General features: G+C 73.6%; 99 protein-coding genes and 1 riboswitch (1 of these 100 only partly in view). Of the genes, 42 read left to right on the plus strand and 57 right to left on the minus strand.

Annotation, left to right across the window (positions count from 1 at the left end):
- From ACWCXC_RS06080 to ACWCXC_RS06130, 11 genes are all read right to left on the minus strand, one after another.
- Positions 1-277, minus strand: the 5' portion of a protein-coding gene (locus tag ACWCXC_RS06080; protein WP_450685341.1) for a MaoC family dehydratase. Its footprint begins 158 nt before the window's first position; only the first 277 of its 435 coding nucleotides appear in the window; its start codon is at positions 275-277; the stop codon falls past the left edge of the window.
- The gene (locus ACWCXC_RS06085; RefSeq protein WP_450685342.1) at positions 274-1,392 is read right to left on the minus strand and encodes an acyl-CoA dehydrogenase family protein; all 1,119 of its coding nucleotides are present in this window, start codon (positions 1,390-1,392) and stop codon (positions 274-276) included. Before ACWCXC_RS06085 ends, ACWCXC_RS06080 begins: the two co-directional genes overlap by 4 nt.
- Positions 1,392-2,369, minus strand: coding sequence for a bifunctional MaoC family dehydratase N-terminal/OB-fold nucleic acid binding domain-containing protein (locus ACWCXC_RS06090; RefSeq protein WP_450886908.1), 978 nt, complete (start codon positions 2,367-2,369; stop codon positions 1,392-1,394). Before ACWCXC_RS06090 ends, ACWCXC_RS06085 begins: the two co-directional genes overlap by 1 nt.
- The gene (locus ACWCXC_RS06095) at positions 2,366-3,532 is read right to left on the minus strand and encodes an acyl-CoA dehydrogenase family protein (RefSeq protein WP_450886910.1); all 1,167 of its coding nucleotides are present in this window, start codon (positions 3,530-3,532) and stop codon (positions 2,366-2,368) included. Before ACWCXC_RS06095 ends, ACWCXC_RS06090 begins: the two co-directional genes overlap by 4 nt.
- Positions 3,533-3,573: 41 nt before the next feature.
- Positions 3,574-5,229 carry an AMP-binding protein gene (locus ACWCXC_RS06100; protein WP_450685345.1) on the minus strand — a complete coding sequence of 552 codons (1,656 nt, stop codon included), beginning with the start codon at positions 5,227-5,229 and terminating at the stop codon, positions 3,574-3,576.
- A 278-nt stretch (positions 5,230-5,507) separates the two neighbouring features.
- Complete coding sequence (locus ACWCXC_RS06105) at positions 5,508-6,269, minus strand: SDR family NAD(P)-dependent oxidoreductase (RefSeq protein WP_450685346.1); 762 nt, start codon at positions 6,267-6,269, stop codon at positions 5,508-5,510.
- Between the two features lie 9 nt (positions 6,270-6,278).
- The gene (locus ACWCXC_RS06110) at positions 6,279-6,920 is read right to left on the minus strand and encodes a PaaI family thioesterase (RefSeq protein WP_450685347.1); all 642 of its coding nucleotides are present in this window, start codon (positions 6,918-6,920) and stop codon (positions 6,279-6,281) included.
- Positions 6,917-7,786 (minus strand): MaoC/PaaZ C-terminal domain-containing protein, encoded by an 870-nt coding sequence (locus tag ACWCXC_RS06115; RefSeq protein WP_450886913.1) that lies wholly within the window; start codon positions 7,784-7,786, stop codon positions 6,917-6,919. Before ACWCXC_RS06115 ends, ACWCXC_RS06110 begins: the two co-directional genes overlap by 4 nt.
- A gap of 2 nt (positions 7,787-7,788) precedes the next feature.
- A complete protein-coding gene (locus ACWCXC_RS06120; RefSeq protein WP_450886915.1) occupies positions 7,789-9,984 on the minus strand; it encodes an acyl-CoA dehydrogenase in 2,196 nt (731 codons plus the stop codon).
- 10 nt (positions 9,985-9,994) lie between these two features.
- Complete coding sequence (locus tag ACWCXC_RS06125; RefSeq protein ID WP_450886917.1) at positions 9,995-11,155, minus strand: steroid 3-ketoacyl-CoA thiolase; 1,161 nt, start codon at positions 11,153-11,155, stop codon at positions 9,995-9,997.
- Between the two features lie 141 nt (positions 11,156-11,296).
- Complete coding sequence (locus ACWCXC_RS06130) at positions 11,297-12,043, minus strand: SDR family NAD(P)-dependent oxidoreductase (protein ID WP_450685351.1); 747 nt, start codon at positions 12,041-12,043, stop codon at positions 11,297-11,299.
- A gap of 266 nt (positions 12,044-12,309) precedes the next feature.
- On the opposite strand from ACWCXC_RS06130, the gene ACWCXC_RS06135 reads away from it, so the two are divergent.
- Positions 12,310-13,464, plus strand: coding sequence for a Rieske 2Fe-2S domain-containing protein (locus tag ACWCXC_RS06135; protein WP_450886920.1), 1,155 nt, complete (start codon positions 12,310-12,312; stop codon positions 13,462-13,464).
- Entirely contained in the window at positions 13,464-13,736 is a 273-nt protein-coding gene (locus tag ACWCXC_RS06140; protein WP_450685353.1) for a ferredoxin, read from the plus strand. The genes ACWCXC_RS06135 and ACWCXC_RS06140 overlap by 1 nt, the downstream gene beginning before the upstream one ends.
- Before the next feature lie 82 nt (positions 13,737-13,818).
- Here the strand turns inward: ACWCXC_RS06140 and ACWCXC_RS06145 are convergent, their stop codons facing one another.
- Positions 13,819-15,045 (minus strand): serine hydrolase domain-containing protein, encoded by a 1,227-nt coding sequence (locus ACWCXC_RS06145; RefSeq protein ID WP_450886922.1) that lies wholly within the window; start codon positions 15,043-15,045, stop codon positions 13,819-13,821.
- 111 nt (positions 15,046-15,156) lie between these two features.
- Between ACWCXC_RS06145 and ACWCXC_RS06150 the strand changes: the two genes are divergently transcribed.
- Both ACWCXC_RS06150 and ACWCXC_RS06155 read left to right on the plus strand, forming a co-directional pair.
- Entirely contained in the window at positions 15,157-16,311 is a 1,155-nt protein-coding gene (locus ACWCXC_RS06150; RefSeq protein ID WP_450886924.1) for a sensor histidine kinase, read from the plus strand.
- Positions 16,299-16,943 carry a response regulator transcription factor gene (locus ACWCXC_RS06155; protein ID WP_450886926.1) on the plus strand — a complete coding sequence of 215 codons (645 nt, stop codon included), beginning with the start codon at positions 16,299-16,301 and terminating at the stop codon, positions 16,941-16,943. The genes ACWCXC_RS06150 and ACWCXC_RS06155 overlap by 13 nt, the downstream gene beginning before the upstream one ends.
- A 50-nt stretch (positions 16,944-16,993) precedes the next feature.
- Here ACWCXC_RS06155 and ACWCXC_RS06160 read toward each other — a convergent pair whose 3' ends face one another.
- Positions 16,994-17,977: an RNA polymerase sigma-70 factor gene (locus ACWCXC_RS06160; protein ID WP_450684720.1), complete on the minus strand. Its 984-nt coding sequence runs from the start codon at positions 17,975-17,977 to the stop codon at positions 16,994-16,996.
- A 201-nt stretch (positions 17,978-18,178) separates the two neighbouring features.
- Here ACWCXC_RS06160 and ACWCXC_RS06165 point away from each other — a divergent pair, with 201 nt between their 5' ends.
- The gene (locus ACWCXC_RS06165; protein ID WP_450684721.1) at positions 18,179-18,676 is read left to right on the plus strand and encodes a carboxymuconolactone decarboxylase family protein; all 498 of its coding nucleotides are present in this window, start codon (positions 18,179-18,181) and stop codon (positions 18,674-18,676) included.
- Positions 18,677-18,748: 72 nt separating this feature from the next.
- Here ACWCXC_RS06165 and ACWCXC_RS06170 read toward each other — a convergent pair whose 3' ends face one another.
- The 8 genes from ACWCXC_RS06170 to ACWCXC_RS06205 all read right to left on the minus strand — a co-directional run bounded on the left by ACWCXC_RS06170 (position 18,749) and on the right by ACWCXC_RS06205 (position 28,019).
- On the minus strand, positions 18,749-20,245 hold the full coding sequence (locus tag ACWCXC_RS06170) for an FAD-dependent oxidoreductase (protein WP_450886929.1): 1,497 nt from the start codon (positions 20,243-20,245) through the stop codon (positions 18,749-18,751).
- Positions 20,242-21,171: a VOC family protein gene (locus ACWCXC_RS06175; RefSeq protein ID WP_450886931.1), complete on the minus strand. Its 930-nt coding sequence runs from the start codon at positions 21,169-21,171 to the stop codon at positions 20,242-20,244. Before ACWCXC_RS06175 ends, ACWCXC_RS06170 begins: the two co-directional genes overlap by 4 nt.
- A 32-nt stretch (positions 21,172-21,203) precedes the next feature.
- Positions 21,204-22,388 (minus strand): acyl-CoA dehydrogenase family protein, encoded by a 1,185-nt coding sequence (locus ACWCXC_RS06180; protein WP_450684724.1) that lies wholly within the window; start codon positions 22,386-22,388, stop codon positions 21,204-21,206.
- Positions 22,389-22,396: 8 nt separating this feature from the next.
- Positions 22,397-23,434: a 4-hydroxy-2-oxovalerate aldolase gene (gene dmpG / locus ACWCXC_RS06185; RefSeq protein WP_450684725.1), complete on the minus strand. Its 1,038-nt coding sequence runs from the start codon at positions 23,432-23,434 to the stop codon at positions 22,397-22,399.
- A gap of 28 nt (positions 23,435-23,462) precedes the next feature.
- Positions 23,463-24,365 (minus strand): acetaldehyde dehydrogenase (acetylating), encoded by a 903-nt coding sequence (locus ACWCXC_RS06190; RefSeq protein WP_450684757.1) that lies wholly within the window; start codon positions 24,363-24,365, stop codon positions 23,463-23,465.
- A 62-nt stretch (positions 24,366-24,427) separates the two neighbouring features.
- Entirely contained in the window at positions 24,428-25,459 is a 1,032-nt protein-coding gene (locus tag ACWCXC_RS06195) for a 2Fe-2S iron-sulfur cluster-binding protein (protein ID WP_450684726.1), read from the minus strand.
- Positions 25,456-27,156, minus strand: coding sequence for an FAD-binding protein (locus ACWCXC_RS06200; RefSeq protein ID WP_450684727.1), 1,701 nt, complete (start codon positions 27,154-27,156; stop codon positions 25,456-25,458). Before ACWCXC_RS06200 ends, ACWCXC_RS06195 begins: the two co-directional genes overlap by 4 nt.
- Positions 27,153-28,019, minus strand: coding sequence for an alpha/beta fold hydrolase (locus ACWCXC_RS06205; RefSeq protein WP_450886935.1), 867 nt, complete (start codon positions 28,017-28,019; stop codon positions 27,153-27,155). Before ACWCXC_RS06205 ends, ACWCXC_RS06200 begins: the two co-directional genes overlap by 4 nt.
- A 353-nt stretch (positions 28,020-28,372) precedes the next feature.
- Here ACWCXC_RS06205 and ACWCXC_RS06210 point away from each other — a divergent pair, with 353 nt between their 5' ends.
- Complete coding sequence (locus ACWCXC_RS06210) at positions 28,373-28,936, plus strand: flavin reductase family protein (protein ID WP_450684729.1); 564 nt, start codon at positions 28,373-28,375, stop codon at positions 28,934-28,936.
- A 64-nt stretch (positions 28,937-29,000) separates the two neighbouring features.
- On the opposite strand, the gene ACWCXC_RS06215 is transcribed toward ACWCXC_RS06210, so the two are convergent.
- Positions 29,001-29,831 (minus strand): IclR family transcriptional regulator, encoded by an 831-nt coding sequence (locus tag ACWCXC_RS06215; protein WP_450684758.1) that lies wholly within the window; start codon positions 29,829-29,831, stop codon positions 29,001-29,003.
- A 259-nt stretch (positions 29,832-30,090) separates the two neighbouring features.
- On the opposite strand from ACWCXC_RS06215, the gene ACWCXC_RS06220 reads away from it, so the two are divergent.
- From ACWCXC_RS06220 to ACWCXC_RS06235, 4 genes are all read left to right on the plus strand, one after another.
- The gene (locus ACWCXC_RS06220) at positions 30,091-30,696 is read left to right on the plus strand and encodes an acyl-CoA-like ligand-binding transcription factor (RefSeq protein ID WP_450684730.1); all 606 of its coding nucleotides are present in this window, start codon (positions 30,091-30,093) and stop codon (positions 30,694-30,696) included.
- 95 nt (positions 30,697-30,791) lie between these two features.
- A complete protein-coding gene (locus ACWCXC_RS06225) occupies positions 30,792-32,390 on the plus strand; it encodes an MDR family MFS transporter (protein ID WP_450886938.1) in 1,599 nt (532 codons plus the stop codon).
- A gap of 177 nt (positions 32,391-32,567) precedes the next feature.
- Positions 32,568-34,739: a prolyl oligopeptidase family serine peptidase gene (locus tag ACWCXC_RS06230; protein ID WP_450886940.1), complete on the plus strand. Its 2,172-nt coding sequence runs from the start codon at positions 32,568-32,570 to the stop codon at positions 34,737-34,739.
- Complete coding sequence (locus tag ACWCXC_RS06235; protein WP_450886942.1) at positions 34,736-35,287, plus strand: Rieske (2Fe-2S) protein; 552 nt, start codon at positions 34,736-34,738, stop codon at positions 35,285-35,287. Before ACWCXC_RS06230 ends, ACWCXC_RS06235 begins: the two co-directional genes overlap by 4 nt.
- On the opposite strand, the gene ACWCXC_RS06240 is transcribed toward ACWCXC_RS06235, so the two are convergent.
- On the minus strand, positions 35,271-35,972 hold the full coding sequence (locus tag ACWCXC_RS06240; protein ID WP_450684734.1) for a cysteine hydrolase: 702 nt from the start codon (positions 35,970-35,972) through the stop codon (positions 35,271-35,273). The genes ACWCXC_RS06235 and ACWCXC_RS06240 overlap by 17 nt on opposite strands.
- Before the next feature lie 121 nt (positions 35,973-36,093).
- On the opposite strand from ACWCXC_RS06240, the gene ACWCXC_RS06245 reads away from it, so the two are divergent.
- On the plus strand, positions 36,094-36,570 hold the full coding sequence (locus ACWCXC_RS06245) for a pyridoxamine 5'-phosphate oxidase family protein (RefSeq protein ID WP_450684735.1): 477 nt from the start codon (positions 36,094-36,096) through the stop codon (positions 36,568-36,570).
- Between the two features lie 35 nt (positions 36,571-36,605).
- Here ACWCXC_RS06245 and ACWCXC_RS06250 read toward each other — a convergent pair whose 3' ends face one another.
- Positions 36,606-37,520: a LysR family transcriptional regulator gene (locus tag ACWCXC_RS06250; RefSeq protein WP_450684736.1), complete on the minus strand. Its 915-nt coding sequence runs from the start codon at positions 37,518-37,520 to the stop codon at positions 36,606-36,608.
- A gap of 75 nt (positions 37,521-37,595) precedes the next feature.
- Between ACWCXC_RS06250 and ACWCXC_RS06255 the strand changes: the two genes are divergently transcribed.
- The gene (locus ACWCXC_RS06255; RefSeq protein ID WP_450886945.1) at positions 37,596-38,576 is read left to right on the plus strand and encodes a DMT family transporter; all 981 of its coding nucleotides are present in this window, start codon (positions 37,596-37,598) and stop codon (positions 38,574-38,576) included.
- 245 nt (positions 38,577-38,821) lie between these two features.
- Here ACWCXC_RS06255 and ACWCXC_RS06260 read toward each other — a convergent pair whose 3' ends face one another.
- Complete coding sequence (locus ACWCXC_RS06260) at positions 38,822-40,153, minus strand: aminotransferase class I/II-fold pyridoxal phosphate-dependent enzyme (protein ID WP_450886947.1); 1,332 nt, start codon at positions 40,151-40,153, stop codon at positions 38,822-38,824.
- Positions 40,154-40,188: 35 nt separating this feature from the next.
- On the opposite strand from ACWCXC_RS06260, the gene ACWCXC_RS06265 reads away from it, so the two are divergent.
- Entirely contained in the window at positions 40,189-40,884 is a 696-nt protein-coding gene (locus ACWCXC_RS06265) for a pyridoxamine 5'-phosphate oxidase family protein (RefSeq protein WP_450886949.1), read from the plus strand.
- Between the two features lie 103 nt (positions 40,885-40,987).
- On the opposite strand, the gene ACWCXC_RS06270 is transcribed toward ACWCXC_RS06265, so the two are convergent.
- Entirely contained in the window at positions 40,988-41,263 is a 276-nt protein-coding gene (locus ACWCXC_RS06270; RefSeq protein ID WP_383649274.1) for a GlsB/YeaQ/YmgE family stress response membrane protein, read from the minus strand.
- 244 nt (positions 41,264-41,507) lie between these two features.
- Between ACWCXC_RS06270 and ACWCXC_RS06275 the strand changes: the two genes are divergently transcribed.
- Positions 41,508-41,864 carry a DUF3099 domain-containing protein gene (locus ACWCXC_RS06275; protein WP_450682710.1) on the plus strand — a complete coding sequence of 119 codons (357 nt, stop codon included), beginning with the start codon at positions 41,508-41,510 and terminating at the stop codon, positions 41,862-41,864.
- A gap of 283 nt (positions 41,865-42,147) precedes the next feature.
- On the plus strand, positions 42,148-42,405 hold the full coding sequence (locus tag ACWCXC_RS06280) for a hypothetical protein (protein WP_450682709.1): 258 nt from the start codon (positions 42,148-42,150) through the stop codon (positions 42,403-42,405).
- 50 nt (positions 42,406-42,455) lie between these two features.
- On the opposite strand, the gene moaA is transcribed toward ACWCXC_RS06280, so the two are convergent.
- From moaA to ACWCXC_RS06295, 3 genes are all read right to left on the minus strand, one after another.
- Complete coding sequence (gene moaA, locus ACWCXC_RS06285) at positions 42,456-43,445, minus strand: GTP 3',8-cyclase MoaA (RefSeq protein WP_450682708.1); 990 nt, start codon at positions 43,443-43,445, stop codon at positions 42,456-42,458.
- A gap of 173 nt (positions 43,446-43,618) precedes the next feature.
- Positions 43,619-45,259, minus strand: a complete 1,641-nt coding sequence (locus tag ACWCXC_RS06290) for a solute symporter family protein (RefSeq protein ID WP_450682707.1) — start codon at positions 45,257-45,259, stop codon at positions 43,619-43,621.
- Complete coding sequence (locus ACWCXC_RS06295; RefSeq protein ID WP_450682706.1) at positions 45,256-45,621, minus strand: DUF485 domain-containing protein; 366 nt, start codon at positions 45,619-45,621, stop codon at positions 45,256-45,258. The genes ACWCXC_RS06290 and ACWCXC_RS06295 overlap by 4 nt, the downstream gene beginning before the upstream one ends.
- 287 nt (positions 45,622-45,908) lie before the next feature.
- Between ACWCXC_RS06295 and ACWCXC_RS06300 the strand changes: the two genes are divergently transcribed.
- Positions 45,909-47,444 carry a S8 family peptidase gene (locus tag ACWCXC_RS06300; RefSeq protein WP_450682705.1) on the plus strand — a complete coding sequence of 512 codons (1,536 nt, stop codon included), beginning with the start codon at positions 45,909-45,911 and terminating at the stop codon, positions 47,442-47,444.
- A gap of 57 nt (positions 47,445-47,501) precedes the next feature.
- Here ACWCXC_RS06300 and ACWCXC_RS06305 read toward each other — a convergent pair whose 3' ends face one another.
- From ACWCXC_RS06305 to ACWCXC_RS06315, 3 genes are read right to left on the minus strand one after another with little or no spacing between them, the layout of a single operon-like run.
- The gene (locus ACWCXC_RS06305) at positions 47,502-48,545 is read right to left on the minus strand and encodes a zinc-dependent alcohol dehydrogenase family protein (RefSeq protein ID WP_450682704.1); all 1,044 of its coding nucleotides are present in this window, start codon (positions 48,543-48,545) and stop codon (positions 47,502-47,504) included.
- 21 nt (positions 48,546-48,566) lie between these two features.
- Entirely contained in the window at positions 48,567-49,259 is a 693-nt protein-coding gene (locus ACWCXC_RS06310) for a lysoplasmalogenase (protein ID WP_450886954.1), read from the minus strand.
- A complete protein-coding gene (locus ACWCXC_RS06315) occupies positions 49,256-50,140 on the minus strand; it encodes a sterol desaturase family protein (protein ID WP_450682702.1) in 885 nt (294 codons plus the stop codon). The genes ACWCXC_RS06310 and ACWCXC_RS06315 overlap by 4 nt, the downstream gene beginning before the upstream one ends.
- Positions 50,141-50,290: 150 nt before the next feature.
- Here ACWCXC_RS06315 and ACWCXC_RS06320 point away from each other — a divergent pair, with 150 nt between their 5' ends.
- Positions 50,291-50,965 (plus strand): hypothetical protein, encoded by a 675-nt coding sequence (locus tag ACWCXC_RS06320; protein ID WP_450886956.1) that lies wholly within the window; start codon positions 50,291-50,293, stop codon positions 50,963-50,965.
- Between the two features lie 6 nt (positions 50,966-50,971).
- Here the strand turns inward: ACWCXC_RS06320 and ACWCXC_RS06325 are convergent, their stop codons facing one another.
- The 5 genes from ACWCXC_RS06325 to ACWCXC_RS06345 are packed head-to-tail and all read right to left on the minus strand — an operon-like array spanning position 50,972 to position 55,945.
- On the minus strand, positions 50,972-51,685 hold the full coding sequence (locus tag ACWCXC_RS06325; RefSeq protein ID WP_450682700.1) for a VIT1/CCC1 transporter family protein: 714 nt from the start codon (positions 51,683-51,685) through the stop codon (positions 50,972-50,974).
- 25 nt (positions 51,686-51,710) lie between these two features.
- Entirely contained in the window at positions 51,711-52,937 is a 1,227-nt protein-coding gene (locus tag ACWCXC_RS06330) for an amidohydrolase family protein (protein WP_450682699.1), read from the minus strand.
- Positions 52,934-54,214, minus strand: a complete 1,281-nt coding sequence (locus ACWCXC_RS06335) for an amidohydrolase family protein (RefSeq protein ID WP_450886958.1) — start codon at positions 54,212-54,214, stop codon at positions 52,934-52,936. Before ACWCXC_RS06335 ends, ACWCXC_RS06330 begins: the two co-directional genes overlap by 4 nt.
- 49 nt (positions 54,215-54,263) lie before the next feature.
- Positions 54,264-55,148, minus strand: coding sequence for an SDR family NAD(P)-dependent oxidoreductase (locus ACWCXC_RS06340; protein ID WP_450886960.1), 885 nt, complete (start codon positions 55,146-55,148; stop codon positions 54,264-54,266).
- Entirely contained in the window at positions 55,145-55,945 is an 801-nt protein-coding gene (locus ACWCXC_RS06345) for an acetoacetate decarboxylase family protein (protein WP_450682696.1), read from the minus strand. The genes ACWCXC_RS06340 and ACWCXC_RS06345 overlap by 4 nt, the downstream gene beginning before the upstream one ends.
- Positions 55,946-56,057: 112 nt before the next feature.
- Between ACWCXC_RS06345 and ACWCXC_RS06350 the strand changes: the two genes are divergently transcribed.
- From ACWCXC_RS06350 to ACWCXC_RS06375, 6 genes are all read left to right on the plus strand, one after another.
- Positions 56,058-56,714 carry a TetR/AcrR family transcriptional regulator gene (locus ACWCXC_RS06350; RefSeq protein ID WP_450682695.1) on the plus strand — a complete coding sequence of 219 codons (657 nt, stop codon included), beginning with the start codon at positions 56,058-56,060 and terminating at the stop codon, positions 56,712-56,714.
- Positions 56,715-56,743: 29 nt separating this feature from the next.
- The gene (locus ACWCXC_RS06355; RefSeq protein ID WP_450682694.1) at positions 56,744-57,748 is read left to right on the plus strand and encodes a DEDDh family exonuclease; all 1,005 of its coding nucleotides are present in this window, start codon (positions 56,744-56,746) and stop codon (positions 57,746-57,748) included.
- Positions 57,749-57,811: 63 nt separating this feature from the next.
- Positions 57,812-58,045: a hypothetical protein gene (locus tag ACWCXC_RS06360; RefSeq protein ID WP_450682693.1), complete on the plus strand. Its 234-nt coding sequence runs from the start codon at positions 57,812-57,814 to the stop codon at positions 58,043-58,045.
- A gap of 71 nt (positions 58,046-58,116) precedes the next feature.
- Positions 58,117-58,920 (plus strand): SURF1 family cytochrome oxidase biogenesis protein, encoded by an 804-nt coding sequence (locus ACWCXC_RS06365; RefSeq protein WP_450886964.1) that lies wholly within the window; start codon positions 58,117-58,119, stop codon positions 58,918-58,920.
- Positions 58,921-59,026: 106 nt separating this feature from the next.
- Positions 59,027-60,838 carry a glycoside hydrolase family 15 protein gene (locus tag ACWCXC_RS06370; RefSeq protein WP_450682691.1) on the plus strand — a complete coding sequence of 604 codons (1,812 nt, stop codon included), beginning with the start codon at positions 59,027-59,029 and terminating at the stop codon, positions 60,836-60,838.
- A gap of 4 nt (positions 60,839-60,842) precedes the next feature.
- Positions 60,843-61,598 carry an SDR family oxidoreductase gene (locus ACWCXC_RS06375; RefSeq protein WP_450682690.1) on the plus strand — a complete coding sequence of 252 codons (756 nt, stop codon included), beginning with the start codon at positions 60,843-60,845 and terminating at the stop codon, positions 61,596-61,598.
- Positions 61,599-61,813: 215 nt separating this feature from the next.
- On the opposite strand, the gene amaP is transcribed toward ACWCXC_RS06375, so the two are convergent.
- From amaP to ACWCXC_RS06400, 5 genes are all read right to left on the minus strand, one after another.
- Positions 61,814-62,401 (minus strand): alkaline shock response membrane anchor protein AmaP, encoded by a 588-nt coding sequence (gene amaP / locus ACWCXC_RS06380; protein ID WP_450886967.1) that lies wholly within the window; start codon positions 62,399-62,401, stop codon positions 61,814-61,816.
- Positions 62,398-63,084, minus strand: coding sequence for a DUF6286 domain-containing protein (locus ACWCXC_RS06385; RefSeq protein WP_450886969.1), 687 nt, complete (start codon positions 63,082-63,084; stop codon positions 62,398-62,400). Before ACWCXC_RS06385 ends, amaP begins: the two co-directional genes overlap by 4 nt.
- A complete protein-coding gene (locus ACWCXC_RS06390; RefSeq protein ID WP_450682687.1) occupies positions 63,081-63,443 on the minus strand; it encodes an Asp23/Gls24 family envelope stress response protein in 363 nt (120 codons plus the stop codon). The genes ACWCXC_RS06385 and ACWCXC_RS06390 overlap by 4 nt, the downstream gene beginning before the upstream one ends.
- On the minus strand, positions 63,440-63,631 hold the full coding sequence (locus ACWCXC_RS06395; protein ID WP_450682686.1) for a hypothetical protein: 192 nt from the start codon (positions 63,629-63,631) through the stop codon (positions 63,440-63,442). Before ACWCXC_RS06395 ends, ACWCXC_RS06390 begins: the two co-directional genes overlap by 4 nt.
- 89 nt (positions 63,632-63,720) lie before the next feature.
- Positions 63,721-64,209, minus strand: a complete 489-nt coding sequence (locus ACWCXC_RS06400) for an Asp23/Gls24 family envelope stress response protein (protein WP_383649347.1) — start codon at positions 64,207-64,209, stop codon at positions 63,721-63,723.
- A 93-nt stretch (positions 64,210-64,302) separates the two neighbouring features.
- Here ACWCXC_RS06400 and ACWCXC_RS06405 point away from each other — a divergent pair, with 93 nt between their 5' ends.
- On the plus strand, positions 64,303-65,028 hold the full coding sequence (locus ACWCXC_RS06405) for a hypothetical protein (RefSeq protein WP_450682685.1): 726 nt from the start codon (positions 64,303-64,305) through the stop codon (positions 65,026-65,028).
- 196 nt (positions 65,029-65,224) lie between these two features.
- On the opposite strand, the gene ACWCXC_RS06410 is transcribed toward ACWCXC_RS06405, so the two are convergent.
- The 3 genes from ACWCXC_RS06410 to ACWCXC_RS06420 form a co-directional block, all read right to left on the minus strand.
- The gene (locus ACWCXC_RS06410) at positions 65,225-66,016 is read right to left on the minus strand and encodes an enoyl-CoA hydratase/isomerase family protein (protein ID WP_450682684.1); all 792 of its coding nucleotides are present in this window, start codon (positions 66,014-66,016) and stop codon (positions 65,225-65,227) included.
- 158 nt (positions 66,017-66,174) lie between these two features.
- Positions 66,175-66,396: a helix-turn-helix domain-containing protein gene (locus ACWCXC_RS06415; RefSeq protein WP_392328372.1), complete on the minus strand. Its 222-nt coding sequence runs from the start codon at positions 66,394-66,396 to the stop codon at positions 66,175-66,177.
- A gap of 375 nt (positions 66,397-66,771) precedes the next feature.
- Positions 66,772-68,370, minus strand: coding sequence for an ABC-F family ATP-binding cassette domain-containing protein (locus ACWCXC_RS06420; protein ID WP_450682683.1), 1,599 nt, complete (start codon positions 68,368-68,370; stop codon positions 66,772-66,774).
- A gap of 250 nt (positions 68,371-68,620) precedes the next feature.
- On the opposite strand from ACWCXC_RS06420, the gene ypfJ reads away from it, so the two are divergent.
- Together ypfJ and ACWCXC_RS06430 are read left to right on the plus strand one after the other, a co-directional pair.
- Positions 68,621-69,511, plus strand: coding sequence for a KPN_02809 family neutral zinc metallopeptidase (gene ypfJ / locus ACWCXC_RS06425; protein WP_450886973.1), 891 nt, complete (start codon positions 68,621-68,623; stop codon positions 69,509-69,511).
- Positions 69,512-69,623: 112 nt separating this feature from the next.
- Complete coding sequence (locus ACWCXC_RS06430) at positions 69,624-70,037, plus strand: VOC family protein (RefSeq protein WP_450886975.1); 414 nt, start codon at positions 69,624-69,626, stop codon at positions 70,035-70,037.
- Between the two features lie 162 nt (positions 70,038-70,199).
- Here the strand turns inward: ACWCXC_RS06430 and ACWCXC_RS06435 are convergent, their stop codons facing one another.
- The 3 genes from ACWCXC_RS06435 to ACWCXC_RS06445 form a co-directional block, all read right to left on the minus strand.
- Positions 70,200-71,510 (minus strand): hypothetical protein, encoded by a 1,311-nt coding sequence (locus tag ACWCXC_RS06435; protein WP_450682714.1) that lies wholly within the window; start codon positions 71,508-71,510, stop codon positions 70,200-70,202.
- Positions 71,511-71,696: 186 nt separating this feature from the next.
- Positions 71,697-72,824, minus strand: a complete 1,128-nt coding sequence (locus tag ACWCXC_RS06440) for an alpha/beta hydrolase (RefSeq protein ID WP_450886977.1) — start codon at positions 72,822-72,824, stop codon at positions 71,697-71,699.
- An 88-nt stretch (positions 72,825-72,912) separates the two neighbouring features.
- A complete protein-coding gene (locus ACWCXC_RS06445; RefSeq protein ID WP_450682679.1) occupies positions 72,913-73,575 on the minus strand; it encodes a class II aldolase/adducin family protein in 663 nt (220 codons plus the stop codon).
- 236 nt (positions 73,576-73,811) lie between these two features.
- Here ACWCXC_RS06445 and ACWCXC_RS06450 point away from each other — a divergent pair, with 236 nt between their 5' ends.
- The 7 genes from ACWCXC_RS06450 (at position 73,812) to ACWCXC_RS06480 (ending at position 82,256) form a co-directional block, all read left to right on the plus strand.
- The gene (locus ACWCXC_RS06450; protein WP_450886980.1) at positions 73,812-75,086 is read left to right on the plus strand and encodes an anion permease; all 1,275 of its coding nucleotides are present in this window, start codon (positions 73,812-73,814) and stop codon (positions 75,084-75,086) included.
- 10 nt (positions 75,087-75,096) lie between these two features.
- The gene (locus ACWCXC_RS06455; RefSeq protein ID WP_383649373.1) at positions 75,097-75,330 is read left to right on the plus strand and encodes a hypothetical protein; all 234 of its coding nucleotides are present in this window, start codon (positions 75,097-75,099) and stop codon (positions 75,328-75,330) included.
- Between the two features lie 159 nt (positions 75,331-75,489).
- Positions 75,490-75,612: riboswitch (cobalamin riboswitch) on the plus strand.
- A 132-nt stretch (positions 75,613-75,744) separates the two neighbouring features.
- The gene (locus ACWCXC_RS06460) at positions 75,745-76,746 is read left to right on the plus strand and encodes a cobalamin biosynthesis protein (RefSeq protein ID WP_450886982.1); all 1,002 of its coding nucleotides are present in this window, start codon (positions 75,745-75,747) and stop codon (positions 76,744-76,746) included.
- A complete protein-coding gene (locus ACWCXC_RS06465) occupies positions 76,743-78,296 on the plus strand; it encodes a cobyric acid synthase (RefSeq protein WP_450886984.1) in 1,554 nt (517 codons plus the stop codon). Before ACWCXC_RS06460 ends, ACWCXC_RS06465 begins: the two co-directional genes overlap by 4 nt.
- Positions 78,293-80,320, plus strand: coding sequence for a putative cobaltochelatase (locus tag ACWCXC_RS06470; protein WP_450886986.1), 2,028 nt, complete (start codon positions 78,293-78,295; stop codon positions 80,318-80,320). The genes ACWCXC_RS06465 and ACWCXC_RS06470 overlap by 4 nt, the downstream gene beginning before the upstream one ends.
- Positions 80,320-80,919 (plus strand): cob(I)yrinic acid a,c-diamide adenosyltransferase, encoded by a 600-nt coding sequence (cobO, locus tag ACWCXC_RS06475; RefSeq protein WP_450682674.1) that lies wholly within the window; start codon positions 80,320-80,322, stop codon positions 80,917-80,919. Before ACWCXC_RS06470 ends, cobO begins: the two co-directional genes overlap by 1 nt.
- A complete protein-coding gene (locus ACWCXC_RS06480) occupies positions 80,913-82,256 on the plus strand; it encodes a cobyrinate a,c-diamide synthase (RefSeq protein WP_450682673.1) in 1,344 nt (447 codons plus the stop codon). Before cobO ends, ACWCXC_RS06480 begins: the two co-directional genes overlap by 7 nt.
- A 23-nt stretch (positions 82,257-82,279) precedes the next feature.
- Here ACWCXC_RS06480 and ACWCXC_RS06485 read toward each other — a convergent pair whose 3' ends face one another.
- A complete protein-coding gene (locus ACWCXC_RS06485) occupies positions 82,280-83,002 on the minus strand; it encodes a ZIP family metal transporter (protein WP_450682672.1) in 723 nt (240 codons plus the stop codon).
- A 102-nt stretch (positions 83,003-83,104) separates the two neighbouring features.
- On the opposite strand from ACWCXC_RS06485, the gene cobC reads away from it, so the two are divergent.
- Entirely contained in the window at positions 83,105-84,697 is a 1,593-nt protein-coding gene (gene cobC / locus ACWCXC_RS06490; protein ID WP_450886989.1) for an Rv2231c family pyridoxal phosphate-dependent protein CobC, read from the plus strand.
- Here the strand turns inward: cobC and ACWCXC_RS06495 are convergent.
- From ACWCXC_RS06495 to ACWCXC_RS06505, 3 genes are all read right to left on the minus strand, one after another.
- Positions 84,687-85,082 (minus strand): group I truncated hemoglobin, encoded by a 396-nt coding sequence (locus ACWCXC_RS06495; protein WP_450886991.1) that lies wholly within the window; start codon positions 85,080-85,082, stop codon positions 84,687-84,689. The two genes, cobC and ACWCXC_RS06495, sit on opposite strands and share 11 nt — an antisense overlap.
- A gap of 180 nt (positions 85,083-85,262) precedes the next feature.
- Positions 85,263-86,438 carry an SCO1860 family LAETG-anchored protein gene (locus ACWCXC_RS06500; protein ID WP_450886993.1) on the minus strand — a complete coding sequence of 392 codons (1,176 nt, stop codon included), beginning with the start codon at positions 86,436-86,438 and terminating at the stop codon, positions 85,263-85,265.
- A gap of 342 nt (positions 86,439-86,780) precedes the next feature.
- Positions 86,781-87,881, minus strand: a complete 1,101-nt coding sequence (locus ACWCXC_RS06505) for an amidohydrolase family protein (RefSeq protein ID WP_450682668.1) — start codon at positions 87,879-87,881, stop codon at positions 86,781-86,783.
- Positions 87,882-88,050: 169 nt separating this feature from the next.
- Here ACWCXC_RS06505 and ACWCXC_RS06510 point away from each other — a divergent pair, with 169 nt between their 5' ends.
- The 8 genes from ACWCXC_RS06510 to ACWCXC_RS06545 all read left to right on the plus strand — a co-directional run bounded on the left by ACWCXC_RS06510 (position 88,051) and on the right by ACWCXC_RS06545 (position 94,889).
- Positions 88,051-89,157, plus strand: a complete 1,107-nt coding sequence (locus tag ACWCXC_RS06510; protein ID WP_450682667.1) for a pyridoxal-phosphate-dependent aminotransferase family protein — start codon at positions 88,051-88,053, stop codon at positions 89,155-89,157.
- A gap of 385 nt (positions 89,158-89,542) precedes the next feature.
- Positions 89,543-90,007, plus strand: coding sequence for a diaminobutyrate acetyltransferase (ectA, locus tag ACWCXC_RS06515; RefSeq protein WP_450682713.1), 465 nt, complete (start codon positions 89,543-89,545; stop codon positions 90,005-90,007).
- 80 nt (positions 90,008-90,087) lie between these two features.
- Positions 90,088-91,350 (plus strand): diaminobutyrate--2-oxoglutarate transaminase, encoded by a 1,263-nt coding sequence (gene ectB, locus ACWCXC_RS06520; protein WP_450886996.1) that lies wholly within the window; start codon positions 90,088-90,090, stop codon positions 91,348-91,350.
- 96 nt (positions 91,351-91,446) lie between these two features.
- A complete protein-coding gene (locus tag ACWCXC_RS06525) occupies positions 91,447-91,845 on the plus strand; it encodes an ectoine synthase (protein WP_450682665.1) in 399 nt (132 codons plus the stop codon).
- Between the two features lie 4 nt (positions 91,846-91,849).
- On the plus strand, positions 91,850-92,743 hold the full coding sequence (gene thpD, locus ACWCXC_RS06530; RefSeq protein ID WP_450682664.1) for an ectoine hydroxylase: 894 nt from the start codon (positions 91,850-91,852) through the stop codon (positions 92,741-92,743).
- A 148-nt stretch (positions 92,744-92,891) separates the two neighbouring features.
- Complete coding sequence (locus tag ACWCXC_RS06535) at positions 92,892-93,344, plus strand: hypothetical protein (protein WP_450886999.1); 453 nt, start codon at positions 92,892-92,894, stop codon at positions 93,342-93,344.
- A 29-nt stretch (positions 93,345-93,373) separates the two neighbouring features.
- Positions 93,374-93,760 carry a spore-associated protein A gene (locus tag ACWCXC_RS06540; protein ID WP_450887001.1) on the plus strand — a complete coding sequence of 129 codons (387 nt, stop codon included), beginning with the start codon at positions 93,374-93,376 and terminating at the stop codon, positions 93,758-93,760.
- Between the two features lie 106 nt (positions 93,761-93,866).
- Entirely contained in the window at positions 93,867-94,889 is a 1,023-nt protein-coding gene (locus ACWCXC_RS06545; RefSeq protein ID WP_450887003.1) for a VOC family protein, read from the plus strand.
- Positions 94,890-95,053: 164 nt separating this feature from the next.
- Here ACWCXC_RS06545 and ACWCXC_RS06550 read toward each other — a convergent pair whose 3' ends face one another.
- The 5 genes from ACWCXC_RS06550 to ACWCXC_RS06570 all read right to left on the minus strand — a co-directional run bounded on the left by ACWCXC_RS06550 (position 95,054) and on the right by ACWCXC_RS06570 (position 98,018).
- Positions 95,054-95,452, minus strand: a complete 399-nt coding sequence (locus tag ACWCXC_RS06550; RefSeq protein ID WP_450887005.1) for a hypothetical protein — start codon at positions 95,450-95,452, stop codon at positions 95,054-95,056.
- Between the two features lie 127 nt (positions 95,453-95,579).
- Complete coding sequence (locus tag ACWCXC_RS06555) at positions 95,580-95,942, minus strand: hypothetical protein (RefSeq protein ID WP_450887007.1); 363 nt, start codon at positions 95,940-95,942, stop codon at positions 95,580-95,582.
- A gap of 21 nt (positions 95,943-95,963) precedes the next feature.
- Positions 95,964-96,869, minus strand: a complete 906-nt coding sequence (locus ACWCXC_RS06560) for a radical SAM protein (protein WP_450887009.1) — start codon at positions 96,867-96,869, stop codon at positions 95,964-95,966.
- Positions 96,870-97,080: 211 nt separating this feature from the next.
- Positions 97,081-97,746 carry a hypothetical protein gene (locus ACWCXC_RS06565; protein WP_450887011.1) on the minus strand — a complete coding sequence of 222 codons (666 nt, stop codon included), beginning with the start codon at positions 97,744-97,746 and terminating at the stop codon, positions 97,081-97,083.
- Complete coding sequence (locus ACWCXC_RS06570) at positions 97,743-98,018, minus strand: DUF7848 domain-containing protein (protein ID WP_450887013.1); 276 nt, start codon at positions 98,016-98,018, stop codon at positions 97,743-97,745. The genes ACWCXC_RS06565 and ACWCXC_RS06570 overlap by 4 nt, the downstream gene beginning before the upstream one ends.
- Between the last annotated feature and the right edge of the window lie 403 nt (positions 98,019-98,421).

Below are 98,421 nucleotides of genomic sequence, written 5' to 3' on the forward strand. Positions count from 1 at the left end.
CGCCGAGCCGGATCCGGATGGAGCGGACGACGGCGGCGGGCCCGGCCCAGCCGGTGACGTACCGGTCGACGAGGCCGTTGCTGGTCAGGATGTTCATGAAGATGTCCTTCGAGCCGCGTTCCCGGGCGAGCGCGGGATCGTGGTGGACGTCCTGGAAGTCGCGGCTCGCGAGTGCGGTGGCGACGATCAGGGTGCGGGTGATCGGGATCGACAGCTCGGGGAGCACGTCCCCCACGGCCACGTCCGCGTAGGCGCGGGTGCCGGGCCGGGCGGTCATGCCGTCGCCTCCGCCTCGGTGAGCAGCGTGCCGAGCCGTTCGAGGCCGGCGCCGGGGCCGCCCAGGGTGCCGGCGATCTGCTTGCCCCAGAGGAAATGCCGGTGGACGGGGTAGTCGGTGTCGACGCCGATGCCGCCGTGCACGTGCTGGACGCGGTGGACGGTGGTGAGGCCCGCCTCGCAGGCCCACCACTTGGCGACCTGGGCGGCGCGGTCGGCGGCGGCCGGGTCGAAGGGCTCCGCGAGCGCGTCCACGGCGTGCCACAGCGTGACCCGCATCGCCTCGATGTCGATGTAGCAGTCGGCCAGTTGGTGCTGCACGGCCTGGAACGTGGCGAGCGGACGGCCGAACTGCTCACGGCCGCGCAGATGCGCCGCCGCGTGGGCCAGCGCCCCGTCGGCCACGCCCACCTGCACGGCCGCCAGGGCCAGCGAGGCATCGCGCACCAGGGACGCCACCGCGTTCCCGCCCACGGCGCCGACGGCCCGGCCCCGGGCCCCGTCGAGCGTGAGGTGACCGCTGCGGTCGTACGTGGTGGTCTCGGCGTACTCCCAGCCCACCCCGTCCGTCTCCGCGTCGACCAGGAAGAGGCCCGGCCCCCGGCTGGTCGCGGCGGTGACCAGGACGTACCGGGCGCCGCCGGGCGAGGGCACCACGGCCTTGACGCCGCTGAGCCGCCAGCCGGGCCCGTCCTGCACGGCGACGGTGTGCGGGGCGAGCGGGTCGGCGGGGCCGAACTCCTCCAGGGCCGCGGTGAGCCGGACGCCGCCCTCGGCCAGCCCCGGCAGCACCTCGGCCCGCAGTTCCCCGTCGCCGTGCGCGGCCAGGGCCAGGGCCCCGGTCAGGGCCGGCCACAGCGGGACCGGCGCCACCCTGCGGCCCTGCTCCTCCAGCAGCACGCACGCCCCGGCCATGCCGAGTCCGGCGCCGCCGTCCCGTTCGGGCAGGACGGCGGCGATCAGCCCGGCGGACGCCAGGTCCGCCCACAGCCGCGCGTCGACGCGTTCCGGCGAGCGCTCCACCGCGCGCAGCCGCTCGGGCACGGCGTGGTCGGTAAGGATCGCCCGCGCCAGGTCGCGTACGGCTTCGAGTTCTTCTCCCAGGGAGAAATCCATCAGGGCGCCTCCGTCGGGGCGGGCCGGAAGACCGGCAGGGTGAGTTCGGGGTCGGCGTCGAGCCAGTCCAGGACCACCGGCATGCCGACGGTGACGTCCTCGGGCGCGACACCGGTCAGGTTGGTGACGAGCCGGGTCCCCTCGGCGAGTTCGACCACGGCCACCAGATACGGGCTGTCGAACGCCGGGTGCTTCGGGTGGTGGCTCACGACGAAGCTGTAGACCCGGCCGTGGCCGGACGCCTCGACGGTGTCCCATTCCAGGGACCGGCAGTCGGGGCAGCACGGGCCCGGCGGGTGGCGCAGCGCGCCGCAGCCGGCGCAGCGCTGGATGAGCAGCCGGTGCGCCGAGGCGCCCTCGAAGAAGAAGGCGTTGTCCCGGTTGACGGCGGGGCGCGGGCGCGGCGCGGCGGGCTCCGGCGCGGACGCCCGCTCGGTGGCCGGGCGGAAGCGCAGGGTCCGCCACCGCTGGACGGCGACCGTGGCGCCGTCGGCGTCGGTGTACGTCTTCAGGGTGGTGACGAACCGTCCGGGGCCGAGCCCGGTCCGCTTCTCGGCCGAGACGGACTCCACGGTCTCGCGGACGGCGATGTGGTCGCCGGGCACCAGTTCGCGCAGGAAGGTGAACTCGGAGTCGGTGGCCACCACGGAGGTGTAGCCGCCCTCGTCGAGGAGGGCGACGAGTTCGGCGAAGCCGTCGGGGGCGGCGTCCGGCTCCGGTGCGACGGTGGCCGCGTAGCCGCGCATCGTCCACGCCTGGACCATCGAGGCGGGTGCCACCACTCCGTCGCGCCCGGTGGCGCGGGCGGCCTCGTCGTCGGTGTACACCGGGTTGGCGTCGCCCATCGCCTCCGCCCAGTGCCGGATCATCGGGCGGTTGACCGGGTCCTGGCCCTGTGCGGCGGCGCGCAGTTCGCGTCCGGCGAAGGACCTCAGCCGCTCCTCGTACTCCGGGATGTCCGGTCCGGGGCCGGTCACGCGCCACGCCCCTTGCGCGGCAGGCCGAGTCCCTGGGTGGCGATCATGTCGCGCAGGACCTCGTTGACGCCGCCGCCGAAGGTGTTCACGATGCCCTGGCGGGAGAGCTGTTCGATCTGTCCGGCGAGGACCGCTCCGGGCGATTCGGGCCGGACGCGGCCGGCCGCGCCGAGGATCTGGGTGAGGGCGCGCTGGACGTCGATATGGGTCTCGGTGCCGTACGCCTTGACGGCGCCCGCGTCCGCGCCGGTCAGCTCGGAGCGGGCGACGGCCGCCGTCATCTTCCAGTTCATCAGGCGCATGGCCTCCAGCCGGGCGTGGGTGCGGGCGAACTCGGCGCGCACCCAGGGGATGTCGGCCGTGCCGTTGTCCCGGGCCCAGTCCAGGACGCGTTCCCAGAGCTGGATCATGCGCCCGCCGAGCGCGGCGAGGCCGATGCGTTCGTGGTTGAGCTGGGCGGTGATCAGCCGCCAGCCGCCGTCCACCTCGCCGACCACGTCGGTGGCCGGGACCCGCACCCCGCTGTAGTAGGTGGCGGTGACGACCATGCCGCCGACGGTGCGGATGGGGCTCCAGGAGAAGCCCTCGGCGGCGGTGGGCACGATCAGGATGGAGATGCCCTTGTGCTTGGGCGCCTCGGGGTCGGTGCGGGCGGCGAGCCACACGTAGTCGGCGGTGTTGGCGCCGCTGGTGAAGATCTTCGAGCCGTCCACGACGAAGTCGTCGCCGTCGCGGACCGCCCGGGTGGTGAGCGAGGCCAGGTCGGTGCCGGCCCCGGGCTCGGTGTAGCCGATCGCGAAGACGATGTCGCCGGAGAGGATCCCGGGCAGGAACCGCTTGCGGTGCTCCTCGGAGCCGTGCGCCATCAGGGTCGGGCCGACGGTGTTGACGGTGACGAACGGGAAGGGCAGTCCGGCGCGCTGGACCTCGTCGAAGAAGACGTACTGGTCCTCGGCCGGCCGGCCCTGCCCGCCGTACTCGGTGGGCCAGCCCAGCCCCAGCCAGCCGTCCTCGCCGAGCCGTTTGACGACCTCGCGGAAGCGGTCGCCGCCCACGCCCTCCTCGCCGACCCGGCGGCGTTCGTCCTCGGGCATCAGGCCCGAGAAGTACGCCCGCAGTTCCCGCCGCAGCTCCTGGTGCGCGGCGCTCTCGCGCAGTTGCATATGTGGTTCTCCTCGGATGTGGTCGGGTCGGGCGGTGCGGGTCAGGGCAGGAAGCGGCCGCGCCCGTTCGCCAGGAACTCCTCGCGCAGCGCCGCCTTGTCGTCGTCGCTCATCAGCGCGTACGCGGGCCTGCCTCGGCCCTCCCAGCGGTAGACGGGGTCGTCGGTGCGCCAGCCGTCGAGCTGCATCTCCTTCTTGCGGAGCTTGTTGGAGCCGGTGGTGGGCAGCGCGTGGGAGACCCGGACGAAGCGGGGGGCGCCCTTGGTGCCCAGGTCCTCCTGGCGGTCGAGGAAGGCGGGCAGGTCCAGGCTCTCGAAGGCGGTGCCCTCGGGGATCTCGACGGCGGCCATGACCTGGTCGCCGGAGCGCGGGTCGGGCACGCCGAAGACGCCGGCGGCGACGACGCCGGGGTGGCGGCGCAGGATGCGCTCGGTGAGCAGGGCGGAGATGTTCTCGCCGTCGACCCGGATCCAGTCGCCGGAGCGGCCGGCGAAGTAGAAGTAGCCGTCTGCGTCGACGTATCCGAGGTCGCCCGTCCAGTACCAGCCGTGCCGGACGCGTTCGGCGTCGGCCGCCTCGTTCTTGTAGTAGCCCTCGAAGCGGGCGGCGCCCTCGGTGTCGACGATCTCGCCGATGGCCTCCTCCGGGTTGCGGACCCGGCCGTAGGCGTCGAGTTCGGCGGGCGGGCAGGTCTCCCGGGTGGCTGGGTGGACGATGCGGACGCCGGGCCTGGCGGGCATGCCGAGCGCGCCGGTGGGCGCGTCGGGGACGCGCTTGAGCATGCCGGCGCCCTCGCTGGAGCCGTAGCCCTCGACGAGCCGGCAGCCGAAGCGCTCCAGGAAGCGGGCGGCGTCCTCGGGGGACGCCTCGGTGCCGAAGGCGTGGGTGAGCCGGTTGTCGGCGTCCTCGGGGGTCGCGGGGCGGGCGAGGACGTAGCCGATCGCCTTGCCGACGTAGGTGAAGTAGGTGGCGCCGAAGTGGCGGACGTCGGGGAGGAAGCCGGACGCGGTGAACTTCGGCGGGAGGGCGATGGTGGCGCCCGCGGTGAGGGCGGGGGCCCAGAGCGCCATCAGCGCGTTGCCGTGGAACAGCGGCATCGGGCAGTAGCAGGTGTCGGCGCGGGTGATGTCGTATTTGGCGCTGTTGGCGGCGCCGAGCGCGGCCAGCCGGCCCTGGGAGCAGATCGCCGCCTTGGACACGCCGGTGGTGCCGGAGGTCAGGAGCAGCAGCATCCGGGTGGCGGCGGTGACGTCCGGGGCCTCGGCGGGGCGGCCGGTGTACGGGGCGAGCGCGGCGGCGTACGCGGGGGTGTCGGTGACGAGGAAGCGGTCGGGGGCGACCCCGATGTCCAGTCCGTCGAGCAGTGCGGCGCCGGCCCGGTCGGTGACGACGAGCGCGCAGTCGGTGTGCCGGACCTCCTGGGCGAGTTCGGCGCCCCGGCGGGTGGGGTTGATCCCGACGACGGCCGCTCCGGCCAGGGCGGCGGCGCCGAGCCAGAACAGGTACTCGGGGCGGTTGTCCAGGAGCACACCGATGTGGAAGGGGCCCTCGGGGCGCAGGTCGCGGGCCCAGTGGGCGCGGGCCGCGCTCTCCTCGACCACCTCGCCCCAGGTCCAGGCGCGTTCCCGGGTCAGCAGGCCGGGGTGGTCGTCCCCGGCGCGGGCGAGCAGCAGGTCGGCAATCGTCTCGTGTGGCAACGTCGGTCCCTCTCACCCGGTGTCCGGGTCTGCCGAAGTCGGTACGGAATCGGAGCGCGCGGGTGCGCGGCGCGGTCCGTGGGAAGGGCGGGGGCCGTCGATCGGGACGGCCTCGCGGGGGCCGGTTCGTGCGGACCGGGGGCCGCCGCGCCCGGTTCTCCGGGACCGGGGCCGCGGGCCGCCCCGGTCCGCGCCGCGCCGGTGGCGACGCTAGGCCGTCCGGCCGGTCGCGGCCGGGGCGGTCCCGCTGACCGGGAGGCGGACGCGCCGCTCCCCGGTCAGCCGAAGTGGGCCTGCCCGCCGTCGAGCGGAATCGTGGCACCGGTCAGATAGCGGGCGTCCGGTCCGCAGATCATCGCGACGGCCCGCCCGATGTCCTGTTCGCAGTCGCCGACGTACCCGAGCGGGATGGAGGCGCAGAACGCGGCGGCCTCCTCGGGGTGCGCCTCCTGCCAGCCCGCGTAGGCCGGCGAGGCGGCGTGCGGGGCGACGGCGTTGACGCGGATGCCGTCGCGGCCCCATTCGCAGGCGGCGGCCCGGGTCAGGGTGCGCAGCGCGGCCTTGGCGGAGGCGTACGCCCCGTAGGTGCTCAGGTCCCAGCGGACCATGGCGGAGGTGACGAGGTTGACGATCACTCCCCCGCCGTTCGCCTTCAGGTGCGGGTGCGCGGCCTTCATGAAGGCGAAGGCGGCGAACGGGCCGCTGTCGAAGCCCTTGCGGAACTGGTCGTCGCTGAGCTGGAGCAGGGGCCCGTAGCAGCCGGTGTACGCGTTGTTGACGAGGATGTCGATGCCGCCGAGGCGGTCGGCGGCCTCGTCCACCACCTCGGTGACGCGCGCGGTGTCGCGGACGTCCAGGACGAACGGCTCGGCCCGCACCCCGCGTTCGCGGAGCAGGGCGCAGGTGGTGTCCAGTTTCTCCGGGGTGCGGCCGAGGACGGCCACATCGGCTCCGTCGGCGGCGAGGGCGAGGGCGATGCCCCGGCCGACGCCCTGGCCGGCCCCGGTGACGACGGCGACCTTTCCGTCGAGGTGTCCCATGGCTCCTCCTCAGCTCGGCCGGGGCAGATGCTTGTTGATGAACAGGCCCTCCGCCGTGACGCAGGCGCGGCCCCCGGCGGTGATCTCCCCGACGGTGCGGATGCGCGAGCCGTCGACGGAGAGCTGCCGGCCGGTGACGGTCAGGGGTTCGAACAGCGGGGTGGGCCGCAGATAGCGCAGGGTCAGTTCGGCGGTCATGCCGGAGGTCCCGCCCCAGTGGTTGGCGACGCCCAGGGTGTGGTCGAGCAGCAGCGCGGAGATGCCGCCGTGCACATGGCCGGGCGGCCCCTGGTAGGGCAGGTCGAGGGTGACGGTGCCCTCGACGGAGCCGTCGTCGCGGCCGTGCAGCCGCAGCGGCGGGGCGAGGGCGTTCTCCGGGCCGGTGACGGGGTCGTGGCGGGTGACGCCCTCGCCGTGCCACATCTCGGCGAGGCGGGCGTCGCGGCCGGGGGCCCGTGCGGTCAGCTCGTCGGCCACGGCCTCCAGCCGGGCGGTGACGGATTCCATGTCGGCGCCGGAGCCGTCGCCGGCCCGCAGCAGGGCGGCGACGACGCGGCGTGCGGCGGCGACGGCGGCGTCGACCCCGTCCTCGTGCGGTGCGGCGACGAGCCGGGGGCCGGTGGCGGTGGCCTCGTGGGCGGCGGCGTTCACGCGGTCACCGTCGCCGTGGCGTGGGTGAGCACGGGCGCGCCGTCGCGTTCCGGGCAGCCGGTGTGCAGCTTCAGCAGCCGGGCCCCGTCCTCGGTGGTGCCGTCGTGCCAGACGGAGGTCTCCAGGGACTCCCCGGGCACGAGCGGTCCGGCGAAGCGCACGGCGAGGCCGGTGAGGCGGGTGACGTCCCCCTCCAGGAGGCCGGTGACCAGGGCCTCGCAGAGCAGCCCGTAGGAGGCGAGTCCGTGCAGGATCGGCCGGTCGAAACCGGCGGCGCGGGCGAACTCGGGGTCGGCGTGCAGCGGGTTGAGGTCGCCGTTGAGGCGGTACCAGAGGGCCTGCTGCGGGGTGGTGGCGGAGGTGAGGACGGTGTCGGCGGGGCGGTCGGGGGCCGTCCAGCTCTCCTCGGGGCCGGGTTCGCCGCCGAAGCCCCCCTCGCCGCGCGCCCAGATGCGCATGGTCGAGGTCCACAGGGGGGCGCCGTCGGTGTCGGTGGCGGTGGACTCCAGGACGAATAGGGCGGCTTTGCCCTTGTCCCACACCTCGGCGACCCGCGAGTGGAGGGTGGCGGTGCCGGAGGCGGGCAGCGGGCGGTGGACGCGCAGACCCTGGCCGGCGTGGAGCACCGACCGGAGGTCGATGTCGATGCCGGGGAGGTGGAAGGAGGGCGGTGCGGCCTCGCCGGAGGAGATGCCGCCTCCGGCGACGAGGGCGAAGGCGGGGAGCACGCCGAGGTGCTTCTCGTAGGTGAGGTGCGGGGCGGTCGCGCCGAGGCTCAGGTGGTAGAGCAGCACATCACGGGTGGTCCAGTGGATCTCGCGCACGGACGGTTCGGCGGTGAGCGCCTTGTCGCGGTCGATGGGCACGGTCAGCCTTTCGGGGTGGGTTCGGGGTCGCGGGGCAGGCCGAGCATGCGCTCGCCGATGATGTTGAGCTGGACCTCCGTGGTGCCGCCGGCGATGGACAGGCAGCGGGCGTTGAGGAACTGCCAGGTGGCGTCCAGGCGTTCGCCCTCGCCGGTGAGCGCGGCGGTGCCCTGCCACTCCACGCAGGTCTCCCAGACCCGCTGCTGGTGTTCGACGCCGAGGAGTTTGGCGACGGACGCCTCGGGGCCGGGCTGCTGTCCGGAGACGGTGCGCAGGGTGGTGCGCAGGGCGAGGACGGCGCCGGTCTGGGCGTCGCAGAGGTGGCCGCCGAGCACGGTGAGCTGTTCGTCGTCGAGTCCGGCGGAGGCGGCGGCGATCTCCAGCAGGGCTTCGGCACCGGAGCCGACGGAGTCGTGGGAGAGGGCGACGCGTTCGTTGGCGAGCGTGGTCCGGGCGAGCTTCCAGCCCGCGCCGGGCGCGCCGACGAGGTTCTCGTCGGGGACGAACACCCCGTCGAGGAAGACCTCGTTGAACTCGGCATCGCCGGTGATCTGGCGCAGCGGCCGGATGTCGATGCCGGGGCTCGTCATGTCGAGCAGGAAGTAGGAGATGCCCTTGTGCTTGGGCACGTCGGTGTCGGTGCGGGCCAGCAGGACGCCCCAGTGGGCGTCGCGGGCCATGGACGTCCACACCTTCTGGCCGGTGATCAGCCAGCCGCCGTCCGTCTTCTCGGCGCGGGTGGTGAGGGCGGCGAGGTCGGAGCCGGCGCCCGGTTCGCTGAAGAGCTGGCACCAGCGCAGTTCGCCGCGCAGGCTGGGGCCGAGGAAGCGCTCCTGCTGGGCGGGGTCGCCGTGGGCGACGAGCGTGGGCACCACCCAGCCGCCGATGACCATGTCGACGGGGGTGAGCGCGGCGGCCTTCAGCTCCTCGGCGATGACGAGCTGTTCGACCGGTCCGGCGCCCTTGCCCCAGGGGGCGGGCAGGTGCGGTGCGGTGTAGCCGTGGTCGGCGAGGTGGGTGAGGCGTTCCGGACCGTGCAGGGCGGCGGCCTCCCGCAGTTCCTCGCGGATGGCGGCGCGTACGGTCTCGGCCTCGGGCGGCAGTTCGACGCCGAGGGTGCGGCGGGCGCCGTCCAGGGTGAGCCGGGCGGCGCGGCGGCGCCAGGCGGCGGACGGGCCGAGCGCGATGCGCAGGGTCTGGGCGCGGCGCAGCGCGAGGTGGGCGTCGTGCTCCCAGGTGAAGCCGATGCCCCCGAGGACCTGGACGCAGTCCTTGGCGGCGGCGAACGCGGCGTTGGGGGCGACCGCGGCGGCGACGGCCGCGGCGAGGGCGGCCTCGCGGGGGTCGTCCGCGCCGCCGGGGCCGGCCGCGCGGGCGGCGTCCCAGGCGCAGGCGCGGGCCTGTTCGGCCTGGGCGAGCATACGGGCGCAGCGGTGCTTGACGCCCTGGAACAGTCCGATGGGGTGGCCGAACTGCTCGCGGACCCGGGCGTAGGCGGCGGCGGTGGTCACACAGCGGTCGGCGAGGCCCGCGGCCTCGGCGGCGAAGAGCGTCGCGGCCAGATAGAGCGGGGTGCGCGGGTCGAGGTCCAGCAGATCGCCGGCCGGGACGGGCACGGAGCGGGCGGTGACGCGGGAGGAGCGCCGGGTGAGGTCGTGGCTGCGGAGGTCGGTGGTGTCCACGGCGGCGCGGGGCAGGACCAGCCAGGCGGTGCGGCCGGCGTCGGTGGCGGGCAGCACGAACACGTCGGCGAGGTGGCCGCCGATGACGGGTTCGGAGGTGCCGCTGACCGTGGCGGTGCCGTCGGCGGCCCGGGTCAGGGCGAGGGTGCCCGCGCCGAGGCCGACGGCGCCGAGGGTGGTGCCGGCGGCGAGCGGGGCGAGGAAGCCGGAGTGTCCGGCAGCGTGCAGGACGGCTGAGGCGAGGGTCGTGGGCAGGAAGGGGCCCGGGGCGTTGGCCCGGCCCAGTTCCTCGGTGACGACGGCGAGTTCGACCAGGCCGTAGCCGGCGCCGCCGTTCTCCTCGGGCAGGTGCAGTCCGAGCAGGCCCTGGGCGGCGATGCCGCTCCAGTGCGCGGGCAGCGTCTCCTTGTCGGCGTCGGCCGCCGCGCGCAGGGTGTCCTCGGTGATGTGGCGCTGCGCGAAGGAGCGTACGGCGTCGCGCAGGTCGAGGTGTTCCGGGGTGAGTCCGATGGTCATGGCGCGTCCCTCAGATGCGTTCGATGACGGTGGCGGTGGCGTGCGCCCCGCCGGCGCACATGGTGATGAGCGCGGTGGACTTCCCGGCGCGCTCCAGTTCGTGCAGGGCCTGGGTGAGGAGCCGGGCGCCGGTGGAGCCGACGGCGTGGCCGAGCGCGATGGCGCCTCCGTTGACGTTGACCTTGTCGAGGTCGGCGTCGTGGACCTGGGCCCAGGACAGGACGACGGAGGCGAACGCCTCGTTGATCTCGACGAGGTCGATGTCGGCGAGCGTCATCCCGGCCCGCGCCAGGACGCGTTCGGTGGCGGCGACGGGTCCGTCGAGGTGGTAGTACGGGTCGGAGCCGACCATGGTCGAGGCGACGATCCGGGCGCGGGGCCGCAGCCCCTCGCGGGCGGCGCGCTCCCGGCTCATGAGGAGGACGGCGGCGGCGCCGTCGCTGATCTGGGAGGAGTTCCCGGCGGTGTGGATGCCGTCGGGGAGCACCGGCTTGAGGGCGGCGAGCGCTTCGGGGGTGGTGTCGCGCAGCCCCTGGTCGCGGGTGACGGTGACGGTCTCGCCGGTGGGCCCCTCGGGGCCGATGACGGGGGCGTCGACGCCGATGACCTGCGCGTCGAAGCGGCCCTCGGCCCAGGCGCGGGCCGCCTTGTGCTGGGAGGCGAGTCCGAGGGCGTCGGCGTCGGCGCGGGTGAGGGAGCGGTGGCGGGCGATGCGTTCGGCGGCGGTGAACTGGTCGGGCATGTCGATCGACCAGCTGTCGGGGACCGGGGAGCCGTTGCCGGGGGTGAGGGCGGCACCGAGGAAGACCCGGCTCATGGCCTCGACCCCGCAGCCGATGCCGGTCTCGACGGCGCCCGAGGCGATGAGGCCGGCGACCAGGTGCACGGCCTGCTGGGAGGAGCCGCAGGCGCAGTCGATGGTGGTGCACGCGGTGGTCTGCGGGAGCCCGCCGTGCAGCCAGGCGGTGCGGGTGACGTTGTTGGACTGCTCGCCGGCCTGGGTGACACAGCCACCGATGACCTGGTCCACGCTGCCGGGGGCGATTCCGGCCCGTTCCAGCAGGCCCTTCTGGGCGAACCCGAGGAGTTCCGCCGGGTGGAGCCCGGACAGCACGCCCCGGCGCCTGCCGACCGGTGTCCGTACGGCTTCGACGATGACGGCCTCGGTCATGGCTCTCCAAAGGGGGTGAGGGGCCCGTGGGGGCCGGAACACTGTGCGAGGAAAACTAGAATTCGTTCTGGAAACCGGCAAGGGCCAGTCCCGCTCAGTGGCCGGCCGCCCCCGGGCGTGCCGTGAGGGTCCCGCCGCCCCTCAGATGTGCGAACCGCCGTCCGCCCGGATCTCCGCGCCGGTCAGGCAGGCCGCGTCCTCGGAGGCCGCGAAGGCGATCACTCCGGCGATCTGCTCGGGCCTCGCGGTCCCGAACGGGGCGCGGATCCGGGCGTAGTACGACACGTCGAGGCCCTCCGGCAGCACGTGCGGACCGGCCAGCGGGGTGGCGACGGAGCCGGGCGAGACGGGCACCACGCGGATGCCCCGGTGCGCGACCTCGGCGGCCAGTGAGAGCGAGAACCCGATGACGGCGCCCTTGGAGGCGGCGTACGCGGTCATGTACGGATTGCCGTGCGAGGCGGCCGACGAGGCGACGTTGACGATCACGCCGGAACCGTCCGGCAGACGGGGCAGCGCCTCCCGGCAGAACAGCGCGGTGCCGACCGTGTTGACGCGGAACAGCAGCTCCAGGTCCGCCACCGTCAGCCGGTCCATCGGTGTGGTGCGGTGGGTGCCCGCCACGTTGGCCAGCACGTCGATGCCGCCGAGCGAACCGGCCGCCCCGGCCACGGCCGCGACCACCGCGTCCTCGTCCGCGACGTCGGCGACGTGCGCCGTGAAGCGTCCCGGACCCGTCACCGCCCGCGCGGTCTCCTCCAGTCCCTCCGCCGAGAGGTCGACCCCGAACACGGTCGCCCCCTCGGCGGCCAGACGCAGGGCGGTGGCCCGCCCGATCCCCGATCCCGCCCCGGTGAGCAGGACCTTCTTCCCCTCGAAACGCCGCATGCCGGGCTCCTTCACGTGTCTGTGCCGTCGGACGGGGCGGCGGACTGTACGGGCGCCCGGCCCCCGGGCGCGGGCCGGGTCCCACCGACCGGGACGGGCACCGGACGGGCCCCCGGCACCCGGTACCGGTCAGTGGGACTCCCCCGCCCACGCGCCCGGCTCCCGGCCTAGCGTCCGGAACCCGGACGACGGTCTCGTACGTCCGGACCGGCCCGGCGCGGTCCGCACCCGAGGCCACCAGGCTCCTCGAAGGGGATGAGAGCGACATGAGCGCAGTGGAGTCGGCACACGACGACGTCAGGGCCATCGAGGCCACCGCGGCACCCACCCGTTTCGCCCGCGGCTGGCACTGCCTCGGTCTGTCGGAGACGTACAAGGACGGCAAGCCGCACGCGGTGACGGCCTTCGGGCAGAAGCTCGTGGTGTTCCGGGCCGGCGACGGCACCCTCAACGTCCTGGACGCCCACTGCCGCCACATGGGCGGCGACCTCTCCCAGGGCACGGTCAAGGGCGACCAGATCGCCTGTCCGTTCCACGACTGGCGCTGGGGCGGCGACGGTCGGTGCAAGCAGATCCCGTACTCCAAGCGCGTGCCGCTGCGCGCCCGCACCGCGTCCTGGCGGACCCTTGACCAGGACGGGATGCTCTTCGTCTGGAACGACCCGGAGGGCAACCCGCCGCCCGAGGACGTCCGCATCCCCCGGATCGCCGGGGCGACCAGCGACGAGTGGACCGACTGGCTCTGGTACGAGACGGTCGTCGACGCCAACTGCCGTGAAGTCGTGGACAACGTGGTGGACATGGCCCACTTCTTCTACGTCCACTACTCGTTCCCGACGTACTTCAAGAACGTCTTCGAGGGCCACACCGCCACCCAGCGGATGCGCGCCACCGGACGCCCCGACGCCCGCCCCCAGGAGGACGGCACGGAGCGCAAGACGATCGGCAGCACGTCCGTGGCCTCGTACCACGGCCCGTCCTTCATGATCGACGACCTCACGTACCACTACGAGACCGGCGACGTGGAGTGCGTGCTGATCAACTGTCACTATCCGGTGGACGCCAACAGGTTCGTCCTCCAGTACGGGATCATCGTGCAGCGCTCCCCCGCCATGGCCGGGGAGGCGGCCGACCAGCTCGCCGCCGGAATGGCCCAGTTCATCAAGCTGGGGTTCGAACAGGACATCCAGATCTGGAAGAACAAGGCCCGCATCGACAACCCGCTGCTGTGCGAGGAGGACGGGCCGGTCTACCAGCTGCGCCGCTGGTACGAGCAGTTCTACGTGGACGCGGCCGACGTGACCCCGGAGATGACGGACCGCTTCGAGTTCGAGCTGGACACCACCCGCCCGGTCGAGGCGTGGCAGAAGGAGGTCGAGGCGAACCTGGCCCGCCGGGCCGCCGCCGGAGGGCCGGCCTGATGCGCACCGACAACCGCCTCCTCGACGGCGCCCCGATGCGCCCCCTGGACTGCCGGCGGTGCGCGGCGCGGGTCCTGGTCCGCAAGAGCAGCTGGCAGCAGACGAGCGTGCAGTGGGACGCCCGGTCCCTGGCCGCCTGCGCGGAACGCCCGCCCGCGCCCGCGGACTTCGAGGGCTGCGGCGCACTGCGCGAGACGATCCGCGAGGCGGCGCTGGACGGCACCGTCCAGGTGGTGGACGGCGGCGAGGAGCGCACCGCCCAGGCGCGTTGACCATCGCCGTCACGCCGTGCGCCCCGAGGGCGTGCCCCGCGCCCCGGCCGCCGGACCGCCCCGGCGGCCGGGGCGCCGCGCGTCACCGCCCGGGGTGCGGGGCTCTTCCGGGGCCGGCGTCCCGGGCCGCGCACAGGGCATCGTCCACGAGCCGGTTCAGGGCCCCTTCCACGCGCAGGACGTCGTCGTCGGACGCGGCGAGCACACCCGAGAGCGAGACGACGACGGCACGGCGGCCGTCCTCGGTGGCGCCGGTCGCGGTGATCCACCCGGCGTCACCGCCCTCGTGCCCCCAGTACGCGCCGCCGCAGGACAACGGGCGCGCGAAGATCCCCAGCCCGTCGCGGGCCCCGGGCATGAACCGTTCGAACTCGGGGCCGACCGGTACCGTCCGCTTCATCCACGCCAGCGCGGCGGGCGGCAGCAGCCGGCCGCCGAGCAGGGCGCGGTGGAACCGGGCGAGGTCGGCGGTGGTCGAGATCATCCCCGCTTCCCCGTTGGTGCCGGAGCCGATCTGCTCGGTGACGTCCACCACCGGCTCGCCGGGGGCGAACCGCTGGTACGTGGTGGCGTGCGGCCGGGGCAGCGCGGGCGAGGGACCGGGTCCCGTGGTGTGCCGCAGTCCCAGCGGCCGGACGATCCGCCGCTCCACCTCCTGCTGCCAGGAGTTCCCGGTGACCCGGCGGACGACCATGCCGAGCAGCACATAGCCGGTGTTGGAGTACGCCCAGCGCGTGCCGGGCGCGAAGTCCGGCCTGTGGCGCATCGCCCGTGCGACGGTCTCCTCGGCCGTGTACCGGTCCAGCCGGTGCTCCCGGTAGTCCGCGGCCGAGACGTAGTCCGGGTAGTCGTCGTGGAGCCCGGCGGTATGGGTGAGCAGCTGCCGCAGGGTGATCGACCGGCCGTCGTTCCCGTTCCCGGAGACCGTTCCGGGCAGCCACCGCTCGGCCGTGTCGTCCAGTGAGAGCCGGTGCTCGGCGGCCAGTTGGAGGACGACGGTGGCCACGAAGGTCTTGGTGACGCTGGCGATCCGGAAATGTCCGGTGTCCGGGACCGGGCGCCCGGTCGCACGGTCGGCGACGCCCGCCGTGGCGGTGGTTCCCGTACCGCCGGCGGTGACGAGGCGGGCCTGGACCCCGGTGGCCCCGGCCGCGACGAGCGCGCCGGCGTCGCGCCGGAGCAGTTCCCGGACGTCCGGTGGACCGGGCCGCGCGGTGGCCGGGCCGGAGGGCAGCGCGGTGGACAGGGTGGCGGCGAGGGCCGCGGCCAGGACGAGGGCGCGGCGGGTACGCGTCGGGGTGTGGGTCATGGCGCCGACGCTAGGCCGGGGCGCGGGGGCGGCACGATACCGCTCGCGGGCGGGTGAACAGGGGGGCCTGCTGTAGTGCCCGGCCGGTCCGCGCCGCCGACACTGGTGCGCATGAACGACCTTGTGCGCGGGCGGATTTCGGCGACGCCCCGGAGTCTGGGCTATCTACTGGGCACGCTGGCCGCCGCCGCCCTCACCCTGCTCGGCCTGCCGGTGCTGCTCGTCCCCGCGACGGCCCGCGCCTGGGCGTTCCGGCACCGGGAACGCGCGGCCCGGCTGCTGCACGCGCCGCCCTCCGGGCCGGTGCGGTCCGGGGCGTGGCGGGTGCTCGGCGGGCTGGGTGTCTGGGCGGTGACGGGTGCGGCGGCCGGGCTGGCCGCGGTGGTGTGCGCGGCGAACGCGGTGACCGCCGCCGTCACCGTACCGCTGTGGTGGGCCCTGCCCGAGGGCACCCGCGCCGGCGGCTTCGCCGCCGGGGCCCCGCTGACCGGCTGGGGCACGGCCCTGACCCTGGGCACCGCCCAGGCCCTCGCCTTCGCGGCCCTCGCGTGCGCGCTCGCCCCCGGGCTGGCCCGGCGGCACGCCCGCACGACGGTGGTGCTGCTGTCCCCGGCGGCCGCCGAGCTGCTGGCCGGCCGGGTGGCCGCCCTGACCGAGACCCGGGCCGGGGCGATGGACGCGCACGGCGCCGAACTGCGCCGTATCGAACGGGATCTGCACGACGGCGCGCAGGCCCGGCTGGTGGGCATCGCGCTGCGGCTGGACCTGGCGCGGGAGTCGCTGGGCGACGACCCGGGGATGGTCGCCGCGCTGCTGAGGGAGGCGCACGAGGGGACCGAGGCGGCCATGGCCGAGTTGCGCGCGGTGACCCGGACGCTCTTTCCGCCGGTCCTCGCGGACCGAGGGCTCGCCGGGGCGCTGGCGTCGCTGGCCCCGGGTCCGGCCTTGGGCACCACGCTGGACGTCGGCGCGCTGGGCGAGGTCCCGGCCGCCGTGGAGGCCGTCGCCTACTTCACGGTGGCCGAGGCGCTCACCAACGCGGCGAAGCACAGTGGCGCCACCCGGACCGCCGTCCGCGTGGTGCGCGACGGCGGACGGCTGCGGGTGGAGGTCCGCGACAACGGGCGCGGCGGCGCCGACGCGGGGCGGGGTACCGGGCTCACCGGCATCCGCCACCGCGTCCTGGCGCTCGACGGCGGCGTCCGTCTGACCAGCCCCGCCGGCGGACCGACCGTGCTCACGGTGGAGCTGCCGTGCGGGTCGTGATCGCGGAGGACAACGTCCTGCTGGCCCACGGGCTCGAACTGATGCTGACGGCCAAGGGGTTCGAGGTCGCGGCGGTCACCGGCGACGCCGAGGCGTTCGCGGCGGCCGTCGACACGCATCGCCCCGATGTCGCGGTCGTCGACGTGCGCCTGCCCCCGGGCTTCCGCGACGAGGGCATCCGCGCCGCGATCCGGGCCCGCCGCCGCCGTCCCGGACTGCCGGTGCTGGTCCTCTCCCAGTACGTGGAGCGGAGTTACGCGGGCGAGCTGGTCGCCGACGGCAGCGTCGGCGTCGGCTATCTGCTCAAGGACCGGGTCGGCCGGGTCGCCGCGTTCACGGACGCGCTGCGTCGGGTCGCGTCCGGGGAGACCGTGATGGACCCCGAGGTGATCGCCCAGCTCCTGGCCCCGCGCGCCCACGACCCGCTCGCCTCCCTCACCCCGCGCGAGGGAGAGGTTCTGGCCCTCATGGCGCAGGGCCTGGACAACACCACGCTCGCCGAGCGGCTCGTGATCACGCAGAACGCCGTCCACAAACACATCGGGAACATCTTCGCCAAACTGGGCCTCTCCCCCGCCGACACCGGCCACCGCCGGGTCCTCGCGGTCCTCACCCATCTCAGTCACCGCTGAACCCCCGTCGGCCCGGCAGGCGTTGGCACCTCGAGCGGGTCGGGGCGGGCTCAGCGCGTGACGGCGGTCTCGTGGTCGAGCCGCCCCAGCTTCTCGGGGTTGCGGACGGCGTAGAGGCCGGTGATGAGCCCGCCGTTCAGGCGCACGGCCAGGACGGTGTCGATCGTGCCGGCCGTCCGCAGGACGAGCGCGGGATGCCCGTTGACCTGGGCGTGACTCAGCGTCGACGCGTCGATCCGGCCGAGCACGGCGGCCACGGCGCGGGCGCCCACGACCGGTTCCAGGGCGGCGCGGACGACGCCCCCGCCATCGGTGAGCAGGACGACGTCCGGAGCGATGAGGCCGAGGAGCGCCGTGAGGTCGCCGGTCTCGACAGCCTGCCGGAACGCGGTCAGGACGGAGCGGGTCCGGTCCGGCGGGACGGTCTCGCGGGGGCGGCGGGCCGCGACATGGGCGCGGGCCCGGTGGGCGATCTGCCGGACGGTGGCGGGCCTGCGGCCGACGGCCCGCGCGATCTCCTCGTAGTCGAGGGCGAACACCTCGCGCAGGACGAAAACGGCCCGCTCGGTCGGGGCCAGGGTCTCCAGCACCAGCAGCATCGCCATGGACACGCTGTCGGCCAGCTCGATGTCCTCGGCGACGTCGGGGGCGGTGAGCAGCGGTTCGGGCAGCCAGGGGCCGACGTAGGACTCCTTGCGGCGGCGCAGTGTGCGCAGCCGGGTGAGCGCCTGACGGGTGGTGATCCGGACGAGGAAGGCGCGCGAATCGCGGACGGTGTTCTGATCGATTCCGGCCCAGCGCAGCCAGCTCTCCTGGAGGACGTCCTCGGCGTCGGCGGCGGAGCCGAGCATCTCGTAGGCGACGGTGAACAGCAGGTTGCGGTGGGCGACGAAGGCCTCGGTGGCCGGATCGGTCCCGGCGTGTCCGGCGGTCAGGTCCTCCGTCCCCGTCCCCGGCCCCGTCCCGCCGGCAGCCGTCGGACCGCTCCCCGCCGTGTCGTCGGCCGTCCGGCTGTTCCGTATCGGCTCGTGCATCGCCGTCTCCCGCCCGCTCGTGTCCCCTGTGCCTGTCACGCACGAGTCGCCGCCCGGCGCCCGTCCGTGACACCGCGTCGTAGTGGCCTTCGTCACAGTGCGGTCCTGTCACGGGGGCGGGGCGGGCGGCGACTCATGGGCATCGGAACGCGGCGCGGAGACGCCGCGCGGCACGACACCCCGTCAGAAAGGCCCGAACCCATGGACACCCTCGCACAGCCCCGGCTGAACCTGTTCGCTCACGAGACCGGCGCCCGGATCGGCAGGCGGATCCACGCCGTGAGCCAGGTGATCCAGGCGTCCTCCCTGCCCGGACCCGTCCGGGAACTGGTGCAGTTGCGGGCGAGCCAGATGAACGGCTGCGGCTTCTGCGTCGACATCCACGCCAAGGACGCGTCGGCGGCCGGGGAGAGCGCGGACCGCCTCCATCTGGTCGCCACCTGGCGCCACTCCACCGTCTTCAGCGAGGCCGAGCGGGCCGCGCTGGAACTCACCGAGGAGGGCACCCGCATCACCGACGGCCACGGCGGCGTCCCGGACGCGACCTGGGACCGCGTCCGGAAGCACTACGACGAGGAGCAGTGCATCGCGCTCGTCGCCCTGATCGCCATGATCAACGCCGCCAACCGGATCGGGGTGATCCTCGACAACCTGGGCGGCGCCTACCGTCCCGGTGACCTCGGCGCGGTCACCGGCTGAACATCGCGCGCGGCGACGGGCCGGCCCGGATGGCACCCCCGGGCCGGCCCGCCCCCGTACCTCCTGCCCCGGTCAGGCCGGTGCGAGGGCGGGGGCGGCGGCCGCCGCGCGTCCGGCCCGGCGGCCGAAGAAGGTTCCGTCGCCGAGCGAGGTGCCGCTGACATAGCCCTCGCCGTGGATTCCGGCGGCGGCCCGCCCGGCGGCGTAGAGACCGGGCACCGGCGCTCCGGAGACGTGCAGGACCTCGCCGTCGGGCGTGGTGTGCAGCCCGCCCAGGGTGAAGCCGGAGGCGCCCGTGCCGGCGGCGGCGCCCGGTTCGCCGCCCCGGTGGAAGCCGGCCCGGGGGTCGATCGCCGCGAACGGGCCGCGCAGGGGTCTGACCCAGCGGGGGTCCTTGTGGAAGTAGGGGTCCCGGCCGCGTTCCGCGTGGGTGTTGTACGTGGCGACGGCGGTCTCCAGGGCGCCCGGGGGCATGCCGAGTTCGGTCTCCAGCTCGGCCGGGGTCTCGGCGACGAAGCGCGGGACGACGCCCCAGCGCTCCCGCTCGGGGACGTCCTCGTAGCCCTCCTCGTCGACGATCACCCAGTAGGGGGCGGGCCGGGTGAGGACGGCCGCGGTGCTGTACAGACCGGGGTAGACGTCCTCGTTGATGAAGCGCCGGCCGTGGGCGTCGACGAGCATGCCCCGCACCGCCAGCGCGGGCAGGGCGGTCAGCGCGATCTCGACCGTGCCCATGCGCCGGGTGGCGGCGCCGAGCGCGGCGGCCATCCGGATGCCGCTGCCGTCGTCGAGCCCGTCGCTGACCTTGCCGTGGCCGAGGAGCGCCGGGGCGTGGGCGCGCAGCATCTCCTCGTTGTCGACGAATCCGCCGGTGGTCAGGATCACCCCGCGCCGGGCCCGGTAGGCGAGGTCTCGGCCGTGGCGGCGGGCGGTGGCGCCGACGACCCGGCCGGCGGCGTCCGTGACGAGCGCGGTGGCGCGGGTGTCGTCGTGGGAGACGGCGCCCACGCCCCGGGCGGCGTCGACGAGCTTCGCCATGACCTCCCGGCCGCCGAAGCCCGGGACGGCGGGGCGGTGGCCGCGCGGGGCGGGGCGGGCGATCTCGTTGTACGGCCAGGCGTTCTCGCCCAGCCACATCAGCCCGTCCCGGGTGGTCGGCATCCACGTCGGCGCGTCCCACAGCGTCGGTTCGAAGACCAGCCCGCGGTCGGTGAACCAGTCGAAGTGCGCGGCGCTGCCGTCGCAGTACAGGCGCAGCTTCTCCTCGTCGGCGTGCGGGCCGAGGGCGGCCCGGAGGTAGGCGAACATCTCGTCCGCGCTGTCCTCGAAGCCGCAGGCGCGCTGGACCGGGGTGCCGCCGCCGAGATACAGCTCGCCACCGGACAGGGCCGAGGAGCCGCCCGGCCCGCCGGCCCGTTCCAGGACGAGGACGTCCGCGCCGGCCGTGGCCGCCTCGAACGCGGCGGCGGCCCCGGCGCAGCCGAACCCGACGACGAGCACGTCGGTCTCGGCGTCGAAGCGGGCGATGTCCCCGGCACGCACCGGTGTCACCGGCGGGCCGGCGTTCACGCGGCCGGTCCCGGCGGGGTGAAGGCGGCCAGCGGCTCGGAGCCGGACCAGTCGTGGCCCCAGTAGCTGTCGGCGGTGATCTCCTCGGCCGTGTAGGACCGTTCGTCCACGCGCATGCCCTCGCAGCCGTACTCGACATCCCAGCCGCCGGGGGCGCGCACGTAGAACGAGACCATCTTGTCGTTCGTGTGGCGGCCGAGCGTGGAGGAGAGCGAGAAGCCGTGCTTCGCCACGTTGTCGAGGGCGCGGCCGACGGCGTCCAGGGTGTCGGCCTCGACCATGAGGTGGACGAGGCCGGGCTCCTCGCCGTGCGGGGCGGGCACCACGGCGAGGCTGTGGTGGCGTTCGTTGACGCCCATGAAGCGGACCCGGCGGGCCGGTCCGGGGGCGCCCGGTCCGCCGAGCCGCATCGCGCCGCGCGGCAGGAAGCCCAGCACCTCGGTGTAGAAGGCGACGGTCTCCTCCTGGCAGGTGGTGGGCAGGACCACGTGCCCCATGCCCTGGGCGCCGGTGACGAAGCGCTGGCCCAGCGAGGTCACCAGCGGGCTGTGGTCGAGGACCGGTGCGTAGAAGACCTCGACGCGGACCCCGGCGGGGTCGTCGAAGGCGATGGCCTCCTCGACGCCCCGGTCGTCGGCCTCCTCCGGGGTGAGCGCCTTGACGGCGGCGCCGGACGCCTCGACGGCGCGGCCGACGGCGGCGAGGGCGGCGCGGTCGCGGACCTCCCAGCCGATCGACAGCACCCGGTCGCGGTCGCCGGGCAGCAGGACGAGGCGGGAGCGGCGCTCGTCCATGCGCAGATAGAGGCCGTCGGGGTCGGGGCCGGTGCCGACGGCGAAGCCGAGGGCGTCCACGGCCAGTTCGCGCCAGCGGTCGAGGTCGCGGGACTGGACCCGGAGGTATCCGAGGCCGCGGATCTGGGTCATGGCTGTTCCTCTCTGAGGGGGGCCGGGCGGGGTCAGATCATCGAGCGCATGGGGCCCTGCGGCGGGTCGATGCCGATCTGGGTGAGCGCGGAGGCGTGGAAGACCGAGCCGGGGACGTGGATGGCGTGGGCGAGTCCGGTGTGGGCGTCGCGCCAGAAGCGCTGGATGGGGTTGTCCAGCCGCATCGCGTTGCCGCCGGACCGGGCCACGATCTCGTCGACGGCGCGGACGGCCCGCCAGGCGGCGGCGGCCTGGGTGCGGCGGCCGACGGCGCGTTCCTCGAAGGTGATCTCCCGGCCGGCCGCGACGGCGTCGTACATCCGGTCGATGTTGTCGAGCAGGGCGGCGCGGGAGGCGGCGATCTCGGCGGCGGCCTCCCCGAGGGCGTAGAGGACGTAGGGGTCGTCCCGGACGGCCTGGCCGGTGATCTGGACGCGGGTGCGCTGGTAGTCGAGGTGGTGGGCGAGGGCGCCCTCGCAGATGCCGATGACGGCGGAGGTGATGCCGAGGGGGAAGGCGGCGGAGAAGGGCAGCCGGTAGGCGGGGTTGGCGAGCCCGGACTCGGCGGCGAGGGAGCCGTCGACGACCTTGGCGTACTCGATGACGCGGTGGGCGGGCACGAACGCGTCCTTGACGATCACGTCCTTGCTGCCGGTGCCGCGCAGACCGACGACGTCCCAGGAGTCCTCGACGATCTCGTAGTCCGCGCGGGGCAGGATGACGTGCACGGACTGCGGCGGGTTGATCCGGTTGCCGTCCCGGTCGGCGAGGAAGCCGCCGAGGAAGATCCACCGGCAGTGGTCGGTGCCGGAGGAGAACTGCCAGCGGCCGTTGAAGACGTAGCCGCCGTCGACGGGCCGCAGCAGACCCATCGGCGCGTACGGGGAGGCGATCCAGGTGTCGGGGTCCTCGCCCCAGATCTCCTCCTGGACCCGGGTGTCGGCCATGGCCATCTCCCACGGGTGGACGCCGACGACCCCGGCGACCCATCCGGTCGCCCCGTCGAGGGAGGCGATCCGCATGACGGTCTCGGCGAAGGCGCGCGGGTGCAGTTCGAGGCCGCCGTACCGCTTCGGCTGGAGCATGCGGATCGCGCCGACCTCGCGCAGGATCTTCGCGGTCTGGTCGTCGAGCCGCCCCAGCGCCTCGTTGGCGGGGCCCAGCGCGCGGATCTCGTCGGCGCGCCGCTCGACGGCTTCGATGACGGGGTTGGACATGGCGGTACTCACTTCCCGGAAGAGTTCTTCTGTGCGGCGAGCGCGACGGCGATCTCGATGAGCTGGTCCTCCTGGCCGCCGACGAGCTTGCGGCGGCCGGCCTCCATCAGGATCTCGGCGCCGGAGACCCCGTAGGCGTCGGCCTGGCGGGCGGCGTGCTTGAGGAAGCTGGAGTAGACCCCGGCGTAGCCCATGGTCAGGGAGAGCCGGTCGAGCAGGCACTCGCCGTCCATGACGGGCCGGACGACGTCCTCGGCGGCGTCGATGATCTTCAGTACGTCGATGCCGGTGCGGATGCCGAGCTTCTCGGCGACGGCGGCGAAGCCCTCGACGGGGGTGTTGCCGGCGCCCGCTCCGAAGCGGCGGGTGGAGCCGTCGATCTGGGTGGCCCCGGCGCGCACGGCGAGGACCGAGTTGGCGACGCCGAGCCCCAGGTTCTCGTGGCCGTGGAAGCCGACCTGCGCGTCGGTGCCGAGTTCGGCGACGAGCGCGGCGATCCGGTCGCTGGTCTGCTCCATGACCAGGGCACCCGCGGAGTCCACGACGTACACGCACTGGCAGCCGGCGTCGGCCATGATGCGGGCCTGACGGGCCAGGGCCTCGGGCGGGCTGCTGTGCGACATCATCAGGAACCCGACGGTCTCCAGGCCGAGTTCGCGGGCGAGCCCGAAGTGCTGGACGGAGATGTCGGCCTCGGTGCAGTGGGTGGCGATCCGGCAGATCGACGCCCCGTTGGCGGCGGCCTCGCGGATGTCGTCCTGAAGGCCGAGGCCGGGCAGCATCAGGAAGGCGATCTTCGCGCGGCGGGCGGTCTTCACCGCGGCCTTGATCAGTTCCTGTTCCGGGGTGTGGCTGAAGCCGTAGTTGAAGGAGGATCCGCCGAGGCCGTCGCCGTGGGTGACCTCGATGACGGGCACGCCCGCGTCGTCGAGGGCGGCGACGATCGCGGTGACGTGGTCCACGGTGAACTGGTGCTGCTTGGCGTGCGAGCCGTCCCTCAGGGACGAGTCGGTGACACGGATGTCCAGGTCGGGGCTGAAGGGCATGACGCGTGTACTCCTCGGTGGGCGGGGGTCAGGCACCGGCGCGGCGGGCGGTGATCCGCTGGGCGAAGCCCTCGCCGACGCGGGTGGCGGCGGCGGTCATGATGTCGAGGTTCCCGGAGTACGGCGGCAGGAAGTCGCCCGCGCCTTCGACCTCGATGAACACGGCGACCCGGGCCAGTCCGCCGCTGACCGCCGTCGGCCCGTCGAACTGCGGCTCGGCGCGCAGCCGGTAGCCCGGCACGTACGCGGCGACGCGGGCGACCGTCTCGTGGACGGAGGCGGTGACGGCGTCCCGGTCGACGTCGGCGGGGACCGCACAGAAGACGGTGTCCTGCATGAGCATCGGCGGTTCGGCCGGGTTGAGGATGATGATGGCCTTGCCCTTGGCGGCGCCGCCGATCGTCTCGATGCCGCGCCCGGTGGTGAGGGTGAACTCGTCGATGTTGGCGCGGGTTCCGGGCCCGGCGGACGGGGAGGCGACGCTCGCCACGATCTCCGCGTACGGGACCTCGGTGACCGAGGAGACGGCGTGCACGATCGGGATGGTGGCCTGCCCGCCGCAGGTGATCAGCGAGACGTTCGGGGCGTCGAGGTGGTCGCCGAGGTTGACGGCGGGCACGACCGCCGGGCCGATCGCGGCCGGTGTCAGGTCGATGGCCTGGATGCCGAGGGCGGCGTAGCGGGGCGCGTTGGCCCGGTGGACGTACGCGGACGTGGCCTCGAAGACCAGGTCGGGCCGGTCGGAGCCGGAGAGCAGCGCGTCCACGCCGTCGGCGCTCGTGTGCAGGCCGTGGTCGGCGGCGCGCTTGAGGCCGGGGCTCTGCGCGTCGATGCCGATCATCCAGCGCGGCTCGATGGCCTCGGAGCGCAGGAGTTTGTACATCAGGTCGGTGCCGATGTTGCCGGATCCGACGATCGCGGCGGTCGCCATGGTCACGGTTCGAACCTCATCCGGGTCGGGTGATGGGGGTGCGGAGGCGGGGAGGGGCGGCGTCAGCCGTCGTAGGAGATGAGCAGCCGGTCGCTGACCGGGCGGGCCTGGCAGGCGAGGATCAGTCCGTCGGCGAGGTCCTGGGCGTCGAGGACGTCGTTGCGCTCCATGGCGGCCTCGCCCTCGACGAGGACGCAGGCGCAGGCGCTGCAACTGCCCTCGCGGCAGGAGTACGGGGCGTCGACGCCCGCGGCGAGGAGCACATCGAGCAGCGGGGTGTCCTTCGGCCAGTCGACGCGGTGGCGCGTTCCGTCGAGTTCGACCTCGGCGGTGCTGACCGGTGCGCCGGAGGGCGGTGCGGGGGCGCGTTCGGCGAACGGGTCGCCGGTCAGCGAGGTGAACCGCTCCACGGTGATCCGCCGCTCGGGCACGCCGAGGCCGGTGAGCGCGCCGGTGGCCAGCTCCATGAAGGGGCCGGGTCCGCAGACGAAGGCGGGGCGTGCGGTGTACGGGGCGGCCAGGCCCCGTATTCCGGCGGCGGTGGGCCGGCCCTGGACGGACTCCAGCCAGTGCACCGCGGTGAGCCGGTCGCCGTACTCCTCGGCCAGCAGCGCCAGTTCGTCGCGGAAGATGACGGACTGCTCGTCGCGGTTGGCGTAGATCAGGGTGACGTGCCCGGTCCCGGCGTGCAGAGCGGAGGTGAGGATGGACATCACGGGGGTGATGCCGCTGCCGGCGGCGAGCAGCAGGAAGTCGCCGTCGAGGGAGTCGGGGACGAAGGTCCCGGCGGGCCGCAGCACCTCCAGGGTGTCGCCCTCGGTGACGTGGTCGCAGATCCAGTGCGAGGCGTAGCCGCCTGCGGTGCGTTTGACGGTGACCTTGAGGTGGCGGTCGCGGACCGGTGAGCTGCACAGCGAGTAGCAGCGGGCGGCGCCGCCGGGGCGGTCGGAGGGCACCCGGACGGTGAGGAACTGGCCGGGTGCGTAGGCGAACGCCTCGTGCCGGCCGTCGGCGGGTTCCAGGACCAGGGAGTGCGCGTCGGCGGTCTCGCGGATCACCTCCAGGACGCGCACGGTCAGCGGTGCGGTGCTCATGACGCGCCGCCGGTGGCCGGGGCGCCGGTCGCGGTGGCGCGGGCGGCGGCGTGGCGGGCGGCGACGTAGCCGAAGACCATGGACGGGCCGATGGTGGCGCCCGGTCCGGCGTACTCGTTGGCCATCACGGAGGCGGAGGTGTTGCCGGTGGCGTACAGCCCGGCGATGGCCGTGCCGTCCTCGCGCAGCACCCGGCTGTGCTCGTCGCAGACCAGTCCGCCCTTGGTGCCGAGGTCCCCGACCTCGATGCGCACCGCGTAGTAGGGGGCCTTGTCGAGGACGTCGAGGTTGGGGTTCTTGAGCGTCGGGTCGCCGTAGTAACGGTCGTACGCGCTGTCGCCCCGGCCGAAGTCCTCGTCCTTGCCGGTGCGGGCGAAGCCGTTGAAGCGGGTGACGGTGTCGGCGAGGGCGTCCTCGGGGACGCCGATCTTCCGGGCCAGCTCGGTGATGCTGTCGGCGCGGTGGACGGTGCCGTTCTCGTAGAACGCCTTGGGGAAGGGGACGCCGGGCAGGATCTGGGCGAACGGGTAGCGGGCGCGGGCCTTGGCGTCCATGACGAACCAGGCGGGGAGGTGCCCGCCGGCGAGCTGGTCGTGGACGAAGTTGACGTACGGCGAGGACTCGTTGGTGAAGCGGCGGCCGTCGCCCGAGACGATCACGGAGGGCGGGATGCACCGTTCGGAGACCAGCGGGATGGTCGCCCCGGCCGGGTGGTGGACGGAGGGCATCCACCAGGCGTCGTCCATGAAGTCGAGGGCGGCGCCCAGTTCCCGGCCGGCGAGGATGCCGTCGCCGACGTTCTCGACGGCTCCGGCGCTGTGGACGGCGCGGCTGCCCTCGGGGAGGTAGGTCTCGCGCATCTCCCGGTTGTGCTCGAAGCCTCCGGTGGCCAGGAGCACGCCGTGCCGGGCGCCGACGCGCATGGTCCTGCCCTCGCGGGCGACGACGATGCCGGTGACGGCGCCGTGCGCGTCGGTGACGAGTTCCGTCATCGGGCTGCGCAGCCACAGCGGGATGGCGGCGTCCTTCATGGCCATGCGGAGCCGGGCGACGAGGGCCCGCCCGCCGGTGGCCATGTGGCGGCGGCGGATCAGGTTGGACGAGACGCGCCAGGCGGCGGTCAGGGAGGCGCGGCGTCCCCGCCAGGTCCGCTTGACCATGGCGAGGTCGCGGTAGTCCTTGGCGGTGATCCAGAGTCCGAGGGGGCCCTTGAGGCTGTTGGGGCGCTGGTACTTCTCGTCCTCGCCGAGCTTGCGGGTGTCGAAGGGCAGCGCCTCGACGGACCGGCCGAGCGGGCGGCCCCCGTCGTACTCGGGGTGGTAGTCGGCGTAGCCCTTGACCCAGAAGAACCGCATCCAGCGGCTCCTGCCGAGCAGTTCCATGGTGGCGGGGCCCTGGTCGACGTAGGCGTCGAGGCGGGCGGCGGGCACCCGGCCCTCGGTGAGCCGGTCCAGGTAGCGGCGGATGGACTCGCGGCTGTCGTCGTGGCCCTTGGCGCGCAGCGTGGGGTTGTTGGGGATCCAGATGCCGCCGCCGGAGATCGCGGTGGAGCCGCCGTACTTCTTGCCCTTCTCGACCACGAGGGTGGTCAGTCCGCTGTCGGCGGCGGTGAGCGCGGCGGCCATGCCGCCGCCTCCGCTGCCGACGACGACGAAGTCGAACTCCTCGTCCCAGCCCTGCCGGGCGGCGGCGCTCACGCGGCGTCCTCGCGGGTGAGGAAGGCGAGGACCGCGCTCTCCCAGGCGGCCTTCCGCTCGATCATCACCCAGTGCCCGCAGTCGGGGAACACGTGCAGTTCCGCGTCCGGGATGGTGCGCATCGGCAGGAGGGCCATGTCGAGCGGGCTGACCCGGTCGTCGCGGCCCCAGGTGAGCAGGGTCTTCGCCCGCAGGCGGTGCAGCGTCGACCAGTAGGGGGCCTCGTCGGAGGCCGCGGCGGCGGCAGCCTGGGCGGCGAAGGCCGCGCTGCCGTACATCCGGCGGGCGGCGGCCAGGGTCTCCGGGTCGGTGGCCTGGGCCCAGCGTTCCTCGATGAGTTCCTCGGTGACCAGCGAGCGGTCGTACACCATGGAGTTCAGCCAGCGCACCAGCCCTTCGCGGGAGGGGGCGTCGGTGAACTCGGTGAGCAGCCGGATGCCCTCGCCGGGGCCGGGACTGAACACATTGCGGCCGATGCCGCCGATCGTCACCAGCCGGCGGACCCGGTCGGGGTGGGCGAGGGCGAAGCGGGTGCCGACGATGCCGCCCATGGAGTTGCCGACGATGTCCACCCGCCCGAGCCCGAGCCCGTCCAGGAACCGGGTCACGGAGGCGGCGGCCGTCACCATGGGGTGCCCGTCGACGGGGTCGCTCACGCCGAAGCCGGGGAACTCCAGCACGAGGCAGCGGAAGTGCGGGGCGAACGCCGCCAGGTTGTGGCGGAAGTTGCGCCAGCCGGTGACTCCGGGGCCGGAGCCGTGGAGCAGGAGCAGGGGCGGGCCGTCCCCGGCCTCGTGGTAGCGCAGCACTCCCTGATCGGTGGCGAGTTCGCGCCTCGTGGAGTCATGACTCGGTTCGGTCATCATCCCTGCCTCGGTTGAGCTCGGTGTTCGGTGGGGTTCGGCGGCCGTGCGCCGGCCGGCCGCGCGGGCCGGGGGCGGCCCGTCGGTGGCGTGTGAACGGTTCCTGGACGGTAGCCACGGCGGCTGAGGCGGGGCGGGGGGCGTCTCGGTCAGCGGGATGTCCGCGCGGCGGCGGCGCGGGGGCGGCCGACGTGGCCCGAACGGCGGTTACGGGCACGGGGGTTCACGGCCGCGGGGCGCCGTTCCCGTTCCACTGATCGGGAACGCGGCCCCGGGCTCCGGGGCCGTGACCTAGCTTCGGCCCCCTGCCCGGCCCCGGGCATTCACCGCACCGTCCCTGGAGGCGACCTCCCATGACCGCCGAGCCCCTGTCCGCGACCGAGGCCGCCGAGGCGACCGAGCCGACCCCGCCGCGCATGCGGCGCGCCCTGGGGGACTTCGCCTCCGGGGTGACGGTGGTGACGGGCCTCGGCCCCGACGGGGTGCCGGCCGGTTTCGCGTGCCAGTCCTTCGCCTCGGTCTCCCTGGAACCGCCCCTGGTGCTGTTCTGCGCGGACCACCGCGGGCGGGCCTGGCCGAGGATCCGGGAGGCGGGACGGTTCGCCGTGAACATCCTGGCCGAGGAGCAGTCCGATCTGTGCGGACGGTTCGGTTCGAGCCGGGGCCGGAAGTTCGAGGGGCTCGACTGGGAGGTGTCCCGCTGGGGCACGCCCTCCCTGCCGGGCGTGCTGACCCGGGTGCACGCCGAGGTGGACGAGGTGCACGGGGCGGGCGACCACGATGTGGTGGTGGGCCGGGTCCTCGCCCTGGAGACGGTGACGGACCGGCCGCCGATGCTCTTCTTCCGGGGCGGCTTCGGTGTGCGCGACGCCGAGCCCCTGGTGGACACCTGGGGATGGGGCGAGCTCTGGGGCTGAGGGTCCGCGCGTGGCACCGCGTCCCGGCCGCGCCCTCGCGGGCGGGGCCGGGGCCGTGCCGTTCCTACTGCCAGTCCCCGTACTGCCCGGCGGCGAGCAGCCGGTCCATGGCCTGCGGGGACCAGGTCTCCTCCGGTACGGCCGCCGGGCGGCGCACCGCCCTGACCGGTCCGCTCTGCTCGGGGAACAGTTCCCGCGAGACCTGCCGCGCAGCGTCCACGACCAGCGGGGCGACCTTCTCCAGTGGTGACCAGGCGTCGCCCACCAGGGAGATCGCGGCGACGGGCCCCTCGGGGCCGCGCACGGCGGTGGCCACGCAGGCGATGTCCGGGAAGCACTCGCCGCGTTCGAAGGCCAGGCCGTGGCGCTGCCGGATGCGGTTGAGTTCCTGGTGCAGGGTGCCGAGGTCGGAGATGGTGCGCTGGGTGAGCCGGCCCATGAGACCGGCCGCCCGTGACTCGACGTCCTCGGGTTCCAGCCAGGCGAGCATGGCCTTGCCGAGGGCGGTGGAGTGGGCGGGGGCCCGGCCGCCGACGCGGGAGGGGACGGAGGCGGCGAAGCGCCCGCCGACCTTGTCGAGGTAGTGGACCTCCGCCCCGTCCAGGACGGCGAGGTGGACGACGAGCCCGGTGGTGATCTGGAGCTGGTGCAGCCGGGCGGCGGCGGCCTCGCGGATCCTGCTGTGCGCCCCGTCCCCGCCGCCGAGCCCGAGGGCGCGGCGGCCGAGGCCGTAGCCGAGAGCGGTGTGTTCGAGCCAGCGCAGGCGCACCAGCTGGTCGAGGATGCGGTGCGCGGTCGACCTGGGCAGCTGGGTGGACCGGGCGACTTCCTCCAGCGACAGCCGCGCGGCACGGCCCTCGAAGACGTCCATGATCAGCGTGACGCGCTCGACCATCGACGGTGGCAGTTCGCGACGGGCCAGCCCATGCGCGGGGGGAGCTTCACGGACAGCCGTCATGGCAGCCTCCAGTCACAGACTGAAATGAATTCTTGTTTTCCGGAATGTAACAGCGCCCCCCGAGGCGGGAGAAGAGCTGCGCACGGCCTGATTTCGACGCATCCGCCACCGATCCCCTCGGCCGCCCCCAGGGGGCCGACGGAAGGGTCGGTTAATAATTTTGCCCGGAGCGCAAACTTGCATAGCATGCACCTTCATGAGTGCCGACGACCCCGCCCTCGGGCTGCGTGAACGCAAGAAGCGCGCGACGCGCGACGCCCTGGCGGACATGGCGCTGCACATGGCGGCGGACCGGGGGATCGAGCACGTGACCGTGGAGGCGGTCACGGACGCGGTGGGCGTCTCGGTGCGCACGTTCTTCAACTACTTCCCGTGCCTGGACGACGCGATCACCCGCCCCGTCCAGGAGAACGCCGAGCGCACCCGCCGGGCCGTGCTCAACGCACCGGACCATCTGACGGCGCTCGAAGCGCTCAGCGAGGCGCTGGCGCAGGAGTTCGCCCAGATCGAGGCGGGGCACGAGCGCTGGGAACTGCAGATCGCGGTGCTCAAGCGGAACCCCTCGCTGCTGCCCGCCTTCCTCGCCGCCCAGGGCGCCGACGAACGCGCCCTGGTGGGCGTGGTGGCCGAACGCCTGGGCCTGGACCCGGAGACCGACCTCCAGCCCCGGCTGCTGGCGCACGTGGCGATCGCCGCCGTACGCGCCTGCGTCGAGGTCTGGGCGACCTCCGGCCGCACCCGCACCTTCCAGGGCCTGTACCGCGAAGCGTTCGCCGCGCTGGCGGCCGGACTCAGGACCTGAGGCCGCCCGAGCCCAACCGAACCATCCGCATCATCTGCACCACTCGCACCATCCGCACCACCCGTACCAACACAGAGAATGAGGAACGTCAGCCGATGACCGCTGCCGTCACACCCGAAGCCGGCACCGCCGGCGCGCCCGAGGGCGCCTCAGGCGGCATGACGCGCCGCCAGATACTCCAGGCCATGTCGGGCCTGATGGCCGGCATGTTCGTGGCCATCCTGGCCTCCACCGTGGTGTCCAACGCCCTGCCCCGGATCATCGCCGATCTGCACGGCACCCAGTCCTCGTACACCTGGGTCGTCACGGCCGAACTGCTCGCCATGACGGCGACCGTCCCGATCTGGGGCAAGCTCTCCGACCTGTACGACAAGAAGCTGCTGATCCAGCTCTCGCTGTCGATGTTCGTCGTCGGCTCGCTGGTCGCGGGCTTCTCGCACAGCGTCGGCCTGCTCATCGTCAGCCGCGTCGTGCAGGGCATCGGCGCCGGCGGTCTCACCGCCCTCGCCCAGGTCGTGATGGCGGCGATCATCCCGCCGCGCGAACTCGGCCGCTACTCCGGCATCTTCGGTGCCGTCTTCGCCGTCGGCACCGTCGCGGGCCCGCTGATCGGCGGGGTCCTCGTGGACACTTCGTGGCTGGGCTGGCGCTGGTGCTTCTTCATCGGCGTGCCGTTCGCCCTGCTCGCGATCGTGCTGCTCCAGCTGACCCTGAAGCTGCCCACGGTCCGCCGCGAGGTGAAGATCGACTATCTCGGCGCGGTCCTCATCATGAGCGGTGTCAGCTCGCTGCTGCTCTGGGTGACGCTGGCCGGCAACCGCTTCGACTGGGCCTCCTGGCAGACGGCCGCGCTGGTCGGCGCGGGCGTGGTCCTGCTGGCCCTGGCCGTCCTGGTCGAATCCCGGGTCGCGGAGCCGATCATCCCGCTGGACATCTTCCGCAACCGCACGGTGACGCTGACGACCGTGGCGAGCCTGCTCGTCGGTGTCGCCATGTTCGGCGGCACGGTGTTCCTCTCGCAGTACTTCCAGATCTCCCTGGGCAAGACGCCGACCGTCGCGGGCCTCATGAGCCTGCCGATGATCCTCGGTCTGATGGTCTCCACCACCGTCGCCGGCCAGATCATCTCCTCCCGGGGCAAGTGGAAGGGCTTCCTCATCGCGGGCGGCATCATCATGACCGCCGGTATGGGCCTGCTCTCCACGATCAGCGCCGACTCCTCGTTCGGCCTGCTCAGCATCTACATGGTCGTGCTCGGCGTCGGCGTCGGCATGCTGATGCAGAACCTGGTCCTCGCCGCGCAGAACGACGTGCCCGCCTCCGAACTCGGCGCGGCCACCTCGGTCCTGTCGTTCTTCCGCAGCCTCGGCGGCGCCATCGGTACGAGCGCGCTGGGCGCGGTCCTCGGCCACCGGGTGACCCAGGAGCTGGAGAAGGGCTTCGGCGGCGCGGCGGGCGGCGGCGGGGCCGGCCACGGCGTCCCCGACCTCAGCACGCTGCCCGAACCGGCCCGGCACGTGGTCGAGCAGGCCTACGGCGTCGCGACCGCGGACGTCTTCCTGATCGGCGCGCCGTTCGCCTTCCTCGCGCTGATCGCGGTGCTCTTCATCAAGGAGAAGCCGCTGCGCACCAAGAGCGGCATGGAGCGCCTGGCGGAGGAGAACGCGGCCGCGGCCGCCACCCCCTCGCACTGACGCCCCGCGTCACCGGAGCCCCGGTCCCTCCCGCGTCCCGCGCGGAAAGGGACCGGGGCTCCCCGTTGTCCGGCAAGGGGCGGCCGTGTCCCGTATACGAACCGGGCGCGTCACCGCCCCGCGCGGAGCGCCCCGGCCGGGGCGGGGAGCCGGGCCGCCACCTGTCATGGTGTCGCCATGACTCGACCCGCCGCAGACCGCACCGCCACGGACCGCTTCCCCCTCCAGTTCGCCCGGACCCGCCGCTTCTCGCTCGGCGTCCCCCGGCTGTTCACCGTCTCCCCCGACGGCGAGCGGGTGCTGTTCGTCCGCGGCACCTCCGGCACGGACCCGGTGAGCCGGCTCTGGCTGTACGAGGACGGGACGGAGCGCCTGCTCGCCGACCCGCTCGCCCCCGACTTCGCCGACGGGATCCCGGAGCGGGTGCCGCCCGAAGAACTGGCCCGCCGGGAACGGGCCCGGGTCACCTCCTCCGGAGTCGTCTCGTACGCCGCCGACGCGGCGGTACGGCTGGCCGTCCTCGCGCTGGGCGGCGTGCTGTGGGCCGTCCCCACCGACGGCGGGGCCCCGCGCCGCGTCACCACCGCCGGACCGGCCGTCGATCCGCGCCCCTCGCCCGACGGTTCGCTGATCGCGTACGTGAGCGGCGGGGCGCTGCGCGTCGTACGGGCGGACGGCAGCGGCGACCGGGCCCTGGCCGTACCGGAGGACGCGGACGTGACGTACGGCCTGTCCGACTACGTCTCGCAGGAGTCCATCGGCCGCGCCCGGGGCTTCTGGTGGTCCCCGCGCGGCGACGCCCTCCTGATCGCCCGGGTGGACACGTCCGGGGTCCGGCGCCGCCACCTCGCCGACCCCGCCCACCCGGAGCGCCCGCCGCGCGTGATCCCCTACCCGGCGGCGGGCACGCCGAACGCGACGGTGTCCCTGCACGTGGTGCGGGTGTCCGGCGAACGGACCGACGTCAGGCTGCCCGAGGCGGCGGGCGCGGACCACCCCGGCGGGGAGTGGACCGATCCGGCCTTCGAGTACGTGGTGGCGGCGGACTGGGACGCACGGGGGCCGCTGGTCCGCGTGCAGACGCGGGACCAGCGCTCGGTGCACGTCCTGGCGGTGGACGAGGACGCGGGCACGGTCCGCACCCTGCACCGGGAGCACGATCCCGCCTGGGTCGCGCTGCGCCCCGGCACCCCGCTGCGGCTGCCCTCCGGGGCGCTCGTCGTCCCCGCCCGGCCGGGCGGGGACAGCCAGGGACTGGACATCGGCGGGGCCATGACACCGCCGGGACTGGAGGTGCGCGAGGTGCTCGGCGCGGCGGACGGCCGGGTGTTCTTCACCGCGAGCAGCGAGCCGACCGAGATCCACGTCTGGGCGCACCGTCCCGGGGACCCGGGCGGCGGATTCGTCCGGGTCAGCGAGGCGCCCGGGGTGCACACGGCCGCGCTCGGCGGCCCGGCCGTGGTCCTCGACAGCCGGACGCCCGGGGGCCACCGCGTGACCGTCCTGCGCGGCGGCCGCCCGGTGGGCACCATCGCCGTGCTCGCGGAGGAACCCCTCGTCGCCCCGGCACCGCTCGCCCTGAGCCTCGGCCGGCGCGCGCTGCGCAGCCACCTCCATCTGCCGTCCTGGCACCGGCCGCAGGACGGTCCGCTGCCGGTGCTCCTCAGCCCGTACGCCGGGCACGGGACGCAGCTCGTCCTGAAGGCGCCGGGCTGGCCGGGGGCGGTCGCCCAGTGGTTCGCCGAGCAGGGCTTCGCGGTGCTGGTCACGGACGGGCGCGGCACCCCGGGGCGCGGGGACGCCTGGGAGAAGTCGGTGCACGGCGACCGGCTGACGGCGGTGCTGGAGGACCAGATCGACGCCCTGCGCACGGCGGCCGCGGACCGCCCCGAACTGGACCTGGGCCGGGTGGCGATGCGCGGCTGGTCCTTCAGCGGCTATCTGGCGGCCGCGGCCGTGCTGCGGCACCCGGACGTCTTCCACGCCGCGGTGGCCGGCGCGGCACCGGCCGACCGGCGGCTCTACGACACCCATTGGGAGGAACGGTTCCTGGGCCACCCCGACGTACGGCCGGACGTCTACGACCGCAACTCGCTGCTCGACGAGGCCGCGGCCCTGACCCGGCCGCTCATGCTCGTCCACGGTCTTGCCGATGACAATGTGGCCGCGGCCCACATGCTGCGGTTCTCCGCGGCACTGCTCGCGGCGGGCAGGCCGCACACCGTCCTGCCGCTCTCGGGCGCCGGTCACCTCGTTGCCCGGGAACGCACCGCGAGCGGACTCCTGCTGCTGGAGCGGGACTTCCTCAGGGAGTCCCTGGGACGTCGAGCGGAAAGCGAACCGGAATGAGCACAGCACGGAACCCCGAGGCGGCGGTCGGCCGCCGGAAGGTCGTCACGGCGGCCGGAGCCGTCTCCGTCACCGCCCTGCTGACCGCCTGCGGCGGCGCGCCGCAGGCGGCGGGACCCGGATCGGGGGCGGGAGCCGGGTCCGGATCGGGCGCCGGAGCCGGTGCGGGGGCCGGGTCAGGAGCGGGAACCGCCGCCCTGGGGCGGGCCGGCGGCACGGGCAACGGATCCGCAATCGGAACCGGAGACGGAACGGGGAGCACGGTTCTCGCGAAGACCTCGGAGATCCCGGAGGGCGGCGGCAAGGTCTTCGACGAGCAGAAGGTCGTGGTGACCCAGCCCGCGCCCGGCACGTTCAAGGCGTTCTCCGCCACCTGTACGCACATGGGGTGCACGGTGGCCGACGTCTCGGACGGCACCATCAACTGCCCCTGCCACGGCAGCAGGTTCGACATGACGACCGGCGGGGTCGCGAACGGTCCGGCCACCGAGCCGCTGCCGCCCACCGCGATCACGGTCCGGGACGGTGCGATCAGCCTCGCCCCGTAGTCCTGCCGCCCGTGGCCCGCCCGCCCGTGCCGTTCGTCGCCGCCCGGCGTCCCGTTCCGCGCAGCCAGCAGGACACCAGGTCGTCGGTGGTGGTCACGGTGGCGACCAGGGCGAGCGTGTTGCGGATCATCGCGGGGGTGTAGTCGGCCGGCACCCCCGCGATCGCGTCGGACGGCACCACGGCGGTGTAGCCGAGGTTCACCGCGTCGAAGACGGCGTTGGGGATCGCCACGTTGGCCGAGACGCCGGTGACGACGAGGGTGGCGCAGCCGAGGTTGCGGAGCAGCGCGTCCACGTCTGTCCCCGCGATCGGCGACAGTCCGTGCAGCCGCCGGACGACCAGGTCCTCGTCGGCCACCTCGATCGGTGCGGCGATCCGGACGGCGGTGCTGCCGGTGTGCTGCTGGACGGGAAGGCGGCCGGCGGCGCGGAAGAGGCGGGCGTTGCGGTTGGCGCCCCGGCCGTCGGGGCGGCGCTCGGCCACCGCGTGGATCACCTGGACGTTCGCCTCGTGCGCGGCGGCGACCAGGCGCGCGACGTTGCCGAGGGCCCCGGAGGAGCGGGCCTCCCCGGCCAGTTCGGGCAGTGCGCTCTCGGGTCCCACCACACCCCGCTGGCACTCCACCGTCAGCAGCACGGTGGAGGCGGGATCGACCTGTTCCGCCAGTTGTTCCCTGGACGCCACGGCTGCCCCTCTCGATGTCGGGCCGGGCGCGCGAGGCTAACGGCCATTGCGCGACGAAGGAAGAGCCCTCATGATTCCTGACACATAGTCAGGTGTTCTTCGGCAACGGGAGGGACCAGCCATGACCGTCACTCAACGACGGGGCCGCCGGGTCATGATGACGGACGAGGAGCGCGACGCCTACCTCGCCGCCCAGCGCACCTGCCGGGTCGCCACGGTCGGCGCGAACGGCCGCCCGCACGTCGGCGCGCTCTGGTTCTGCTGGGACGGGTCCTCGCTCTGGCTCTACTCCATCACCCGCAGCCTGCGCTGGTCCCAGCTGCGGCACGATCCGGCGCTGGCGGTGGTCGTGGACGACGGTGTGGAGTACGGGGAGCTGCGCGGCGTGGAGCTCTCGGGCGACGCGGTCTTCGTCGGCGAGGCCCCCCGCACCGGCGAACCCTGCCCCGAACTCGACGTGCCGGAGCGCATGTTCGCCGCGAAGTACTTCGGCATGGAGCGGATGCCCCACGACGGACGCCACGCCTGGCTGAGGCTGACACCGGACGCGATCACCTCCTGGGACTTCGGCAAGATGACACCGCCGACCACCGGCTGACCGGCCGACCCGCTGCGACTCCCCCGGCCCCCGGCCTACCCCAGCGGGTCGTTCAGCTCGGCTCCCGCACGCCGCAGCGCCTCGACGGCCGCCCGGATCGAGGGGCGCCGGTCGGCGTCCGCCCGCCACACCGCGTGCACATGACGGCGCATCCGCTGCCGTACGGGCACCATCCGCACCCCGTCCGGCACGGGCCCCCGCCCCAGCCGGGGCGTCACGCAGACGCCCATGCCCGCGGCGATGAGGGCGAGTTGCGTGTGGTGCTCGCCGGCGAGATGGGCGATGCGCGGCTCGATGCCCTTCGAGCGCAGCGTGAACACCAGCCAGTCGTGGCAGAACTCGCCCTCGGGCCACGACACCCAGTCGTCCTCCGCGAACTCCTCCAGACCGACCTCGTCGCGTCCGGCCAGCGGGTGGTCGGCCGGCATCGCGATGTCCGGGGCGTCGTCGAGCAGTTCGGCACGGGCCAGCCCGCCGGGCACGGGCAGGCGCTTGTTGCTCCAGTCCAGCACCACGGCCAGATCGATGTCCCCCCGGAACACCCCCTCGATCCCCGCCTCGGGCTCCACCTCCAGGGTCCGTACCCGCAGGTCCGGATGGTCGGCGCGCAGGGCGAGCAGCGCCGAGGGAAACAGCCCGCGGGCCGCCGTGGGGAAGGCGCCGAGCCGGATCTCCCCGACGACCTGGCCGCGCTGGGCCTCGATGTCGGACTGGGCCAGCTCCACCTGGGCCAGGATCCGGGCCGCGTGGTCGGCCAGCAGCCGGCCCGCGTCGGTGAGCCGGACCCCCCGGCCGCTGCGGGCCAGCAACTGCTGGCCGACCTCCCGCTCCAGCTTCGCCATCTGCTGCGAGACGGCCGAGGTGGTGACGTGCAGCCCCTCGGCCGCGCCGCTGACCGAGCCGAGCCGGGCGAGCGCGTCCAGCGTCCGCAGACGCTCCAGGTTCAACATGTAAGCGATGCTACGCGAAACACCCCACAAGATCTCACTTGTGCTACGAGATAATCGTGCCCCATCGTGGTAGCCATGAGCGCACCGGCGGCCCCGAGCCCGCACCCGACCACTACCGCCCCGACGGCTCCCCCGGCTGCCCCGGCCACCCCCGGGGCACCCCGCCGCCCCGCGGTGGACTGGCGGCTGCGCTTCGCCGCGCTCTCCCTGATCTGGGGCTTCAGTTTCCTCCTCATCAAGGTCGGAACGGACGGGTACGCCCCCTTCCAGGTCACCCTGGGCCGGCTCCTGTCGGGTACGGCGGTCCTGGCCGCCACCATGGCGGTGAAGCGCGAACGCCTGCCGCGCACCGCCCGCACCTGGGGCCATCTGGCGGTCGCCGCCTTCCTCCTCAACGCGCTCCCGTTCTCCCTCTTCGCGTACGCGGAGCTGACCATCCCCTCGACGCTGGCCGGCATCTGCAACGCCACCTCCCCGCTCTGGGGCATGGCCCTGTCCCTCGTCGCCCTCTCCGAGGACCGGCCCACCCGGCGCCGCGTGGCCGGACTGGGCCTCGGCTTCCTCGGCGTGCTCACCGTGCTCGGCGCCTGGCAGGGCTTCTCCGGCCTGGACTTCCGCGGGACGGCGATGGCCCTCCTGGCCTCCCTCAGCTACCCGATCGGCTGGATCTACGTCCGCCGCACGCTCGCGGGCACGGGCGCCTCGACCCTCGCGCTGACCGGCAGCCAGCTCTTCCTCGGCACCGTGCAACTGGCCCTGGTGACCCCCCTCTTCACCTCCGCCCCCAGCGCGTTCCCCCTCTGGCCGACCCTCTCCGTCATCGCCCTCGGCGCCCTCGGCACCGGCCTCGCCGTCCTCCTCCAGTACGGCCTGGTCACCGAGGTCGGCCCCACGACCGCCCAGATGGTCACCTACTTCATCCCCGTCATCGCCACCGCCGCCGGCGTCGCCGTACTCGGCGAACACCTCAGCTGGAACACCCCCGTCGGCGCCCTCGTCGTCCTCGCGGGCGCCGCCCTCACCCAGAGCCGCCCCCGCGCCACGACCGGCACGTGACCCCCGGACCGTCGCCGGCTCAGAACCCGGCCATGGACTTGTCCAGCACCCCGCCCACCGCACCGTAGAACTGCACCGGACCGAATGCCTCGCTCTGCGGCACACACGCATCCCGCGGCGACCGACAGAAGGTCTTCCAGCCGCAGGCCGCCCACTCCACCGCCTCCCCGCGAGGAACCCCATGCCTTCGGGCACCGCCCGGACCACGAACCCGCCGCCCCGCCGGAATCCGGCCCCCGCTCCGTTCACCCGTAACTCAACGGCTTCACCGGCCCCACCGCCTCCGCCACCGCGTCCGCGAGCGGGGTGAGGTCGGCCTCCGTGAGGGTGGAGACGGTGAGGCGGATGCCCTGGGAGGAGGAGAGGCGGAAGCGGGCGCCCGGGGCGGCGGCCCAGCCGGCGTGGAGGAGGCGGGCGATGGCGCCGGTCTCGTCGGTGACGGGGACCCAGACGTTCATGCCGCTGCGGCCGTGGGCCTCGACACCCCGGGCGGCGAGGGCGCGGACGAGGGGGTCGCGGCGGCGGCCGTAGGCGCGGGCGACCTCGGCCGGGTCGACGGCGCCCGTGGTCCAGAGGTGGACCAGCACCCCCTGGAGGAGCCGGCTGACCCAGCCGGGCCCGAGCCGCTGCCTGCCGGACACGCGGTCGGTGGTGACCGGGTCCCCGGTGAGCACGGCGACCCGCAGGTCCGGGCCGTACGCCTTGGCCGTCGACCGGACGAACGCCCAGCGGTCGGTCGCGCCGGCCAGGGGGTGGACCGGCTGGTCGACGATCGCGTGGCCGTGGTCGTCCTCGATCAGGAGGACGCCGCGGTGCCCGGCGAACACCGCCCGGAGTTCGGTGGCGCGTCCCGCGCCGATCGCCGCCCCCGTCGGGTTCTGCGCACGGTCGGTGACCACGGCCGCCCGCGCACCCGATCTCAGCGCCGCGTCCAGCGCGTCCGGCACCGGGCCGTCGTCGTCGACCGCGACCGGCACGGGACGCAGGCCCAGCGCCGGGACGAGATCGAGCAGCCCGCCCCAGCCCGGGTCCTCGACGGCGACCGCGTCGCCGGGGCGCAGATGGGCGACGAGCACGCGCTCGATGGCGTCCAGCGACCCCGAGGTGACGACCATCTGCCCGGCCGGAACCCCGTCGGCGACGAACGCCGCGCGGGCCAGGTCAGCGAACTCCGGGACCACCGCGGGCTGCGCGTACATCCCGGGCTCGCGCGCGTACGCCTCCGCCACCACCGCGAAGGCCTCCCCCAGCGGTGGCAATAGCGTCGCGTCGGGATTGCCGTCGCCCAGGTCCCGCACCCCCGGCGGCGCCTCGACCCGCAGGGAACCGCGCGCCGTGCTCGCCGGGCGCGGGCGCACCCGGCTGCCCCGGCGCCCGTCGGTCTCGATCACCCCACGCTCCCGCAGGGTCCGGTACGCCGCCGCGACCGTATTCGGATTCACCTCCAGCTGACGGGCCAACTCCCGCATGGGAGGCAGCAGTTGTCCGGGGGCCAGCTCTCCCGAGCCGACCGCCCGCTCCACGCTCGCGGCGATGTCCGATGCACGCCGCCCACTGATCCGATACTCTCCTAGCACAAAGCCAAGTATGCACTAGAGCAATGGAGGACGCAATGCCGGAGACCGCTCCCCAGCAGACCACGGCCCCGGACCCGGCGGCGGCCTACGCGCCGACCGGGCGCACGGTTCCGACCCGGTCGCGCGAGCGGGCCTCGTACGACCGGGAGCAGGTCCACTCGATACTCGACGCCGCCTACGTGTGCCACCTCGGCTTCGTGCGGGACGGGGCCCCCGTCGTGCTGCCCACGCTGTTCGGGCGGGTCGGTGAGCGCCTCTACGTCCACGGTTCGACCGGCTCCCGCCCGTTGCACGCGGCGGGCGGCAGCGACGAGGGACTCGCCGTGTGCCTGACGGTGACACATGTCGACGGGATCGTGCTGGCCCGCTCCGCCTTCCACCACTCGCTCAACTACCGCTCCGTCGTGGTCCACGGCATCGCCCGCACGGTGAGCGACCCCGAGGAGCGGCACACCGCCCTGGACGCGATCGTCGACCAGGTCGTGCCCGGCCGGTCGCGGGACGCGCGGCCCGCCGACGCGAAGGAGCTGGCGGCCACGGCCGTGCTCCGGCTCGATCTGCGGGAGGTCTCCGCGAAGATCCGCACCGGCGGCCCGAACGACGACGCACGCGACCTCCGGCTGCCCCACTGGGCCGGTGTCGTCCCGCTGGTCCACGGCCACGGCACCCCGGTGCCCGCCGCCGATCTCGACGCCTCGATTCCCGTACCGGACTATCTGCGCGCTCCCTGAACGGTCCCGGGGCGGCGGGGCGCGGGCGCGCCCCCCCCCCCCGCCGGGCCGGGCCCCCCCGCTCGGCGCCCCCCCCCGCCGCTGTGCGTGCTCCGCTCCGGGGTCAGGCCTTGCGCCTGCTGCCCCGGTAGGTGGTCCAGAGCATGTCGCCGACGCCGACCACCACGACGGCCCCGATCAGCTGGAGCACGTGACGGGTCCAGTCGATGCCCCGGGTGTCGTTGACACCGATCCAGGTGGCGACGGAGTTGCCGAGCACGCTGCCGATGATGCCGAAGATGGTCGTCAGCCAGAGGGGGATCTCCTGCTTTCCCGGCAGGATCGCCTTGGCGATCAGACCGAGCACGAAACCCACGATGATTGCCCACAGCCAGCCCATGCCGCCTCCTCGTACGACGGGGTGTCGCACATGCCCGCCCAGTTTCGGGCCTGGGGCGGTAGGCCGCATGTCGGACGGGGCCGTACGCGCGACGCGGGGGCGCGATGCGCGCATATGGCGCGCCCCGGTATCGAACCGGGCAGAGCCCCGGCGTACCGTGGTTCGCGGTCCGGTCCGGGGAGCGTCCGGCGCAGGCGGCGGGGCTCCTGCGGTCCGTCGGGAACTCGGGGAAGAGGGTGGAGCGGTGGCACGGAAGCGGAGCGGTGAGGTCTTCCGGATCACGGGGGCCCGGCAGGGGCTCGCGGAGGACGTGCGCGGCCGGCAGCGGCGGTATGTGATCTCGATGTCCGTGCGCACGGTGTCGGTGGTCGCGGCGGCGACCCTGTGGAACGTGGAACGCCCGGTGGCGATCGTGGCGCTCGCGCTGGGGGTGCTGCTCCCCTACGTCGCCGTCGTCATCGCCAACGCGGGCCGGGAGACGAGTCCCGCGCTGCCCTCGACCTTCGTGCCGGCTCCGGTGCTGCCCGCGCTGGACGCGGCTCCGGTGACCGCTCGGGCGGAGCCGGGCGAGGGGCCGGGGCGGGCCGCGCCCGGGGCGTGAACCGGCTTCTTCCGGCCGGTCATCCGGATTCCGGACTCCCGGTCCGCAGGGAGGACGGAGGGGGTGCCGTGCGCGCGGAAGCTCAAGAAAAGCTCAGATCAATCATGACGTTCCAGTGCACCGCACCGGGGTGTGCGTGACATACTTCGAGAGCGCTCCGCATCCCCCGTCGGAGCGACGGACCGACGCCGGGCAGCTCCCCCCGTGGCTGCCCGGCGTCGCCATTTCTCCGGCGGGGATGCCGCGGAGCGGGGCGTACGGAGCAGGCTCTAGGGTTGAGGGTGTGAACTCCCCTGACACCGCCTCCGCGCCCGAGAACGCGCTCGCGGCCCCCGTCTGTTCGGCCAAGGGCTGCCGCGCCGATGCCGTGTGGGTGCTCGCGTGGAACAACCCGAAGCTGCACACCCCCGAGCGCCGCAAGACATGGCTGGCCTGTGAGGAGCACCGGGAGCACCTGTCGTCGTTCCTCGGCGTGCGGGGCTTCCTCAAGGACGTGGTGACCCTGGCGGAGTGGGAGTCCCGGGACACCCACTCCGCGTAGGGCACGCTCGTCCGCGTGGGGCGCGCCCGTCCACGGGCGGCGCCGCCGGGTCAGCCGCCGATCGCGGACATGGGGCGGTCGGGCTGGAGGAACGCGGGGTCGTCGAGGCCGGATCCGGCCTTCTTGCCCCACATCGCCCGCTGCCAGATCGCGGCGATCTCCTCGTCGGGCGCGCCGGAGCGCAGGGCGCCGCGCAGATCGGTCTCCTCGCGGGCGAAGAGGCAGGTGCGGACCTGTCCGTCGGCGGTGAGCCGGGTGCGGTCGCAGGCCCGGCAGAAGGGCCGGGTGACGGAGGCGATGACGCCGACCCGGTGGGGGCCGCCGTCGACGAGCCAGCGCTCGGCGGGGGCGGAGCCCCGGGTGGTCTCGCCCTCGGGGGTGAGGGCGAAGCGGGTGCGCAGCGAGGCGAGGATGTCGCCCGCGGTGATCATGCCGTCGCGCTTCCAGCCGTGCTGGGCGTCGAGCGGCATCTGCTCGATGAAGCGCAGTTCGTAGTCGTGGGCGACGGCCCAGGCCAGCAGGTCGGGGGCCTCGTCCTCGTTGAGGCCGGGCATCAGGACGCTGTTGACCTTGACGGGGGTGAGTCCGGCGTCGCGGGCCGCTTCGAGTCCGGCCAGGACGTCGTGGTGGCGGTTGCGGCGGGTGAGGGTCGTGAAGACCTCGGGGCGCAGGGTGTCGAGGGAGACGTTGACCCGGTCGAGGCCGGCGTCCCGGAGGGCGGCGGCGGTGCGCTCCAGTCCGATGCCGTTGGTGGTGAGGGACAGCTGGGGGCGGGGCTCCAGGGCGGCGCACTCCTGGACGATGCCGACGAGTCCGGGGCGCAGCAGCGGTTCGCCGCCGGTGAAGCGGACCTCGGTGATGCCCAGGCGGGTGACGGCGAGCCGGACGAGCCGGACGATCTCCTCGTCGGTGAGGAGGTCGGGCTTGGCCAGCCACTGGAGCCCTTCCTCGGGCATGCAGTAGGTGCAGCGGAGGTTGCAGCGGTCGGTGAGCGAGACGCGCAGGTCGGTGGCGACCCGGTCGTAGGTGTCGATGAGCATGGTGGGCCCCGTCCCCCGGCGTTGCCTCCGGTCGCGGAATCTGTCGCTTTCGAGCCTACGCGAGGACGGGGGCCGTGGCGGGGCCCGTTTGGCACGGGAGCGGTGCGGCCGCGTCGTAGGACTCTACGACGCGGCCGCGGGTGCGGGGCCGGGCCCCGGGGTGGCGGGGTGCCTCAGTGGGCGCCGATGCCGGTGAGGGACTTGACCTCCAGTTCGGCGTACTTGCCCTTGTCCGGCTCCTCCTTGGAGAGGAGGGAGCCGACCCAGCCGAGCAGGAAGCCGAGCGGGATGGAGATGAGGCCGGGGTTCTCCAGGGGGAACCAGGCGAAGTCCACGCCCTTGAACATCGAGGTCTTCTCGTTGCCGGAGACGACCGGCGAGAACAGCACCAGGAGGACCGAGGAGGCCAGTCCGCCGTAGATCGACCACAGCGCGCCCTGGGTGGTGAAGCGCTTCCAGAAGAGGCTGTAGAGGATGGTGGGCAGGTTGGCGGAGGCGGCGACGGCGAACGCCAGGGCGACCAGGCCGGCGACGTTCATGTCGCGGGCGAAGACGCCCAGGACGATGGCGGCGGCGCCGATGAAGACGGTGGACCAGCGGGCCGCCTTCATCTCCTCCTTCTCGGTGGCCTGTCCCTTGCGGATGACGTTGGCGTAGATGTCGTGGGCGAACGACGACGAGGAGGCCAGGGTCAGTCCGGCGACGACGGCGAGGATCGTGGCGAAGGCGACGGCGGAGATGACGGCGAGGAGCACGGCGCCGCCGGTGGTGCCGACCCCGCCGAGGTATTCGGCGAGCTGGGGGGCGGCGGCGTTGCCCGCGGGGTTCTTCGCCTTGATCTCGTCGGGGCCGATGAGCGCGGCGGCACCGAAGCCCAGGGCGATGGTCATCAGGTAGAAGGCACCGATGATGCCGATGGCCCAGTTGACGGACTTACGGGCGGCCTTGGCGGTCGGCACCGTGTAGAAGCGGATCAGGATGTGCGGCAGGCCGGCGGTGCCGAGCACGAGGGCGATGCCGAGGGAGAGGAAGTCGAGCTTCGAGGTGCCGGTCGCGCCGTACTTGAGGCCGGGCTCCAGGAAGGCGCTGCCGTGGCCGCTCTTCTCGGCGGCGGTGCCGAGCAGGTCGGAGACGTTGAAGTCGAACTTCCACAGCACCATGAGGGTCATCAGGATGGCGCCGGCGATGAGCAGGACGGCCTTGACCATCTGCACCCAGGTGGTGCCCTTCATGCCGCCGATGGTGACGTAGACGATCATCAGTACGCCGACCAGCGCGACGATGAGGATCTTTCCGGTGTCGCTGGTGATGCCGAGGAGCAGCGAGACCAGGACGCCCGCGCCCGCCATCTGGGCCAGCAGGTAGAAGATGGAGACGATGATCGTGGAGACGCCCGCCGCGGTGCGGACGGGGCGCTGGCGCATCCGGTAGGCGAGGACGTCGCCCATGGTGTAGCGGCCGGAGTTGCGCAGCGGTTCGGCGACCAGGAGCAGGGCGACCAGCCAGGCGACGAGGAAGCCGATGGAGTAGAGGAAGCCGTCGTAGCCGAAGAGCGCGATGGCTCCGGCGATGCCGAGGAACGAGGCGGCGGACATGTAGTCGCCGGAGACCGCAAGGCCGTTCTGGAAGGCGGTGAACTGGCGGCCGCCCGCGTAGAAGTCGCTGGCGCTCCTGGTCTGGCGGCCGGCCCAGACGGTGATCCCGAGGGTGGCGGCGACGAAGACCGCGAAGAGCGTGATGATCAGCGGCCGGTGCTCGCTGGTGGACGAGGCGGCGAGCGTCACGGCGGTGTGGGAGTGGTACGCGGCGCTCATGCGTCGGCCTCCATACGGGACTTGATGGCCTCGGCCCTGGGGTCGAGCTTCGCGTTGGCGTGGCGCGAGTAGAACCAGGCGATGAGGAAGGTGGTCAGGAACTGGGCGAGGCCGAAGACGAAGGCCACGTTGATGTTGCCGAAGACCTTGGTGCCCATGAAGCCGCCCGCGTAGTTCGAGAGCAGCACGTACAGCAGGTACCAGAGGACGAAGGCGATGGTGAGCGGGAAGGCGAACGAGCGGTAGGAGCGGCGGAGTTCGCCGAATTCCGCGCTGTCCTGCTCCGCGATGAACGCCTCGGTCGTGGGCTGGGCGGGGCCGGTCGCCTCTCCGCTCTCGGGCGGCGGTGCATCGGTAGCCACGGAATCTCCTCGCGACGCGGGTGCGGTGGTGGGGACGGGTGTGTTCACTGGGGACCTCGATGTCGGGGAGGGATGGTGCGCCTCCCCAGACAACGGCACGCGGCGCGCGCCGGAGCGGTTCACCCGGGATCGCCACTTCTCCGGATCACCCCATCGGGCGCTTTGGCGGGAACGGGTTCGGGCGAACCCGTTGATCAGCGGGGATGATCGCCGGTAGCTTCACTGGTCATGTACGCGACCGGGCACAGGGTGTGCCCGGTCCACGGCACGGATGAAGTGGAGACCCCATGGCTCATCTGGGAAGCAGACGGACGCGCGCACTGACGCTGCCCGTCGGACTGGCCCTGACCGCATCGCTCGGCTTCCTGCCGACGAGCGTCGCCACCGCGGCTCCGGCGGGCGGCTCGCCCTCGGCAACCGCGTCGGCCGACGGCCCGAAGCTGTCGTACGTGATCAACACCCGGGCCAACCGGGGCCAGGTGAAGCAGGTCGTCAAGGCGGTCGAGCGGGCCGGCGGCACGGTGGTGATCGCCTACGACCGCATCGGGGTCATCGTCGCCCATTCCCAGAATCCGCAGTTCGCCGCGACCATGCGCAAGGTCAAGGGCGTCGACTCGGCGGGGGCCACCCGCACCAATCCGATCGTGCCCCAGGCCACCAAGGACATCGGCGTGGAGCAGCCGCTGACCGCGGCGCAGGAGCGGGCCGCGGCGGCCGAGGCGGCGGACGGCCAGGACCCGCTGGAGCCCCTGCAGTGGGACCTGTCGGCCATCAAGGCGGACGAGGCGCACAAGAAGACGCTGGGCAGTGCGAAGGTGACCGTCGCGGTCATCGACACGGGTGTCGACGACACCCATCCGGACCTGGCCCCGAACTTCGACCGTGCGGCCTCGGCGAACTGCGTCTCGGGCGCCCCGGACACCACGGAGGGCTCCTGGCGGCCCGCGGCGGGCGAGAGCGACCACGGGACGCACGTCGCCGGGACCATCGCCGCCGCGAAGAACGGCGTCGGGGTCACCGGGGTGGCGCCGGGTGTGAAGGTCGCGGGGATCAAGGTGGCGAACCCGTCCGGGTTCTTCTACACCGAGTCCGTCGTCTGCGGTTTCGTCTGGGCGGCGGACCACGGGGTGGACGTCACCAACAACAGCTATTACACCGACCCGTGGATGTACAACTGCAAGAACGACCCGGACCAGGCGGCCCTCGTCGAGGCGGTCACCCGGGCCTCGCGGTACGCGGAGAGCAGGGGCACGGTCAACGTCGCGGCGGCGGGCAACTCCGCCGAGGACCTGGCGGCCGACACCATCGAGGACTCGACCAGCCCGAACGACACCGAGACGGTCGACCGCACCATCGACCCGAAGCAGTGCCTCGACATCCCGACGATGCTGCCGGGCGTGGTGACGGTCTCGGCGACCGGTGCCAAGGGGCTGAAGGCCTCGTACTCGAACTACGGCAACGGCGTCATCGACGTGGCGGCGCCGGGCGGCGACTCGACGGTCTACCAGACGCCCGCCCCGCCGGCCACCAGCGGTCTGATCCTGTCGACGCTGCCGGGCGGCAAGTTCGGCTACAAGGCCGGCACGTCGATGGCCTCGCCGCATGTGGCGGGTGTCGTGGCGCTGATCAAGTCGAAGCACCCGTACGCCTCGGCCGCCGCGGTGAAGGCGCTGCTGGTCGCGGAGGCGGACGCCACCGCGTGCGGTGAGCCGTACGACATCGACGGCGACGGTACGGTCGACGCGGTCTGCGAGGGCGGCAAGGAGAAGAACGGCTTCTACGGGGCCGGTGTGGTCAACGCGCTGAACGCGGTGCGCTGGTAGCCACCCGCTCGCGGTCCGGGGGCCGGCGCCCGGCGCCGGTGCCCCGGACCGCTCGTCTCACGGCTTGATGAGGACCTTCAGGGCGGTGCGCCCGTCCATCGCCTTGTAGCCGTCGGGGACCTCGTCGAGCCCGACGGTCATGTCGAAGACCGGCGAGGGGTCGATGGTGCCCGAGAGCACGTCCGGCAGCAGTTCCGGGATGTACGTGCGGACGGGGGCGACGCCGCCGCGCAGGGCGATGTTCCGGTCGAACATGATGCCGAGGTCCAGTCCGGTGCCGCTGCCGTGCGGGACGCCGACGTAGCCGACGGCCCCGCCGTCCCGGGCGATGCCGACGGCGGTGCGCATCGACTGCTCGGTGCCGACGGCCTCGATCACCGCGTGGGCGCCCTCGCCGCCGAGCAGCTCGCGTACGGCGGCGACGGCGGCCTCGCCGCGCTCGGCGACGACGTCGGTGGCGCCGAAGGCGCGGGCGATGTCGGTCCGGGCCTCGTGGCGGCCGAGCGCGACGATCCGCTCGGCGCCGAGCCGCTTGGCGGCCATGACGCCGCAGAGCCCGACGGCCCCGTCCCCGACGACGGCGACGGTGGACCCGGGCCTCACCCCGGCGCCGACGGCGGCGTGGTGGCCGGTGCCGAGGACGTCGGACAGGGCCAGGAGCGCGGTGAGCAGCCGGTCGTCGGAGGCCGCGGCGGCGGGCAGCTTGACCAGGGTGCCGTCGGCGAAGGGCACCCTGACCGCCTCGCCCTGGCCGCCGTCGGAGCCGACCGAGCCCCAGAAGCCGCCCTGCGGGCAGGAGGTCGTCAGCCCCTCCGCGCAGTAGGCGCAGCTGCCGTCGGACCAGACGAAGGGGGCGACGACGAGGTCACCGGCGGTGAAGCCGTTGACCTCGGCGCCGGTCTCCTCGACGATCCCGAGGAACTCGTGGCCGATGCGCTGGCCCGGCTGCCGGGCGGACTCGCCCCGGTAGGCCCACAGGTCGCTGCCGCAGATGCAGGCGCGCAGGACCCGCAGCACCACGTCGGTGGGCTGCTGGATCACGGGGTCGGGCACCTCCCGCACCCGGATGTCGTGGGGGGCCTGGATGACGGTGGCGCGCATGCGTGGGGGTCCTTGCCGGTCTCAGATGCTGATACTCCGTTCACGGTACGCCCCGGGCGCCGGTCCGGCTCCCCGCGCCCCCGCTCCGAGGACGCCCAGGGTGAGCAGGAGCTGGGCCGCCGCATAGGTGAGCATGACCCAGAAGGCGGGCGCGGGCGGCTCGGGGCGGTCGGCGATCCCGGTGGCGATCAGGGCGTCGGAGAGCAGGAAGAGCCCGCCGCCCACCGCCGCGTACCGGCCGTACACACCCGAGCGGTAGGCGACGGAGGTCAGCAGCAGGCTGTACGCGGCCATCGGGACGCGCAGCCCGGCCGGGAGCCCGCCCCACAGCACGGCGAGGAAGCCGGCGAGCACGGCCGCGTACCCGAGCGCGGGCAGCAGCGGGCGGCGCGCCCGGCCGAAGAGCACCAGGTAGCAGACGTGACCGGCGGCGAAGGCGCCCATGCCGGCGAGGAAGGCGGGATCGGCGTCCACCAGCAGCAGTACGTCCCCGGCCCAGCCGCAGAGCAGCGCCGCGACGAGCAGCCGGGGCCCGCGCCGGGCGACGGCGTATCCGGCGAGCAGCGGCATCAGCAGCGGTTTGGCGACGAGGTGGAGGGCGTCGACGCCGGAGAGGACCCCGGCGAGGTCGGCGGCGCAGGCGAGGAGGAAGGCGGCGAGCAGCGGGCGCGCCCAGCGCTCCCGGCGGCCGGGGGGCGGGGTGGCGGTGCTCATGGGGCGTGCTCCGGGGCGGGGACGGCGGTCGCGGGCGCGGCGGGCGAGGGGGCGGGCTGCCAGCCGGGGCCGCGGAAGACCCGTCCGGCCCGTTCTCCCCAGCTGCCGGCCGCGCGGACGTCGCGGGCGATGGCGGCGTACTCGTGGGTGGCGACCCGGAGCGGGTTGTAGGTGGCGATGTTCTTGGTGAGTCCGAACACGGGCCGTTCCGTCTCCGCGGCGAAGGAGCCGAACCAGCGGTCCCACACGATGAGGATGCCGCCGAAGTTCCGGTCGAGGTAGCCGCCCTGGGAGGCATGGTGCACCCGGTGGTGGGAGGGCGTGTTCAGGACGTACTCGAAGGGCCCGGGGAGCTTGTCGACGCGCTCGGTGTGCACCCAGAACTGGTAGACGAGATTGACCGAGGAGCAGAAGGCGAGCGCCGCCGGGTGGACGCCGCAGGCGATCATCGGGAGGTAGAACGGCCAGGAGGTCAGCGAGGTCCAGGGCTGGCGCAGCGCGGTGGAGAGGTTGAACTTCCGGCTGGAGTGGTGGACCACGTGGCAGGCCCAGAGGATGCGGACGACGTGGTGCCCGCGGTGCGACCAGTAGTAGAAGAAGTCCTGGGCCAGCAGCATCAGCAGGACCGTCCACCACAGCACGGGCACCCGCAGCGGCGTCAGCTCGTACACGGCGGTGTAGACGGCCACGATGGGCACTTTCCACATCAGGTCGAAGCCCAGGCTCCCCAGCCCCATGGTGATGCTGGTGGCGGCGTCCTTCGCCTCGTAACCGGCGGCCTCCTCGTCGGGGTGGAAGTGGTGGAGCGCCATTTCCACGAGCGTGAGCAGGACGAAGGCCGGTATGGACCAGAGCACTACATCGGGCAGGTTCGTCGGCATGGGTGCACCGTAGAGCCGCGCGTCGGCCCGCGACCAGACGTTGTTACCAACAAGTATGCGAGACGGACTGTCAGCTGTCTTTGGCACCTTCTGACAGCCGGAGGCGTCGTACGATTCCCCGCACGGGTCCGACGTGCGGGAGGAATGACCGTGCAGGGTCTGGAAGTTGCGCTGCTCCGGCTGGCGACGACGGTGCTCGGCACGGTGGCCAGGCTCTGTCCGGAGATCCGGGATCTGAGTCCGCTGGCGGAGCTTCCCCTCACCGAGCTCACGGTCAACCGGCTTCACCCCGGGCTGCCGGCGGCCCAGTTGGAGCAGTTCACTGAACTGCGCCAGCTGTTCCTGGGGCACCGCTTCCCCCGGGTCGGCCGCGTCGGCGACCTGAGGACGAACCCGCACCTCAGGTCCCTGAACCTGATCGGCGACGCCGAAGGACTCAGCCTGGAGGGGGTGGGGCAGTGGCGCGAGCTCGCCGATCTCGGCCTCGGCAGCGCGACGCAGTTCCGTGAACTGTGCATGATGTCGGACGTCCCGCCCCTGCGCCGTCTCACCCTCGACAGGCTGGAGGACCCGGACCTGTCCCTGCTCCGCGGACTTCCCGGTCTGGCCGACCTCTCCCTGACGCGCTGCCGTACATCCGGGGGCCTGGCACCGCTGCGGGAGATGCCCGCGCTGACCCGGCTCCATCTGTTCGCCCCGGGCGACGGCGTCCCGTACGACCTGAGCCCCCTGGCCGACCTGGACGGCCTGACGGTCTCCCTGGCCTCCTCCACACCGGTCACCGGCGCCGAACTCCTCCCGCCCGAACGTCTCGTCCGCCCCTGACCCGCCCTACACCCCCGCCGCCCCCAGCAACTCCCCCGCCGCGTACGTCACCGCCATCGCCACCGCGCCCCCGCCCATGTTCCGCAGGATCGCCGGGCGCACCTTGGCCGCGCCGAGGCGGGCGCTCCACCAGCCCGTCAGGGCGAGGGCGGCGAGGACGGACAGGACGGTGACGGGCAGCCGGGCGGACGTGGGCGGCAGGACGATGGCGAGGAGGGGGAGCAGGGCGCCGACGGTGAAGGCGAGGAAGCTGGCGCCGGCGGCGTGCCAGGGGTTGGTGAGGTCGTCGGGGTCGATGCCGAGTTCGACCTCGGCGTGGGCGCGCAGCGGGTCGCGTGCGGTGAGCTGGAGGGCGGCCTCGCGGGCCACGTCGTGGCTGAGGCCCTTGTCCTGGAGCAGGCCGGTGAGTTCGGCGAGTTCCGCCTCGGGGGTCTCCTGGAGTTCCCGTTTCTCCGTCGCGAGGGCGGCCTTCTCCGAATCGCGCTGGGTGGAGACGGACACGTACTCCCCCGCCGCCATCGACATGGAACCGGCCAGCAGCCCGGCGAGCCCGGCGGTCAGCAGGGCTCCCCGGTCACCGGTGGCCCCGGCGACGCCGACGACGAGGCCGGCGGTGGAGACGATGCCGTCATTGGCGCCGAGGACGGCGGCGCGCAGCCAGTTCAGGCGTACGCCCAGTTCGTTGCCGTGCGGTTCGGCGTGGTCGCGGGTCTGAGTCATCCGGGGATGGTCTCATCCGCCCCCGTCACCAGACACGTACCGACCCACCGGGAGCGAAGGCGGGGCTGGTCGCGCCGGCCGGGATCTCCTCCAGGGGCCGGGCGATCTCTTCGACGGTGGGACCGACGCGGGCGGCGATCCGGTCGAGGGCGGTGAGGTCGAAGCCGTAGACGCGCGCGGCGTTGCCGCCGGTCATGGCGGCGATCTCCTCGGGCGGGAGTCCGGCGTAGGCGATCCGCAGGGCCTCGCGGCTGTGGGGGGCGGTGCCCTCGTCGTGGGGGTAGTCGCTGCCCCACATGATCTTGTCGAGGCCGATGCGGTCGCGCAGCGGGACCTCGTGGGGGCGCATGAAGCTGGCGCCGACGAAGCAGTGGTCGCGCCAGACCTCGCTGGGGCGGGCGCCCATGGAACCGGCGAGTCCGGCACCGAACTTCGCCTCGGCGGTGGCCGCCCGGGAGGCCGCGGCGACGAGGCGGCCGTGGTAGTAGTCCAGCATCTCGACGACGCCGGGGATCCAGCCGGAGCCCTGTTCGGTGAGGACGAGCCGGAGTCCGGGGTGGCGGCGGAACGCCCCGCCGAAGACCAGGTGCCACAGGGCGCGGTGGGAGAACCAGGTGGTCTCCACCATGAAGACGGCGCGGGCGGCCGGTTCGTCGCCGAGCGGCGGGGAGGCGGAGCCGCCGTGGTGGTTGACGGGGACGTCCAGTTCGGCACAGGCCGCCCAGAGGGGGTCGTAGACCGGGGAGTGCAGCTCCGGCAGGCCGGAGCCGGGCGGGGCGCCGGGGAGCAGGATGCCTCCGGTGAGGCCGGCCCGCCGGGTGCGGCGGACCTCGCGGGCGGCCTCCTCGGGGTCGTTGAGGAGGATCTGGGCGACCCCGGCGCGGCGGCCGGGCGCCTGCGCGCAGAAGTCGGCCAGCCAGCGGTTGTGGGCGCGCAGCCCGGCCCAGCGCCGTGCGTACTCCTCCCGGGTGGGGGCGGGGGCCATGAGGGAGGCGGAGGGGAAGAAGGGCGGGATGGTGTTGGGGAAGACGACCTCGGCGACGATGCCGTCCGCCTCCAGTTCGGCGAGGCGGCGCGCGGAGTTCCAGTTGCGGTCGGCGGTGTCGGCGACCAGGTCCTCGTACGGGTTGACGTAGGTGGCGGCCCAGGCGTCGAAGTCGTCGTGGTAGGCGGACTCCAGGTAGGGCCGGTAGTCGAGGAGGTCGGCGCCGGCGTGGCAGTCGGCCGAGATGACGGTGTAGCGGGCGGTCATGACGCCCCCAGGACGGGGAAGTCGTGGCCGGTCAGCCAGTGCCGGCCGGTCTCGCGGGAGCGGGCCCAGGACGCCTCGACGGCGCTCTGGTCGGGGCTCTGGCCGAGGTCGGCGGGGGTGGGGCCGATCCGGGCGGCCAGCGGGGCGAGCCGGTCGGTGTCGAAGCCGAAGACCTCGGCGGCGGCCAGGCCCAGCATCTGCCGGGTCTCGGTGACGGGGATGTCGTGGAAGGTGTCGCGCAGCCAGGTCGCGGTCCGGGGCCAGGTGCCCTCGGGGTGGGGGAAGTCGCTGCCCCAGAGGATGTTGCGGACGCCGATCTCGTAGCGCTGGGCGAGTTCGCGGCGTTTGGTGTTGGTGGCGCAGACGAACACCTGGCGGTCGAGGTACTCGTGCGGCGGGCGGGTGAGTTCGGCGAACGGGGAGAGCTTCTTGCCGCCGTGGGCGCCGAGGTAGAGGCGGTCCATGAACCACAGGAGGTTGGGCAGCCACCAGCAGCCGGACTCCGCGACGCCGAACTTCAGCCCGGGGTGGCGTTCGAAGGCGCCGGACCAGAGGAGGAACCAGAGCGGCCGGGAGGGCCACCAGGTGACCTCGGAGACGTAGATGCCGAGGTGGTCGCCGTACTCGTGGCGCGGGGCGGCGCCGGAGTGGGTGACGACGGGCATGCCGGTCTCGGCGGCGGCCGCCCAGACGGGATCGTAACGGCGTTCGTGGTAGGGGGCCTTGTCCACCCACATGGAGGGAATCATCAGGGCGCCGAGGCCGGATTCCTTGGCGCGGTGGATCTCCGCGACGACCCGGTCCACCTCGCCGGTGACGGGCAGCAGGGCGACCCCGCAGTGGCGTTCGGGATGCGCGGAGACGAACTCGGCCAGCCAGCGGTTGTGGGCCTGCGCCCCGGCCATGCCCAGCTCGGGGTCCTGGTCGCCGGAGAGGCCGAGGCCGACGCCGAAGGGGGCGGCGGTGCGGCTGTCCACGGCGTCGGCGTCGGGGAAGACGACCTCGGCGGCCACCCCGTCGGCGTCGAGTTCCTTGATCCGCCGGGCGCTGTCCCAGCCGCCCCTGAGCCCCTCCTCGTTGTCCCGGAACCACTTCTCGGCGAAGGCCTCGTTGCGTACGCCGAGCCGGGTCATCTCCTCGCGGCGGCGGTCGCGGCCGGCCAGGAAGTCGTCGAAGGCGCGGTGGAAGCGGCGGTCGAGGTAGGGCCGGTACTCCTCGGTGGGCAGTCCGGCGTGGCAGTCGGAGGAGATGATCAGGTACGGGTCGTCGTCGCTCATCGCACGCTCCTCGGTCGGTCGGGCGCCGTCCGTACGGAAGGCCCCTGGGTCAGTCGAGTACGAAACGCTCCAGATAGGACGGGTTCGACCGGTCGAGCATCGACTGCGACCTGGCCCGGATCTGCCGGTCGCTGTGCTCGCTCTCCGGCAGCATCCAGAAGCGGCCGGCGCGGATGCCGTCGACGACGGTCGCCGCGACGTCCTCGACGGGGGTGAACTCCACCGCGCGGCCCGCCGCGCGCATGGCGGCCTCCCACTGGTCGAGGCTGCGGTACGGGGTGCGGCGCGGGCGCTCCTTGGCGTACCGCTCGGGGCGGTTGCGGTACGACTCCCACAGGCCGGTGCGCAGCATGTGCGGGCCGGGGAAGAGGACCGAGGCGCCGACGGCGGCGTCCTCCGCCCGCAGATGGGCGTAGAGGGATTCGGTCATGGTGACGACGGCGGACTTGGTGACCGCGTAGACGGAGGCGGTGGGCAGCGGGGCGATCCCGCCGTCACCGGAGGAGGTGTTGACGACGTGTCCGGGGCCGCCGCCGGCCAGCATGCGCGGGACGAACGCCTGGATGCCGTGGAAGACGCCCCAGACGTTGACGGCGAACGCCCAGGCCCAGTCGTTGGGTTCGTGCTCCCAGATCCGGCCCTCGGCCCCGGAGCCGACGCCCGCGTTGTTGCAGAGCACGTGCACGGCGCCGAAGGTGTCGTACGCGGCGTCGGCGAGGGCCATGACGGAGGCGCGTTCACCGACGTCGGTCCGGTGGGCCAGCACCCGGGCGCCCTCGGCGCCCAGGGCGTCGGCGGCCTTGCGCAGGGCGCCCTCCTCGACGTCGGCGAGGACCACGGACAGGCCCTCGGCGGCGAACCGCCGGGCCATCGCGAGGCCGATCCCGCTCGCGGCGCCGGTGACGACGGCGGTCTGTCCGGCTTCGAGCCTCATCGGACGCTCCCTCGCGGCGGGCCGTCGTGGATCTGCTGGGGGTCGTCGTAGCGCTGGTGCATGTAGGGCAGCAGCGCCTCGGGGGCGATCCGCTCCACGGCGCGGCCCCGCTGGTCGCTGGTCTTCTCGCCGAGGGTGAGGGAAACAACGCGGTGCACGGGGAGGTCGGCGACCGGGTCGTACACCGAGTCGCGCAGCACCACGTCGCCGCTGATCCGCTCCAGCCTGCGGACCTTCTCGTGGCGGGTGCAGTGGACGAGGACGGGGTCGGACTCGAAGCCGTCGCCGTCCACCGCGGGCAGGAACTTGACGTAGAAGTCGAGTTTGGTGGTGGGTCCGGGCAGCGGCAGGGGCTCGGCCACGGCCCCGCGCACCTCGACGAAGTCGATGCCGTGGCGGCCGAGCACCGCCCGGACGACGAGTCCGTCGCGTTCGACCTCCACCCGGCCCAGCTTCTTCGGTTCGCCGAAGACCTCGCGCCCGCCGGTCAGGGCCCGTTCGTGGGTCATCGGCATGACCAGCGGATACCAGCCCTCGTGGCCGTCGTGAACGGCCGCGACGGAGACGGATCCGGCGCCGAGGGGGTAGCCGGGCAGATCGACCGTGCTGATGCTCGCCCGGACGAGCGGGCGGGCGGAGGGCTTCAGCGGCGGCGGGAGGACGGCCGCCACGGCGTCGGGGTCGCTCTCCCAGACGGCGGTGACGCCGGTGGACCAGATGTCGGGCAGCGCGGACCGGGCCTCGCGGGCCGCCGCGATCTCGGCCTCGGTGCGCGCGCCGTACCGTACACGTGCCATGCGGTGCCACCCTTCTCGGTTGTCCGTGCCGGGTTCTGTAACACAGTTACACCGGAGTCCGTGAAGGGTAAAGAGCCGTGCGCGCACCGGAGTCCGGGAGACAGGAGAGACCGTGGGGCGATCGCCACTGACCCGTGAGGAGGTCCTGGCCACCGCGTCGGAGCTGGTGCGGCGCGGCGGTCCGCAGGCGCTCACCATGCGCGCGCTGGCGGCCGAGCTGGGCACGGCGGTGACCTCGATCTACTGGCACGTGGGCAACCGGGAGTCGCTGCTGGACGCGCTGGTCGAGCGGACCGTCCGGGAGCTGGGCACCCTGCGTCCGGCCGGCCGCACCCCGGCCGCCCGGATCGTCTCGGTGGCCCGCGCGCTCCGCCGCGAGCTGCGGGCCCGTCCGCATCTGATCGCGATGGTCCACGAACGGGGGCTGACCGAACGGATGTTCCTGCCGGCGCAGCGGGCGCTCGTCCACGAGACGCATGCCGCCGGGCTGCGCGGCGTGCGGGCGGCGGAGGCGGTCCGGGCGGTGCAGTTCCACACCGTCGGCTTCCTGCTGGTGGAGCGCAACCGCGAGCGGTCCCCCGTCCAGTCCCCCGACGAGGGCGAACTGTGGGGGGCCTCCTCGGCGGACGGCGACCCGGCGCTGGCCCGCGCCCTGGCCCGTCCGGCCGATCCGGACCGGCTGTTCACGGCCTCGCTGCGGGCCCTGGTGGAGGGGTTGCTGGCCGGTGCGCAGGCACCGGTCGCGGGAGAGGCGGCGACGGCCGAATAGGGGAGTGTCGGTGGCGGCCCGTATTCTCTGTGACCATGCTCGACGACCGCCAGACCGCAGCACCGTGGCCGACCGCCTACCCGCAGGGGTACGCGGTCGTCGACGTGGAGACCACCGGACTCGCCCGGGACGACCGGATCGTGTCCGCCGCGGTCTACCGCCTGGACGCCCGGGGCGAGGTCGAGGACCACTGGTACACGCTGGTCAACCCCGAGCGCGATCCCGGCCCCGTCTGGATCCACGGCCTGACCAGCGAGGTACTGGAGGGCGCCCCGCTCTTCCCGGAGATCGCCGCCGAGTTGTCCGCACGCCTGGCGGACCGGGTGCTCGTCGCGCACAACGCCGCCTTCGACTGGTCGATGCTCGCCCGGGAGTACGCGCGCGCGGCGGTCGTCGCCCCGGTGCGCCAGCGGCTGTGCACCATCGCGCTCTCCAAGGAGCTGCGGCTGCCGCTGCCCAACCACAAGCTGGAGTCGCTGGCCGCGCACTTCGGCGTGGTCCAGCAGCACGCGCACCACGCGCTGGACGACGCCCGGGTGCTGGCCGAGGCGTTCCGCCCGAGCCTGCACGCGGCGGCGCGCGGCGGGGTGCGGCTGCCGCTGCTGGAGTGCCGCCCGCTGACCGAGTGGTCGGACTCCCCCGTCACCCCGAAGGTCGGCTACCAGCCGGCGTACGCCGCCCGGAACAGCTGGCGCCCCGCGCGCAAGCGCCCGGCCTGCCCGTATCCGAACCCGGGGCGGTACGAGAAGGACAAGCCGCTGATGCAGGGCATGCGGGTGGCGTTCTCCGGCGACACCTCCGTCGACCGCGAGCTGCTGGAGGACCGGGCCGTCGAGGCGGGACTGCACGTGGCGACCAGCGTCTCCCGGCTGACGAGCCTGCTGGTGACCAACGACCCCGACGCGGCGACGTCCAAGACGGTGAAGGCCAAGTCCTTCGGCACCCCGATCCTGGACGAGAGCGCCTTCACCCATCTGCTGCGGGACGTGGCCCCGGCGCCGAAGGTGCCGGGACCGACGCCGTCATCGGAGTGAACCGGGGGCGACGCGCCCGCCCGCCGCTCGCCCCTCGCGCCCGCGCGTCCCACCCTGTGGCGCATGGCACGTTGTGAGGTTTGCGGAAACGACTACGGGATGTCCTTCGAGGTGCACGCGCAGGGCGCGATTCATGTCTTCGACTGCTTCTCCTGCGCCATCCACCGCATGGCGCCCATCTGTGAGCACTGCCGGGTGCAGATCATCGGCCAGGGCGTCGAGGTCGACGGGCACTGGTTCTGCGGCGGTCACTGCGCCCGCGCGGAGGGGCAGGTGGGCATCGTCGACAAGGTCTGAGCACCGGCCGCCCGGCCCCTTCCCCCACCCCCTCCGCGATGCACCCCATGCCGCAGTTGTACGGTCATGGGGTGTACCGCTTCCTGTTGACCCGGCAGTGGCTGATCCTCGCCCTGATCGCCCTCGTGCTGATCCCCACCATGGTCGAGCTGGGTTTCTGGCAGCTGCACCGTCACGAGCACAAGGTCGCGCAGAACGCGCTGATCACACGGAACCTCAAGGCTCCGCCGGTGCCGGTCTCCTCGCTCACCTCCCCCGGCCACACCGTGCCGCGCGCGGACTACTGGCGCACGGTGACGGCCACCGGGACGTACGACGCGAAGCACCAGGTCGTGGTGCGCCGCAGGACGGCGACGGACGGCAGCATCGGCGTCCATGTGCTGGTCCCCTTCGACCTCAGGGGCGGCGGCACGGTCATGATCAACCGCGGCTGGGTGCCGGCCGCGTCCGACCAGCACGCCTTCCCCGAGGTGCCGCCGGTGCCCGCGGGCGAGGTGACCGTCACCGGGCGGCTCAAGGCCGACGAGACGACGGGCAGCAGCGGTATCAAGGACCTCGCGGACCTGCCGGACCGCCAGGTGATGCTGATCAACAGCGCGCAGCAGGCCGAGCTGCTCTCCCGCCCCGTGCTGGGCGGCTACATCGAGCAGACCGCGCCGGAGCCGAAGGGCGACCGTCCCGAGCTGATCGAGGCCCCGGACGACAGCTCGATCGGCCCGCACATGGCGTACGCCGTGCAGTGGTGGCTGTTCGCGGCCGGTGTGCCGGTCGGCTTCGTGGTGCTGGCCCGGCGCGAGAAGCGCGACCGGGCGGCGGCCGCCGCCGAGGCCGCGGACCGGGCGGAGACGACCGAGCCCGAGCCGGCCCAGACCTGACCCCTCCGCGCCGGGCTCCCCCGCCCGGCCTCCGCCGGGGTGGCTCCCGGTTTCTCCTCGTACCGTCCCTGCTTAGCGGAGCCCAGGTTCGGGAACACGCCTGAACGTGACTCCACGTATCGAGGACTACGCCCTGATCGGCGATCTCCAGACCGCGGCCCTGGTCGGCAAGAACGGTTCTGTGGACTGGCTCTGCCTGCCCCGCTTCGACTCGGGCGCCTGCTTCGCCGCGCTGCTCGGCGACGAGGAGAACGGGCACTGGCGGATCGCCCCCAAGGGCGCCGAGAACTGCACCCGGCGCGCCTACGCGGGCGACTCCCTCGTCCTGGAGACCTACTGGGAGACCCGCACCGGCACGGTCAAGGTCATCGACTTCATGCCGCAGCGCGACCACGAACCGGATGTGATGCGGATCGTCGAGGGCGTCAGCGGCACCGTGGACATGTCCTCGGTGATCCGGCTGCGCTTCGACTTCGGCTCGGTCGTGCCCTGGATGCGCCGGTCCGACGGGCACCGGGTGGCCGTCGCCGGACCCGATTCCGTGTGGCTGCGCAGCGAGCCGCCGGTGAAGACCTGGGGCCAGCAGTTCTCCACCTGTTCCTCCTTCACCGTCGCCGCGGGCGAACGGGTGGCCTTCGTCATGACCTGGCACCCCTCCCACTCGCCGCGCCCCGATCTGGTGGACCCCTTCGAGGCGCTGGAGAACACGCTGGCCGACTGGGCCGAATGGTCGGCGCGCTGCAAGTACGAGGGGCCCCACCGGGAGGCGGTGATCCGCTCGCTGATCACGCTCAAGGCCCTCACCTTCGGACCCACCGGCGGCATCGTCGCCGCCGCCACGACCTCGCTGCCGGAGGAGATCGGCGGCGTACGGAACTGGGACTACCGCTACTGCTGGCTGCGGGACTCCACTCTGACCCTCGGCGCGCTGGTCTCGGCCGGCTATCTGGAGGAGGCGGCCTCCTGGCGGGACTGGCTGCTGCGCGCGGTCGCCGGGGACCCGGCCGACCTCCAGATCATGTACGGCCTGGCCGGGGAGCGCCGGCTGCCCGAATCGGAACTGCCGTGGCTGCGCGGCTACGAGCACTCCTCCCCGGTCCGCATCGGCAACGCCGCCGTCCGCCAGCGCCAGCTCGATGTGTACGGCGAGGTCATCGACTCGCTCCGGCTGGCCCGGGACGCCGGACTGAGCGACAAACCGCACGCCTGGAGCCTCCAGCTGAGCCTGCTGGGCTTCCTGGAGTCCACCTGGCGCGAACCCGACGAGGGGCTGTGGGAGATCCGCGGCCGGCGCCGCCACTTCGTGCACTCCAAGGTGATGGCCTGGGTGGCCGCCGACCGGGCCGTCCGCAGTCTGGAGGAGGACCCCTCGCTCTCCGGGGACGCCGAGCGCTGGCGGGCGATGCGCGACGCCGTGCACCAGGAGGTCTGCGAGAAGGGCTACGACCCCGTCCGCAACACCTTCACCCAGTCGTACGGTTCACGGGACCTGGACGCCTCCACCCTGCTGATCGTCCGCACCGGCTTCCTGCCGCCCGACGACCCCCGGGTAGTCGGCACGGTCGACGCGGTCCGCGAGGAGCTGGGCAGCGGCGGGCTGGTGCGCCGCTACAGCACCGAGGGGGCCTCCGTCGACGGACTCCCCGGGGACGAGGGCGCGTTCCTGGCCTGCTCGTTCTGGCTGGCGGACGCGCTGCTGCTGACGGGCCGCCCCGCCGAGGCCGCCGAGCTCTTCGAACGCCTGCTGTCCCTGCGCAACGACGTGGGGCTGCTGGCCGAGGAGTACGACACCGCGAGCGGGCGGCAGCTCGGCAACTTCCCGCAGGCGTTCAGCCACATCGGACTCGTCGGCACGGCGGTCGCGCTCGCCGAGGCACGGGCCGCCGAGCACGCGGCCCGGGACGAGACGGCAGGATAGGACCATGGATCTTGGACTGAAGGACCGCGTGTACATCGTCACCGGAGCCACCCGCGGGCTGGGCAACGCCACGGCCCGCGCGCTGGTGGCCGACGGGGCACGTGTGATCATCACCGGCCGCGACGGGACGAGCGTGCGGGAGGCCGCCGAGGAGCTGGGCCCCGAAGCGGTCGGGCTCGCCGCCGACAACGCCGACCCGGAGGTGGCACAGCGCCTCGTGGAGGCCGCGCAGGAAGGCTTCGGCCGGCTCGACGGCATCCTCATCAGCGTCGGCGGCCCGCCGCCGGGCTTCCTCGCGGACAACACCGACGAACAGTGGCGGTCGGCCTTCGAATCGGTGTTCCTGGGCGCGGTGCGGCTGGCCCGTGCGGCGGCCGCGGCCCTGGGCGAGGGCGGCGTCATCGGGTTCGTGCTCTCCGCCTCCGTCCACGAGCCGATCGCCGGGCTGACCATCTCCAACGGGCTGCGCCCGGGGCTGGCCGGTTTCGCCAAGTCGCTCGCCGACGAGCTGGGCCCGCGCGGCATCCGCGTCGTGGGCGTCCTGCCGTCGCGCATCGACACCGACCGGGTCCGGGAGCTGGACGCGCTGTCCGGCGACGCGGAGGCCTCCCGCACGGCCAACGAGGCGGGCATCCCGCTGCGCCGCTACGGCACCCCGGAGGAGTTCGGCCGCACCACCGCATTCCTGCTCTCCCCGGCGGCCTCGTATCTGACGGGCATCATGCTCCCGATCGACGGCGGGGCGGGCCACGGCTTCTGAGCCGGCATCCGTGACGGGACAGGGACCGGGCACGGCTTCGGGAACCGTTACGGCGGAGCGGCCGGGACCGCTTCCGGGTCGGAAGCCGGTACGCCCAGGAGCCGTGCATGGCTTCCGGGCCGGTCGCCGAACGGCCTGGTACAGCGGAGGGGCCGGGCGATGTCGTCGTCCGGCCCCTCCGGGCTCCCTGCGCGCCGCCGTGGGCCCGCCGCGCCTCAGCTCACGCGTTCCGCCCGGTGCTTGACGGCCTTGAGCCGCACCTCGGCGGGCAGCCGGTCCAGTCCGGCCGAGTCCCGGGCATGGGCGATGGCCTCGTCGCTGAGCCGGACCAGCGCCGCGTCGGGCGCGGCGTGCGGCTCCATCAGGAGCCGGATCCGGGCCTCGGGCGTACTGCGCCGGCCGGTCAGCACGGCCTGGGCGCGGGCCACGCCGTCCAGGGCGCCCGCCTCTCCCGCGAGCACCCCCTCCAGCGCGCGCCCGCGCAGCAGCGCGCCCTCGCCGTCGCCGCTGTCCACCAGGACCTCGGAGAGCCGGGCCCGGCGCAGCTGGGCCAGCAGCCACCACAGGGCGAGCACCACGACAACGGCGAGCACGGCGATCACGACCGGCCACCACCAGCCCTCGGAGCGCCAGCGGTCCCGGTCGGCCTCGCTGAGCAGCACGTCGTTCTTCCCGTACCAGGGCCACCAGGACGGCACGGAGAGTCCGAGGCCGGCGGCCAGCACGCCGCCGCCCACGCAGACCAGTACCAGTCCGGCGAGCCCGAGCAGCACCCGGTTGACGGTCCTGAGCACGCCGCTCACCCCTTACGCGCCGGTCGGCGGACATGGACGGACAGGCTCGGGGGTCTGGACAGTCCCAGTTCCCCGATGCCGGCGGAGAGCACGGTGTCCAGATCGGCCCGTACGTCATCGAGTTCGCGGAAGTGCGCGACGGCCCGCACCCCGGCCTTGCGCCGGCCCATCCGGACCCGGACGGACTGCACCCCGGCCACCTCGACGGCCCGGTCGCGCAGCACCATGGCGGCGGCGGTGCGGTCCAGGGCGGCGCGGACGTCGGGCCGGTCCCGGCGCATCGGGAGCAGATCGCGCAGCCCGGGGGTGAGCGCGAGGACGATCAGCCAGAGGCCGAGCGCGGCGGCGACGCCGGCGCCGGTCAGCACCCACACGTCGTCCAGGCGGCGTTCGGCGAGCTGGTCGGCGAGGGAGCGGCGCCAGCTCATCGCCGGACGGTCGGCCCGGACCGCCGCGACGTCGTAGAGGAGCAGTCCGGCTCCGCCCAGGATCACCAGGGCCGTGAGGCCGGCCGGGATCCGGCGGGCGGACCAGAAGCGGCCCGCCGGGCCGGCCGGGCGGTCCTTGGCCGGGACCGGGTCGTAGGCCGCGGAGGACGCCGACTGGTCCAGTTCGAGCACGCCGCCGTGCTCGCGCGGTCCGGTGGTGGGCGGTCCCTGGCCGTCGTGGTCGGGACTGCGGGGTTCGGTCATCGGATCCTCCCCTGCGCCGCGAGGCTCGCTCCTGAGGGGTGCAGGCGCTCGACCTGTACGGCCACTTCGGGCACCTCCATCCCCGCCAACGCCTCTACCCGCTCCGCGACCCGGCGACGCACGGCACCGCACTGGCGTCCGATGTCGCTGGGGTAGGCCAGTTCCAGACTCACTCGTACGCGGGCGGTGTCACGGTGCACCGTGACCGTGGCGCGCGGCGACGCGGCCTCCTTCGCCGGCGCGTCCACGGCCTCCTTCGCCGCCTGCGCGGCGATCTTCGCCACGACCCGGTCGGCGATCCGGGTCTCGCCGCGCTCCGCCGCGGCCACCCGGCCGCCGGCCCCCGGCACGCCCGTCACCGCCGTCGGTCGCCGCGTTCGCGACTCCGGAAGAAGTCGCCGAACTCCAGGTCGCCCTCCAGGAAGCGGCCGACGACGAAGCCGACCGCTCCCAACGCGGCGACCAGCAGAAAGGCCCCGAAGCCGCCGAAGTACCCGGCGAACCCGAGCGCCATGCCGGCCACCATGCCGACCACCGCCATGCTCATCTGTGCGCTCCTCAACTGCCGTGGACGGAGAACTGCTGGACGGACAACCGCCGGACGGACAACTGCCCGGGGGCCTACCGCACGGGGAACTACTGGAGACGCGGCTCGGGTTCGTCGTCATCGTCGTCGTCGGGGAGCTTCACGTCGCTCACCGCGATGTTGACCTCGACGACTTCGAGACCCGTCATCCGCTCGACGGCCGCGACCACGTTCTCCCGCACATCGCGGGCCACATCGGCGATCGACACGCCGTAGTCGACGACGATCTCCAGGTCCAGGGCCGTCTGGGACTCGCCCACCTCGGCCTTCACTCCCCGGGTGACGGACTTCGAACCGCCGGGCACCCGGTCGCGCACCGCTCCGAAGGTCCGCGAGAGACCACTGCCCATCGCGTGCACACCGACCACATCGCGTGCAGCCATTCCGGCGATCTTCTCGACGACGCCGTCCGCGATCGTCGTCCGGCCGCGGGTCGCCGGGGCTCCCCCGCCGCGCTTGGTCAACGTGCTCCTGCTGTCGCCGCCCGAGGCGTCCTTGTCGGGGTTCTCGGGCCGGTTGCGCTGTGGAGTCTCGGTCATCGCCGTTCTTCCCTTCGGGGCAGATGGGGACTTCCTTGCCCACATTAGGTCCGCTTGCCCCGTCTCGCGCCGTGGATGCGGCAGGGTGGGGACATGGACACGGCGGACGGCTCGCAAGGGGCCGAGGGTTGGACGGCGGCGGTCCGGCGACGGGTACGACTCGGCCGGCTGCTGCCTCTGGGCGGCCCCCAGGACGGGGCGTGGATCGCGGAGACGGCCGCGGCGGACGTGCTGCGGGAGGCGGTGGCGTCGGCCTGGCCGGCGCCGGTCCTCGGGGAGTTGCGGCTCTCGGTGGCCGATCCGGACGCGGCGCCGGCGCCCGGGGTGGAACCGCCGCCGAGCGCGCTGCCACCGGGCCCGCTGCGGATCGAGGGCACGCTGGCGGCACCGGCCGACCGGCCGCTGCCCGCCTCGGCCGACGCCCTGCGCGCGGCGCTGCTGACGGCGGCCCGGGAGCGGCTGGGGCTGCGGGTCGACGAGGTGGACCTGCGGGTGACGGAGCTGCTGGAGGGGGCTCCGGAGCGGGCCGCGCCGGAGCCGGCGGAGGTGCGCGGAACCCCGGCGGAGAACGCGGCGGGCCGTGCGGCCGCCGGGGTGACGGGGGTGGCGGCGCTCACCCGGGTGCTCGGCCCGGCCGTCCACACCGGCGACGGATCGGTCCGGGTGGAACTGGCGGCGCAGCACGGCCACCGCGCGCTCGACGTGGCCCGCGCGGTGCGGGCCGCGGTGGGCGCGGCGGTGGACGGATCTCCCCCGGTCGCGGTGCTGGTCACGGCGGTCGCGCCGGGCACGGGCCCCGACGGTCCGGCGGTGGGCTGATCAGGTGGACGCGGGAAAAGCGGCCGGGGCAGCGGCCGTCCGGCTGACAGGACGCCGCCGGAGACGCCCCGGCGCCCCGGTGCCGCATCCGTCCGGTACGGCACCGGGGTGATCCCGTGCGCGTGCCGCGTCCGGCCGATACGACACCGGGGGCGCACCCCCGCCCATGCCGTATCGGCGGCCGGCGGCGGGGTGGTCAGTCGCCGGCGCCCGCGAGGTCGCGCAGGCGGCGGCCCTGGGCGGCGCGCTCGGCGGCGCGCTGCTCCTCGTAGCCCCGGGAGACGGCACCGCTCAGCAGCGCCTTGGTCTCGATGACGGCGTCGCGCGGCGCGGCGATCAGGGCGCCGGCCAGGTCGCGGGCGGCGGCCTCCAGCTCGGCGGCGGGCACCACGAGGTTGGCGAGGCCCGTGCGCTCGGCCTCCTCGGCGTGCACGTAGCGTCCGGTGGCGCAGATTTCGAGCGCGCGCGCGTACCCCACCAGGTGCACCAGGGGGTGCGTGCCGGTGAGGTCGGGGACGAGTCCGAGGCTGGTCTCGCGCATGGCGAACTGCACGTCGTCGGCCACGATCCGCAGATCGCAGGCGAGGGCGAGCTGGAAGCCCGCACCGATGGCGTGCCCCTGGACGGCGGCGATCGTCACGAGGTCGTGGCGGCGCCACCAGGTGAACGCCTCCTGATACCCGGCGATCAGCGCGTCGAGCTCGTCCTGCGGGCCGCGTCCCATGGCGAGGAACGACGGCTCGCCGTCGAATCCCTCGGGGGTGAACGCCTGCCGGTCGAGCCCGGCGGAGAACGACACGCCTTCGGCACGGAGCACGACGACCCGCACACTGCCGGGCAGGGCCCGGCCGGCCTCCGTCAACGCCCGCCACAGAGCGGGGGACTGGGCGTTGCGCTTGGCCGGATTGGTGAGGGTCACCGTGGCAACCGCGTCGTCGACGGTGAGTCGTACGCCGTCCTGGTCGAGCACGGAGTCGGGCGAGGTCATGGGGCGCCTCCGGATCGGGTCAGTGCAGTCAGCACAGAGCTAAGTGACTGAACAGTAACCACCCGATCGACCGCACGATCGACCGGGTGGCCACCACCGAAAACCGGTGAGCCCCGGGGCGGGCCGCCGCACGGCCTGCCCCGATCCGCCGAAGGCCGTCAGGCTGTCGTGGCCTTCTTGCCTCGTGTCGCGCCGCCGCGTCCGCGCAGCACCACTCCGGACTCGCTGAGCATCCGGTGGACGAATCCGTAGGAGCGGCCCGTTTCCTCGGCCAGCGCCCGGATGCTCGCACCGGAGTCGTACTTCTTCTTCAGGTCTGCCGCGAGCTTGTCGCGCGCGGCGCCGGTCACCCGGCTGCCCTTCTTCAGAGTCTCGGCCACCCGTGCCTCCTCATGGGAAGTGCGCTCTGGACTTCTCATGATCACCCCTCGCGGCCGTCCTGGCCACCCATTCGGCAAGGTCGGTGCGAGCGGATAGACGCCCCCCGAAGGCATCGACACGACCGGAAGTCGCCATTCCGAGAGGTCGGGGAGACGGTACGCACCTCGGCCCGAACGAACGCCCAGGTCAGGGCCGCCCGGGGGTCGAGCGCCCGCGTGCACCCCCCGTCCGGCCCCGCGCCGGGCGCCGCCCCCGGGGTACGAGACCTCCTCACACAGATGAAGGATCACGCGTAGGCCGAATGATCCAGTGCGCGTGGATCATTCGGCCCGGGGACGCGGCGAACACCTGTCCGCGGACGGCGGCCGTCCGGGTCAGGCCAGGGCGACCAGGTCCCGGTAGTCCGCGCCCCACAGGTCCTCGACACCGTCGGGCAGCAGGATGATGCGCTCGGGCTGGAGCGCCTCGACCGCGCCCTCGTCGTGGGTGACGAGGACGACCGCGCCCTTGTACGTGCGCAGCGCGCCGAGGATCTCCTCGCGGCTGGCCGGGTCGAGGTTGTTGGTGGGCTCGTCGAGCAGGAGCACGTTGGCGGAGGAGACGACCAGCGTCGCCAGGGCGAGCCGGGTCTTCTCGCCGCCGGAGAGCACCCCGGCGGGCTTGTCCACGTCGTCTCCGGAGAACAGGAACGAGCCGAGCGTCTTGCGGACCGCGACCAGGTCGAGGTCGGGTGCGGCGGAGCGCATGTTCTCCAGGACCGTGCGGTCCGGGTCGAGTGTCTCGTGCTCCTGGGCGTAGTAGCCGAGCTTGAGGCCGTGGCCCTGGATGACCTCGCCGGTGTCGGGCTGCTCGGCGCCGCCGAGCAGCCGGAGCAGCGTGGTCTTGCCGGCGCCGTTGAGGCCGAGGATGACCACGCGGGAGCCCTTGTCGATCGCGAGGTCGACGTCGGTGAAGATCTCCAGCGAGCCGTAGGACTTGGAGAGGCCCTCGGCCATGAGCGGGGTCTTCCCGCACGGCGAGGGGTCCGGGAAGCGCAGCTTGGCGACCTTGTCGGAGACCCGCACCTCCTCCAAGCCGGACAGCAGCCGGTCGGCGCGCTTGGCCATGTTCTGCGCGGCGACCGTCTTGGTGGCCTTGGCGCGCATCTTGTCGGCCTGCGCGTTGAGCGCGGCGGCCTTCTTCTCGGCGTTCTGGCGCTCGCGCTTGCGGCGCTTCTCGTCGGCCTCGCGCTGCTGCTGGTAGAGCTTCCAGCCCATGTTGTAGATGTCGATCTGGGAGCGGTTGGCGTCGAGGTAGAAGACCTTGTTGACGACCGTCTCGACCAGTTCGACGTCGTGGGAGATGACGACGAAGCCGCCGCGGTAGGTCTTCAGGTAGTCGCGCAGCCAGACGATCGAGTCGGCGTCGAGGTGGTTGGTGGGCTCGTCGAGCAGGAGCGTGTCGGCGTCCGAGAAGAGGATGCGGGCCAGCTCCACACGGCGGCGCTGGCCGCCGGAGAGCGTGTGCAGCGGCTGGCCGAGGACCCGGTCGGGGAGGCTGAGCGCCGCGGCGATGGTGGCCGCCTCGGCCTCGGCCGCGTACCCGCCCTTGGTCAGGAACTCGGTCTCCAGGCGCTCGTACTTCTTCATGGCCTTCTCGCGGGTGGCGCCCTTGCCGTTCGCCATCCGGTCCTCGTTCTCCCGCATCTTGCGCAGGATCTCGTCGAGGCCGCGGGCGGACAGGATGCGGTCCCGGGCGAGCACGTCGAGGTCGCCGGTGCGCGGGTCCTGCGGGAGGTAGCCGACCTCACCGGAGCGGGTGATGGTGCCGGCCGCCGGGGCGCCCTCCCCCGCGAGGCACTTGGTGAGGGTGGTCTTGCCCGCTCCGTTGCGGCCGACGAGGCCGATGCGGTCGCCCTTGGCGATGCGGAAGGAGGCGGACTCGATGAGGATGCGGGCGCCGGCGCGCAGCTCGACGCCGGAGGCGGTGATCACGGAAAAACTCCAGGGCGGAAGGAAAGGCGGAACGTCTGGCGATGTACGGCTCCGACGTCGTTACTCACGCCTACGCACAAGGAGGATGGCCATGGGGCCAGTCTACTGGCGGTGTCCAACGGATTTTCCTCCCGCTCGGACCGCCGGGGCCCCGGCCCGCCGCCGCCCCGAAAGCGGGCACGACGGCGTGAACCATCCGATACTCGGCGCATGACCGCGGGCAGCCGCGGAACGGGCAGAGGGTGGTGCCATGCGGTTCGACGACGACGCCGGGCTGGACACGTCCGAGGTCGGGGACCGCCGCAGCGGACGTGTCCCGGGCGGGCGGGCCACCGTGGGCGGCGGGATCGCCGGGGTCGTCGCGCTGCTCCTGGGCCTGTTCTTCGGCGTCGGGCCCGACCAGCTCGGGCTCTCCTCGGGCGGTCCGGACCCGGACGCGACGGCCTCGACGGCCGCCCGGGTGGCCGAGGACTGCCGGACCGGCCGGGACGCCAACACCAAGGACGACTGCCGGATCGTCGCGGTGGTCAACAGCGTGCAGGACTACTGGGGCCAGGAGTTCCGGCGGCGCGGCGACGCGTACGACGGTGCGCGGACGGTCCTGTTCGGCGACCGGGTCGCCACCGGCTGCGGATCGGCGACCTCGGCGGTGGGCCCGTTCTACTGCCCGGCGGACCGGCAGGTCTATCTGGACCTGGGGTTCTTCGACGAGCTGCGGACCACGTACGGGGCGAGCGGCGGGCCGTTCGCGCAGGCGTATGTCGTCGCGCACGAGTACGGACACCATGTGCAGAACCTGACCGGGACGCTGGACCGGGCCCGGGACGGACGGACCGGGGCGGACAGCGACGCGGTGCGGACCGAACTCCAGGCGGACTGCTACGCCGGGGTCTGGGCGCACCACGCGACGACGACGCCGGAGGAGTCCACGGGCCGGCCGCTGGTCACCGAGCTGACCGGGGCCGACATCCGGGACGGGCTCGACGCGGCCGCCGCGGTCGGGGACGACCGGATCCAGGAGAGGTTCCAGGGCCGCGTCACCCCGGAGTCCTGGACCCATGGCTCGGCCGCGCAGCGCCGGCAGTGGTTCACCACGGGGTTCCGCACCGGGGACGCGGCCGCCTGCGACACCTTCCGCTGAGCCGCAGGCCGCGCCCGGTCGGGCGGGCGTTGTCAGTGGCCGGTGGGAGACTGAGACACAGATCACATCCGGGCTGTCCGGGTCCGGTGCGGACGCGAAGGGACTGAGCACGATGGCAGGCACGGCGACGGGTGTTCCGACCGTCTACCCGACGATTCTGTACGCGGACGCCAAGGCCGCGATCACCACCCTCACCGAGGGCCTCGGCTTCACCGCGGAGGCGGTGTACGAGGCCGAGGACGGCTCGGTGACGCACGCGGAGCTTTCCTGCGGGAACGGCAGGGTGATGCTGGGGTCCAAGGGCCGCGACGGGGTGTTCGCCCGGGTGATGCGGGACGCGGGCCCGGCGGGGGTGTACGTGGTGGTGGACGAGGTCGACGACCACCACGCCCGCGCGGTGGCGCACGGGGTGGAGATCCTGATGGAGCCGACGGACCAGGACTACGGCTCGCGGGACTACATGGCGCGGGACGCCGAGGGCAATGTGTGGAGCTTCGGGACCTACGCCCCGGGCGCGCAGGGCTGAGGGGCCCCTGGAGCCTGCCGGATGCCGGCGCGGCGCCTGCAAGGAGGGCCCTGGGGGACCTTCCGCATGCGGCCGACGCGGCGCCCGTGCCGGCACGTGCGGGGCCGGGGCGCCGCACCGGCCGCCCCCGGCCCGGGTGGCGGGCGGGGTGCGGCCGTCGGTTCAGGCTCCGCCGGTGTGCACCTGGAACGCCGCCTTGCGGACGGCCTTGGCGAGCGCCGGGTCGGGGTGCGCGGCGGCCAGCGCCACCAGGACCTGTACGGTGCGCGGATGGCCGACCGCCCGGACCTCGTCCAGCAGCGCGGGGACGGTGCCCTGCACGGCCGAGTCCAGGTGCCGGACCAGCAGCGCGGTCTCGCCGTGGTCGGCGACGGCCGCGGCGGTGTCCACCCAGAGCCAGGTGGCCTCCTCGCGGCTGAGGACCTCCTGGGCGTCCTCGGGGTCGGCCCCCTCGTACTCGGCGAGCCAGAGCAGTGCGTAGGGCCGCAGCGAGGGGTCGGCGGCCACGGACCGCACCTCGGGTTCGGCGGGGGCGCCGACGACCCGGAGCGCCTCGAAGGCGAGCCCGCGCAGCAGCGCGTCCTCGCCCCGGGCCACGCCGAGCAGTTCGGCGACGGCGCTGCCCACGGGCCGGGCGGCCAGCCAGGCCCGGTATTCGGCGCGGGCCGGGCCGGGGGTGAGGCGGGCGCAGCCGAGCAGCATGTCGGCGGCGGACTGCTCGATGTTCCCGGCCGGGCTCTGGGCGGCGACGCAGATCTGCTCCAGCTTGACCCAGACCGCCCAGTTGCCGAGCGGGGTGAGCGTGGCGTGCCCGGGGTGCAGGGTGAGCGCGCCGACCGCGGCCAGCCCCTCCAGGGCCCAGTCCAGCAGCAGCGCGACCAGGGCGGCGGGGTGGGCGGTGGGCTCGGGCGCGGCGGGCGCGGGCAGCGGCTGGGGTCCGTACGGGACCTCGCAGCGCTCCTCGTGCAGTTCCGCGACGCGCTGGCCGAGCAGGTCCAGGAGGACGGGCACCGCGACCGGGCCCGCCGAGAGCTGGAGCAGGGAGAGCACCTGGGGCACGGCCTCGACGGCCTCGGCGACCGCGGTGGACTCGATGCCGCGGGGTGCGGGGTGGACGAGCGACCAGGCGTCGAAGAGCGCCACCCAGCCGCGCAGCACGGCGGAGTCGTCGCGGTCCCAGGCGCGCAGCCGCCAGCCGGGCCGCGCGGTCTCGCCGTGCAGTTCCACGAGTCCGGCGAGACGGGCCCGGTCCCAGCCGGAGCGCACCTGCTCGGGGGACAACTCCAGCGCCGCCGCGGCCTGTTCGAGGGCGTGGGCGGCGAGCGGGGGTATGCCCGCCCGGGTGCCGTCGGCCGCCCAGCGGGCGATCCGGACGGCGTCGGCGAGGGCGGCCCTGGCCTGGCGGGCCAGTTCGGCCCGGGGCGGGGTGCCCTCGGGAGGGCGCGGCGCGGGCCTGGTGCGCCGGGTCGTCACGGCCTTGCGAGCGGTGGCGAGGGGTCGCGGGCGGACAAGTCGCAGCCTGGAGTCGCGCGGGGTACGGGACGTCACGGGGAGCAGTCTTGCCTCTGACGGCCCGAAAGCCCAAACGGAACCCCGCTGACCGCTCCGGGGAGGGGTCGGCGGGGCCCGGGGACCAAGCACCCGAAGCGGCACATCGGCTCACATCAGGGGCGTGAGGAAGCGGCGCAGGGTCTCTTCGTAGTGGACCGGGTCGGCGTTCCACATCGCGCCGTGCGGAGCCCGGGGCACGGGGTGCAGGGAGACCAGGTCGGGGCGGAGCGCGGCGAGCTCCCGGGACGGCCGCCAGGGGGCGAGGGTGTCGTCGGGGCCGTGGAAGATCAGCGTGGGGACGTGCAGGGTCGCGGGGAGCGAGGTGTCCAGGAGGGGGGCTCCGTGCAGGCCGGTCTGGCCCTGGGCGGCGCGGACGGCCAGCGGCCTCAGGACGGAGGGGACGCCCCGGGCGGCGGCCAGGGCCCGCAGGGTGACGGACCAGTCGAGGACGGGCGAGTCGAGGACGAGGCCGCGGATCCGGTCCCGGAGCGCGGAGTTGACACTGGCGTGCAGGGCCATGGCGGCACCGGTGGACCAGCCGTGCAGGACGACCTGCTCGGCGCCGTAGCGGACGGCGAAGCGGAGGGCCGCGTCCAGGTCGCGCCATTCGGACTCGCCGAGGTGGGAGAGGCCGTCCGGGGAGCGCGGGGCGCCCGGATCGCCGCGGTAGCCGAGGTCGAGCACCGGGAGCTGCTGCCCGTGCAGGAAGCCCAGCACGTTGAGGGGGTGCGCACGGGTGGTGCCGATGCCGTGGACCGCGATCACCCAGGTGGCGCGGGCCCCGGGGACGAACCAGGCGGGCAGTGCGCCCAGTTCGCCGGGGATCTCGACCTCGCGGAAGTCCAGGCCCAGCGCCTGGGCGGGGTCGCTGGCGTACACCTCTGGGGTGATGTGGACCTTGGCGCCGGGGACCAGGACGCCCCGGTCGACGCGCTCCAGCCGGCGCACGACGGTGTCGGCGGCCTGGTGGGCCTGGTCGAGCACCGGTCCCACCACCGCGTGGACGCCGTCGCCCGCCAGTCCGTAGGTGCCGGGCCGCAGCGAGGCGAGGGACCGGGTGAGGGTGACCTGTCCGGCCGCCGTGGCGTGCACGGTCAGGCCGCGGTCGGCGGGAAGGGGTCGTCCGGACGGCGCCCCGAGGGCGGCGTCGCTGGAGAGCCGGCCGGCCGCGACCGCGGCCGCTCCGGCGCCGAGGATGGTGGTGACGGCCGCTGCCGTCGCTGTTGCCGGGCGCACGGCATCAGTCTCCGGGGCTCCCCGGGGCAGGGCCACCGGACGGGGGCCGTCCGGTGGCCCGGCCGTATACGGGCGGGGACGGCGGCGGTCAGCGCGGGCGCTGCCCGTACCCCTTCAGGGCCTCGCCGACCTCGGCCAGTTGCCCGGGGGTGAGCAGGGCCGGGGTGCGGCCGGGGACGGAGCTGGCGGTGAGCCAGAGGCGGCAGAGCCATTCCAGCTGGGCGGTGCGGTCGTACGCCTCGTCGAGGGTGGTGCCGTAGGTGACGGTGCCGTGGTTGCCCAGCAGACAGCCGGTGCGGTCGCGCAGGGCCAGGAGCATGTTCTCGGCCAGCTCCTCGGTGCCGTAGCGGGCGTAGGCGGCGACCCGGACGGGGCCGCCGAGCATCGCGGAGGCGTAGTGGAGTGAGGGCACCTCGGTGACCAGCGTCGAGACGGCGGTGGCGTGGACGGCGTGGGTGTGCACGACGGCGGCCGCGTCGGTGTTCCGGTAGACGGCGAGGTGGAGCGGGAGTTCGCTGGTGGGGGTCAGTTCTCCATGGGTCTGCCTACCGTCCGGATCCACGGCCGTCAGATCCTGGGGGCGCAGCCGGTCGTAGGGCACTCCGCTGGGGGTGACGAGGATCGTGGAGCCGACCCGCGCGGAGACGTTTCCCGAGGTCCCCACGACCAGCCCCTCGGCGGCGGTCCTGCGGGCGGTCGCGACGACCGCGTCCCAGGCCGCTTCGATCGATTCGCGCCACTCATCGCTCATACGAAGATCCTTTCCACGGATGAGCGGCCCCGCGCCGCCCCCTCGCGCGGGACCGCGCCAGGCCCCGAATTCTGGGCCACGCCCGGCCCGTAGCGGAATCCCGTCGCCGTCCGGCGGGCGAAGAGGGCGGCCGGGCTCCGGTTGGGGTCACCGCAAAGCCCTGCCCAGTTCATCTTCCGTTCACCCAGCTTGCCTACGGTCCACGTGCCAATGACGTCGAACGATTGCCTGGGTAAATGGAACACATCACGCTGCTGCTCGCGATAGTGATCGTGACAGCTCTAGTGTTCGATTTCACGAACGGTTTCCACGACACCGCCAACGCGATGGCCACGACCATCTCGACCGGCGCACTCAAACCCAAGACAGCGGTGGCCATGTCCGCCGTTCTCAACCTCGTCGGCGCGTTCCTGTCGGTGGAGGTCGCCAAGACGATCTCCGGCGGGATCATCAATGAAGACGGGCTCAGAACCGAGGTCATCTTCGCGGCGCTCGTCGGCGCCATCCTGTGGAATCTGCTGACCTGGCTGGTCGGCCTGCCCTCCAGTTCCTCCCACGCCCTGTTCGGCGGCCTCATCGGCGCCGCGGTGATGTCCGCCGGCTGGTCCTCCGTCGACGGCGGCACCGTCGTCACCAAGGTGCTGCTCCCCGCGGTCGCCGCCCCGATCGTCGCCGGTGTCGCCGCCCTGCTGGCCACCCGGCTGACGTACCGCATCGGCGGCCGGATCAAGGGCGACGCCCAGGAGAAGGCCACCGCCAAGGGCTACCGGGCGGGCCAGATCGCCTCGGCCGGCCTGGTCTCCCTCGCCCACGGCACCAACGACGCGCAGAAGACCATGGGCATCATCACGCTCGCCCTGGTCACCGGCGGCGTCCTCTCCCCCGGCTCCAACCCGCCGGTCTGGGTGATCGTGAGCGCCGGTCTCGCCATCGCGATGGGCACCTACCTCGGCGGCTGGCGCATCATCCGCACCATGGGCAGCGGACTGACCGAGCTCAAGCCGCCGCAGGGCTTCGCCGCCCAGACCAGCGCGGCCACCGTCATCCTGGCCTCCTCGCACCTCGGCTTCTCCCTCTCCACCACCCAGTCCTGCTCCGGCGCGGTGATGGGCGCGGGCCTCGGCCGCCGGGGGGGCGTGGTCCGCTGGTCCACCGCCACCCGGATGTTCGTCGCCTGGGGCCTGACCCTGCCGGCCGCCGGTCTGGTCGGCGCGGGCGCCGAGTTCGTCACCAAGCAGGGCACCTGGGGCGTCGTCGTCGTGGCGGTGCTGCTGGTCGCCGGCTCCGGTGCGATCTGGGCGCTCTCGCGCCGCAAGCCCGTGGGCCACGACGACGTCGCACCGTCCGGCGCCCGGACCGCGCCGGACGCCGAACCGGCCGGTGTCGTCACCACCGCCATCGCGGCCGTCAGCCCGCCGCCCACGCTCGCCGCCCAGCCCGACCTGACGGCGACCCTTCCGGCCCCGGCCGCGCCCGTCACCGCCGATCCGGCCCGACCCGCCACGGTGTAAGGACACACACATGCACATCGACTGGGCAGCACTCGGCACCGTCTTCGGCGTCTCCCTCGTCACCACCGTCGCCCTGGTGGGCCTGTTCACCCTCGGCATCGTCGGCCTTTCCAAGCAGCCGGAACCGGCCGCGCGGGGCGGCGCGGCGGGCGGGTCGGTCCTGCTGGCCCGCGCCGGCGGGTACGTCTGCTTCGGACTGTGCGCGGCGGCGGTCGCGTACGGGATCTATCTGATCGTCGCCTGAGGGCCGTACGCCCTCTCCGACCCCCACCGGGCCGGGCGCCCCTTCGCGGGTGTCCGGCCCTGTGTGTGTCCGCCCACACCGCGCCCCCGCAGGTCAACGGCAAGTTGACGGGTGTTCGCGGAGCGTGGTGGACTGCCGGAGCCATTACGGCGACAGCAGAGGAAGCCGGTGCGAATCCGGCGCGGTCCCGCCACTGTCACCGGGGAGCGGTCCCCCCTCTCGGACGTCACGGCCCACCGGGCCGGAAGACCGGGAGACCGCGGATCCGGGAGCCAGGAGACTCTGGTCGCCGTCTCGTCGAACCAGGGCGCGGACCCTGAGTGAGGACATATCGCCATGCCCGGCCCCGTCGCCAACCCTTCCCCGCCGCTTCCCCGTACCGGGGCCCGCCGAGGCGCCACGGCCGGCTGACCCGTGCGTGCCGATCGCGTCTTCGCGTACGGCGCCACGGCCGGGATGATCGGTGATCTGCTGCTCGGTGACCCCCGCAGGGGCCATCCGGTGGCCGCCTTCGGGCGGGCCGCGGCGGACGTCGAACGCCTGCTGTGGCGCGACCACCGGGGGTGGGGCGCGCTGCACACCCTGGTCTGCGCCGGCGGCGCCGCCGGGGCCGCCGCCCTGGCCTCCCGCGCCCTGCGCCACCGCCCCGCCGCCTCCGTGGCCCTGACCGCCGCCGCCACCTGGTCCGTCGTCGGCGGAACCTCCCTGGGGCGCGAGGCGCGGGCCATCGGCGGCGCGCTGGCCGCCGGGGACGTCGAGGGGGCCCGGGAACGGCTGCCGCATCTGTGCGGCCGCGACCCGCAGTCCCTGGACGGACCGCAGATCGCCCGTGCCGTCGTGGAGTCCGTCGCCGAGAACACCTCGGACGCCGTCGTCGGCGCCCTGGTGTGGGGGGCGCTGGGCGGCGTCCCCGGACTCGTCGGCTTCCGGGCCGCCAACACGCTGGACGCCATGGTGGGCCACAGGTCGCCCCGCCACCGGCGCTACGGCTGGGCCTCCGCCCGCCTCGACGACGTGGCCGGCTGGCCCGGCGCCCGGCTGACCGCCCTGCTCGCCACCGCCGCCGGAGGGTCGCCGCGCGCGGCGCTCCGGGCCTGGCGGGCGGACGCGGCCGCGCATCCGAGCCCCAACGCGGGCCCGGTGGAGGCCGCGTTCGCGGGGGCGCTCGGCGTGCGGCTCGGCGGCACGCTGGCCTACGGCGGCCGGGTCGAGCACCGTCCCGTGCTCAACGGCGCGGCGGGCCGGGCCGTGGAGACCGCCGACATCGAACGCGCGGTACGGCTCTCGCGCCGGGTCGGCGCCCTGGCGCTCGGCGTCAGCGTCGTGGCCCGGCTGGGCGCGGGCGCGGCTGCCCGCCGCCTCCGGTCCCGGGCCGGGGCCGCCCCCTCCCCCACCACCGGACGGAGCAGGACATGAGCGGCGGACTGCTGGTCGCCGGGACCACGTCGGACGCGGGCAAGAGCGTCGTCACGGCGGGCATCTGCCGCTGGCTGGTGCGCCGGGGCGTGAAGGTGGCGCCCTTCAAGGCGCAGAACATGTCGCTGAACTCCTTCGTGACCCGCGAGGGCGCCGAGATCGGACGGGCCCAGGCCATGCAGGCCCAGGCCGCCCGCGTCGAGCCGACCGCCCTGATGAACCCGGTGCTCCTCAAGCCCGGGAGCGACCGCTCCAGCCAGGTGGTGCTGATGGGGCGCCCGGTCGGCGAGATGAGCGCCCGGGGCTACCACGGGGGCCGGCAGGAGTCCCTGCTGTCCACCGTCACGGACTGCCTGGAGCGGCTGCGCGGCACGTACGACGCGGTGATCTGCGAGGGCGCGGGCAGTCCGGCCGAGATCAATCTGCGGCGCACCGACATCGTCAACATGGGCATCGCGCGGGCCGCCCGCTTCCCGGTGGTGGTGGTCGGCGACATCGACCGGGGCGGGGTCTTCGCCTCGTTCTTCGGAACGACCGCGCTGCTCGCGCCCGAGGACCAGGAGCTGATCGCCGGCTATCTGGTGAACAAGTTCCGGGGCGACGTCTCGCTGCTGGAGCCCGGCCTCGGCATGCTGCGGGAGCTGACCGGCCGGCCGTCGTACGGGGTGCTGCCCTTCGCGCACGGTCTGGGCATCGACGAGGAGGACGGACTGCGGGTGTCGCTGCGCGGCGCCGTGCGCGAGTCGGTGGTGGCCCCGCCGCACGGGGAAGACGTGCTGCGCGTCGCCGTGTGCGCGGTGCCGCTGATGTCGAACTTCACCGACGTCGACGCGCTGGCCGCCGAACCGGGCGTCGTCGTGCGGTTCGTGGACCGCGCGGAGGAGCTGGCGGACGCCGATCTCGTCGTCGTGCCCGGCACCCGGGGCACCGTGAAGGCGCTGGCCTGGCTGCGCGAGCGCGGACTGGCCGACGCGCTGCTGCGGCGGGCCGCCGAGGGCCGTCCGGTGCTCGGCGTGTGCGGCGGCTACCAACTGCTCGGCGAGCGGATCGAGGACGAGGTGGAATCGCGCGCCGGCCGCGTCGAGGGGCTGGGGCTGCTCCCGGTCCGGATCCGCTTCGACCGCGAGAAGACCCTCGCCCGGCCGTCCGGCGAGGCGCTGGGCGCCCCGGTCGAGGGGTACGAGATCCACCACGGCGTCGCGGACGTGCGCGGCGGCGAGCCCTTCCTCACCGACGGGCGGGGCCGCCCGCTGGACGGCTGCCGCTCCGGCTCCGTCTGGGGCACCCACTGGCACGGCTCGCTGGAGAGCGACGCCTTCCGGCGCGCCTTCCTGACCGAGGTGGCGCGGGCCGGGGGCCGCCGTTTCGTCCCCGCCCCCGACACCTGCTTCGCCGCGCTCCGCGAGGAGCAGCTCGACCGGCTCGGCGATCTGATCGAGGAGCACGCGGACACCGACGCGCTGTGGCGGCTCATCGAGTCGGGCGCGCCGTCCGGACTGCCGTTCGTTCCGCCGGGTGCGCCCGCGTCCCCCGCCCAGGAGGTCATGTGAGTACGCCCTACCCCTTCACCGCCATCGTCGGACAGGACGACCTGCGACTCGGGCTGCTGCTCAACGCGGTGAGCCCCGCCGTCGGCGGAGTCCTCGTCCGGGGCGAGAAGGGCACCGCGAAGTCCACCGCCGTCCGGGCACTGGCCGCGCTGATGCCCGAGGTCACCGTCGTCCCCGGCTGCCGGTTCTCCTGCGCCCCCGACGCCCCCGATCCGGTGTGCCCGGACGGCCCGCACCCGTCCGGGGCCGGCGCGGCGCGGCCCGCCCGCACGGTCGAGCTGCCCGTCGGCGCCTCGGAGGACCGGCTCGTCGGGGCCCTGGACATCGAACGGGCGCTGGCCGAGGGCGTGAAGTCCTTCGAGCCGGGGCTGCTGGCCGAGGCGCACCGGGGGATCCTCTACGTCGACGAGGTCAACCTCCTCCACGACCACCTGGTCGACCTGCTGCTGGACGCGGCGGCGATGGGCGCCTCGTACGTGGAGCGCGAGGGCGTCTCCGTACGGCATGCCGCGCGGTTCCTGCTCGTGGGGACGATGAACCCCGAGGAGGGCGAACTGCGCCCGCAGCTGCTCGACCGGTTCGGGCTGACCGTGGAGGTCGCCGCGTCCCGGGACACCGATCTGCGGGTGGAGGTGGTGCGGCGGCGGCTGGCGTACGACGACGATCCGGCGGGTTTCGCGGCCCGGTGGGCGCCGGAGGAGGCGGCGCTGCGGGAGCGGATCACGGCCGCGCGGGCGCTGCTGCCGGAGGTCCGGCTGGGCGACCGCGCGCTGCGGCAGATCGCGGCGACGTGCGCGGCGTTCGAGGTGGACGGGATGCGGGCCGACATCGTGATGGCCCGGACGGCGACCGCGCTGGCCGCCTGGGCGGGGCGCGGGGACGTGCTGGCCGAGGACGTCCGGCAGGCCGCCCTGCTGGCGCTCCCCCACCGCCGCCGGCGCAACCCCTTCGACGCGCCGGGGCTGGACGAGGACAAGCTCGACGACACGCTGGAGGAGAACGGCGGCGGGGACGACGATCCGGAGCCGGACGGCCCCGGGGGCGGTGGCCGGCCGCCCCGGGGGGGCGGTCCCGACACGCCGCCGGGTCCCGGGGCGGGAGCGGACGACACGCCCGGGACGGCCGGTGACGGCCCGTCGGAGCGGGGACCTGAGCCGGGTCCCTCGCTGCCGGGGCAGGGCGGTGAACAGGCACCGGTCCGGGCAGGTGAGCCGTTCCGGACGAAGGCGCTGAGCGTTCCCGGGCTGGGCGAGGGGGCGGCGGGGCGGCGGTCCCGGGCGCGTTCCGCGCAGGGGCGGACGACCGGGGACCGGCGTCCGCGCGGCGGGCTGACGGCGCTTCATCTGGCCGCGACCGTACGGGCCGCAGCCCCGCACCAGCGGGCGCGGGGCCGGTCGGGTCCGGGGCTGGTGGTGCGGCGGGACGATCTGCGCCAGGCGGTGCGGGAGGGGCGCGAGGGCAACCTCGTGCTCTTCGTCGTGGACGCCTCCGGGTCGATGGCCGCGCGGCAGCGGATGGGCGCGGTGAAGGGGGCGGCGCTCTCCCTGCTGCTGGACGCCTATCAGCGGCGGGACAAGGTCGGGCTGATCACCTTCCGGGGCCGGGGCGCCGAGCTGGTGCTGCCCCCGACGTCCTCGGTGGACGCCGCGGCGGCCCGGCTGGAGGGCCTGGCGACCGGGGGCCGTTCCCCGGTGGCCGCCGGGCTGCTGAAGGCCCATGAGGTGCTGCGGGTGGAGCGGCTGCGCGATCCCTCGCGGCGGCCGCTGCTCGTGGTGCTGACGGACGGCCGGGCCACCGGCGGGCCCGAGCCGCTGGCGCTGGCCGCGCGGGCGGCCCGGCTGCACGCGGCCGGGGGCACCGCGTCGGTCGTCGTGGACTGCGAGGCGGGGCCGGTCCGGCTGGGGCTCGCCGGGGTGCTCGCCGGTGAGCTGGGCGGCACCGCCGTCACGCTCGACGAGCTGCGGGCCGACGCCGTCGCCGGTCTGGTCAAGGACGTGACGAACACCCTCAGGAGGGTCGCGTAATGCCTCAGGGACAGCCGGACAGCGTGCCGGACGACGGTCTCACCACGCGTCAGCGGCGCAACCGCCCGCTGCTGATGGTGCACACCGGCGCCGGCAAGGGGAAGTCGACGGCCGCCTTCGGGACGGCGCTGCGCGCCTGGAACCAGGGGTGGCCGATCGGGGTGTTCCAGTTCGTGAAGTCGGCGAAGTGGAAGGTCGGCGAGGAGAACGCGCTGAAGGTCCTCGGGGCGAGCGGCGAGGGCGGCTCCGTCACCTGGCACAAGATGGGCGAGGGCTGGTCCTGGGTCCAGCGCGACGACCAGAGCGACAACGAGGCGAAGGCCCGTGAGGGCTGGGAGCAGGTCAAGCGCGATCTGGCGGCGGAGACGTACCGGCTGTACGTGCTCGACGAGTTCGCCTATCCGCTGCACTGGGGGTGGATCGACCCGGCCGAGGTCGTCGAGGTGCTGCGGAACCGGCCCGGCACCCAGCATGTGGTGATCACCGGGCGCAACGCGCCGGCCGCTCTGCTGGAGGCGGCGGACCTGGTGACGGAGATGACGAAGGTCAAGCACCCGATGGACGCCGGGCAGAAGGGCCAGAGGGGCATCGAGTGGTGAACGTCCCCCGGCTGGTCGTGGCCGCGCCCTCGTCCGGGAGCGGCAAGACGACCGTGGCCACGGGTCTGATGGCGGCGCTGTCGGGCCGCGGACTCGCCGTGTCCGGGCACAAGGTGGGCCCGGACTACATCGATCCGGGCTACCACACGCTGGCGACCGGCCGTCCGGGGCGCAATCTCGACGCCTATCTCTGCGGCCCCGATCTGGTCGCGCCGCTGTTCCTGCACGGGGCGCGCGGCTGCGACCTGGCGGTGGTCGAGGGGGTCATGGGGCTGTACGACGGGGCCTCGGGGCAGGGCGAGCTGGCGTCCACCGCGCACGTCGCCAAGCTGCTGCGGGCCCCGGTGGTGCTGGTCGTGGACGCGTCCTCGCAGTCGCGGTCGGTGGCGGCGCTGGTGCACGGTTTCGCCTCGTGGGATCCCCGGGTGCGCATCGGCGGGGTGATCCTCAACAAGGTGGGCACCGACCGGCACGAGACGCTGCTGCGCGAGGCGCTGGAGGAGTCCGGGGTGCCGGTCCTCGGGGTGCTGCGGCGGGCCGAGCGGGTCGCCGTGCCCTCCCGGCACCTGGGTCTGGTGCCGGCCGCCGAACGGCAGGACGGGGCGGTGGACGCGGTCGCGGCGATGGCCGAACAGGTGCGGGCGGGCTGCGATCTGGACGCGCTGCTGGCACTGGCCCGGTCGGCCCCGCCGGTGCCCGGCGAGGCGTGGAGCCCGCCGGAGCACCGGCCGGCCCGCCGCCCGGTCGTCGCCGTCGCCTCCGGGGCGGCGTTCACCTTCTCGTACACCGAGCACACCGAACTGCTGGCCGCGGCCGGTGCCGAGGTGGTGCCCTTCGACCCGCTGCGCGACGAGGCGCTGCCCGAAGGGGTGGCGGGGCTGGTCGTCGGGGGCGGGTTCCCGGAGGTGTACGGGCCGGAGCTGTCGGCGAACGAGGCGCTGCGCCGGGAGGTCGCGGCGCTGGCCGCCTCGGGGGCGCCGGTGGCCGCGGAGTGCGCGGGGCTGCTGTATCTGGCGCGGTCGCTGGACGGGCTGCCGATGTGCGGGGTCCTGGACGCCGAGGCGCGGATGTCGGGGCGGCTGACGCTCGGTTACCGGGAGGCGGTGGCGCTGTCCGACAACGTGCTGGCGGCGGCCGGGACCCGGATGCGCGGGCACGAGTTCCACCGCACGGTGCTGGAGCCGGGGGCCGGTGACACTCCGGCCTGGGGGATGCGGCTGCCCGAGCCGAGGGTGGAGGGCTTCGTCCGGGGCGGGGTGCACGCCAGTTATCTGCACACGCACTGGGCGTCCCTGCCGGCCACGGCGCGGCGGTTCGTCGAGCGGTGCGCCGGGTGAGCGGTGGACCCGGCTCACCCCGGTCACTGCGCGAGGCCGACGACCAGCCAGATGAAGCCCACGCCCGCCACCGTGAACAGCAGGGTGGAGCGGGCCGGGTGGTCGTGGTGGGCCTCGGGCAGGATCTCGGCGGCGGCGAGGTAGAGCAGCGCTCCGCCGAAGAAGCCGAGATAGCAGCCGAGCAGTTCCTCCGGAAGGGTGAACACGAGCGTCGTCGCCGCGCCGACGACGGGGGCCGCGGCATCCGCGTACAGCATCGCCATCGCCTTGCGGCGGGCGTTCCCGTACAGACTGGTGATCGTGTACGTGTTGAAGCCGTCGGCGAAGTCGTGGGTGATGACGGCGAGGGCGACGGCGGCGCCCATGCCGCCGCCGACCTGGAAGGCGGCGCCGAGCGCGACCCCGTCCATGAGGCTGTGGCCGACCATGGCGGCCGCGGCGGTCAGCCCGACCTGGGGGACCCGTTCCTCGCCCGCGCCGTGGGCCGCCTGGCGCACGGCGAGCAGACGCTCCACCAGATGTGCGACGAGGAAGCCCCCGACGAACAGCAGCAGGGCCGCCGGTACGCCGAAGACCAGGCCGCCCGCGGCCTCGATGGCCTCGGGCAGCAGATCGAGGCCGACCACGCCGAGCATGAGTCCGCCGGCGAATCCGAGCACCAGATGGCGGCGGTCGGTGACGCGCCGGGCGACCCAGCCGCCGGCCAGGGTCATGAGGAACGCGCCGAGCGCGACGAACACCGCCATGGGGCCTTGCTAGCCGATGAGTCCGGGTCCCCGCATCTTCGGGCGGGCGCGGGCGGGCCGGGCGGCGCGGAACTGGTCGTGGGGGTGGGGGCCTCCCGGGGGGTGACCGGGGACGAGGTCGTCGCCCTGGTCCGGGAGGCGCTGGCGGCGGTCGGCCCGGCGGCCCCTCCCGTGGCGGAGCTGGTCACCGTCGACACCAAGGCCGCCGAGCCGGGGATCGTCGCGGCGGCCACCCGGCTCGGGGTGCCGCTGCGCTCGTTTCCGGCCTCTGTGCTGGCCGAAATCACGGTGCCGCATCCGTCCGGGGCGCCGCTCGCCGCGACCGGCACGCCCTCGGTCGCGGAGGCCGCCGCGCTCGCGGAGGGCGGCGAACTCCTCGTCCCCAAACGGAAGTCACGCGTCCGGAGCGGGGCCTCGAAGGCGACCTGCGCGGTGGTGCGGCGGGCCCGCGGGGGTCCGTTCGCAGGGCCGCCGGGCAACGCGGTCACCGCCCCGGACCGTTGCGTGAAGCCGGGTGGGGGGCGCATAGTCGTTCTGCCGTGCACCCACCCGGATCACGACGGCCCTCCCCACCGTCCCCCCACCCCCACCATGGCGGCCATGTACATTCCCACGGACAGCCCCGACGCCTCCGGCGCCGGGAGACACGACCTTCGCCACCACGGTGACGCCGAGGTACGGGGACGGGGCCGGGATCTGACCGATCTCGCCGTCAACGTACGGGCCGGAACGCCGCCGCACTGGCTCACCGAGCGGATAGCCGCCTCGCTGGGCGCGCTCGCCGCCTACCCCGACGGCCGCACGGCCCGTGCGGCCGTCGCCGCGCGGCACGGTCTCGCACCGGAACGCGTGCTGCTGACCTCGGGGGCGGCGGAGGCGTTCGTGCTGATCGCGCGGGCGCTGCCGGCCCGCCGGCCGGTCGTGGTGCACCCCCAGTTCACCGAGCCGGAGGCGGCGCTGCGCGCGGCCGGGCACGAGGTGGGGCGGGTGCTGCTGCGGGCCGGGGACGGTTTCCGGCTGGATCCGGCCGAGGTGCCGCAGGAGGCGGATCTGGTGGTGGTCGGCAATCCGACCAACCCGACGTCCGTGCTGCATCCGGCGGCGGTGCTGGAGCGGCTGGCCCGGCCGGGGCGGACGCTGGTGGTCGACGAGGCGTTCATGGACGCGGTGCCGGGCGAGCGCGAGGCGCTGTGCGGCCGTACGGACGTCCCCGGGCTGGTCGTGCTGCGCAGTCTCACCAAGACCTGGGGGCTCGCCGGGCTGCGGGTCGGCTATGTGGCGGCGGCGCCGGAGACCGTACGGCTGCTGGCGGAGGCGCAGCCGCTGTGGCCGGTGTCGTCCCCGGCGCTGGCGGCGGCGGAGGCGTGCATGGAGCCCCGGGCGCTGGCGGAGGCGGCCGAGGCGGCGGAGCGGATCGCGGTGGACCGGGCCCATCTGGTCGCGGGGCTGCGGGAGTTCACCGAGGTCGAGGTCGTGGAGCCGGCGCGGGGGCCGTTCGTGCTGGTGCGGCTGGAGCGCGCGGCCGAGATCCGGGAGCGGCTGCGGATGCTGGGCTTCGCGGCCCGGCGCGGTGACACCTTCCCCGGGCTCGGCGCCGAGTGGCTGCGGCTGGCCGTGCGGGACCGCGCGACGACCAACCGCTTCCTCCAGGCGTTCGACCTGGCGCTCCAGGCGCTGTCGGCGGTCAGCCGCTGACGATCTCCGGCTTGAGCGGGGCGAGGCGTCCGGCGATCTCCCCGATGGTGCCGTCGTCGGCCCCGGCCTCGGCCAGCGCGGCGGCGAGGTGCTCCACCACCCGGTCGAAGTGCGCGCCGGTGATGTCGAGTCCCTGGTGCGCGCGGTTCATGCCCCGGCCGGCGTAGGGACCCGGGGAGCCGAGGGCGCTGCCGACGAAGGCGCGCTGGTGGGCCTTGAGACGGTCGACGTCCGTGCCGGTGAAGTAGGGAGCCAGCACGTCGTCGTCCAGGACGCGTACGTAGAAGAGGTCCACCACGGCGGCGACGGCGTCGGCGCCGCCCATCCGGTCGAAGATGCTCGCCGGCGCCGGGCCGGGGGCCACCGACTCCTTGGTCTGATCCATGGCAGTCGAACATGGCGTCGAAGCGGGCCGGACGGACGCGGTTGGCCGGAATCCACAGGTGCGGACGGGGAAGTGGGGAGCGGCGTTCCGACTGTGGACGCCGCTCCCCTTCCCCCGCTCCCCCGTGGTCTCTCTCCCCCGGTGACGGCCCCCGCCGTCACCCTCGGGTTCGGGCCCCGGTCAGCTCTGCGAACGGCGCCTGGCCACGACGGTCGCCGCGCCACCGGCCCCGAGCAGCAGGGCCGCGCCGCCGGCGATGTACGGCGTGCTGGAGCTGCTGCCGGTCTCCGCGAGATCGGCGTCGGTGGACCGCGGCGCCCGGTCGGTGCCGGTCTGGGTCGTAACGTCGCCGCCGGTGGAGCCCGTGGTGCCGGATCCGGAGGTGGCGCCGCCGCTGCCGGAGCCGCCGCTGCCCGAACCGCCGTTGCCGGAGCCGCCGTTGCCCGAACCCCCGTTGTCGCCGCCGCCTTGCGTGGAGCCGCCGCCGGTCGTCGCGCCCGTGGTGGCGCCGCCGTCGTCCGAACCGCCGGTGGTCGTGCCGCCGTTGTCGGAGCCGCCGCTGCCGGTGGAGCCTCCGTTGCCCGAACCGCCGTTGTCCGCACCGCCGCTGCCGGAGCCACCGGTGCTCCCGTCGCCGCCCCGCTTCGGCGTCTCGCAGGTGGCCTCGGCGAGCGTGACCTCGCCCTTCACATCGGCCACGTTGAGGTCGAGCGGGTTGACCGCGACCTTCAGCCGAAGGGCGACCGCCGCGGCCGTGCGGGTGGTGGTGCCGGTCTTCGAGAGGTCCAGGGTCACCGAGCCGACGCCGGGAACGGCGACCCGGGTGGTGCCCCCGGCGGACAGGGTGACGCGCTTGCCGAGGACCTTCACATGGCCCAGGACGTTCGACTCGGCCACCGGCCGGTGTCCAGTCTCGCAGACGGCCTTCGAGGTGACCTGCTCGACCTCGACGAGCGAGAGCAGCGGCAGACCGGGCAGGTGCAGCCGGGCCCTCACCACATTGCTGTGGCCCTCGGCGCGGTGCCGCCCGACGGTCGCCCGCGCGGTGGCCGCATCGGCGCGCAGCACGTGGACCGGCCTTCCGCTCTCCACCCCGTCCAGCTTCACGGTGAGCGCGGTCCGCTCGGCGCTCCGCGGGGCGCTCACCTCGTTGAGCGTGGCCTTGAGCGGCACGTCGATCGCCTTGTTCAGCAGCGAGACGTCGAGGGCGGTACGGAGCACGACCGCGCTCGCCTTCCCGTCGCCGGTGGTCGTGGTGGCCGGCGCGGCGGCGGCCGGCGCCGGGGCGGCCACCAGCAGGGCGACGGGAGCGGCGGCGGCCGCCAGGGCGGCGAGGCGGAAGGTGTTGCTGTTCAAGATGGTGGAACCCCCACAAGAGACATGGAGCCACCGGCGCCGTCCAATGGGGGACATCGCGGGCACCGGTGGCCTCGACTCCGTGAATCTTTACGCACAGAGGGTGAACTGGCAGATACCCGAGGTGAGTTCACCCCAAAGGGGGGTTTCCGTGCTTGTATTCGATTATTCCGGCACATGCGTTCCTCGGGTTCACCCGTTTCACCGAGCGCGACGGGTGCGTACGGCTCCCGCGCGGCCGGGGCGGACCATTCCAACGACCGGACGCGCCCGGGGTCACTGCCGGTCAACCGGACGCGTCCCGGACCGCGCGGGTCCGGGACGCGGAGGCCGGGCCGCGCGTCAGCCCACGACCCGCCCGTCGAGCACGACGTGGCGGGGGGCTGCCAGCACGCGGACGTCGGCGCGCGGGTCCTCCTCGTACACCACGAGATCGGCCGGGGCCCCCTCCTCCAGACCGGGCCTGCCGAGCCAGGAGCGGGCGCCCCACGCCGTCGCGGACAGCGCGTCCAGGGCCGGGATGCCCGCCCGGACCAGCTCCGCGACCTCGTCGGCCACCAGCCCGTGGGCCAGCACCCCGCCCGCGTCCGTGCCGACGAACACCGGCACCCCGGCGTCGTACGCCGCGCGCACGGTGGCGTAGCGGCGCTCGTGCAGCCGGCGCATATGGGCCGACCAGCGGGGGTACTTGGCCTCGCCGCCCCGGGCCAGCTCCGGGAAGGTGGCGATGTTGACCAGGGTCGGCACGATCGCGACGCCGCGTTCGGCGAAGAGCGGGATGGTGTCCTCGGTCAGTCCCGTGGCGTGCTCGATGCAGTCGATCCCGGCCTCGACGAGATCGACGAGCGCGTCCTCGGCGAAGCAGTGCGCGGTGACCCGGGCGCCGAGCCGGTGGGCCTCCGCGATCGCCTCCTCGACCTCCCGGCGCGGCCAGCAGGCGGTCAGATCACCGACCTCGCGGTCGATCCAGTCCCCGACGAGCTTCACCCAGCCGTCCCCGCGCCGGGCCTCCCGCGCCACGTAGGCCACCAGGTCCCCGGGCTCGATCTCATGCGCGTAGTTGCGGGTGTAGCGGCGCGGCCGGGCGATGTGGCGGCCGGCCCGGATGATCTTCGGCAGGTCCTCGCGGTCGTCGATCCACCGGGTGTCGGCCGGTGAGCCCGCGTCCCGCAGCAGCAGCGCACCGGCGGCCCGGTCGTCGAGGGCCTGCTTCTCGGAGGTGGCCGCGTCGACGGCGCCGTGGTGGTCGAGTCCGACGTGGCAGTGCGCGTCGACCAGGCCCGGGAGCACCCATCCGGTGACCACGTCCGCCGCGTCCGCGCCCGGGGGCCGTTCGTACGTCACCCGGCCGTCGACCGCCCAGAGCCCGTCCCTGACGTCGTCCGGGCCGACCAGCACCCGGCCCTCCACCCGCAGTACCCGCGCCGCCTCGTGATCGCTCATGCACAGCACTGTACGAGGCGACCGGCCGGGCCCCCACCCCCGGACCGGGGGCCGGCGGACGGGTCCGGACGGTCCGCGCGGGCCCGCCGGGACCCCCTGGGTACCCTCGGTGGAGGCGCGGCCGGCAGGCCGGGCCGCACATCGATCCGATTCCGAAGAGAGCCCCGCCGTGACGCACCCCTTCCTCGATCTGACCCCGCTCACCGCCGCGCACTTCGCGGCGATCGAGCGGCGGGTGGCCCGCCTCCTCGCCACCGAGCAGGACGTCGTCATCACGCAGGGCGAGGCGCTCCTGCCGCTGGAGGGCTGCATCCGGGGCGGCGCCCGGCCCGGGTCCACGGCGCTGAACGTGGTCACCGGTCCGTACGGGCAGACCTTCGGCAACTGGCTGCGCGACTGCGGCGCCGAGGTCGTCGACCTCGTGGTGCCCTTCCACACGGCGGTCACCGCCGACCAGGTCGCCGGGGCCCTGGCCGCGCACCCGGAGATCGACTTCGTCTCGCTGGTCCACGCGGAGGCCGCGACCGGCAACACCAACCCGGTCGCCGAGATCGGTGAGGTCGTGCGCGCGCACGGGGCACTGTTCATGCTGGACGCCGTCGCCTCGGTGGGTGCCGAGCCGCTGCTGCCGGACGCCTGGGGCGTGGACCTGTGCGTGATCGGCGCGCAGAAGGCGATGGGCGGCCCGGCCGGGGTCTCGGCGGTGTCGGTGAGCGCCCGCGCCTGGGAGCGGATGGCCGCCAACCCGCAGGCGCCGCGCCGCTCGTACCTCTCCCTGCTGGACTGGAAGGAGCGGTGGATCGACGCCGGCCGCAAGGCGCTTCCGCACGCCCCGGCGCAGTTGGAGATGCTGGCCCTGGAGGCGTGTGTGGAGCGGATCGAGGCGGAGGGCGCCGAGGCCGTGATGGCCCGTCACGCGGCGGCGGCCGCGGCCACCCGGGCCGGTGCGCGGGCGCTCGGCGGCGGCCTGGCCCCGTATGTGCACGAGGCCCGCGACGCGGCACCGGTGGCGACGACGCTGCGCGCGCCGGAGGGCGTGGACGCCTCGGCGCTGGTCGCGCGGGCGCTCGCGGCCGAGCCGTCGCTGCCGCTGATCGCGGGGGGCGGGGCGCTGTCCAAGGAGATGATCCGGGTCAATCACTACGGGGTCGACGCGACGCGGGGCGCGGTGCTGTCCTCGCTGGCGGCGCTGGGGGCCGCGCTGGCCGACACGGGCCGGCCCGTCGATCTGGAAGCTGCCCGGAAGGCCGTTTCGGAAACCTGGCCCAGCGAATAAATTCCAGCGTTATTCCACCGTGCGGGGAGCAGCCTAATTCCGGGCAGCTCCCCGCATTCTTCTGCCCGCTCTTCCCCGGGCTAAACACCCGGGTTTCCGGGGCGATCACCGCACACAATGCGCCGGTGCGCCACGAGAGTTACAAGCTTGTGACCGACTCCACACCATGGGCACTATGACCGATTAATACCCCTCAAATCGGCCGAAAACCCAAAGACCTCGCGCCGGTGTGCGCGCTCGCGCGATAGCACAGGGAACACTTTCACCCAACCCCTTCCCTCGATGCGATTTGGAAATTTGCTGGGTAAATTCAATTCACATGACCGCCGCACCAGCAGATTGTGCACGTGCCCGAAGCGAATTCATCACCATCGACATCCCACGAGTGGAGGACGGGGCCGCGATCTGGCGTATCGCCCGCGACTCCGAGGTCCTGGACCTCAACTCCTCGTACAGCTACCTGCTGTGGTGCCGTGACTTCGCGGCGACCTCCGTGGTCGCCCGCGACGAGACCGGCACCCCGGTCGCCTTCGTGACCGGGTACATCAGGCCCGACCGCCCCGAGACGCTGGTCGTCTGGCAGGTCGCCGTCGACGCCGGCCACCGCTCCACCGGGCTGGCGGGGAAGCTGCTGGACAGCCTGACCGCGCGGGTCGCCGCCGAGCAGGGCCTCGCCTCCGTCGAGACGACCGTCACCCCCGACAACGCGCCGTCCGACCGGCTGTTCACCTCGTACGCGCGCCGCCACGACGTGGCGCTGGAGCGCGAGGTGCTCTTCGACGGCGCGCTGTTCCCCGAGGACACGCATCTTCCCGAAGTGCTCTACCGCATCGGCCCGTTCCACACCTGAGCGCCACCGTGCCGACGGGGCACCGCCCGCCGGCCGCCTCTTCACCGCCCGTCACACCCCCCTCACGCAGGAGACCCGCTGTGACCATCACCCCGCCCGCCCTCAGCGTCTTCGAGACCCTGGAGTCCGAGGTACGGAGCTACTGCCGCGGCTGGCCCGCCGTCTTCGACCGGGCGCAGGGCGCCCGGCTCACCGACGAGGACGGCCACACCTACCTCGACTTCTTCGCCGGCGCGGGCTCGCTCAACTACGGCCACAACAACCCGGTGCTCAAGCGCGCGCTGATCGACTACATCGAACGCGACGGCATCACCCACGGGCTCGACATGGCGACCACCGCCAAACGGGCCTTCCTGGAGACCTTCCAGAACGTGGTCCTGCGCCCGCGCGACCTGCCGTACAAGGTGATGTTCCCCGGCCCGACCGGCACCAACGCGGTCGAGTCCGCGCTGAAGCTGGCCCGCAAGGTCAAGGGCCGGGAGTCCGTGGTGTCGTTCACCAACGCCTTCCACGGCATGTCGCTGGGCTCGCTGGCGGTGACCGGCAACGCGTTCAAGCGGGCCGGGGCCGGCATCCCGCTGGTGCACGGTACGCCGATGCCGTTCGACAACTACTTCGACGGCCAGGTCCCGGACTTCCTCTGGTTCGAACGGCTGCTGGAGGACCAGGGATCCGGGCTCAACCACCCGGCCGCCGTCATCGTGGAGACGGTCCAGGGCGAGGGCGGGATCAACGTGGCCCGCGCCGAGTGGCTGCGGGCGCTCCAGGACCTGTGCCACCGCCAGGACATGCTGCTGATCGTCGACGACATCCAGATGGGCTGCGGCCGGACCGGCGGCTTCTTCTCCTTCGAGGAGGCCGGCATCACCCCGGACATCGTGACGCTGTCCAAGTCGATCAGCGGCTACGGACTGCCGATGTCCCTCTGCCTGTTCACGCCCGAGCTGGACGTCTGGGAGCCGGGCGAGCACAACGGCACCTTCCGGGGCAACAACCCGGCGTTCGTCACCGCCGCCGCGGCCCTGGACGCCTACTGGGCGGACGGCCAGATGGAGAAGCAGACCGTGAAGCGCGGCGAGCAGGTCGAGCAGGCGCTGCTGGCCGTCTGCGGCGAGCACGACAGCGCGCGCTTCCGGGGCCGGGGGCTCGTGTGGGGCCTGGAGTTCGACGACCCGGCGCGCGCCTCGGCCGTCTGCGCCCGGGCGTTCCAGCTGGGGCTGCTGCTGGAGACCTCGGGCCCGCAGAGCGAGGTCGTGAAGCTGCTGCCGCCGCTGACCATCACCCCCGAGGAACTGGACGAGGGGCTGCGCACCATGGCCCGCGCCGTCCGCGAGACCGCCTGACCGTACGGCCCCGGGCGGTGCGTCCCCGCACGCGCCGTCCCCGTACCCCCGCCACCGCGGGTACCACCACCGCAGAGAGAAAGGCACCGAACCACCGTGATCGTCCGATCGTTCGCCGACATCGAGAACACCGACCGGCATGTGAAGGCCGAGTCCGGCACCTGGGAGAGCAAGCGCATCGTGCTCGCCAAGGAGAAGGTCGGCTTCTCGCTCCACGAGACCATCATGTACGCCGGCACCGAGACGTCCATGTGGTACGCCAACCACATCGAGGCCGTGCTGTGCGTCGAGGGCGAGGCCGAGCTGACCAACGACGAGACGGGCGAGAAGCACTGGATCACGCCCGGCACGATGTACCTGCTCGACGGCCACGAGCACCACACCATGCGCCCCAAGACGGACTTCCGCTGCGTCTGCGTCTTCAACCCGCCGGTCACCGGACGGGAGGAGCACGACGAGAACGGTGTCTACCCGCTGCTGACCGAGGAGGGCTGAACCCATGACCACCGACGTACGCACCGATCTGTACCCCTCGCGCGGCGCCGCCGAGATGACCACTCCCCGCCAGGACCCGGTCATCTGGTCCGCGCCGGGCGCACCGGGTCCGATCACCGCCAAGGAGCTCCAGGGCTACGAGCACGACGGCTTCCTCAGCGTCGAACAGCTCATCACCCCGGACGAGGTGGCCGGCTACCACGCCGAACTGGAACGGCTGATCGCCGACCCCGCCGTGCGCGCGGACGAGCGCTCGATCATCGAGCCGAAGTCCCGGGCCGTACGGTCCGTCTTCGAGGTCCACCGGATCAGCGAGGTCTTCGCCCGGCTGGTCAGCGACGAACGGGTGGTGGGCCGGGCCCGTCAGATCCTCGGCTCGGACGTCTATGTGCACCAGTCCCGGATCAACGTGAAGCCCGGCTTCGGCGCCTCCGGCTTCTACTGGCACTCGGACTTCGAGACCTGGCACGCCGAGGACGGACTGCCGCGCATGCGGACCGTCTCCGTGTCGATCGCCCTGACCGAGAACCACGACACCAACGGCGGGCTGATGATCATGCCCGGCTCGCACAAGTCGTTCCTCGGCTGCGCGGGCGAGACGCCCAAGGACAACTACAAGAAGTCGCTCCAGATGCAGGACGCCGGCACCCCCTCCGACGACGCCCTGACGAAGATGGCCGACCGCCACGGCATCAGGCTCTTCACCGGCAAGCCCGGTTCGGCCACCTGGTTCGACTGCAACGCCATGCACGGCTCCGGGGACAACATCACCCCCTACCCGCGCAGCAACGTCTTCATCGTCTTCAACAGCGTGGAGAACGCCGCGCAGGAGCCGTTCGCGGCGCCCGTGCGCCGCCCGGAGTTCATCGGGGCACGGGACTTCACCCCGGTGAAGTAGGGACGCGCGGGGCGGGGCGGGACGCGCGGTGCGTCCCGCCCCGCCCTTGCCATGAGCGAACTTGACGGGTTGTCACCTTGTCGGCCGACGTGCGGGACGCCCAGTCTGATCGGGACCGAGCAGTCACTCTCCGACGAAGGAGACCCACGTGCGCATCCTGCTTCGAAGATCGGCTCGACGCGCGGCCGCGAGCGCCGCCGCGCTGGCTCTGTGTACGGGCGGGCTGGTGATGGGCACCGCGGCCAACGCCCACGCCGCCGCGGTCTGTGCCGGGAACAAGATCGACACCCTGGAGTTCTCCACCGGCTACACGTACCTCTACTACAACAGCTCGACCGGGCTGAACTGCGCGTACACCGTGCCGAAATCGGGTGGCGTACGCCAGTTCATGGCGGTCGGTCTGTTCCGGCAGAGCGACGGTGCCGGGGTCTGGGACGACGGCGACTACGTCCAGTACGCGGGCCCGGTGTATCTGTACGCGCCGGGTACCTGCGTGTCGTTCAACGGGCAGGTCGCCTCGTCGGCCGGCAATTCCGGTTACGGACACTGCGGAACCCTGGCCTCCACCACGGCCCCGTCCGGACCGGCGGACCGCTCGTGAGGCGCCCTTCGAGGAGGACCCAACGCCTCGTGGCCGTCCTCGGCACGCTGGCCCTCTCGGGCGCCGGCATGCTCGCCCTTCCCGCGTCCGCGCAGGCCGCCTCGTACAACGGCGCCTGTGGTGCCGGGTACGGCGTCGTCGAGACCGCTGCCATCGGGACCTCGGGCACGCTGTTCCTGACCTGGAACGGCTCGCTCGGCAAGAACTGCGCCGTCGCGGTACGCAACGGTCCGGGGGCCGCCGTGTGGATGGAGGCATGGATCACCCGCACCGCCACCGGCGCGGGTGACGTCGACAACGGCTATTACACGAGCTACGCGGGCCCGGTCTACGTCAACGGTCTGAACACCTGCATCGCGTTCGGCGGCACGATCGGGAGCGAGTCGGTGGCCAGGGGCCCCGGCCACTGCGCCTGACCCGTCCGGACACCGATCGCGGCACCCTGCCCCGGGGCACGCGCGCCCGGGGCAGGAGCCCCATATCCACTGGACCCGGCGGAGCCCGCCGGGAAACAGTGGCCCCATGACCTCACACGTACACCACGTCACCATCGACTGCGCGGACGCCTACGCGCTCGGCTCGTTCTGGGCGCGGGTGCTGGGCGGCTCGCTGACCGACGACGATCGGCCCGGCGATCCCGAAGCGCTGCTCGAAACCCCGCACGCCGCCCTCCTCTTCGTCCAGGTGCCCGAGCCGAAGCGCACCAAGAACCGGGTCCACTTCGACGTCATGCCCGACCGGACCCGGGACGAGGAGGTGGAGCGGCTGCTGGCGCTCGGGGCCACGGTCGTCGGTGACCACCGGAGGCCGAACGGGCGGGGGTGGGTGACGCTGGCCGATCCGGAGGGCAACGAGTTCTGCGTGGAGTGCGGCGCCGAGGAGCGGGCGCGGCTGAGCGGGACGCGGCTGCCCGTCACGGCGGACGACGTCACGGCGGCGGTGCGGCTGTGCGTGGAGACGCTGGGCGCGGCGGCGGACCGGGACTGGCGCGTTCCGGCGGGGGACCTCACCTGGGACTGCTGGGAGACGGTCGACCATCTGCAGGACGACCTGTTCTCGTACGCGGTGCAACTCGCCCCGGCCGCGCCCTCGCTGGAGACGTACCTGCCCTACCGCTGGGCACCTCGGCGCGAGGGCGGGCCCTGGAACGCGGTCTGGGCCGACCCGGAGGCGGGGGTGGCCGGGCTGCTGACGACGGTGGAGGCGGGCGGCGCCCTGCTGAGCGCGATGGTCCGCACGGTGCCGCCCGCCACCCGTTCCTTCCACTCCTACGGCCCCTCCGACCCGGAGGGCTTCGCCGCGATGGGCGTCGTGGAGACCCTGGTGCACACCCACGACGCCGCGGCCGGGCTCTCGCTGACGTGGGCGCCGCCGCGGGACCTGTGCGACCGGGTGCTGGCCCGGCTCTTCCCCGACGCCCCCGAGGACGAGGACCGCTGGGCGGTGCTGCTGTGGTGCACCGGCCGCACGGCCCTGCCCGGCCGTGAGCGCCGCACCTCGTGGAAGTGGCGCGGGGCCCCGCCGGAGGAGGCCCCGCAGGCGTAGCGTCCGCTACCGGTGGGAGAACCAGGACACGTTGGTCTACGCCGACCAACGACCTGCACAGCTCCTCGGGACGACGAATGGTTGCTATGGCCCCTCGCTGGTCCCGGAACACCTGGTGTGCGTATCCGAGATCCCGCACGCTCGGCGTGACCGTACCCAACGGGTCATGTCCCGTCCGGCCCGTCCGTGAACATCTGCTGCACGTTCCGGCGGGCGATGTCTTCCAGCAGTCGCCCGAGCGGGTCTCTGACGCTCCACGAGTGGGCGGCGGGGTGTCCGGCGTAGAACACACACGCCTCGCAGTGCTCGACCGAGTCGGGGCGGTACAGCGCAGGGCACGGTGTCAGCTCGGCGAATCTGCATGCGCGGTCGGCGTCGGTCCCGTTCCAGAACAGCCATAGGTCCCGCTCGGCGGGAATCTCGGCGGACCAGAGTTGTGCAGCGTGCTCCTGGTGGTCGTCGTGCTCGCCGAGTTCGCACATGAGGTGGTCGCCGAAGGCGAGGGCGTCCGGAGGCTGTTCGGGACCCCCTTCCATGGTGGTCAGCGCAACGAGTGCGTCCAACTCGGGAATCTTGGTGTAGGCGGTGCACTGCAACACGTGGAGCGGTCCTCGGAGTGTGGAAGTCGGAACAACGGGGCCCCGCCCGTGTGCCACGGGGGGCAGCACACGGACGGGGCTCGACGTGGCCCTACCCGTTGACGTTCCCGGCGTCGTGCGGGCGGGCTGCCTGCCCTCGCAGCTCGGCCAAGGAACGCTGATACAGGGTTTGGCCCGCGTAGTACGCGTGTGCCGGAGCCGGCGAAGCATCCTCGATCACGCGCTGTGCGGCAGCCTTGAGCACCGCTGCCCACGCCATGACGTGCTGTTGCGCGACCCGTCCGCACTCCTGCGGTTCCCCGGGCAAGCACAGCGGCAAGGCTCGCGGCAACAGCTTGTTGGCGGCATGCCGCACGTAGCGTGCGACGTTCAGCCACTCTTCCTCGGTGCGGTGGGCGGTGGCACTGCCGGTATCCCCACACCACACGTTGAAGTCGTCGCCGTGATCGTTCATGGTCGCTGTCTCCTGTACTGGTTAGGCGGATGCACCGATGGGTGGCGCCTCCGCGGTTGCCTCTCGCGGGTCACAGTGCCCCACAGACGGCACGCACGGTCCGCACGGGCCGCACATCGGAAGGAACTGCGGCGGGGTGCACGACTGGACCCCGTTGCCGTGCACGGCTGCGATATCGGCGGTGACCCGCGCGGCCCGCACGCCGCTCCAGACCTCGGCAATCGGTGTGGTCTTGACGTTGCCCATGGTCAGGAACCGCCCGAGGACGCACGGCCACATGTCGCCCGTGGGACCGATGGCGCACTTTTCCTGTGCGCAGTGTCCACACAAGTCCTTGATCGTCGGCACGGCCCCCTGACTGGCACGTCCGAACGCCCGGGTCCGGTCCCCGCCCACCTGCGGAACGCCGAGCGACACGAGATCTCGGGCCGCTTCCTCGACACGCTGCCCGGAGCGCACCGCGACGACCCCGCCCCGCATCGGGACGCCGAGTTCCAACGCCTTCTGGACGTTGGCACGGGTCTTGCGGTGCGATCCCCTGAGCCCGGTCACCTGGTCGTGCTCGTTGGAGTCGTCCGAGTAGTACGACATGGCGAGCTTGACGCCGTACTGCGTGAACGCGTCCCAGAGTCCCGGGCGAATGTGCGCCATGTTGGAGAAGACCTCGATGCCGAGGCCGCGCTCGTGCGCGTGCCCGATCAGCTCGGGCAGGTTGGGGTACAGCGTCGGTTCCCCGCCGATGAACTGGACGTCCACGGTGCCCATGTCCGCAAGCTGGTCGATGACGCTCAGCCAGTCCGCGACGGTCATGGTGCCGTGTGTTCCCTTGGGCCCGCTGTCCGCGTAGCAGTGAGAACAGGTCTCCTGGCAAAGGCCCGTCACCTCCAGCCACGCGAACCGCAGCGCCGATAATGTGGTCGGTGCCATGAGTGATCCCCTCTTGTGTCGTGGGTTTCTCTGGTGCACGGTCCGGCGGGAAAGCAGCCACTTTCCCGCCGGGCATGGGGACTTGGTCCCCGGGGTGGGTCGCTTGTTGCAGTGGTCCCGGCCGGCTGCCAAACCGTCACACAGGACAGCCGACCGGGGCAGTGCCCGCCTCCCTCCCGCAGCGCGGGTCATGCGGCGAGGAGGCGGAGTCTCAGAGCATCAGGACCCCCATGCGGTCGGGTCCGGGGCCGCGAACAACAGCAACGGCGGACCGGTCCCGGACCTGAACGCCCCGCCTCCCCAACTGCACCGCGAACCATCCCTGGGGAGCGCGATACTCGCGGGCGAGACGGGCGGCGGACTCGTCGGACTGGTAGCGCCTGATCACGTCGGCTCGGGCGTCGGCGCACTCGGTCTTCGCGCGCAACGGGTGCGACAGCCCATCACCGCGGAAGGTCTGCTGCCCGGGTAACGGTCGGTACGGATCGGCGGCGGGAAGGATCACCGGACACACGGACAGGCTGTAAGTGCAGTCCGCATCCGGGAAGGTCTCGCACAGCGGATGCCCGCTCTTGATGTACTCGCGGGCTTCGGGCTCCTCGACCGAGTCGGCCCACACGCGGAGTTCCGCAGGGCAGTCGGGAACCGGAGCCGTGCCCACCAACATCTCTGGCTGTACCCACGCGGAGCGTTCGGGGTCGGGGTCGAGTCGGTCCGCGATATGCAATGCCTCGCCCCTGAGCCATCGGAGCGCCAGCACCGGGGAAATGGTCTGGAAGGTGCCTAAAACGTATTGCGCGGACTCGCCAGTTCCGTACACCGGCCCCCAGGCGCGCACCTCGGCCCAGTACCCCGCCGGCTTGCTGGTGCCGGTCATGCCGAACCGTCCTGATGCATCGCCGACGGGTGAACGGTCCACTCGCTGAACGCCGAATGGTCCTGGCCGGTGGACTCCCAGTGATCGAGCGCCCACTTCCGCGCGGTGTCGGCATCCGTCCGCGGCCCGGACTCGGCCCCGCATTCCTTGTCGTCGTCCAGCGTGCAGCAGCGAATGATGTACGTCGGCGCGGGGGTGTTGGGCTCGTCGTCGGTGCGCACCAGGGACCAGCGCATGAGCTGAAATCTCCGGGTCACAGTCGTTGCCTCCACCGGCTACGCGCGTTCGCAAGGGCGGTCCCGGCGCGCAACCGCTGTTCAACGGTGGCGGGCTCGACGTCCTCGGGGTCGGCGGTCCATTCCGTGCCGCCACCGACCGGACGAAGTGACCACTTGCCGCACCAAACCCCGCAGAACTCGCCGACACGACTACAGCTTGTGTCCACCATCAGCACACCTACGCGAGGCGGTACCGGCTCCGTGCTCACTCGCTCGTCCCCTTCCACTGCGGTTCCGGCTGTTCGCTCTAGGCAACCGCGCGATCACGCCCGGCGGTACTGTTGGGAAGCGCACAAGGATTAAGAGCCGCTAACAGAAGTGTCTGATGGTGTGACGGTCAGCTTGATCGCTCGTTGATTGGTGCGTGGGGAAGAGGGAGTCGCGGCCGTGGGTCGTG

This window comes from Streptomyces sp. NPDC001515 (assembly GCF_053597115.1).

Excerpts from the sequence above, each read along its gene's own strand:
- ACWCXC_RS06085 (WP_450685342.1), bottom strand. The coding sequence starts at position 1,392 with ATGGATTTCTCCCTGGGAGAAGAACTCGAAGCCGTACGCGACCTGGCG.
- ACWCXC_RS06095 (WP_450886910.1), bottom strand. The coding sequence starts at position 3,532 with ATGCAACTGCGCGAGAGCGCCGCGCACCAGGAGCTGCGGCGGGAACTG.
- ACWCXC_RS06105 (WP_450685346.1), bottom strand. The coding sequence starts at position 6,269 with ATGGGACACCTCGACGGAAAGGTCGCCGTCGTCACCGGGGCCGGCCAG.
- ACWCXC_RS06120 (WP_450886915.1), bottom strand. The coding sequence starts at position 9,984 with ATGACCATCGGACTCACCCCGGAACACCTCGACCTGCGCGACGCCGTA.
- ACWCXC_RS06125 (WP_450886917.1), bottom strand. The coding sequence starts at position 11,155 with ATGACCGAGGCCGTCATCGTCGAAGCCGTACGGACACCGGTCGGCAGG.
- ACWCXC_RS06130 (WP_450685351.1), bottom strand. The coding sequence starts at position 12,043 with ATGCGGCGTTTCGAGGGGAAGAAGGTCCTGCTCACCGGGGCGGGATCG.
- ACWCXC_RS06135 (WP_450886920.1), top strand. The coding sequence starts at position 12,310 with ATGAGCGCAGTGGAGTCGGCACACGACGACGTCAGGGCCATCGAGGCC.
- ACWCXC_RS06140 (WP_450685353.1), top strand. The coding sequence starts at position 13,464 with ATGCGCACCGACAACCGCCTCCTCGACGGCGCCCCGATGCGCCCCCTG.
- ACWCXC_RS06145 (WP_450886922.1), bottom strand. The coding sequence starts at position 15,045 with ATGACCCACACCCCGACGCGTACCCGCCGCGCCCTCGTCCTGGCCGCG.
- ACWCXC_RS06150 (WP_450886924.1), top strand. The coding sequence starts at position 15,157 with ATGAACGACCTTGTGCGCGGGCGGATTTCGGCGACGCCCCGGAGTCTG.
- ACWCXC_RS06160 (WP_450684720.1), bottom strand. The coding sequence starts at position 17,977 with ATGCACGAGCCGATACGGAACAGCCGGACGGCCGACGACACGGCGGGG.
- ACWCXC_RS06165 (WP_450684721.1), top strand. The coding sequence starts at position 18,179 with ATGGACACCCTCGCACAGCCCCGGCTGAACCTGTTCGCTCACGAGACC.
- ACWCXC_RS06175 (WP_450886931.1), bottom strand. The coding sequence starts at position 21,171 with ATGACCCAGATCCGCGGCCTCGGATACCTCCGGGTCCAGTCCCGCGAC.
- ACWCXC_RS06180 (WP_450684724.1), bottom strand. The coding sequence starts at position 22,388 with ATGTCCAACCCCGTCATCGAAGCCGTCGAGCGGCGCGCCGACGAGATC.
- dmpG (WP_450684725.1), bottom strand. The coding sequence starts at position 23,434 with ATGCCCTTCAGCCCCGACCTGGACATCCGTGTCACCGACTCGTCCCTG.
- ACWCXC_RS06190 (WP_450684757.1), bottom strand. The coding sequence starts at position 24,365 with ATGGCGACCGCCGCGATCGTCGGATCCGGCAACATCGGCACCGACCTG.
- ACWCXC_RS06195 (WP_450684726.1), bottom strand. The coding sequence starts at position 25,459 with ATGAGCACCGCACCGCTGACCGTGCGCGTCCTGGAGGTGATCCGCGAG.
- ACWCXC_RS06205 (WP_450886935.1), bottom strand. The coding sequence starts at position 28,019 with ATGACCGAACCGAGTCATGACTCCACGAGGCGCGAACTCGCCACCGAT.
- ACWCXC_RS06210 (WP_450684729.1), top strand. The coding sequence starts at position 28,373 with ATGACCGCCGAGCCCCTGTCCGCGACCGAGGCCGCCGAGGCGACCGAG.
- ACWCXC_RS06215 (WP_450684758.1), bottom strand. The coding sequence starts at position 29,831 with ATGGTCGAGCGCGTCACGCTGATCATGGACGTCTTCGAGGGCCGTGCC.
- ACWCXC_RS06220 (WP_450684730.1), top strand. The coding sequence starts at position 30,091 with ATGAGTGCCGACGACCCCGCCCTCGGGCTGCGTGAACGCAAGAAGCGC.
- ACWCXC_RS06225 (WP_450886938.1), top strand. The coding sequence starts at position 30,792 with ATGACCGCTGCCGTCACACCCGAAGCCGGCACCGCCGGCGCGCCCGAG.
- ACWCXC_RS06230 (WP_450886940.1), top strand. The coding sequence starts at position 32,568 with ATGACTCGACCCGCCGCAGACCGCACCGCCACGGACCGCTTCCCCCTC.
- ACWCXC_RS06235 (WP_450886942.1), top strand. The coding sequence starts at position 34,736 with ATGAGCACAGCACGGAACCCCGAGGCGGCGGTCGGCCGCCGGAAGGTC.
- ACWCXC_RS06245 (WP_450684735.1), top strand. The coding sequence starts at position 36,094 with ATGACCGTCACTCAACGACGGGGCCGCCGGGTCATGATGACGGACGAG.
- ACWCXC_RS06250 (WP_450684736.1), bottom strand. The coding sequence starts at position 37,520 with ATGTTGAACCTGGAGCGTCTGCGGACGCTGGACGCGCTCGCCCGGCTC.
- ACWCXC_RS06255 (WP_450886945.1), top strand. The coding sequence starts at position 37,596 with ATGAGCGCACCGGCGGCCCCGAGCCCGCACCCGACCACTACCGCCCCG.
- ACWCXC_RS06265 (WP_450886949.1), top strand. The coding sequence starts at position 40,189 with ATGCCGGAGACCGCTCCCCAGCAGACCACGGCCCCGGACCCGGCGGCG.
- ACWCXC_RS06270 (WP_383649274.1), bottom strand. The coding sequence starts at position 41,263 with ATGGGCTGGCTGTGGGCAATCATCGTGGGTTTCGTGCTCGGTCTGATC.
- moaA (WP_450682708.1), bottom strand. The coding sequence starts at position 43,445 with ATGCTCATCGACACCTACGACCGGGTCGCCACCGACCTGCGCGTCTCG.
- ACWCXC_RS06290 (WP_450682707.1), bottom strand. The coding sequence starts at position 45,259 with ATGAGCGCCGCGTACCACTCCCACACCGCCGTGACGCTCGCCGCCTCG.
- ACWCXC_RS06300 (WP_450682705.1), top strand. The coding sequence starts at position 45,909 with ATGGCTCATCTGGGAAGCAGACGGACGCGCGCACTGACGCTGCCCGTC.
- ACWCXC_RS06305 (WP_450682704.1), bottom strand. The coding sequence starts at position 48,545 with ATGCGCGCCACCGTCATCCAGGCCCCCCACGACATCCGGGTGCGGGAG.
- ACWCXC_RS06310 (WP_450886954.1), bottom strand. The coding sequence starts at position 49,259 with ATGAGCACCGCCACCCCGCCCCCCGGCCGCCGGGAGCGCTGGGCGCGC.
- ACWCXC_RS06315 (WP_450682702.1), bottom strand. The coding sequence starts at position 50,140 with ATGCCGACGAACCTGCCCGATGTAGTGCTCTGGTCCATACCGGCCTTC.
- ACWCXC_RS06325 (WP_450682700.1), bottom strand. The coding sequence starts at position 51,685 with ATGACTCAGACCCGCGACCACGCCGAACCGCACGGCAACGAACTGGGC.
- ACWCXC_RS06330 (WP_450682699.1), bottom strand. The coding sequence starts at position 52,937 with ATGACCGCCCGCTACACCGTCATCTCGGCCGACTGCCACGCCGGCGCC.
- ACWCXC_RS06335 (WP_450886958.1), bottom strand. The coding sequence starts at position 54,214 with ATGAGCGACGACGACCCGTACCTGATCATCTCCTCCGACTGCCACGCC.
- ACWCXC_RS06340 (WP_450886960.1), bottom strand. The coding sequence starts at position 55,148 with ATGAGGCTCGAAGCCGGACAGACCGCCGTCGTCACCGGCGCCGCGAGC.
- ACWCXC_RS06345 (WP_450682696.1), bottom strand. The coding sequence starts at position 55,945 with ATGGCACGTGTACGGTACGGCGCGCGCACCGAGGCCGAGATCGCGGCG.
- ACWCXC_RS06360 (WP_450682693.1), top strand. The coding sequence starts at position 57,812 with ATGGCACGTTGTGAGGTTTGCGGAAACGACTACGGGATGTCCTTCGAG.
- ACWCXC_RS06375 (WP_450682690.1), top strand. The coding sequence starts at position 60,843 with ATGGATCTTGGACTGAAGGACCGCGTGTACATCGTCACCGGAGCCACC.
- ACWCXC_RS06385 (WP_450886969.1), bottom strand. The coding sequence starts at position 63,084 with ATGACCGAACCCCGCAGTCCCGACCACGACGGCCAGGGACCGCCCACC.
- ACWCXC_RS06395 (WP_450682686.1), bottom strand. The coding sequence starts at position 63,631 with ATGAGCATGGCGGTGGTCGGCATGGTGGCCGGCATGGCGCTCGGGTTC.
- ACWCXC_RS06400 (WP_383649347.1), bottom strand. The coding sequence starts at position 64,209 with ATGACCGAGACTCCACAGCGCAACCGGCCCGAGAACCCCGACAAGGAC.
- ACWCXC_RS06405 (WP_450682685.1), top strand. The coding sequence starts at position 64,303 with ATGGACACGGCGGACGGCTCGCAAGGGGCCGAGGGTTGGACGGCGGCG.
- ACWCXC_RS06410 (WP_450682684.1), bottom strand. The coding sequence starts at position 66,016 with ATGACCTCGCCCGACTCCGTGCTCGACCAGGACGGCGTACGACTCACC.
- ypfJ (WP_450886973.1), top strand. The coding sequence starts at position 68,621 with ATGCGGTTCGACGACGACGCCGGGCTGGACACGTCCGAGGTCGGGGAC.
- ACWCXC_RS06430 (WP_450886975.1), top strand. The coding sequence starts at position 69,624 with ATGGCAGGCACGGCGACGGGTGTTCCGACCGTCTACCCGACGATTCTG.
- ACWCXC_RS06445 (WP_450682679.1), bottom strand. The coding sequence starts at position 73,575 with ATGAGCGATGAGTGGCGCGAATCGATCGAAGCGGCCTGGGACGCGGTC.
- ACWCXC_RS06450 (WP_450886980.1), top strand. The coding sequence starts at position 73,812 with ATGGAACACATCACGCTGCTGCTCGCGATAGTGATCGTGACAGCTCTA.
- ACWCXC_RS06455 (WP_383649373.1), top strand. The coding sequence starts at position 75,097 with ATGCACATCGACTGGGCAGCACTCGGCACCGTCTTCGGCGTCTCCCTC.
- ACWCXC_RS06465 (WP_450886984.1), top strand. The coding sequence starts at position 76,743 with ATGAGCGGCGGACTGCTGGTCGCCGGGACCACGTCGGACGCGGGCAAG.
- cobO (WP_450682674.1), top strand. The coding sequence starts at position 80,320 with ATGCCTCAGGGACAGCCGGACAGCGTGCCGGACGACGGTCTCACCACG.
- ACWCXC_RS06485 (WP_450682672.1), bottom strand. The coding sequence starts at position 83,002 with ATGGCGGTGTTCGTCGCGCTCGGCGCGTTCCTCATGACCCTGGCCGGC.
- ACWCXC_RS06495 (WP_450886991.1), bottom strand. The coding sequence starts at position 85,082 with ATGGATCAGACCAAGGAGTCGGTGGCCCCCGGCCCGGCGCCGGCGAGC.
- ACWCXC_RS06505 (WP_450682668.1), bottom strand. The coding sequence starts at position 87,881 with ATGAGCGATCACGAGGCGGCGCGGGTACTGCGGGTGGAGGGCCGGGTG.
- thpD (WP_450682664.1), top strand. The coding sequence starts at position 91,850 with ATGACCACCGACGTACGCACCGATCTGTACCCCTCGCGCGGCGCCGCC.
- ACWCXC_RS06545 (WP_450887003.1), top strand. The coding sequence starts at position 93,867 with ATGACCTCACACGTACACCACGTCACCATCGACTGCGCGGACGCCTAC.
- ACWCXC_RS06555 (WP_450887007.1), bottom strand. The coding sequence starts at position 95,942 with ATGAACGATCACGGCGACGACTTCAACGTGTGGTGTGGGGATACCGGC.
- ACWCXC_RS06560 (WP_450887009.1), bottom strand. The coding sequence starts at position 96,869 with ATGGCACCGACCACATTATCGGCGCTGCGGTTCGCGTGGCTGGAGGTG.
- ACWCXC_RS06565 (WP_450887011.1), bottom strand. The coding sequence starts at position 97,746 with ATGACCGGCACCAGCAAGCCGGCGGGGTACTGGGCCGAGGTGCGCGCC.